105 protein-coding genes and 1 tRNA gene (1 of these 106 running past the window's edge) are annotated in these 115,343 nt (G+C 34.9%); 32 read left to right on the top strand and 74 right to left on the bottom strand.

What is annotated here, in order from left to right:
* The 31 genes from E0I26_RS13705 to rpsL all read right to left on the bottom strand — a co-directional run.
* Positions 1-485, bottom strand: the 5' end (the start) of a protein-coding gene (locus tag E0I26_RS13705; protein ID WP_039110214.1) for a DNA-directed RNA polymerase subunit alpha. The gene continues 508 nt to the left of window position 1, outside the view; only the first 485 of its 993 coding nucleotides appear in the window; it begins with the start codon at positions 483-485; the stop codon falls past the left edge of the window.
* Between the two features lie 21 nt (positions 486-506).
* Positions 507-1,112 (bottom strand): 30S ribosomal protein S4, encoded by a 606-nt coding sequence (rpsD, locus tag E0I26_RS13700; RefSeq protein ID WP_091173719.1) that lies wholly within the window; start codon positions 1,110-1,112, stop codon positions 507-509.
* A 90-nt stretch (positions 1,113-1,202) separates the two neighbouring features.
* The gene (gene rpsK, locus E0I26_RS13695; protein WP_024981527.1) at positions 1,203-1,586 is read right to left on the bottom strand and encodes a 30S ribosomal protein S11; all 384 of its coding nucleotides are present in this window, start codon (positions 1,584-1,586) and stop codon (positions 1,203-1,205) included.
* Between the two features lie 8 nt (positions 1,587-1,594).
* Positions 1,595-1,969, bottom strand: coding sequence for a 30S ribosomal protein S13 (gene rpsM / locus E0I26_RS13690; protein WP_091203660.1), 375 nt, complete (start codon positions 1,967-1,969; stop codon positions 1,595-1,597).
* 2 nt (positions 1,970-1,971) lie between these two features.
* Positions 1,972-2,088, bottom strand: a complete 117-nt coding sequence (gene ykgO, locus E0I26_RS13685) for a type B 50S ribosomal protein L36 (protein ID WP_008992256.1) — start codon at positions 2,086-2,088, stop codon at positions 1,972-1,974.
* 12 nt (positions 2,089-2,100) lie between these two features.
* Positions 2,101-2,316 (bottom strand): translation initiation factor IF-1, encoded by a 216-nt coding sequence (infA, locus tag E0I26_RS13680; RefSeq protein ID WP_007136545.1) that lies wholly within the window; start codon positions 2,314-2,316, stop codon positions 2,101-2,103.
* Between the two features lie 3 nt (positions 2,317-2,319).
* Positions 2,320-3,666 (bottom strand): preprotein translocase subunit SecY, encoded by a 1,347-nt coding sequence (gene secY / locus E0I26_RS13675; RefSeq protein ID WP_099713440.1) that lies wholly within the window; start codon positions 3,664-3,666, stop codon positions 2,320-2,322.
* 13 nt (positions 3,667-3,679) lie between these two features.
* On the bottom strand, positions 3,680-4,132 hold the full coding sequence (gene rplO, locus E0I26_RS13670) for a 50S ribosomal protein L15 (protein WP_066081007.1): 453 nt from the start codon (positions 4,130-4,132) through the stop codon (positions 3,680-3,682).
* Between the two features lie 11 nt (positions 4,133-4,143).
* Positions 4,144-4,326: a 50S ribosomal protein L30 gene (gene rpmD, locus E0I26_RS13665; RefSeq protein WP_027310825.1), complete on the bottom strand. Its 183-nt coding sequence runs from the start codon at positions 4,324-4,326 to the stop codon at positions 4,144-4,146.
* A 12-nt stretch (positions 4,327-4,338) separates the two neighbouring features.
* A complete protein-coding gene (gene rpsE / locus E0I26_RS13660) occupies positions 4,339-4,866 on the bottom strand; it encodes a 30S ribosomal protein S5 (protein WP_035668102.1) in 528 nt (175 codons plus the stop codon).
* 6 nt (positions 4,867-4,872) lie between these two features.
* Positions 4,873-5,223: a 50S ribosomal protein L18 gene (rplR, locus tag E0I26_RS13655; protein ID WP_039110219.1), complete on the bottom strand. Its 351-nt coding sequence runs from the start codon at positions 5,221-5,223 to the stop codon at positions 4,873-4,875.
* A gap of 11 nt (positions 5,224-5,234) precedes the next feature.
* Positions 5,235-5,777 carry a 50S ribosomal protein L6 gene (gene rplF, locus E0I26_RS13650; RefSeq protein WP_131917007.1) on the bottom strand — a complete coding sequence of 181 codons (543 nt, stop codon included), beginning with the start codon at positions 5,775-5,777 and terminating at the stop codon, positions 5,235-5,237.
* Between the two features lie 18 nt (positions 5,778-5,795).
* Complete coding sequence (gene rpsH / locus E0I26_RS13645; RefSeq protein ID WP_131917006.1) at positions 5,796-6,194, bottom strand: 30S ribosomal protein S8; 399 nt, start codon at positions 6,192-6,194, stop codon at positions 5,796-5,798.
* A 140-nt stretch (positions 6,195-6,334) separates the two neighbouring features.
* Entirely contained in the window at positions 6,335-6,604 is a 270-nt protein-coding gene (rpsN, locus tag E0I26_RS13640; protein ID WP_007136553.1) for a 30S ribosomal protein S14, read from the bottom strand.
* A gap of 3 nt (positions 6,605-6,607) precedes the next feature.
* Complete coding sequence (gene rplE / locus E0I26_RS13635) at positions 6,608-7,159, bottom strand: 50S ribosomal protein L5 (protein WP_131917005.1); 552 nt, start codon at positions 7,157-7,159, stop codon at positions 6,608-6,610.
* Between the two features lie 2 nt (positions 7,160-7,161).
* Positions 7,162-7,476: a 50S ribosomal protein L24 gene (gene rplX, locus E0I26_RS13630; protein WP_035668111.1), complete on the bottom strand. Its 315-nt coding sequence runs from the start codon at positions 7,474-7,476 to the stop codon at positions 7,162-7,164.
* A gap of 11 nt (positions 7,477-7,487) precedes the next feature.
* A complete protein-coding gene (gene rplN, locus E0I26_RS13625) occupies positions 7,488-7,856 on the bottom strand; it encodes a 50S ribosomal protein L14 (protein WP_026717863.1) in 369 nt (122 codons plus the stop codon).
* A 2-nt stretch (positions 7,857-7,858) separates the two neighbouring features.
* A complete protein-coding gene (rpsQ, locus tag E0I26_RS13620; RefSeq protein ID WP_131917004.1) occupies positions 7,859-8,119 on the bottom strand; it encodes a 30S ribosomal protein S17 in 261 nt (86 codons plus the stop codon).
* 17 nt (positions 8,120-8,136) lie between these two features.
* A complete protein-coding gene (gene rpmC, locus E0I26_RS13615) occupies positions 8,137-8,328 on the bottom strand; it encodes a 50S ribosomal protein L29 (RefSeq protein WP_035668115.1) in 192 nt (63 codons plus the stop codon).
* Positions 8,329-8,341: 13 nt separating this feature from the next.
* Positions 8,342-8,767, bottom strand: a complete 426-nt coding sequence (gene rplP / locus E0I26_RS13610) for a 50S ribosomal protein L16 (protein WP_007803637.1) — start codon at positions 8,765-8,767, stop codon at positions 8,342-8,344.
* 19 nt (positions 8,768-8,786) lie between these two features.
* Positions 8,787-9,545: a 30S ribosomal protein S3 gene (gene rpsC, locus E0I26_RS13605; RefSeq protein ID WP_035668118.1), complete on the bottom strand. Its 759-nt coding sequence runs from the start codon at positions 9,543-9,545 to the stop codon at positions 8,787-8,789.
* A 5-nt stretch (positions 9,546-9,550) separates the two neighbouring features.
* Positions 9,551-9,964, bottom strand: a complete 414-nt coding sequence (gene rplV / locus E0I26_RS13600; RefSeq protein WP_035668120.1) for a 50S ribosomal protein L22 — start codon at positions 9,962-9,964, stop codon at positions 9,551-9,553.
* Between the two features lie 6 nt (positions 9,965-9,970).
* The gene (rpsS, locus tag E0I26_RS13595; RefSeq protein ID WP_007136562.1) at positions 9,971-10,249 is read right to left on the bottom strand and encodes a 30S ribosomal protein S19; all 279 of its coding nucleotides are present in this window, start codon (positions 10,247-10,249) and stop codon (positions 9,971-9,973) included.
* Between the two features lie 6 nt (positions 10,250-10,255).
* Positions 10,256-11,080: a 50S ribosomal protein L2 gene (gene rplB / locus E0I26_RS13590; RefSeq protein ID WP_035668122.1), complete on the bottom strand. Its 825-nt coding sequence runs from the start codon at positions 11,078-11,080 to the stop codon at positions 10,256-10,258.
* A gap of 6 nt (positions 11,081-11,086) precedes the next feature.
* Positions 11,087-11,377, bottom strand: coding sequence for a 50S ribosomal protein L23 (gene rplW, locus E0I26_RS13585; RefSeq protein WP_035668124.1), 291 nt, complete (start codon positions 11,375-11,377; stop codon positions 11,087-11,089).
* Positions 11,378-11,383: 6 nt separating this feature from the next.
* Entirely contained in the window at positions 11,384-12,013 is a 630-nt protein-coding gene (gene rplD, locus E0I26_RS13580) for a 50S ribosomal protein L4 (RefSeq protein ID WP_091173690.1), read from the bottom strand.
* Positions 12,013-12,630 (bottom strand): 50S ribosomal protein L3, encoded by a 618-nt coding sequence (rplC, locus tag E0I26_RS13575; RefSeq protein WP_035619642.1) that lies wholly within the window; start codon positions 12,628-12,630, stop codon positions 12,013-12,015. Before rplC ends, rplD begins: the two co-directional genes overlap by 1 nt.
* A 155-nt stretch (positions 12,631-12,785) precedes the next feature.
* Positions 12,786-13,091 carry a 30S ribosomal protein S10 gene (gene rpsJ / locus E0I26_RS13570; protein ID WP_011963470.1) on the bottom strand — a complete coding sequence of 102 codons (306 nt, stop codon included), beginning with the start codon at positions 13,089-13,091 and terminating at the stop codon, positions 12,786-12,788.
* Positions 13,092-13,102: 11 nt separating this feature from the next.
* Complete coding sequence (gene fusA / locus E0I26_RS13565; RefSeq protein ID WP_131917003.1) at positions 13,103-15,259, bottom strand: elongation factor G; 2,157 nt, start codon at positions 15,257-15,259, stop codon at positions 13,103-13,105.
* Positions 15,260-15,269: 10 nt separating this feature from the next.
* Complete coding sequence (gene rpsG / locus E0I26_RS13560; protein WP_035668130.1) at positions 15,270-15,746, bottom strand: 30S ribosomal protein S7; 477 nt, start codon at positions 15,744-15,746, stop codon at positions 15,270-15,272.
* 119 nt (positions 15,747-15,865) lie between these two features.
* A complete protein-coding gene (rpsL, locus tag E0I26_RS13555) occupies positions 15,866-16,249 on the bottom strand; it encodes a 30S ribosomal protein S12 (RefSeq protein WP_007136570.1) in 384 nt (127 codons plus the stop codon).
* A gap of 253 nt (positions 16,250-16,502) precedes the next feature.
* Here rpsL and E0I26_RS13550 point away from each other — a divergent pair, with 253 nt between their 5' ends.
* From E0I26_RS13550 to rlmB, 4 genes are all read left to right on the top strand, one after another.
* Positions 16,503-18,140 carry a BamA/TamA family outer membrane protein gene (locus E0I26_RS13550; RefSeq protein ID WP_235831775.1) on the top strand — a complete coding sequence of 546 codons (1,638 nt, stop codon included), beginning with the start codon at positions 16,503-16,505 and terminating at the stop codon, positions 18,138-18,140.
* 84 nt (positions 18,141-18,224) lie between these two features.
* Positions 18,225-21,395: a SusC/RagA family TonB-linked outer membrane protein gene (locus E0I26_RS13545; protein ID WP_131917001.1), complete on the top strand. Its 3,171-nt coding sequence runs from the start codon at positions 18,225-18,227 to the stop codon at positions 21,393-21,395.
* Between the two features lie 10 nt (positions 21,396-21,405).
* Positions 21,406-23,067, top strand: a complete 1,662-nt coding sequence (locus tag E0I26_RS13540) for a SusD/RagB family nutrient-binding outer membrane lipoprotein (protein ID WP_131917000.1) — start codon at positions 21,406-21,408, stop codon at positions 23,065-23,067.
* A gap of 119 nt (positions 23,068-23,186) precedes the next feature.
* The gene (gene rlmB / locus E0I26_RS13535; RefSeq protein ID WP_073210350.1) at positions 23,187-23,921 is read left to right on the top strand and encodes a 23S rRNA (guanosine(2251)-2'-O)-methyltransferase RlmB; all 735 of its coding nucleotides are present in this window, start codon (positions 23,187-23,189) and stop codon (positions 23,919-23,921) included.
* 62 nt (positions 23,922-23,983) lie between these two features.
* On the opposite strand, the gene E0I26_RS13530 is transcribed toward rlmB, so the two are convergent.
* Positions 23,984-24,772 (bottom strand): rhomboid family intramembrane serine protease, encoded by a 789-nt coding sequence (locus tag E0I26_RS13530; RefSeq protein ID WP_131916999.1) that lies wholly within the window; start codon positions 24,770-24,772, stop codon positions 23,984-23,986.
* A 271-nt stretch (positions 24,773-25,043) separates the two neighbouring features.
* Between E0I26_RS13530 and E0I26_RS13525 the strand changes: the two genes are divergently transcribed.
* Entirely contained in the window at positions 25,044-26,321 is a 1,278-nt protein-coding gene (locus tag E0I26_RS13525; protein ID WP_131916998.1) for a replication-associated recombination protein A, read from the top strand.
* Between the two features lie 74 nt (positions 26,322-26,395).
* Here the strand turns inward: E0I26_RS13525 and E0I26_RS13520 are convergent, their stop codons facing one another.
* From E0I26_RS13520 to E0I26_RS13495, 6 genes are read right to left on the bottom strand one after another with little or no spacing between them, the layout of a single operon-like run.
* The gene (locus E0I26_RS13520) at positions 26,396-27,160 is read right to left on the bottom strand and encodes a hypothetical protein (protein WP_131916997.1); all 765 of its coding nucleotides are present in this window, start codon (positions 27,158-27,160) and stop codon (positions 26,396-26,398) included.
* A 2-nt stretch (positions 27,161-27,162) separates the two neighbouring features.
* The gene (locus tag E0I26_RS13515) at positions 27,163-27,852 is read right to left on the bottom strand and encodes a YjjG family noncanonical pyrimidine nucleotidase (RefSeq protein WP_131916996.1); all 690 of its coding nucleotides are present in this window, start codon (positions 27,850-27,852) and stop codon (positions 27,163-27,165) included.
* A gap of 8 nt (positions 27,853-27,860) precedes the next feature.
* Positions 27,861-28,556 carry a RadC family protein gene (gene radC, locus E0I26_RS13510; RefSeq protein ID WP_131916995.1) on the bottom strand — a complete coding sequence of 232 codons (696 nt, stop codon included), beginning with the start codon at positions 28,554-28,556 and terminating at the stop codon, positions 27,861-27,863.
* A gap of 12 nt (positions 28,557-28,568) precedes the next feature.
* Positions 28,569-29,015 (bottom strand): GNAT family N-acetyltransferase, encoded by a 447-nt coding sequence (locus E0I26_RS13505; protein WP_235831774.1) that lies wholly within the window; start codon positions 29,013-29,015, stop codon positions 28,569-28,571.
* 19 nt (positions 29,016-29,034) lie between these two features.
* The gene (locus E0I26_RS13500) at positions 29,035-30,390 is read right to left on the bottom strand and encodes a UDP-N-acetylmuramate--L-alanine ligase (RefSeq protein WP_131916993.1); all 1,356 of its coding nucleotides are present in this window, start codon (positions 30,388-30,390) and stop codon (positions 29,035-29,037) included.
* 36 nt (positions 30,391-30,426) lie between these two features.
* Positions 30,427-31,134, bottom strand: a complete 708-nt coding sequence (locus E0I26_RS13495) for a tetratricopeptide repeat protein (RefSeq protein ID WP_131916992.1) — start codon at positions 31,132-31,134, stop codon at positions 30,427-30,429.
* A gap of 131 nt (positions 31,135-31,265) precedes the next feature.
* Between E0I26_RS13495 and E0I26_RS13490 the strand changes: the two genes are divergently transcribed.
* Positions 31,266-37,517 (top strand): MG2 domain-containing protein, encoded by a 6,252-nt coding sequence (locus tag E0I26_RS13490; RefSeq protein WP_131916991.1) that lies wholly within the window; start codon positions 31,266-31,268, stop codon positions 37,515-37,517.
* Entirely contained in the window at positions 37,445-37,750 is a 306-nt protein-coding gene (locus E0I26_RS13485; RefSeq protein WP_165929454.1) for an alpha-2-macroglobulin family protein, read from the top strand. Before E0I26_RS13490 ends, E0I26_RS13485 begins: the two co-directional genes overlap by 73 nt.
* Before the next feature lie 67 nt (positions 37,751-37,817).
* On the opposite strand, the gene obgE is transcribed toward E0I26_RS13485, so the two are convergent.
* The 4 genes from obgE to hpt form a co-directional block, all read right to left on the bottom strand.
* A complete protein-coding gene (gene obgE, locus E0I26_RS13480) occupies positions 37,818-38,819 on the bottom strand; it encodes a GTPase ObgE (RefSeq protein WP_131916989.1) in 1,002 nt (333 codons plus the stop codon).
* Positions 38,820-38,908: 89 nt separating this feature from the next.
* Positions 38,909-40,180 carry a hemolysin family protein gene (locus E0I26_RS13475; RefSeq protein ID WP_131916988.1) on the bottom strand — a complete coding sequence of 424 codons (1,272 nt, stop codon included), beginning with the start codon at positions 40,178-40,180 and terminating at the stop codon, positions 38,909-38,911.
* Between the two features lie 217 nt (positions 40,181-40,397).
* On the bottom strand, positions 40,398-40,970 hold the full coding sequence (locus E0I26_RS13470) for an adenylate kinase (protein WP_131916987.1): 573 nt from the start codon (positions 40,968-40,970) through the stop codon (positions 40,398-40,400).
* 76 nt (positions 40,971-41,046) lie between these two features.
* Positions 41,047-41,577 carry a hypoxanthine phosphoribosyltransferase gene (gene hpt, locus E0I26_RS13465; protein ID WP_131916986.1) on the bottom strand — a complete coding sequence of 177 codons (531 nt, stop codon included), beginning with the start codon at positions 41,575-41,577 and terminating at the stop codon, positions 41,047-41,049.
* Positions 41,578-41,676: 99 nt separating this feature from the next.
* On the opposite strand from hpt, the gene E0I26_RS13460 reads away from it, so the two are divergent.
* Positions 41,677-42,222 (top strand): hypothetical protein, encoded by a 546-nt coding sequence (locus tag E0I26_RS13460; RefSeq protein ID WP_131916985.1) that lies wholly within the window; start codon positions 41,677-41,679, stop codon positions 42,220-42,222.
* A 148-nt stretch (positions 42,223-42,370) separates the two neighbouring features.
* Here E0I26_RS13460 and E0I26_RS13455 read toward each other — a convergent pair whose 3' ends face one another.
* The 3 genes from E0I26_RS13455 to E0I26_RS13445 form a co-directional block, all read right to left on the bottom strand.
* Positions 42,371-43,258, bottom strand: coding sequence for a PorP/SprF family type IX secretion system membrane protein (locus tag E0I26_RS13455; RefSeq protein ID WP_131916984.1), 888 nt, complete (start codon positions 43,256-43,258; stop codon positions 42,371-42,373).
* Positions 43,259-43,282: 24 nt separating this feature from the next.
* Entirely contained in the window at positions 43,283-47,161 is a 3,879-nt protein-coding gene (locus E0I26_RS13450) for a gliding motility-associated C-terminal domain-containing protein (RefSeq protein ID WP_131916983.1), read from the bottom strand.
* Between the two features lie 228 nt (positions 47,162-47,389).
* Positions 47,390-48,469 carry a helix-turn-helix domain-containing protein gene (locus tag E0I26_RS13445; RefSeq protein ID WP_131916982.1) on the bottom strand — a complete coding sequence of 360 codons (1,080 nt, stop codon included), beginning with the start codon at positions 48,467-48,469 and terminating at the stop codon, positions 47,390-47,392.
* Between the two features lie 472 nt (positions 48,470-48,941).
* Between E0I26_RS13445 and E0I26_RS13440 the strand changes: the two genes are divergently transcribed.
* Positions 48,942-50,093: a 5-(carboxyamino)imidazole ribonucleotide synthase gene (locus E0I26_RS13440; RefSeq protein ID WP_131916981.1), complete on the top strand. Its 1,152-nt coding sequence runs from the start codon at positions 48,942-48,944 to the stop codon at positions 50,091-50,093.
* Between the two features lie 105 nt (positions 50,094-50,198).
* The gene (gene purE / locus E0I26_RS13435; RefSeq protein ID WP_165929453.1) at positions 50,199-50,684 is read left to right on the top strand and encodes a 5-(carboxyamino)imidazole ribonucleotide mutase; all 486 of its coding nucleotides are present in this window, start codon (positions 50,199-50,201) and stop codon (positions 50,682-50,684) included.
* Between the two features lie 47 nt (positions 50,685-50,731).
* Here the strand turns inward: purE and E0I26_RS13430 are convergent, their stop codons facing one another.
* A complete protein-coding gene (locus E0I26_RS13430; RefSeq protein WP_131916979.1) occupies positions 50,732-51,403 on the bottom strand; it encodes a hypothetical protein in 672 nt (223 codons plus the stop codon).
* Positions 51,404-51,630: 227 nt separating this feature from the next.
* On the opposite strand from E0I26_RS13430, the gene E0I26_RS13425 reads away from it, so the two are divergent.
* The gene (locus E0I26_RS13425) at positions 51,631-53,658 is read left to right on the top strand and encodes a M3 family metallopeptidase (RefSeq protein WP_131916978.1); all 2,028 of its coding nucleotides are present in this window, start codon (positions 51,631-51,633) and stop codon (positions 53,656-53,658) included.
* A 304-nt stretch (positions 53,659-53,962) separates the two neighbouring features.
* On the top strand, positions 53,963-54,424 hold the full coding sequence (locus E0I26_RS13420) for an SRPBCC family protein (protein ID WP_235831772.1): 462 nt from the start codon (positions 53,963-53,965) through the stop codon (positions 54,422-54,424).
* Here the strand turns inward: E0I26_RS13420 and E0I26_RS13415 are convergent.
* Complete coding sequence (locus tag E0I26_RS13415; RefSeq protein ID WP_131916977.1) at positions 54,404-55,234, bottom strand: UbiA prenyltransferase family protein; 831 nt, start codon at positions 55,232-55,234, stop codon at positions 54,404-54,406. The genes E0I26_RS13420 and E0I26_RS13415 overlap by 21 nt on opposite strands.
* Positions 55,235-55,381: 147 nt before the next feature.
* Between E0I26_RS13415 and gcvP the strand changes: the two genes are divergently transcribed.
* The gene (gene gcvP, locus E0I26_RS13410) at positions 55,382-58,231 is read left to right on the top strand and encodes an aminomethyl-transferring glycine dehydrogenase (RefSeq protein WP_131916976.1); all 2,850 of its coding nucleotides are present in this window, start codon (positions 55,382-55,384) and stop codon (positions 58,229-58,231) included.
* Positions 58,232-58,299: 68 nt separating this feature from the next.
* On the opposite strand, the gene E0I26_RS13405 is transcribed toward gcvP, so the two are convergent.
* Complete coding sequence (locus tag E0I26_RS13405) at positions 58,300-58,824, bottom strand: hypothetical protein (protein WP_131916975.1); 525 nt, start codon at positions 58,822-58,824, stop codon at positions 58,300-58,302.
* 365 nt (positions 58,825-59,189) lie between these two features.
* Between E0I26_RS13405 and E0I26_RS13400 the strand changes: the two genes are divergently transcribed.
* The 5 genes from E0I26_RS13400 to E0I26_RS13380 all read left to right on the top strand — a co-directional run bounded on the left by E0I26_RS13400 (position 59,190) and on the right by E0I26_RS13380 (position 63,530).
* On the top strand, positions 59,190-60,248 hold the full coding sequence (locus E0I26_RS13400; RefSeq protein WP_131916974.1) for a 3-oxoacyl-ACP synthase III family protein: 1,059 nt from the start codon (positions 59,190-59,192) through the stop codon (positions 60,246-60,248).
* A gap of 235 nt (positions 60,249-60,483) precedes the next feature.
* Positions 60,484-61,038 carry a methyltransferase gene (locus tag E0I26_RS13395; RefSeq protein WP_131916973.1) on the top strand — a complete coding sequence of 185 codons (555 nt, stop codon included), beginning with the start codon at positions 60,484-60,486 and terminating at the stop codon, positions 61,036-61,038.
* A 67-nt stretch (positions 61,039-61,105) separates the two neighbouring features.
* Complete coding sequence (locus tag E0I26_RS13390; RefSeq protein ID WP_131916972.1) at positions 61,106-61,954, top strand: glycosyltransferase family 2 protein; 849 nt, start codon at positions 61,106-61,108, stop codon at positions 61,952-61,954.
* Between the two features lie 68 nt (positions 61,955-62,022).
* A complete protein-coding gene (locus E0I26_RS13385; RefSeq protein ID WP_099713471.1) occupies positions 62,023-62,772 on the top strand; it encodes an MlaE family ABC transporter permease in 750 nt (249 codons plus the stop codon).
* Positions 62,769-63,530, top strand: coding sequence for an ABC transporter ATP-binding protein (locus tag E0I26_RS13380; RefSeq protein ID WP_131916971.1), 762 nt, complete (start codon positions 62,769-62,771; stop codon positions 63,528-63,530). Before E0I26_RS13385 ends, E0I26_RS13380 begins: the two co-directional genes overlap by 4 nt.
* Positions 63,531-63,534: 4 nt before the next feature.
* Here E0I26_RS13380 and E0I26_RS13375 read toward each other — a convergent pair whose 3' ends face one another.
* Both E0I26_RS13375 and E0I26_RS13370 read right to left on the bottom strand, forming a co-directional pair.
* Positions 63,535-64,137 carry a SprT-like domain-containing protein gene (locus tag E0I26_RS13375; RefSeq protein ID WP_131916970.1) on the bottom strand — a complete coding sequence of 201 codons (603 nt, stop codon included), beginning with the start codon at positions 64,135-64,137 and terminating at the stop codon, positions 63,535-63,537.
* Positions 64,138-64,212: 75 nt separating this feature from the next.
* A complete protein-coding gene (locus E0I26_RS13370) occupies positions 64,213-64,890 on the bottom strand; it encodes an SDR family NAD(P)-dependent oxidoreductase (protein ID WP_131916969.1) in 678 nt (225 codons plus the stop codon).
* Positions 64,891-65,021: 131 nt separating this feature from the next.
* Between E0I26_RS13370 and E0I26_RS13365 the strand changes: the two genes are divergently transcribed.
* Complete coding sequence (locus E0I26_RS13365; RefSeq protein WP_131916968.1) at positions 65,022-65,591, top strand: GNAT family N-acetyltransferase; 570 nt, start codon at positions 65,022-65,024, stop codon at positions 65,589-65,591.
* 3 nt (positions 65,592-65,594) lie between these two features.
* Here the strand turns inward: E0I26_RS13365 and E0I26_RS13360 are convergent, their stop codons facing one another.
* The 6 genes from E0I26_RS13360 to E0I26_RS13335 all read right to left on the bottom strand — a co-directional run bounded on the left by E0I26_RS13360 (position 65,595) and on the right by E0I26_RS13335 (position 71,026).
* The gene (locus E0I26_RS13360; RefSeq protein ID WP_131916967.1) at positions 65,595-66,575 is read right to left on the bottom strand and encodes a M28 family peptidase; all 981 of its coding nucleotides are present in this window, start codon (positions 66,573-66,575) and stop codon (positions 65,595-65,597) included.
* Positions 66,576-66,630: 55 nt separating this feature from the next.
* On the bottom strand, positions 66,631-67,281 hold the full coding sequence (locus tag E0I26_RS13355; protein WP_131916966.1) for a hypothetical protein: 651 nt from the start codon (positions 67,279-67,281) through the stop codon (positions 66,631-66,633).
* A 4-nt stretch (positions 67,282-67,285) separates the two neighbouring features.
* Complete coding sequence (locus E0I26_RS13350) at positions 67,286-68,335, bottom strand: ATP-grasp domain-containing protein (protein ID WP_131917024.1); 1,050 nt, start codon at positions 68,333-68,335, stop codon at positions 67,286-67,288.
* Positions 68,336-68,357: 22 nt separating this feature from the next.
* Entirely contained in the window at positions 68,358-69,068 is a 711-nt protein-coding gene (locus tag E0I26_RS13345) for an NRDE family protein (protein ID WP_131916965.1), read from the bottom strand.
* Positions 69,056-69,544 (bottom strand): DinB family protein, encoded by a 489-nt coding sequence (locus tag E0I26_RS13340; protein ID WP_131916964.1) that lies wholly within the window; start codon positions 69,542-69,544, stop codon positions 69,056-69,058. The genes E0I26_RS13345 and E0I26_RS13340 overlap by 13 nt, the downstream gene beginning before the upstream one ends.
* Positions 69,545-69,886: 342 nt before the next feature.
* Positions 69,887-71,026, bottom strand: coding sequence for an acyl-CoA dehydrogenase family protein (locus E0I26_RS13335; RefSeq protein WP_131916963.1), 1,140 nt, complete (start codon positions 71,024-71,026; stop codon positions 69,887-69,889).
* Between the two features lie 88 nt (positions 71,027-71,114).
* On the opposite strand from E0I26_RS13335, the gene E0I26_RS13330 reads away from it, so the two are divergent.
* From E0I26_RS13330 to E0I26_RS13315, 4 genes are all read left to right on the top strand, one after another.
* Positions 71,115-72,182: an anhydro-N-acetylmuramic acid kinase gene (locus E0I26_RS13330; RefSeq protein WP_131916962.1), complete on the top strand. Its 1,068-nt coding sequence runs from the start codon at positions 71,115-71,117 to the stop codon at positions 72,180-72,182.
* Positions 72,183-72,258: 76 nt separating this feature from the next.
* Positions 72,259-72,837: a chalcone isomerase family protein gene (locus E0I26_RS13325; RefSeq protein WP_131916961.1), complete on the top strand. Its 579-nt coding sequence runs from the start codon at positions 72,259-72,261 to the stop codon at positions 72,835-72,837.
* 86 nt (positions 72,838-72,923) lie between these two features.
* On the top strand, positions 72,924-74,150 hold the full coding sequence (locus tag E0I26_RS13320) for a Glu/Leu/Phe/Val dehydrogenase dimerization domain-containing protein (RefSeq protein ID WP_131916960.1): 1,227 nt from the start codon (positions 72,924-72,926) through the stop codon (positions 74,148-74,150).
* 194 nt (positions 74,151-74,344) lie between these two features.
* Positions 74,345-75,244: an energy transducer TonB gene (locus E0I26_RS13315; protein WP_131916959.1), complete on the top strand. Its 900-nt coding sequence runs from the start codon at positions 74,345-74,347 to the stop codon at positions 75,242-75,244.
* 67 nt (positions 75,245-75,311) lie between these two features.
* Here the strand turns inward: E0I26_RS13315 and E0I26_RS13310 are convergent, their stop codons facing one another.
* The 3 genes from E0I26_RS13310 to E0I26_RS13300 are packed head-to-tail and all read right to left on the bottom strand — an operon-like array spanning position 75,312 to position 76,943.
* Positions 75,312-75,848, bottom strand: a complete 537-nt coding sequence (locus E0I26_RS13310) for a hypothetical protein (protein ID WP_131916958.1) — start codon at positions 75,846-75,848, stop codon at positions 75,312-75,314.
* A 2-nt stretch (positions 75,849-75,850) separates the two neighbouring features.
* Positions 75,851-76,246 carry an ExbD/TolR family protein gene (locus tag E0I26_RS13305; RefSeq protein ID WP_131916957.1) on the bottom strand — a complete coding sequence of 132 codons (396 nt, stop codon included), beginning with the start codon at positions 76,244-76,246 and terminating at the stop codon, positions 75,851-75,853.
* A gap of 1 nt (position 76,247) precedes the next feature.
* Positions 76,248-76,943, bottom strand: a complete 696-nt coding sequence (locus E0I26_RS13300) for a MotA/TolQ/ExbB proton channel family protein (RefSeq protein ID WP_131916956.1) — start codon at positions 76,941-76,943, stop codon at positions 76,248-76,250.
* Positions 76,944-77,072: 129 nt separating this feature from the next.
* Here E0I26_RS13300 and E0I26_RS13295 point away from each other — a divergent pair, with 129 nt between their 5' ends.
* The gene (locus E0I26_RS13295) at positions 77,073-78,293 is read left to right on the top strand and encodes a bifunctional folylpolyglutamate synthase/dihydrofolate synthase (RefSeq protein ID WP_131916955.1); all 1,221 of its coding nucleotides are present in this window, start codon (positions 77,073-77,075) and stop codon (positions 78,291-78,293) included.
* Between the two features lie 86 nt (positions 78,294-78,379).
* Positions 78,380-78,454: transfer RNA gene (locus E0I26_RS13290), tRNA-Val, on the top strand.
* 50 nt (positions 78,455-78,504) lie between these two features.
* Here E0I26_RS13290 and E0I26_RS13285 read toward each other — a convergent pair.
* From E0I26_RS13285 to E0I26_RS13245, 9 genes are all read right to left on the bottom strand, one after another.
* Positions 78,505-79,260, bottom strand: a complete 756-nt coding sequence (locus E0I26_RS13285) for an NUDIX hydrolase (RefSeq protein WP_131916954.1) — start codon at positions 79,258-79,260, stop codon at positions 78,505-78,507.
* A gap of 222 nt (positions 79,261-79,482) precedes the next feature.
* Positions 79,483-81,711, bottom strand: a complete 2,229-nt coding sequence (locus E0I26_RS13280; protein ID WP_131916953.1) for a glycoside hydrolase family 3 N-terminal domain-containing protein — start codon at positions 81,709-81,711, stop codon at positions 79,483-79,485.
* A 2-nt stretch (positions 81,712-81,713) separates the two neighbouring features.
* Positions 81,714-83,171 carry a glycoside hydrolase family 30 protein gene (locus E0I26_RS13275; RefSeq protein ID WP_131916952.1) on the bottom strand — a complete coding sequence of 486 codons (1,458 nt, stop codon included), beginning with the start codon at positions 83,169-83,171 and terminating at the stop codon, positions 81,714-81,716.
* 29 nt (positions 83,172-83,200) lie between these two features.
* Entirely contained in the window at positions 83,201-84,643 is a 1,443-nt protein-coding gene (locus E0I26_RS13270) for a glycoside hydrolase family 30 protein (RefSeq protein ID WP_131916951.1), read from the bottom strand.
* 24 nt (positions 84,644-84,667) lie between these two features.
* A complete protein-coding gene (locus tag E0I26_RS13265; protein WP_394346102.1) occupies positions 84,668-85,468 on the bottom strand; it encodes an endonuclease/exonuclease/phosphatase family protein in 801 nt (266 codons plus the stop codon).
* A 142-nt stretch (positions 85,469-85,610) separates the two neighbouring features.
* On the bottom strand, positions 85,611-86,669 hold the full coding sequence (locus tag E0I26_RS13260) for a family 16 glycosylhydrolase (protein WP_131916949.1): 1,059 nt from the start codon (positions 86,667-86,669) through the stop codon (positions 85,611-85,613).
* 70 nt (positions 86,670-86,739) lie between these two features.
* Complete coding sequence (locus E0I26_RS13255) at positions 86,740-87,615, bottom strand: hypothetical protein (protein ID WP_131916948.1); 876 nt, start codon at positions 87,613-87,615, stop codon at positions 86,740-86,742.
* Positions 87,616-87,630: 15 nt separating this feature from the next.
* The gene (locus E0I26_RS13250; RefSeq protein WP_131916947.1) at positions 87,631-89,139 is read right to left on the bottom strand and encodes a RagB/SusD family nutrient uptake outer membrane protein; all 1,509 of its coding nucleotides are present in this window, start codon (positions 89,137-89,139) and stop codon (positions 87,631-87,633) included.
* A gap of 14 nt (positions 89,140-89,153) precedes the next feature.
* Positions 89,154-92,264 carry a SusC/RagA family TonB-linked outer membrane protein gene (locus E0I26_RS13245; RefSeq protein ID WP_131916946.1) on the bottom strand — a complete coding sequence of 1,037 codons (3,111 nt, stop codon included), beginning with the start codon at positions 92,262-92,264 and terminating at the stop codon, positions 89,154-89,156.
* Positions 92,265-92,610: 346 nt separating this feature from the next.
* On the opposite strand from E0I26_RS13245, the gene E0I26_RS13240 reads away from it, so the two are divergent.
* Complete coding sequence (locus E0I26_RS13240; protein ID WP_131916945.1) at positions 92,611-95,481, top strand: triple tyrosine motif-containing protein; 2,871 nt, start codon at positions 92,611-92,613, stop codon at positions 95,479-95,481.
* A gap of 63 nt (positions 95,482-95,544) precedes the next feature.
* On the opposite strand, the gene E0I26_RS13235 is transcribed toward E0I26_RS13240, so the two are convergent.
* Positions 95,545-96,831 (bottom strand): UDP-N-acetylmuramoyl-tripeptide--D-alanyl-D-alanine ligase, encoded by a 1,287-nt coding sequence (locus E0I26_RS13235; RefSeq protein WP_131916944.1) that lies wholly within the window; start codon positions 96,829-96,831, stop codon positions 95,545-95,547.
* A 65-nt stretch (positions 96,832-96,896) separates the two neighbouring features.
* Entirely contained in the window at positions 96,897-98,582 is a 1,686-nt protein-coding gene (gene gldJ, locus E0I26_RS13230; RefSeq protein ID WP_131916943.1) for a gliding motility lipoprotein GldJ, read from the bottom strand.
* A gap of 208 nt (positions 98,583-98,790) precedes the next feature.
* Between gldJ and porU the strand changes: the two genes are divergently transcribed.
* The 5 genes from porU (at position 98,791) to E0I26_RS13205 (ending at position 107,250) form a co-directional block, all read left to right on the top strand.
* Positions 98,791-102,627: a type IX secretion system sortase PorU gene (gene porU / locus E0I26_RS13225; protein WP_131916942.1), complete on the top strand. Its 3,837-nt coding sequence runs from the start codon at positions 98,791-98,793 to the stop codon at positions 102,625-102,627.
* A 38-nt stretch (positions 102,628-102,665) separates the two neighbouring features.
* Positions 102,666-103,865, top strand: coding sequence for a type IX secretion system outer membrane channel protein PorV (gene porV, locus E0I26_RS13220; RefSeq protein ID WP_131916941.1), 1,200 nt, complete (start codon positions 102,666-102,668; stop codon positions 103,863-103,865).
* Between the two features lie 87 nt (positions 103,866-103,952).
* Complete coding sequence (cdd, locus tag E0I26_RS13215) at positions 103,953-104,435, top strand: cytidine deaminase (RefSeq protein WP_131916940.1); 483 nt, start codon at positions 103,953-103,955, stop codon at positions 104,433-104,435.
* Positions 104,436-104,591: 156 nt separating this feature from the next.
* On the top strand, positions 104,592-105,590 hold the full coding sequence (pdhA, locus tag E0I26_RS13210) for a pyruvate dehydrogenase (acetyl-transferring) E1 component subunit alpha (protein WP_113637949.1): 999 nt from the start codon (positions 104,592-104,594) through the stop codon (positions 105,588-105,590).
* Between the two features lie 7 nt (positions 105,591-105,597).
* The gene (locus tag E0I26_RS13205) at positions 105,598-107,250 is read left to right on the top strand and encodes a pyruvate dehydrogenase complex dihydrolipoamide acetyltransferase (protein ID WP_131916939.1); all 1,653 of its coding nucleotides are present in this window, start codon (positions 105,598-105,600) and stop codon (positions 107,248-107,250) included.
* A gap of 56 nt (positions 107,251-107,306) precedes the next feature.
* Here E0I26_RS13205 and E0I26_RS13200 read toward each other — a convergent pair whose 3' ends face one another.
* Complete coding sequence (locus tag E0I26_RS13200; protein WP_131916938.1) at positions 107,307-108,548, bottom strand: glycosyltransferase; 1,242 nt, start codon at positions 108,546-108,548, stop codon at positions 107,307-107,309.
* Positions 108,549-108,658: 110 nt separating this feature from the next.
* On the opposite strand from E0I26_RS13200, the gene miaE reads away from it, so the two are divergent.
* Positions 108,659-109,240, top strand: coding sequence for a tRNA-(ms[2]io[6]A)-hydroxylase (miaE, locus tag E0I26_RS13195; RefSeq protein WP_131916937.1), 582 nt, complete (start codon positions 108,659-108,661; stop codon positions 109,238-109,240).
* A gap of 73 nt (positions 109,241-109,313) precedes the next feature.
* Here miaE and E0I26_RS13190 read toward each other — a convergent pair whose 3' ends face one another.
* From E0I26_RS13190 to E0I26_RS13180, 3 genes are read right to left on the bottom strand one after another with little or no spacing between them, the layout of a single operon-like run.
* Positions 109,314-111,443 carry an OmpA family protein gene (locus E0I26_RS13190; RefSeq protein WP_131916936.1) on the bottom strand — a complete coding sequence of 710 codons (2,130 nt, stop codon included), beginning with the start codon at positions 111,441-111,443 and terminating at the stop codon, positions 109,314-109,316.
* A 10-nt stretch (positions 111,444-111,453) separates the two neighbouring features.
* On the bottom strand, positions 111,454-112,389 hold the full coding sequence (locus E0I26_RS13185) for a PorP/SprF family type IX secretion system membrane protein (RefSeq protein ID WP_131916935.1): 936 nt from the start codon (positions 112,387-112,389) through the stop codon (positions 111,454-111,456).
* A 31-nt stretch (positions 112,390-112,420) separates the two neighbouring features.
* Positions 112,421-115,060: a gliding motility-associated C-terminal domain-containing protein gene (locus tag E0I26_RS13180; RefSeq protein WP_131916934.1), complete on the bottom strand. Its 2,640-nt coding sequence runs from the start codon at positions 115,058-115,060 to the stop codon at positions 112,421-112,423.
* Positions 115,061-115,343 lie beyond the last annotated feature (283 nt).

The following is a 115,343-nucleotide window of genomic DNA, read 5'->3' as shown; positions in this document are numbered from 1 at the left end:
TTCTGTTTTTTGTTCTCTTCAGCAGGAACATATCCTCTACCTTTTTCGATGGTTAAATCGAAATTCAGTTTGATTTTACTATCTAAATTACAGATAACAAGTTCTGGATTCAAAACTTGGAAACCTGAAATAAATTTTTGAAAATCACCAGCTGTTAATTGATCTTTACCTGAAACAGAAATAGTAACTGATTCATTATCTATATCTTCAATTTGACGTTTGAAACGCACTTGTTTTAGATTAAGAATAATTTCGGTAACATCCTCAACAACTCCTGAGATAGTAGAAAATTCATGATCTACACCTTCAATGCGAACAGATGTAATTGCATAACCTTCTAATGCTGAAAGCAAAACTCTTCTAAGTGCATTACCAACGGTCAATCCGTATCCAGGTTCTAAAGGTCTAAATTCAAATTTACCTTCAAAATCGGTTGAATCGATCATGATAACTTTATCGGGCTTCTGAAAATTAAATATTGCCATAAATTTCGACTAAGTCAATTATTATTTGTTGTACAACTCTACGATTAATTGTTCTTTAATGTTTTCTGGGATTTGAAGTCTCGCAGGTACAGAAACGAAAGTACCTTCTTTGATATCATTATTCCAAGTAATCCATTCATAAACATGACTTGAATTAGATAAAGAACGTTCGATAGCTTCTAATGATTTAGATTTTTCACGAACAGCAACTTTATCACCAGGCTTAAGGTGGTAAGAAGCAATATTTACTACATCACCGTTAACGGTAACGTGTCTGTGAGAAACTAATTGTCTAGCGCCTCTTCTAGAAGGAGCAATACCCATTCTAAAAACTACGTTATCTAATCTTGCTTCACACAATTGTAAAAGAACTTCACCAGTAACACCTTTAGTAGCTGATGCTTTTTTGAATAAACCTCTGAATTGTTTTTCTAAAATTCCGTAAGAATATTTAGCTTTTTGCTTTTCCATTAACTGGATTGCATATTCAGATTTTTTTCCTCTTTTTTTAGCCATCCCGTGTTGTCCAGGTGGGTAATTTCTTTTTTCGAAAGATTTGTCATCTCCGAAGATTGCTTCGCCAAATTTACGAGCAATTCTAGTTTTTGGACCAGTATATCTTGCCATTTCTAAAAATTAAATTAAGGTAGAGATTATGAATTCAGGTCATATCCTTCGATAATCGTATGTTCTACCTAGTTATACTTAAATATATAATTAAACTCTACGTCTTTTAGGAGGACGACATCCATTGTGAGGCATTGGAGTAACATCGATAATCTCTGTAACTTCAATTCCACCGTTATGCAAAGAACGGATAGCAGACTCACGTCCGTTTCCTGGTCCTTTTACATAAACCTTTACTTTTTTAAGTCCAGCTTCAAGAGCTACTTTACTACAATCTTCTGCTGCCATTTGGGCTGCGTATGGAGTGTTCTTTTTAGAACCTCTAAAACCCATTTTACCAGCTGAAGACCAAGAAATAACTTCACCTTTTTTGTTTGTCAAAGAAATGATGATATTGTTAAAAGTAGCAGAAATATGAGCTTCTCCCGTTGATTCAACGATAACTTTACGTTTTTTTGCAGTTGCTTTAGCCATATTACTTATTATTTAGTTGCTTTTTTCTTGTTGGCAACAGTTTTTCTCTTACCTTTTCTTGTTCTAGAGTTGTTTTTAGTTCTTTGCCCTCTTAAAGGAAGACCAGTTCTATGACGGATACCTCTATAACATCCAATATCCATTAAACGTTTGATGTTTAAAGAAACTTCAGAACGTAATTCACCTTCAATTTTGAAAGTTGATACCGCCTCACGAATTGCTCCGATCTCGTCATCATTCCAATCTTGAACTTTTTTATCTTGGCTAACTTGAGCTTTCTCTAAAATCTCAACAGCTCTACTTTTTCCTAATCCAAAGATATAGGTAAGTGCTATAACACCTCTCTTATTTTTTGGGATATCTACCCCTGCTATTCTTGCCATAATTATCCTTGTCTTTGTTTAAATCTAGGATTCTTTTTGTTTATTACGTACAATCTCCCTTTTCTTCGCACAATTTTGCACTCGGGACTTCTCTTTTTTACTGAAGCTCTAACTTTCATTTTGAATATCCTTTAATATCTATAAGTAATTCTTGCTTTTGACAAATCGTAAGGGCTCATTTCTAGTTTCACTTTATCACCAGGTAATAATTTGATGTAATGCATACGCATTTTTCCAGATATATGGGCGATTACAATATGTCCATTTTCTAACTCTACACGGAACATAGCATTTGATAATGCTTCAATGATAGATCCGTCTTGTTCTATTGCTGATTGTTTTGCCATAAATTAAGCTACTGCTTTTCTATTTTTACCACTTTTCATCAAACCATCATAATGTTTATTCAACAAGTATGAATTGATTTGCTGCATCGTGTCTATGGCAACTCCAACCATAATTATTAATGAAGTACCTCCAAAAAACATTGCCCAAGATTGTTGAACATCCATAAGACTCACAACAATTGCTGGGAACACAGCTATCAAAGCAAGAAATAAAGATCCTGGAAAAGTTATCAAGGACATCACTTTATCAAGATAATCAGAAGTTTCAACTCCTGGTCTGATACCCGGAATAAAACCACCACTTCTCTTTAAATCATCAGACATTTTGTTAGTAGGAACTGTGATTGCAGTATAAAAGAAAGTAAATACAATTATTAAAGTTGCAAATACAAAATTATACCAAAATCCGAACATATTACTAAAAGCGCCAACGATTGATTGTGATGCATCTGATTTAGACAAACCTGCTAAGGCTGCTGGAATAAACATAATTGCTTGCGCAAAAATTATCGGCATAACCCCAGAAGCATTAAGCTTTAAAGGAATCCATTGTCTGTTTCCACCCAACATGTCTTGTTCAAAATCACCTGATGTTGTACGACGGGCATATTGAACAGGAATCTTCCTGATCGCCATTACCAATAGCACACAACAAATGATAACTAATAACCAAATGATAATTTCAATAACTAACAACATTGGTCCACCATTATTATTGGTAACTCTTGTTGTAAACTCTTGAATAAAAGCCTGAGGTAATCTAGCCAAAATTCCAACCATGATTAACAAAGAAATACCATTTCCAATTCCTTTATCAGTAATTTTTTCTCCTAACCACATGGCAAAAATTGTACCTGTAACTAAAATAACTACTGAAGAAAATAAGAATTCAAATGAATTGAATCCCAATAAAAATGCATTACTAGGTAATGTTCTATATAAATTATAGATGTAAGTTGGACCTTGAACTAAAGTAATTCCTATTGTCAACCAACGAGTAATTTGATTAATCTTTTTTCTACCGCTTTCTCCATCACTTTGAAGTTTTTGCAAATAAGGAATCGCAATTCCCATTAACTGAACAACAATAGAAGCAGAAATATAAGGCATAATTCCCAAAGCAAAAACAGAAGCTTGAGAAAATGCACCTCCAGTAAACATGTCAAGAATTGAACCAATTCCTTCTTTAGTTTGCCCAGCTAAATTACCTAACTGTGTAGCATCAATACCTGGCAGGGTTACTTGAGCCCCAAAACGATACACTAAAAGTAAACCCAATGTTATTAGGATTCTATTTTTCAGTTCCTCGATTTTCCAAACATTACTTATTGATTCAATAAATTTCTTCATATTAATTGAAAAATTACATTGTTACAGCCTCTCCACCAGCAGCTTCAATAGCAGCTTTTGCAGTAGCAGTAAATTTGTGAGCGGTTACTTTTAATTTTGCTGTCAATTCACCTCTACCTAAAATCTTAACGATTTCATTTTTAGTAGCTAAACGATTAGCAACATAAACTGTCATATCAACAGTATCTTTAATAACACCATTATCAACTAAAAGTTGCAGTGTATCAAGATTTACACCTTCGTAATCTTTACGATTGATGTTTGTAAAACCAAACTTAGGCACACGTCTTTGAAGTGGCATTTGCCCACCTTCAAAACCAATCTTTTTAGAATAACCAGAACGAGATTTTGCTCCTTTGTGACCTCTTGCAGAAGTACCACCTTTTCCAGAACCTTCTCCTCTACCTAATCTTTTATTTTGATTGTGTGTAGAACCTTCAGCAGGTTGTAAGTTACTTAAATTCATAACAGTATTTGTTATTTAGCTTCTTCAACAGAAACTAAGTGTTTAACTTTATTTATCATCCCAAGGATTGTAGGGTTTGAATCATGCTCTACAACTTGTCCCATTTTACGTAGACCTAAAGCTTCTAATCCTCTCTTTTGAGTAAGAGGACAGTTGATTTTGCTTCTAACTTGTTTTACTAATAATTTAGCCATAATTTCCTTGAATTAACCTTTAAAAACTTTTTCTAAAGAAACACCTCTTTGTTTTGCAACAGTATAAGCGCTTCTCATTTGTAATAAAGCATCAAAAGTTGCTTTTACCACGTTGTGAGGATTTGAAGATCCTTGAGATTTAGATAATACATCATGAATCCCTACTGACTCAAGAACTGAACGAACAGCTCCACCAGCAATAACTCCTGTACCATGAGAGGCAGGAATTAAGAATACACGTGCACCACCAAATTTACCTTTTTGTTCGTGAGGAACTGATTGACCATTCAAAGGAATTTTCACTAAATTTTTCTTAGCATCTTCTACTGCTTTCGCAATTGCTTCAGAAACGTCTTTAGATTTTCCTAATCCGTGCCCAACCACTCCATTTTCATCACCTACAACTACAATAGCAGAAAAACCAAAAGCTCTACCACCCTTTGTAACCTTAGTAACACGATTTACACTTACCAAACGATCTTTTAATTCAAGACCACTTGGTTTTACTAACTCTACATTCTTGTATTTACTATTAGACATACTATATTAGAATTTAAGTCCAGCCGCTCTTGCGCCTTCTGCTAATGATTTAATACGTCCGTGATATAAATAACCTCCTCTATCGAAAGTTACTACGTCTATCCCAGCTTTTAAAGCTTTTTCAGCAACTAGTTTTCCAACTGCTGTAGCAACTTCAATGTTCGTACCGTTACCTATTTCTTTTTCTCTTGAAGAAGCCGCCAATAAAGTAACTCCGTTTACGTCATCAATAAGTTGAGCGTAAATTTCTTTGTTACTTCTAAATACAGATAGTCTTGGATTAGTAGCAGTACCACTAATTGTCTTTCTAATTCTGAATCTAATTCGTTGTCTTCTTTCAGGTTTTGTTAATGACATAATCTTATTTTTTAAGCTGATTTACCTGCTTTTCTTCTTAATACTTCACCTACAAATTTAACACCTTTTCCTTTGTACGGCTCAGGCTTACGGAAACCTCTGATTTTCGCAGCTACCTGACCTAAAAGTTGTTTGTCAAATGATGTTAATTTAACGATAGGGTTTTTACCTTTTTCAGATATAGTTTCTAAAGTTACTTCTGGAGCAATTTCTAAAACTATATTGTGAGAGTAACCAAGTGCTAAATCTAATTTTTGTCCTTGATTTGAAGCTCTATAACCAACTCCTACCAATTCTAATGACTTAGTAAAACCATCTGTTACACCGATAATCATGTTATTGATTAAAGATCTGTACAAACCGTGTTTTGCTCTTTGGTCTTTGTGATCAGAAGATCTTTCTACTTGAACTAGATCCCCTTCAACTGTTACAGTTACGTCCGAAAACTCCTGAGTTAGTTGACCATTTTTTCCTTTTACCGTAATAATACCATCAGCAACTGAAACAGTTACTCCAGCTGGTATTGTTACTGGGCTTTTACCTATTCTTGACATCTTATATAGTCTTTAAAATTAGTATACGTAACAAATTACTTCGCCACCAACATTCAATTGTTTAGCTTTCTTTCCAGTCATTAAACCTTTAGAAGTAGAAACAATAGCAATTCCTAATCCGTTAAGGATTCTAGGAATGTTTGAAGAACCTGAATATTTACGTAAACCTGGTTTACTAATTCTTTGGATATCTTTAATTACTGACTCTTTAGTATCTTTATCATACTTCAAAGCAATTTTGATTGAACCCTGAACAGCGTTGTCTTCAAATTTGTAACTCAAGATATAACCTTGATCAAATAAGATCTTTGTTATTTCTTTTTTTAGATTAGACGCAGGAATTTCAACAACTTTGTGGTTTGCAGCCACTGCGTTACGAACTCTTGTCAAATAATCGGCAATAGGATCTGTATACATGTGTATTAATTTGCGGTTTTGGTTTTCGACAAACTATTCATCGAACCTGAAACCAATTTATAAATTTCTATAATTACGAATTTCAAATTACGAATTACGTTTTAAATTGTAATTCGTAATTTATAATTCATAATTGAATTTTACCAAGATGCTTTTTTAACACCTGGTATCAATCCGTTATTTGCCATTTCACGAAATGTAACACGTGAAAGACCGAATTGACGCATATACCCTCTTGGTCTACCTGTCAATTTGCAACGATTGTGCAAACGAACTGGCGAAGCATTTTTTGGTAACTTTTGCAAACCTACGAAATCTCCAGCTTCTAACAAAGCTTTTCTTTTCTCAGCATACTTAGCTACTGTTTTTTCTCTCTTAACCTCGCGGGCTTTCATTGATTCTTTAGCCATGTCTTAATTCTTTTTAAAAGGTAAACCTAGTTCAGCCAATAATGATTTTGCTTCCTTATCTGTTTTTGCAGTAGTTACAAAAGAAATATCCATACCTGAAATTTTGTTTACTTTATCAATATCAATTTCTGGGAAAATGATTTGCTCCAAAACACCAAGGTTATAATTTCCTCTTCCATCAAAACCAGTAGCTTTAATACCACTGAAATCTCTTACACGTGGTAAAGCTGAAGTAATAAGTCTATCTAAAAACTCATACATTCTTTCTCCACGCAAAGTAACTTTTGCTCCAATAGGCATCCCTTTTCTCAATTTGAATGACGCAACGTCTTTCTTTGAAATAGTAGATACTGCTTTCTGTCCAGTGATCTTTGTTAACTCATCAACTGCATAGTCAATTAGTTTTTTATCAGATACAGCTGCACCAACTCCTTTACTTAAAACGATTTTTTCCAATTTTGGAACTTGCATTACGTTTACGTATCCGAATTCCTCTTTAAGAGCAGCGATTACTCTGCTCTTATATTCTTCTTTTAGTCTAGGTATATACGCCATTACTATAGTACTTGATTAGATTTTTTTGAAAATCTTACTTTCTTATCTCCTTCTACTCTAATACCAACTCTAGTTGTTTCCTTAGTTTTAGGATCAATTAAAGAAATATTAGATATTTGTATAGAAGCTTCTTTCTTTACGATACCACCTTGAGGGCTTTTTGCACTAGGTTTCGTATGTTTTGAAACCATGTTTACACCTTCAACAATCGCTTTGTTTTTCTCACGGTACACACGTAAAACTTTACCTTCAGCACCTTTATGGTCTCCAGCAATTACTCTTACAATGTCACCTGATTTTATTTTTAGCTTTATCATCTTAAAACGAATTAAAGCACTTCTGGTGCTAATGATACAATTTTCATGAATTGTTTTTCACGAAGTTCTCTTGCTACCGGACCAAAAACACGAGTTCCTCTCATTTCACCAGCAGCATTCAATAACACACATGCGTTGTCATCAAATCTAATGTATGAACCATCGGCTCTTCTCACTTCTTTTTTGGTACGTACAACAACTGCAGTTGAAACAGCTCCTTTTTTAACGCTTCCGTTAGGTGCTGTATCTTTTATAGAAACTACAATCTTGTCTCCAACAGAGGCATACCTTCTTTTGGTACCTCCTAAAACACGGATAGTTAAAACTTCTTTTGCTCCCGTGTTATCTGCTACTTTTAGTCTTGATTCTTGTTGTACCATAATTATTTAGCTCTTTCTAGGATTTCAACTAATCTCCAACATTTTGTTTTACTTAAAGGGCGAGTTTCGCTAATCTTTACAGTATCTCCAATGTTACAGTCGTTATTTTCGTCGTGTGCGTGATACTTTTTAGTTTTCAACACGAACTTACCGTATAATGGGTGTTTTACTTTACGCACTTCAGCAACTACGATAGATTTATCCATCTTGTCTGAAGTTACAACACCAACTCTTTCTTTTCTTAAATTTCTTTTTTCTTCCATCTTTCAGCAGATTACAATTATTGCAACTCTCTTTTAGTAAGTTCCGTAGCTAATCTTGCAACTGTTCTTCTTACACTTCTAATTTGAAGTGGATTCTCAATTGGAGAAATAGCGTGAGCCATTTTTAGGTCGGCATATGCCTTCTTAGTCTGGCTAAGTTTTTCTTGCAACTCCGCTGCAGAAAGATCTTTTATTTCTGATTGTTTCATAATATAATATAGATTATGCTTCGAAATCTCTAGCAACGACGAATTTAGTTTTTACTGGAAGCTTTTGAGCTGCAAGACGTAACGCCTCTTTTGCAACTGACAAAGGTACTCCTCCAACTTCAAACATAATTCTTCCGGGTTTAACAACGGCAGCCCAATACTCAACTGCACCTTTACCTTTACCCATACGTACCTCAAGAGGTTTCTTAGTGATAGGTTTGTCTGGAAATATTTTGATCCATAATTGTCCTTCTCTTTTCATAAAACGAGTTGCAGCAATACGCGCAGCTTCGATTTGACGAGAGGTTAAGAACATTCCATCTTCATGTACAGATTTAATACCAAACATTCCATTAGAAAGTTCATGTCCTCTTTGAGAGTTCCCTTTCATTTTACCTTTTTGTACCTTACGGTATTTTGTTCTTTTAGGCTGTAACATTTTTCTTTAGTTTAAAAATTTACTTTCGTTTACGAGCGTCTGGTTTTCCACCTTTATTAAAAGGTTTTCTGTCTCCTCTAGGAGAATCACCACCTTTACCACCAGCACCAGATTGTTTTTTGTCCATTCCAGCAAGTGGAGAAAGATCTCTCTTTCCATAAACTTCACCTTTCATGATCCACACTTTGATTCCCATTCTACCATAAGTAGTATGAGCCTCTGCAAGTGCATAATCAATGTCAGCTCTGAAAGTTGATAGAGGAATTCTACCTTCTTTGAAACCTTCTGAACGAGCCATCTCAGCACCATTCAAACGACCAGAAATCAAAACTTTGATACCTTCAGCGTTCATACGCATAGAAGCAGCAATAGCCATTTTGATTGCACGTCTGTAAGAAATTCTGCTTTCGATTTGACGACAGATGCTTGTAGCAACTAGATACGCGTCAAGTTCAGGTCTTTTAATTTCAAAGATGTTGATTTGAACCTCTTTGTCAGTAATTTTCTTAAGTTCTTCTTTCAACTTGTCTACCTCTTGTCCACCTTTTCCGATAATGATACCAGGTCTGGCAGTAGTGATAGTAACGGTTACAAGTTTCAAAGTTCTCTCGATGATTACTTTTGATACACTAGCTTTTGATAAACGAGCATGGATGTACTTTCTGATTTTGTGATCTTCGGCAAGTTTATCACCGTAATCATTTCCACCATACCAGTTTGAGTCCCACCCTCTGATGATACCAAGTCTATTTCCAATTGGATTTGTCTTTTGTCCCATGCTGCTTAAGAATTGCTTTGTGTGTTATTGATAGCTCCAAGCACGATTGTTACGTGATTAGAACGTTTTCTAATTCTGTGTGCTCTTCCTTGTGGTGCTGGACGAAGTCTTTTCAACATCATTCCACCATCAACACGGATTTCCTTAACAAATAAACCAGCTTCTTCCATATTAGCTTCAGGGTTTTTAGCTTGCCAGTTGGCAATTACTGATAAAACCAATTTTTCTAATTTTCTTGAAGCTTCTTTAGAACTGAATCTTAAGATGTTAAGTGCTCTTTCTACCTTCTGACCTCTTACTAGATCTGCTACTAAGCGCATTTTTCTAGGTGAAGTAGGGCAGTTATTTAACTTTGCGAAGGCCAAAGACTTATTAGCCTCTTTTCTTGCATCTGCTGTTTCTCTTTTACGAACTCCCATTGCTTCTTATTTTTTACCTTTATTTTTTGCTCCAGCATGACCTCTAAAAGATCTAGTTGGTGAAAATTCTCCTAATTTGTGACCTACCATGTTTTCTGTTACGTAAACTGGTACAAATTGACGACCGTTATGAACTGCGATAGTTTGCCCAACAAAGTCTGGAGTAATCATAGAAGCTCTAGACCATGTCTTAACCACTCCTTTATTTCCACCTGCGATGTTTTCTTGAACTTTCTTGTCTAACTTATAATGAACGAAAGGTCCTTTTTTTAATGAACGTGCCATATCTTATTATTTCTTTCTACGTTCTACGATATACTTGTTACTCGGGTTTTTCTTAGAACGAGTTCTATAACCTTTAGCTGGTATTCCATTTCTTGAACGTGGATGTCCACCAGAAGAACGACCTTCACCACCACCCATTGGGTGATCGACAGGGTTCATTGCAACAGGTCTTGTTCTAGGTCTTCTTCCTAACCATCTTGTTCTACCAGCTTTTCCTGATACAACTAATTGGTGGTCTGAATTAGAAACCGCTCCAATTGTAGCCGAACAAGTCAACAAGATTAATCTTGTTTCCCCAGAAGGCATTTTAATTGTAGCATATTTTCCATCTCTTGCCATTAATTGAGCAAATGTTCCAGCTGAACGAGCGATTACAGCTCCCTGTCCTGGTCTCAATTCGATACAAGAAATTACAGTTCCAAGCGGAACTCTACTTAAAGGTAAAGTATTACCAATTTCAGGTTGAGATTCTGGACCAGAAACTAATTTCTGACCAACTTTCAATCCGTTTTGAGCAATAACATACGTTTTCTCTCCATCAGCATAAGCTAACAAAGCGATAAATGCAGTACGATTTGGATCATATTCAATTGATTTAACCGTCGCAGGAATTCCTTCTTTTGTACGTTTAAAATCAATGATACGATATCTCTGCTTGTGACCACCACCCGTATAACGCATGGTCATCTTTCCTTGACTATTTCTACCACCAGAGTTTTTTATCGGCGCTATCAAAGAGCGTTCCGGCTTATCAGTTGTAATGGCGTCATAACCATTCACAACTCTAAATCGCTGACCTGGGGTAATAGGTTTTAATTTTCTTACTGACATTTTATCTTAGATATTGTTGTAAAAATCAATTGTTTCTCCTTCTTGTACTTGAACAATTGCTTTTTTAATTGCATTCGTCTTTCCACTGATTAAACCACTTTTAGTGTATTTAGTAGTTCTATCCGGTCTTACGTTCATCGTGTTAACACTCAAAATAGTTACTCCATAAGCAGCTTCAACAGCTTTCTTAATTTGCACTTTGTTTGCTTTTTTGTCAACAACGAATCCGAAGCGGTTTAAAACTTCACTTTCTTTGGTTACTTTTTCCGTTACTATAGGCTTAATTATGATGCTCATATCCTATTATTTACTTAAATTTTCTTCAATTATCTCCAAAGAACTCTCTAAAAGCACTAAATTATTAGCGTTTAATATAGCGTAAGTACTTAATTCTAAGCTACTTACAACACTAGAGCCTTTTAAATTGCGTGACGACAAATATACATTTTTATTTACATCACCCAACACAAACAGGGATTTTTTATTCTCTAACTCTAAAGCTTTCAAAACGTTGATGAAATTTTTAGTGTTTGGCGTTTCAAAATTAAAGTCTTCAAGAACGATAATGTTCGACTCTTTTGCTTTGATTGAGAAAGCAGATTTTCTAGCCAAACGTTTCAAGCTTTTATTCAATTTGAATGAATAACTTCTTGGTCTTGGTCCAAAAACTGTTCCACCACCTTTAAACAATGGATTCTTTGCACTACCCGCACGAGCAGTACCAGTTCCTTTTTGTTTTTTAATCTTACGCGTACTTCCCGCTACTTCAGCTCTTTCTTTAGCTTTGTGCGTTCCTTGTCTTTGATTAGCAAGATATTGCTTAACATCAAGGTATACTGCGTGATTGTTTGGTTCTATACCAAATACTGAATCAGAAAGTTGAACTTTTCTTCCAGTATCTTTTCCGTTGAAATCTAATACTTTTGCTTCCATTACTTCTGAATGATTACATAAGAGTTGTTATGACCAGGAACACATCCTTTAATAACAAGTAGGTTCTTTTCAGCCACTACTTTTAAAACTCTAAGGTTTTGAACTTTTACATTGTCTCCTCCCATACGTCCAGCCATACGCATTCCTTTGAATACTCTAGATGGATAAGAAGAAGCTCCTACAGAACCCGGCGCTCTTAAACGGTTGTGTTGACCGTGAGTTGCTTGACCAACACCACCAAAACCGTGACGTTTTACAACCCCTTGAAAACCTTTACCTTTAGACACACCTTGTACATCTACAAATTCTCCTTCAGAAAAAATAGAAACATCAATAAGATCTCCTAATTTTTGCTCAGTTGCGAAATCTTGGAATTCAACGACTTTTTTCTTAGCTACAGTTCCCGCTTTTTTAAAGTGACCTAAAGCCGCTTTTGTGGAATGTTTCTCGTTTTTGTCATCGAAACCAAGTTGCAACGCTTCGTACCCGTCAACACCTTTGGTTCTGACTTGGGTAACAACACATGGACCAGCTTCGATTACCGTACAAGGAATATTCTTCCCGTTCTCGTCGAAAATGCTAGTCATGCCGATTTTTCTACCAATTAACCCAGACATAAATATTAATTATTAATTATTAAATATAAATATAGAACGCAGCTTTTAACCGAATCCTATTTTTTTAGTGGGTGCAAATGTATAACTTATTTACACACAAACCAAAAAAATATTTTTCGCTTAAAAACAGCGTCCTTTTCTTACTAGTAAGCTACTTAAACTTTGATCTCTACTTCAACTCCGCTAGGTAATTCAAGTTTCATCAAAGCATCAATAGTTTTTGATGAAGATGAATAAATGTCAATTAATCTCTTGTATGACATTACTTCAAATTGCTCTCTCGCTTTTTTGTTAACGTGTGGAGAACGTAGAACTGTAAAAAGTTTTTTGTGTGTTGGTAATGGAATTGGTCCTGTAACAACTGCACCGGTACTTTTTACCGTTTTTACAATCTTCTCAGCAGACTTGTCTACTAACATGTGATCGTAAGATTTTAATTTTATTCTGATTTTTTGACTCATTTTCTTAAAGATTATGCGTTTCCTTTTGCTTTTTTGATAACTGCTTCCGAAATATTAGAAGGCGTTTCAGAGTAGTGTGAAAATTCCATAGTAGATGTTGCTCTACCTGATGAAAGCGTTCTTAACGTAGTAACGTATCCAAACATTTCAGATAATGGCACATCAGCCTTGATAGTTTTTGCACCAGCTCTATCACCCATATCATTCACCTGACCTCTACGACGGTTGATATCACCTACGATATCTCCCATGTTTTCTTCTGGTGTAATCACTTCCATTTTCATGATTGGCTCTAATATTACAGCACCAGCTGCTTTAGCTACCTCTCTATACCCCATTCTTGCTGCAAGCTCAAAAGAAAGTGCATCTGAATCCACCGGGTGGAAAGATCCGTCTAATAAAGTTACTTTCAAACTATCTACTTGGTATCCTGCTAAAGGACCCGTTTTCATAGCTTCTCTAAAACCTTTTTCAACTGATGGAATATATTCTTTAGGAACGTTACCACCTTTTACTGCATTTACAAACTGCAATCCAACTGGAGCTTTACCGTCAACTTCATCCGCTGGTTCAAGTATAAATACGATATCACCGAATTTACCACGACCTCCAGATTGTTTTTTGTAAGTTTCTCTATGTTGTGCTTTCTTAGTAAAAGCTTCTTTGTATTCAACTTGAGGCTCTCCTTGGTTTACTTCAACTTTGAATTCACGTCTCATTCTATCAACCAAGATATCTAAGTGAAGCTCACCCATACCTGAGATAATAGTTTGACCCGAAGCCTCATCTGTTCTAACAGTAAATGTTGGATCTTCTTCAGCTAATTTAGCCAAAGCCATACCCATTTTATCAACGTCAGCTTTAGTTTTAGGCTCAATTGCAATACCAATTACCGGCGCTGGAAATTTCATAGACTCAAGAATAATTGGGTGTTTTTCATCACACAATGTATCTCCAGTTTTGATATCTTTAAATCCTACTGCCGCTCCAATATCACCTGCCTCGATATATTCGATTGGGTTTTGCTTGTTAGCATGCATTTGATAGATACGAGAAATTCTTTCTTTGTTTCCTGAACGTGTGTTCAAAACATAAGAACCCGCATCTAAACGTCCTGAGTAAGCACGGAAGAAAGCTAAACGACCTACGAATGGGTCAGTAGCAATTTTAAAAGCTAAAGCAGCGAATGGCTCTTTAACATCTGGCTTACGCAAAATTTTAGTTTGATCTTCTTCTAATAAATCAGCATCATCAGGATGAATTCCTTGAATACCTTCTTTATCCATTGGAGATGGCAAATATTTACATACTGCATCCAACATGAATTGAACTCCTTTGTTTTTGAAAGAAGAACCAGCGATCATAGGAATGATAGCCATATCCATTACAGCTGCTCTTAATGCAATGTTGATTTCTTCCTCTGTAATAGAGCTTTCATCTTCCATGAATTTTTCAAGCAAAGTCTCATCATAATCAGCTACTGCTTCAATAAGAATCGATCTATATTCTTTCACTTCTTCAAGCATATCTTCCGGAATAGGCACAATATCATAAGTTGCCCCTAAACCTTCTTCATGCCATACTATAGCTTGATTTTTAACTAAATCCACAACACCTTTGAAATCATTTTCTTCACCAATTGGCAAAGTGATTGCAACAGCATTTGATTTTAACATATCTCTTACTTGTTGACAAACCATCAAAAAGTTAGATCCTTGTCTGTCCATTTTATTAACGAATCCAATACGTGGAACTCTGTATTGATCTGCCAATCTCCAGTTAGTTTCTGATTGCGGCTCAACACCATCAACAGCACTAAATAAGAAAACCAAACCATCAAGTACACGCAAAGAACGGTTTACTTCAACTGTAAAGTCAACGTGTCCCGGGGTATCGATAATATTGAAGTGATAAGGCAATGTTTCAGGTAAAACTTTACCTTGTGTAGTAGGAAAATTCCATTCACAAGTTGTAGCCGCAGAAGTAATTGTAATACCTCTTTCTTGCTCTTGTGCCATCCAGTCCATTGTTGCAGCACCATCGTGTACTTCACCAATTTTGTGTGATTTTCCTGTATAGAACAATATACGCTCCGTTGTTGTTGTTTTACCAGCATCAATGTGAGCAGCAATTCCTATATTTCTTGTATATTTAAGATCTCTAGCCATTTCTTAAGAATTAAAATCTAAAGTGAGAGAATGCTTTGTTAGCTTCTGCCATTTTGTGAGTATCCATTCTTTTCTTAACAGCAGCTCCTTCTTCTTTAGCCGCAGCTAAACATTCTGAAGCCAACCTTTGAGCCATAGACTTCTCATTTCTTCTTCTAGAATAAAGAATTAACCACTTCATCGCCATAGAAATCTTTCTATCTGGACGAATTTGCATCGGAATCTGAAATGTAGCTCCACCTACTCTACGACTACGTACTTCTACGTGAGGCATAACATTGGTTAACGCATCTTTCCAAATTTCTAATGATGGTTTCTCTGCATCTTGTTTTTTAGACTCAATGATGTCAATTGCATCATAAAATACTTTAAACGCTGTCGATTTTTTTCCATCCCACATTAAGTTGTTCACAAAACGTGTTACCAGTTGGTCATTAAACCTTGGATCTGGTAAAAGTGGTCTTTTCTTTGCCGCTCTTTTTCTCATGTCTTTTTTTTAATAAAAAGTTATAGGTTATCCGTTAAATGTTATGCGTTATGCGCTTTCAACTTACGTATCCAACCCCTAACTCCTAACTCCTAACCTCTAACTCTTAACGTTTTAAATTACTTTTTTGCTTCTTTTGGGCGTTTCGCTCCGTACTTAGATCTTCTTTGCGTTCTTCCTGCTACTCCTGACGTATCAAGCGCACCACGAACGATGTGATATCTAACTCCTGGTAAATCTTTTACCCTTCCACCCCTAACTAATACTATCGAGTGCTCTTGTAAATTGTGTCCTTCACCAGGGATGTAAGCATTCACTTCATTACCATTTGTCAAACGTACACGCGCTACTTTACGCATTGCAGAGTTTGGTTTTTTTGGTGTTGTAGTGTAAACACGCGTACAAACCCCTCTTCTTTGAGGACAAGAATCTAAAGCAACCGATTTACTCTTCTTAGTTATCTGAGTTCTTCCTGTTCTTACTAATTGTTGAATTGTTGGCATAATTAATACTAAAAATTTCTTATTATATTAAATTCCCGCTTTTTACGGGGTTGCAAATGTAGAAAATATTTTTTACTCTACAAACGTTAATCTATTAATTTTCAATAAGATTATTTTATCATTTGATTTTTATCACAAACAATAGATATTTGCGTTACTTTTATTAAAAACACACACTCATTTGAAATCCACTTTTATTTTACTATTTCTTCTGAATTTTTGCCTTAATTGTTCTGCGCAAAATTTTCGATTATTGATAACCGGAAGCAATTCATTAGAAACAAAAACTATAGATTCTCTAAAATACAACACAGAACACAAAAACACAAAATCAATAAGCGAAGAGATAAACAAACTTTCGAAAAAACTATCCGAAATAGGCTATATAGATAATACCACACTTGAGTTTACTAAAAAAAAAGATTCCAGTTATGTCGCGAATTTTATATTAGGAAAAAAAATAAAATCAATACATATATATATAGGTACAAATAATCTATTTAACGACCCAGCAGACCCAGACATAAAAAAGGACACTTTAGCATTACCTTATATAGAAATTGATTCTTTTCTAAAACAAACCGTTCAAAAATTAGAACAAAACGGATTTGCATTAGCAAAATTAAAACTGATAAACCTTAAAAGAGTCGATACTGAAATTTACGCTGATTTAAAACTGGAATCAGACGAAAAAAGAACACTAAACTCCATCACAATAAATTACGCAGAAAACAACCGGTCAAACAAATTTCCCAGTGGACATTTAGCACAAATCAACAGAAAATATAAAAACAGCATTTTTAATCAAAAAATAGTAGGTGAAATTTATAATGATTTTGAAAAATTTGAATTTATTAGCCAAGTGAAATATCCCGAAATTTTACTTACAAAAGACACGACGAAAGTTTACGTATATCTTGAGAAAAAAAAATCTAATACTTTTGACGGCTTTATTGGATTTTCAAACAATGAAAATAAAAAAACAACCCTAAATGGCTACTTAGACGTGAGGCTAGAAAACATTTTAGGCTCAGGAGAACAATTATCTGTTTACTGGAAAAGCGACGGAAAAGATCAAAAAACATTTAACTCCAGCATTGAACTACCTTATTTACTCAAAACCCCAATAGGATTAAAAGCACAAATTCAATTATTCAGACAAGACAGCACTTTCCAGAACACAAAAACAGCAATTGACTTAAGCTACTTTACAAATTACAACACACGGTTTTATTTAGGATACCAAACTACAGAATCAAGCGATATTCAAAATTCATCCGACACTTCGATAAGCGATTTTAGCAATTCCTTTTTAACGTCCAGTTTTAATTATACAAAACTAGACTTAGCTAATTTTACATTTCCAATAAAATCAATTTTTTCAATAGCTGCCGGAACCGGAAAACGAGAAATTAACAATCAATCAGAAAATACCACGAAAAGCAATCAGTTTTTTTTAAATATTCAAGCCACTCATAACTTTAACCTGAATAAAAAGAATATAATCAATATAAATAGTCAGAATTATTATTTACAAAGCAACAAGTACATCATAAATGAACTTTTTCGTTTTGGAGGATTCAACAGCATAAGAGGCTTTACAGAAAATAGCTTACAAGCTTATTTTATGACCTCAATTCTTACAGAATATAGACACATACTCTCCCCTAATCTCTACATCCACTCCATTTTAGATTACTGTATCTACAAGAACAAATCTGGCATAGAACAAACAGACAACACTAAAAAACTTCTAGGCCTCGGACTGGGACTTGGACTACAAACAAAAAACGGCTTACTAAGACTTGCTATAGCAAATGGCAGCACCCAAAACCAACAAATAGAAATTTATAACACTATTATTCACATTTGTTATAATGTTAAATTTTAATCACAATGAAAATTAGCGTTTCATTTATTAGGAAAGTTAACAAATTATTAAGAGTTTTGTCACACTAATTCAAAATTTTTAAAAATGAAACTAAAGTTCAATGGGATCTTAGTATTACTAGTAGTACTTATGGCGCAACTAACCTTTGCGCAAGAAAGAGCTGTTTCAGGTGTTGTTTCTGATAATGCAGGATTGCCTTTACCAGGCGTGAGTGTATTAGTAAAAGGAACTAGATCAGGAACACAAACTGATTTTGACGGAAAATATTCCATCAAAGCAACGTCAAGCCAAGTCTTGATTTTTAGCTACATTGGGATGAAAACCCAAGAGATGGCTGCAACATCAACAAACCTTAATGTAAAACTGAAAGATGATTCAGTTGAATTGGAAGGGGTTGTAGTAACCGCATTGGGTATCAAGAAAAGACAAGATGAGATTACAGCTTCCAATCAAGTAGTTAAAGCTAAAGAGTTAACCCAAGCTGCAAGTCCTAATATTGTTCAATCATTAACTGGTAAGGTTTCTGGTTTGCAAATTAACACAACCAGTAACGGTGCTAATCCTACTACAAGAATCGTATTAAGAGGTAATCGCTCAATTACAGGTAATAACCAAGCTTTGGTAGTTATCGATAATGTTGTTTCTTCTGCTACTATCTTACAACAATTGCCCCCAGAAATAATTGAAACTGTTAATATTGTTAAAGGTATGCAAGGTGGTGCTTTGTATGGCGAACAGGGTGTTAATGGTGTAATTATTGTTACTACAAAAAAAGGTTCTAAAAATGAAAAACTTGCTGTTTCTGTGAATTCAGCAGTTGATTTCGAATCTGTTTCTTTTTTGCCAAAGAGACAAATGAAATATGGTCAAGGCTGGGCTTATGACCCAACATTCGATGATCTTAAAGGTCATACTCCATGGGAGAACGGCGCTTGGGGACCTGCATTTAGTGATCCTGCATATGCAGGCACTTTGCGAGCAACTGGTTTACCTCAAGCAGATGGTGAATTTTTAATGTTGCCATGGGCTCCTGTTAAAGATAATATTAAAGACTTTTTTAAAACAGGTACGGTTTATCAAAATGGTATTACGATGACTTCCGGTGGAGAGGATTCGTATGCTTTATTATCTATAAACAGACAACATACTGATTTTGTAGTTGAAGGAGATCAACTAAAAAGAAATAGTTTTATTTTTAAAGGAGGTAAGAAAATCGGTAAGTTTAGTTTGGACGGAAATGTGAACTATATTTCACAAAGTACCTCTCAAACTTCCCCAGAATTGTATTATGATTTATTGCAAACGGCACCGAACATTCCTATTAGTTTGTTTAATAATGAGGCTATAGAACACTCATGGAGTGTTTATGTAGACAATCCTTCTTGGGTTATTAAAAACAATCGTCAAGATAACAGATCCGATTTCTTTAATGGTATCGCGACACTTAATTACGAGATTAATAAAAACATCAATGTGAATTATGTTGGGAACATTCAAGTTCGTGGTACTGAAGCACAATCTCATATAAATGAATTCAGCGATTTTGACTATCCAGTAATTGATGATTCTTATCTTGGACTTGGTGGTAGCTCAATAGGTTCTGAGTACTATGCCAATCAAACAAAATCTAGAAATTTCTATGGCGATTTAATGATAAACTTCGACTATATGTTATCTGATGACGTAAGTTTTAAATTAAATGTTGGTAATAACATCCAAGATAATGCCTTTAGAATTACATCCCAAGGAGGTAAAAATCTGGATATTCCAGGATGGTATCATATAAATAACGTATTAAATCCTGATCCTGCCTACAAATTAGACAATCGTTATGTTGGTTCTAGAAAAATTGCCGGATTTGCAAATGTGGATTTTGGATATAAAAATTATTTGTTCTTAAACGCAACAGCAAGAATTGAAAAAAGTTCTGTAGTTAAAAACTCTTATTTTTATCCATCAGTGGGAGTTTCATTTATACCTACAAAAGCTTTTGAAGGAATAAAAGGAGACGTACTTAGTTATGCTAAAGTGTCGGCAAACATTACGCAAGTGGCGAGTACATCTGCTGTAGCGGCATATGCTACAGATGATATTGGTGTTTTCCCAATTGGATATCCATTTGGCAGCTTGAGTTCTTATATTACTAATACAAGACCTACAGATCAAAACATTCGTCCAGAATTTGTTACAACAGCTGAAGCATCTATAAATCTTGCTTTCTTCAATGACCGTATAACACTTGATGCTTCTGCATATCAATCTAAAACCAAAGATTTGATTACTTTTGCTACAACATCTTCAACAAGTGGTCTTGCTGCGTTTCAATATAATGCAGGGGACATGAAAACAACAGGTTTTGAAATTGATTTAGGTTTTACTCCTATTAAAACTAAAGACTTTACATGGACAGGTAGAGCAAGTTACACAACAAATAAATCTGTAATTGAATCTCTATCTGCTGGAGCTACCCAAGTTAACTTACAACAAACCGCTTCTATCGGAATTTTTGCCGAAGTAGGCGAAGAATTTCCATTGATCAAAGGGACATCTTATGTTAGAGATACAGAAGGTCATGTTATTGTTGATGCTACTACCGGAAATCCAATAAGAGATACAAATTTCAAAAAATTAGGTAAATCTACACCGGATTATATTTTAGGTTTTTCAAATTCGTTTGAATACAAAGGTCTAAAATTAACCGCTGTGATTGATTATAGAACTGGCCATCAAGTTTATGCGGAAAGTATCCGTGCGTTAGCCTTTGCAGGACACTTAGAAGAGTCAGGCGATATTGACCGTGAAGTAGGTTATGTATATCCAAATTCAGTTGTTGAATCGGCTCCAGGTTCAGGTGTTTATGTACCCAATACAAATGTTGTAGGGTATAATAATGCCAATAATGGTAGCCCAAATGTAGAAGGTATGATGATTGGTAATTATCCTGGTCTTATTGATTTTTATGGCGGAAATTATGTAACTACTGGTGAAAATTTAGTTATTGATGCAAGTGCTTTCAAAGTTAGAGAGCTAGCTTTAAGCTATAGTCTTCCTGTTAAATTTATTGAGAAAGCAGGTTTAACATCCTTGCGTTTTGGAATTAATGCTAGAAATCCTTTCGTTGTTTTAGCCAAAGAAAATAAAGGATACACAGATCCTGAAGCGTCTAATACCTCAGGTAACGGTACTGGTATTGCCAATGTGGGTCAATATCCTACAACAAGAACTGTTGGTTGCAGTCTTAATTTATCATTTTAATTAAATAGATATGAAAAAAATAAAATTTTTTATTCCGATTATAGCTTTAGCGCTATTTTCATGTAGCGATTATTTGGATATTAATGACAATCCAAATAACGTTCATTTTGAAAACGTTCCACCCCGTTTGATGTTGCCAGGGGCGATGACCAATACGTTTAGAACACAGGCGATAAATATGAATGAAATGGGTAACATTCTCATGAACACTTGGGCAGGGAATGTTAACTCGTATGCTTCACCGTATTCTAAACAGTATAAGCTGACAGTTGATAATACTTTTTACAATGCTATTTGGGATGGTTTATATCGTAGTGTTGGCAATTTTGATGTTATTATTAAATATCAAAATGTGGATCATCAACAAGATAATTTTGTAGCGATTTCTAAAATTATGAAAGCGCATTATTTACAATATATTGTTGATTTATATGGAAAAGCACCTTTTAGTCAGGCATTCTTAGGTCAGGCTAATTTATCCCCTGTATATGATGATGATTTTCAAATCTATAAGGATTTGATTACTGGTCTGGAAGAAGGAAGAGCTACCATTGCTAATCCAAATGTTAATGCAATTGATGCGGCTGGCGCAGATGTTATTTTTCATGGCGATAAAGACAAATGGGTTAGATTCGCAAATACTGTTGAGTTGAGAATGTTGATGAGGATGTCAAATACGACATCAGCAGCCGTTCAGACGTATAGAGATGCTAAATTAGCCTCTATCGCTGCCGGACCATTTGTAACTACTGATGTTACCATTAACCCTGGTTATGATGGCTCTACAGATGACAAACAAAATCCATTCTACGGAAACTTTGTTTTTAATACTAGTGCCGCTGCTACCGGACGTACACTTATTGTTGCATCGGGTCACATTGCCAGAATTTTAAATGGTGGTGTTGCCGTAATTGGCGGAGTTCCTACTGCTGAAACAAACCCTAATTATTCCAGATATGCTGGAGGAATTGACAGCAGAAGAGGTCGTATGTTTATGTTGGTTACACCAGTTTCAGGAGGGCCAAGTAACGTTTTTGGGGTTGTACAAGGGAATTCTCAAGGGGACACTCCAGGTCCTGGAACCTCTCGAGTTTCTAAAATTGGGGCTGGTGTTACGAATAGTATTTCAACGTCTAACTCATTAGCCTCCGCAGCAAACGCTGCAAGATCGGCAGCAGCTTCTGCTAAGCCAGGGATTGTAATGTTACAATCTGAAAGCTTGTTCTTGCAAGCGGAAGCCGCATTACGTTGGCCAGCATTATTTTCTGCTGCGCAAGGTAACTTTGAAGCTGGTATTACTTCTTCATTTGCGTTTTATAGCAATGCAGTGCCTACATCGCCAGCGTTAAATCCGGCAACCTATTTGACTTACATTTCAACTAAGCCAGGTGTAGGATGGCCTGCAAGTGCCACTTTCGATACTAAATTAGAAGCTATTATGTTCCAAAAATGGTTAGCTCTTACGCAAATTCACGGTTTGGAAAATTATATTGATTATATTAGAACGGGATATCCTTGGACACCACTGGCAAGTAGTGTAGAGCAACCAAATAAACCAAAACGTTTAATGTATCCTATTTCAGAGTTTGTTGCTAATTCAGGGAACGTCCCTCAATTGACAGACAGTGATTTGTTTAATGTTACTACTAAATCACCATTCTGGCTGCAATAATTTACAAGTTGTATCTTTCTCAAAAACCATCCCTTCATTAGGGGTGGTTTTTTTTATTCAAATATTTAATATTTAAAACCACCTCAATATTGGGGTGGTTTTTTTTATATCTTTGCGCCATGGAAAAAGAACATCAAATATTCGGGATTAGAGCAATAATTGAAGCTATACAAGCAGGCGCAACAGTAGACAAAGTCTATATTCAAAAGGAAGCGAGCAGCGAACTGATGAAAGACTTGATGAAAGTGATGAAGCGTGGTAATATTAATTTTTCTTATGTTCCTGTTGAAAAACTAAATAGATTGACTCCTAATAATCATCAAGGTGCTGTGGCGACTATCTCGCCTATTTCCTTTTTTGACTTAGAGTCTTTGATAGAATCGGTAATCGAAAATGGAAAAAAACCGTTGTTTTTGATTTTAGACCAAATATCAGATGCCCGTAATTTTGGTGCTATAATCAGAACTGCAGAATGTACTGGCGTTAATGGTATAATCGTTCAAAAAGCAGGCTCAGCTCCTGTTAATGGCGATACTGTAAAAACTTCAGCCGGAGCAGTTTTCAACATTCCAATTTGTAAAGTAGAACACATTAAGGACGCTATTTTTCTTTTGCAGGCAAGCGGTATAAAAACCGTAGCAGCTACCGAGAAAACAGATCAAAATATTTATGATATTAATCTAAACGAACCCGTTGCAATCATTATGGGGTCAGAAGATCGAGGTGTAAACCCATCAGTTCTTAAAATTGTTGATGAGAAGGCTAAACTTCCTATGTTTGGAACTATTGGTTCATTGAATGTATCAGTGGCTTGTGGTGCTTTTTTATATGAAGCGGTAAGACAGCGATCTTAGATTGTTGGACTTCTTAGATTTTTAGAATCTTACACGCTATAAACTCCTCACTGAAAGATGAATCAAGACTCCGGTTTTGATTCATTTTTTTTATTTACTACAATTTCATAACCTACAGGAAAATTGGAAGTATAATACGTTGAAAATTCCTGTCGCTCTTCGTTTTCTTCAATTTTTGGAATATTTACAAAATTTCCATTGGCATCGAAACGTTGCATAAATTTATCTTCTGAAGCATCAAAATCTGGGTGCTCCCAATCATACTTAATGACCTTTTTATACTCCGGAGTTTTATAAACTAACGAAAGAAAGAATCCCGTAAGTAATCCTCCCAAATGACCCTCCCAAGAAATAGATTTATTTCCCGTTATTTCAGAGCTAGGAAAAACATACCAAACCAATCCACCATACACAACTATTACGGCAAGTGACAATGCTACTAATCGATTGTATTTAGTTTGTATGCCTTTAAAAAAAACAAAACTAAAGAGGACATAAATTAATCCGCTTGCCCCTATGTGATAATTATCTCTACCAATAACCCAAGTAATAAATCCCGATATTAAAATTCCGTATCCAATAACTTTTATCGATTGGTCCGCATAAAAAAATTGCAGAGCTGCCAATAAAATTAGCAAAGGAATCGAATTATTATAAAGATGCTCCATATCAGCATGAATAAATGGGCTTAGAAAAACACCTTGTAAACCTGAAAAAGTTCTTGGATAAATACCATTTTTCACAAAGTCAAAATCAAATCGGATTTCGAGCCAAAAAACAAACCACAGGATTACCACAAAAAAAAGAGGCAGTCCAATAACTGAATTGGTAAATTTAAAATGCTTTTCCATGAATAGCGTGAAGTTTTATGTTCTAGTCTTAATTCAAAAACTTCTCCAAAAGCAATTTAATGCTATTTTGTCATATTTAAACTAAAAATGTTTTTTTTTAACGAATGCTTAGCCCAGATGGAAACGGTATCCTTTTATATCTCGTTTTTTCAACGAGATATAAAAGATATAGTGTACTGCTGGAAATAGCTCCAAATAAAAATAGTAATTTTACCAGAGTTATATTTTTGATTTATGATTAACGAATTCAGATTTCAGATTTAAAAAATAAATGGAAGCACCACTTGCAGAACGCATACGACCACAAAAATTAGAAGACTACATCAGTCAATCCCATCTCGTAGGGCCAAATGGCTCATTGACGCAACAAATTGCAAAAGGAATTATTCCGTCATTAATTTTTTGGGGACCACCCGGAACAGGAAAAACAACTTTGGCACAAATTATTGCACAAGAATCAAAACGACCATTTTATATTTTGAGTGCCATCAATTCGGGTGTCAAAGATATTCGTGACGTGATTGAAAAAGCGAAGCAAAGCGGTGGTTTATTTACTGCTAAAAATCCTATTTTATTCATCGATGAGATTCATCGTTTCAGCAAATCACAACAAGATTCCCTGCTGGCAGCAGTAGAAAAAGGTTGGATTACACTTATTGGCGCCACTACAGAAAATCCCAGTTTTGAAGTTATTCCTGCATTACTATCCCGTTGTCAGGTTTATATTTTGAATGCTTTTACCAAACAAGATTTGGAATCTCTGCTGGAACGCGCTATGAAGACGGACACTTATTTGTCTACAAAAAATATTATTTTAAGCGAAACAGAAGCCCTACTAAGACTTTCCGGCGGTGACGGACGCAAACTATTAAATATTTTTGAACTTGTTGTAAATGCGTCTAATGAAGACGAAATTTTAATCACTAATGATCGTGTTTTCGCTTTGGTGCAGCAAAATACCGTTTTGTATGACAAAACTGGCGAACAACATTATGACATAGTTTCTGCTTTTATAAAATCAATTCGGGGAAGTGATCCTAATGGTGCTGTATATTGGCTAGCCCGAATGATTGAAGGCGGTGAAGATGTAAAGTTTATTGCTCGACGCATGCTTATTCTAAGTAGTGAAGATATAGGAAATGCTAATCCAACTGCTTTTATCATGGCTAATAATACTTTTCAGGCTGTTGCTACAATTGGATATCCTGAAAGTAGAATTATTTTGAGCCAGTGCGCCGTTTACCTCGCAACTTCTCCAAAGAGTAACGCTTCTTATTTAGCAATTGGAACGGCTCAACAACTTGTGAAACAAACGGGGGATTTACCGGTTCCTATTCACTTACGCAATGCACCAACAAAATTAATGAAAGAATTAGGCTATGGTGAAGAATACAAATATTCACACGATTATACCAATAATTTTGCTGAACAAGAATTTTTACCTGAAGCATTAAGCAAGACACCAATATATACTCCAGGAAACAACTCCAGAGAAAATAGCATTAGGGAATTTCTAAAAAACCGTTGGAAAGATAAATACGGGTATTAAATCCCATAAAAAAAAGTCTTGAAAAATCAAGACTTTTTTTTATGGGACTATTTTCGATAGCAGATTTCTGAAGGCTAAAATTTAACGGCTACTTTTTCAGAAATTAATTTATCGTTTTGATAATATTCAAAATACCACTGATTGTCTTTTAGAATTAATGACCCTTGAACCGTGTCTTTAATTGCGATAAAGGAATTCGGCTGAGAGGTTTTTAATAACTTCATAATAACTTTTGGCGTGCTATCGATTAATTGAAAACCAGTAGCCGTAGGTTGTGCATAAAGCAAATTAGAATCTGCAATTACAGTATTAACTACAACGGACTCACTTACCACATTCGCAACTACAGCAACAGGTGCCGACATCGGTTTAACAACTTCCGGTTGTATCGCAGTCTGAACTTTCGCAGTCGCACTTCCGTTGTATTTATATTTCAACTCATAAAGAGACCGGAAGGCTTCGTTCAATGCTTCGGTATAAGCGACTTGATACTCCTTTTCCTTACTTTTTCCAGTTATGGATTGGAAAATTATTTTGCCATAACAATCCTTCAGCGTTATAAAAAGCTTAGTTGTCAAAAAACCACTTTCTTTTACCACATCAATATATAATAAACTACATCTGTCATTATATTCACTGGCCATAGTTTCACTGGCATAGAATGACACAAAACCCGCTTTATTTAGATTAAACTTAGTCATTGTTGTCAATCGATACTGATTTTCGCTTTTAAGGAAATCGTATTTTACTGGAATTATTACAGCTTTGTAATCGTTTACAGATTGAGAGTAGGAATAACTGACAACCAATAGTAACAAGAATAGGAATTGTTTTTTCATCTTTATAAATATTTTTTAAGTTCTAATAAATGATTAATTTGTTTAATATGTTGTTCAACCTGTATTTTACTTTCATTAAAAAAAATAGCATCTAATCCGGAGTCAAGAGCACCCTGAACATCTGCATCTAAGCTATCCCCTATCATGATGCTGTTCTCTTTTTTGGCTTTGGCCAAATCTAAAGCATAATCAAAAATAATGGGATTTGGTTTTTTTACTCCGGCCATTTCAGAATTTGTAATGGTTTGAAAATAACTCCCAATGTTAGAATTATTTATTTTTTTGTATTGAACCTCGGCAAATCCATTAGTAATTATATGGAGATTATATTTTTGATTCAAATAGTCTAACACTTCAATTGTTCCATCAAAAAGATGATTATTTTCGGGTAAAAAACGAATATAATCATTTGCTATAGTATTAATTTCTTCATCAGAAATTGAATAATCAAGAGCATCGAAAGAATACTTCAGTCTATTATAACGCAATTCTGCATGCGTGATTTTATCATATTGATATAGCTTCCAACATTCTTGGTTTATCGGCACATATTTTTCAATAAATACTTTAGTCTCAATTGCGGGATGACTTTTATTAAAAATAGTCTCAAATGTCAATTCTGAATTTTTATCAAAATCCCAAAGTGTATGATCTAAATCAAAGAAAACATCCGTTATTATAGTATGCTTCATTTTATGTTTTAAAATATTCCTTCATCAACAAAACTAAAATAGTTCTTTTCAGTCACAATCAAATGATCTAAAACTTTTATTTCTAAACTATCGCCTGCCAATTTTAATTTTTTTGTAATCTGTTTGTCTGCATCACTTGGAATCAAAGTTCCCGAAGGATGATTATGACACAGAATTAATCCTGTCGCACCCATTTCAAGTGCCGTCTTGAAAACGATGCGAACATCTACTAAAGTTCCGGTGATTCCGCCTTTACTCAACTGGGATTTCGAAATCACCTTATTCGAATTATTCATGTAAATAATCCAAAATTCCTCGTGTGGCAATTCCCCAATAATAGGTTGCATGATTTCGAAAATTATTTTACTGGAAGTAACTTTCTTTAACTCCACTGCATCTTCTGCCCTTCTTCGTCTTCCTAATTCTAAAGCAGCAATAATGGAAATTGCTTTCGCCTCCCCTATTCCTTTGAAATTCATTAATTGTGAAATGGACAATTTCCCTAACGCATTCAAATTATTCTCTACGCTTGCTAAAATCCTTTTACTCAAATCAACCGCTGATTCGTTTCTGCTTCCTGAACCTATCAAAATGGCAATCAATTCTGCGTCACTTAAAACACTTTTGCCTTTCAGCATTAGTTTTTCACGTGGCTTATCATCTTCGGACCAATTCGTTATAGGAAAAAAGGAGTTTTCAGCCATTCTTTTTGTTCTTTAAATTTGTTTCCGCATGCAAATACTATTTTCTAAACCCACATAAGGCTCGTAATTTTCAACTATACTATATCCCGCTTTTTCGTATAAAGCGATGGCTTCCTTTTGTTTGTGTAATGTTTCCAAAACAGAAAACGAATACCCTAAATCATGTGCCCAAAGTTCTAATTCACGTAAAATATTTTGAGCTAAGCCCATTCCTCGAGCTTCAGGAGAAACAAACATACGCTTTATTTCAATTGCATTTTTATCGTATTTTTTAAAACAACCACAAGCCACTGCTTTGTCCTCCAAATAAATAATAACAACATTCGGATTTAATTCCAAAATATTATTACCCCAATAATTTGTTTTTAATTCCGGATAACGCTCCCACAAACTTTTATCTAGTGCAGCAATGAGATTGACAAAATCTGGATTTTCACTCGTAGTTTTAGAAATTTTCATAGCGCCATTCATATAATTATTATTTCACCAATTCCTTTACTTCATCAAAGTTTAATCCACCATAATTACCGGAACTCATCAACAACAAAGCAGAATTTTCAAGATTCAAGTTGAATAAATAGTCTTTGAAATCTTTTGGATTGGTATAAATAATTAAATCTTCACGATTAAAAGATTTAGCAATTTGTTCGTACGTAACTTCTTCAAGCTGTTTGATTTTTACTGCATCGGGCGAATAGAAAACTACCGCTTTATCGGCATATTCTAATGCGCCTTCATATTCTTTCAGGAATTCAGCATTCAAACTGCTATAGGTATGCAATTCTAAACAAGCCACCAAAGTTCTGTTTGGATATTGCTCTTTCACCGCTTTTGTAGTTGCAGCAACTTTACTAGGTGAATGGGCAAAATCTTTATAGGCAACTTTTGTTTTGCTTTCAGCGATTTTTTCCAATCGTTTTGAAGCGCCTTTGAAACTGGCAATAGCTTCATAAAAATCAGCTTCATCAACTCCCATATTTTGGCAAATCCATTTGGCTCCAGCCAAATTATTAAGATTATGCGCTCCAAAAACTTCAATCGGCATATCACCTTCGGGAGTTTCTAGAAGCGTCACACCGTCACTAACGGTATATTTTGGAGTATGATAGGCTAGTTTTCGAATTGGGTTAGTAGCAGCTTCGGACACTCTTTTTACTTCAGCATCGTCTTCGTTATAAACGAGAATCCCACCATTAGTAATTTTACCAATAAAAATTTCAAACTGTTCTACATAATTCTCATACGTTGGAAAAACATTAATATGATCCCACGCAATCCCTGAAATCAATGCGATATTGGGTTGATACAAATGAAATTTGGGTCTTCGGTCAATTGGCGAAGACAAATATTCATCCCCTTCCAAAACGATAAAGTCATTCTCTTCAGTGAGATGCACCATCGTATCGAAACCTTCCAATTGTGCGCCAACCATATAATCTACTGCTATATCATGGTAATGCATCACATGTAAAATCATAGAAGTTATCGTCGTTTTTCCATGAGAACCGCCAATGACAACACGTGTTTTGTTTTTGGATTGTTCGTAAAGAAATTCAGGATAAGAGTATATTTTCAACCCTAATTCTTGTGCTTTTAATAATTCAGGATTATCAGCTTTTGCATGCATCCCAAGAATTACCGCTTCAATAGCTGATGTTATTTTTTCAGGAAACCAACCTAATGCTGGAGGTAAAATCCCTTTTTTGTCTAATCTTGATTTTGATGGTTCAAAAATAGCATCGTCACTTCCTGTAACTTGATATCCTTTGTTGTGTAGTGCTAAAGCCAGATTGTGCATGGCGCTTCCGCCAATAGCTATAAAATGTGTACGCATTCTAATTATTTTGGTTTAAGGTTGTTGTATTCAAGATCAATTAAATTTCCCCTGAACTTTATTGTTATATGATTCTAAGACTGTTTTTGCTTTTTCAGGCTCTCTCATTTTGTTCTTGTACAAGCTAGCTAACTTTTGATAACTTGTTTTTGAACCTCCTGCAAGTATAGCTTTTCTATACTGTTGTTCCGCAACTCTATATCTTTTAAAATATTCCTCAATATGACCTCTTGACAAATAACCGTCAACTGGAGACAATCGCAATAATTCATTTGAATATTTGATGGCTTTAGACTCACTCCCGCCTACAATTCCCGGCATCTGAATGTATATTTCTATCAATGCCCAACGGGATTCAATGTGTTTTGGATTAAGGCTTATGGCTTTTTCAAAAGAGCCTTTGACTTCATCAATCATTCCAAGCGCCTTAAATTTATTAGATTCTTTGGCTTTCATCCCTAAAGCGCCACCATATTTATAATGATAATTAGCCTCTGATGGTTTTAAAACTTTCAGCTTTTTGTAATAAATAATCGCTTTATCCCATGATTTATAATAACCCGCAATATCTCCTAAATATTCTATTGTTTTCAAATCTGAAGAATTTGTTTTCAATACAGATTCAAAAATGGACTCCGCCTGATCTATTTTATCAGCCTTATATAGTTTTTCTGCTTTGTCAAAATCAGATTGAGCCCACATCATCACTGGTAGAAATAAAAATAAATAAAGAATCTGTTTCATTGTTCAAAAATAAGGAAATATGAGAAGTAAGATTTGTTTTTAAGCAAAAATTAGTAATTTCGTAGGAAATATTTTCTAATCTCATTTTAACCTCTATTGAGAATATTTTTTTACTATTTTAAAACCACCCTATGAGACCTATTTTTTTAGTACTTTTTTTTATTTCTACTTCCCTATTTGCGCAACAATATGATAAAAACTGGATCAAAGTAATTGAATATGAAAATAATGGAAAAATAAAATCAGCCAACGAAGTTGTTTCTAGAATACATCAAAAAGCAGTTCGTGATAAAAATGAAGTACAAATCATCAAGTGCTTTTTTTATGAGTCAAAATATTTGCAAGTGGTTGACGAAAATGCACAAACCAAAATCATAAACAATTTAAAAACGAAAATTAATCGAGCCTCTGTTCCTTCAAAAGCAATTTTGAATTTGGTTTATGCGAAATGTTTGATCGATTATCAAAAGCAAAATTCCTATTTAATATACAACAGAACCAATACTGTAAGTTTTGATGATGAATTTTTAACTTGGACTTCGAAAGACTTTTTGGACCAGATAAATAGCGCTTTAGAGAAGACAATACTAAACGAAGCGATATTAAAAGAAACATCATTGAGCAATTACCTTCCTATTTTCGATTTTATTGATGAAGAAAAAATAAAAAAATATAATCTATTTAACTATTTACTAAAAGAAAACATTGCGTTACATACTCCGCAGATTAAGCAATGGGAAATTCAAAAAAAGGAATTCTTACCCTATGAAAAAGAACTTTTAGGAAAATCAGAATTCTTTTTAAAACTAAATTTTGATTTTGTCAAAAATGAAAAACTAAAAAAAGTGCTTGAATTGTATCAAAAACAGGAAATCAACACTCCTGATTTAGAAAACCAATTCGACAGAATTCAATTTTGCAGTACCAATTTGCTTGAGTCCAATGATGCTTTTATGAAGTCATTAAATCTTCTCCAAAAAGAATCCAAAGACATTATTTTGACCCAAAACATTCAATTGGAAAAAGCGATTATTCTGAACGCGCAAGCCTCAAAAGAAACACATCCTGATTACAACATTCAAGCTATTGCAACACTTGACAGTATTATCAGTATGAACAACCGTTCTAATGCACACAAACTGGCATTACAAAAGAAACAAAATATTAGTTCAAAATCACTAAATATTCAACTTCAAAAATTCAGTTATACCGATGAAAACACAAGAGCTTTTGTTCAATACAAAAACTTAACTCACCTTTCGATTTCTTTCTTCAAAATCGATCAAAACACGACAAAAGACTTCCGAAATTCCCCTTATAACAAAGACAGTTTAGTAACAGCAATTATTAAAAACAAAAAAGCAATTGCTTCAAAAAACTATGAACTGCAAGACAAAAAAAATTATTTTGAATATAGCACTGAAGTACTTTTACCGCAATTAAAAACAGGCAGTTATTTAGTATATTTTGAAAGTGATTCAGATATCAAAAACACAAAAGCATTTGCTTACGAAACCATTACAATTTCAAATATCACTGTTCTAGCTTCAGAAAACGATAAGAAAGGAATTTATCAGGTGTTAGACAGAAAAACTGGAAAACCTTTAGAAGATGTTTCGATAGAATTATTAAATCAAACCATTATAACCGGCAAAAACGGCGCAGCAAAGTATCTCAAAGAAAATAACAACCGCAATTATAGCCTTATTGAATTTACAACAGAAAACGATTCTCTGCTACTAAACAATCGTTACTCCTATTATTATAATGATTACGCGACTATAGAAAACAAGAAAGCTAAAGGCAAAGTCGAATTTTATTTAGACCGCGCCATTTATCGCCCGGGACAAACGGTTTACTACAAAGGCGTTGCTTTTCGTAAAGAACAAGACAAAACGAGTGTTGTTGCAAAAACTACTTTCAAAATTACAATTCAAGACCCAAATGGTACTATTTTCAAAGAATTTGATGCGGTTACAAATGAATACGGCTCATTTTCCGGAGAATTTATGCTCCCTAAAAGTGAATTGACAGGAAATTTTAGAATAACAGCTGATGAACCCGATGATAATGAAAAAGATTTTATTTTTGTCAAAACAAAAGACGAACACCCTTTTTGGGACAATGTAAATTATGACAATTCTGAAATATCTTTTAGAGTTGAAGAATACAAACGCCCGAAATTTGAAGTAAGCTTTGAGCCTGTAAAAAAAGCGTATCACGTCAACCAAAATGTCAATATTACCGGACTGGCTAAAGCTTTTGCAGGAAGCAACATTTCCGATGCAAAAGTAGAATACAAAGTCATACTCATACCTTACACATTAAACAACGGCTACTATTACAACCAAAACGGCAAATCAGAAAATATTTTAGTTGGCGAAACCAAAACGGATTCTTCGGGAAAATTCGAAATAAATTTCATTGCCAAACCTTTTGAAAATGCGACTAAAGAACATTTACCCGTTTTTGAATACCGTATCATAGCCTCCGTTACCGACATTAATGGCGAAACGCACCAAACCCAAACAACTGTAAGGATTGGTTACCATTCTTTGACACTTTCCACCACTATTCCGCGCCGAATTGAAACAAAAAATAGAAATGAAATTACACTGACAAGCACCAATCTGAATGGAGAATTTTTAGCCACTAAAGGCGAAATCAAACTCTACTATGTAAGTCCTTTTTCGAACAAATTCAAATCTAGAGTTTTTCAACAACCAGAAATAGAAACCATTTCAAAAGAAGATTTTGAGCGATTGTTCCCTTACGAAGACAACGAGAAACCAAATGTTGTAAAACCAACTGAAACTCTGGTTTTTTCTAAAAAAATAGATACTGAAAAAGACAAAAAATTAGTTTTGGATTTCATTTCCAAGTACAAATCGGGGAACTACAAGGTAGTCTTTTCCTCCAAAGACGCTTTTGAAAATCCAATTGAAACCATTTCTAATTTTCAATTGATACAGAGCAAAGACAAAATCGATTCGAGTAAATTATTTGTCACAGAACAAATCAATATTGATGCTAAAAAAGATGGTTTTGTTTTAGTAAAATTAACTTCGGTTATTCCTGAACTTTACATCAACGCTACCGGAAATTACCAAAGTTTCCTTTATTTTGAGAATACTTTTCACTTACAAAATAATGAAGCTATTGTAAAAATTCCGCTAAAAAAAGAATTTGAAAAAAGAATAAAAATTGGTTTTGAAAGTGTATTTGAAAATCAAACTTTTAACGATGAAATAGAAGTACTTCTCAAAGTCGAAGAACCCGAATTAGAATTTACCGTAGAAAGTTTCAGAAACAAAATACAACCCGGAAGCACTGAAAATTGGTCGTTTCAATTAAAAACATCTAACACTACAAAAGAAGCCGAAGTTTTGGCCTCCATGTATGACAGTTCTCTAGATCAGTTTACCAAGAGAGATTGGAGTAGATTGACATTCAATGATTACAATTATAACTCTCCGAACTTCAAAACAAGTTTAGGGTTTGATAAAACATACAATTCTATCCGAAATCTGAATCCAATTTTAAATCGAATCGAACTTAATGATGAAAACACCCAATTAATGTGGTTTGGATTCAACTTCAATGATTCTTTCACGACACAGCAACTAAAAGAATATCAAAAACAGCTAAACAATAAAAGTAAAAAACCGCTGAATGCAAAAATGATTTCAGGAATTGTTTTCTACGGAGAAGAGCCATTTACTGGCGTAAATGTTAGTGTAAATGGAATTCAACGTAGCACTCAAACTGATTTTGATGGCTATTATCAAATAGAAGCTGCTCTTGGAGAAGAATTAAGTTTCTCTCATATTGGATCTGAAACCAAAAAAATTACAGTTAACTCTACTACAATAGATGTTCAGTTAGAGGAATCTGGTAATAGTTTAGAAGAAGTAGTTGTTGTGGGGTATGGGAGTGTAAAAAAGAAATATTTAACTGCGGCTGTACCAATAGTTCTTGAAGAAGCAGATAATCAAATTTACAATACTGCAGGAATAGATATAAAATTAGAGGGGAAAGCGGGTGGTATTACAATTAGAGGAAACTCAAGTATTTCAGGGAATTACACAAACGCATTATATATAGTTGATGGTGTACCAATAACGGTAGAGCAAATGAAATTAATTTCTCCTTCAGATATTATTTCTGTTGATGTTATAAAAGGCGACAAAGCCACGGCTTTATACGGAAACAAAGGAGCAAATGGCGTCATCATTATCACAACCAAAAAAGCCCTTGAAGCATTAACGCAAGTAAAAGCCAGAAAAAATTTATCTGAAACCGCTTTCTTTTATCCGAATCTAAAAACAGATTCAAAAGGAAAAGTGAGTTTTAGTTTTACTTCGCCGGAAGCATTAACGGCCTGGAAACTTCGATTGTTGGCTCATAATAAAGAGACTGTTACCGGTTATTTGGAAAAAAGTATTGCCACTCAAAAGGAACTTATGATTCTTCCTAATTTCCCTCGCTTTTTCAGAGAAAAAGATACGATTGTTATCGCTACAAAAATTTCAAATATTACGAACGAAGCCAAAACAGGAATTGCTGTCTTACAACTGTTTGATGCAACAACAATGGAAGCTATAGATATAAAAACCTTGAATGTAAAAAACGTCAAGAACTTTACCGTAGGCGCTCTTGGAAACACAACCGCAAGTTGGACCATTACAATTCCTGAAGGTTTACAAGGTATTCAATATAAAATTTCAGCCAAATCCGGCAACTATTCGGATGGAGAAGAAAATATTTTACCCGTTTTAACGAACAACATTTTGGTAACGGAAAGTATTCCAATTTGGGTTCGAGAAAACACCAAAAAAGAATATACTTTTGACAATTTAAAGAATAATTCTTCCACTACGTTACGCAATCATCAATTCACATTGGAATACACTTCGAATCCTTCGTGGATTGCAATACAATCGTTACCGTATTTAATGGAATACGAACACGAATGTGCCGAACAAACTTTTGCGCGCTTTTATGCCAATGCTTTGGCTTCAGAAATTATTTCGAGTAATCCAAAAATCGCCACGGTTTTTGAAACATGGAGAACAAACGGAAAATTAAACTCCAAACTGGAAGAAAACGAGGAATTAAAATCGATAATCCTTGCCGAAACACCTTGGCTGAATGATGCCCAAAGTGAAGACGAAAAGAAGAAAAATCTAGCATTGCTTTTTGATTTAGAAAAAATGAAAAATGCACAGGAAGCTACTTTCAAGAAGTTAAAACAAAAGCAAAATGCTTCGGGAGGATTCCCTTGGTTTGATGGAAGTGACGAAAACGAATACATTACCAGACATATCTTGGCAGGTTTGGGTCATTTGGCTAAACTTAATAAAAGCAAAAACACTACAGACAAAATAGCCGAAATCTCAAAAAAAGGAATTCCATTCCTGGATCGAAAATTTCTAGAAAATCATAAAAAAACAATTGAAAACGGAGCAAATTTAGAAAAAATAATTTGGCCGAATCCAAACTCTGACCTGCATTATTTTTATACCCGAAGCTTTTATTTAGAAAATTATCCACTTACGGATACGTTAAAAAAAGTTACGCAACGTTATTTAGAAACTGCAAAAGAAAATTGGTTGTCTTATTCTCTTTACGAAAAAGGATTGGCCGCATTGACTTTACACCGTTTTGGAGAATCGGCTGCAGCCAAAAAAATTCTGATAAGTTTAAAAGAAACAGCCTCCAACAATGAAGATTGGGGTATGTATTGGATTACCAATAAAGCAGGTTGGTATTGGCATCAGGCCCCAATAGAAACTCAATCGTTACTTATTGAAGCTTTCGCTGAAATCGATTCAGACACGAAATCAGTGGATGCCATGAAAGTTTGGTTGTTAAAAAACAAACAAACTAAAAACTGGCCTACTACAAAAGCGACCACCGAGGCCGTTTACGCTTTACTGATGCAGGGCAGCGATTGGTTGAGCGTGAAAGACAATACCGTAATCAGAATAGGAGATGAAAAAATAGTGACAAAAAAGCTATCTGAAAATGAAAAAGAAGCCGAGACGGGTTACCTAAAACTAAACTGGAAACCAAATGAAATTAAAAAAGAAATGGCAACAATTATCATAGAAAACAAATCGAAAGTTCCAGGTTTTGGCGGTGTTTATTGGCAATATTTTGAATATTTGGATAAAATCAAAACCAATTCAGAATCTGTTTTATCCGTTTCTAAGGAATTGTATGTAAAGAAAAGCACTGACAAAGGCGATGAACTTCAAAAAATAGCACCTACAAATCCGCTAAAAATTGGTGATTTAGTAACCGTACGATTGATTATTGCGGCAAAAGAAAACATGGAATTTATTCATCTCAAAGACGCGCTTCCTGTTTTGAACCCGTAAATGTACTATCAGAATACAAATACAAAGGCGGGTTGAGTTTTTACAGCAGTACAAAAGATGCTGCGACACACTTCTTTTTTGATCAGATAAACAAAGGAACTTATGTTTTAGAATATGACATTCGGGTAAATAACACTGGAGATTTCTCTAATGGGATTTCGACTATTCAGAGTATGTATGCTCCTGAATTCACGAGTCATACCAAAGGAATTCGAGTGAAGACTACAGAGTAATAGAACTAAAAAGCCGTCTCATATATAATACGAGACGGCTTTTATAATTTATTTAGAAAATTAAGAATTAATCATTCAACATTTTCCATAATTTATCTTTCAATTCCGTCAAACCTTGTTGCGCAACAGATGAAATAAACATATAAGGAATGTCTTTGAAAGCAACGTCTAATTCTACTTTTAGCTCAGCTTTTAATTCATCATCAAGCATATCGCATTTTGAAATGACCAACAAACGTTCTTTGTCGAGCATTTCCGGATTGTATTTTGTCAATTCGTTTACCAAAATATCATATTCCGCTTTGATGTCCGGAGTATCAACAGGAACTAGAAAAAGCAACGTTGAATTACGTTCAATATGACGCAAGAAATAATGTCCTAATCCTTTTCCTTCGGCAGCTCCTTCTATAATTCCGGGAATATCGGCAATTACAAAAGATTGAAAATCTCTGTACGCTACAATTCCAAGATTTGGTTTTAAAGTTGTAAAAGGATAATCTGCAATTTTTGGTTTAGCCGAAGTCAATACTGACAATAGCGTTGATTTTCCTGCGTTAGGAAAACCTACTAAACCTACATCCGCAAGCACTTTTAGTTCTAAAATCACATCCATTTCTGAGCCAGGTAATCCAGGCTGTGAATATCTAGGTGTTTGATTGGTTGAACTTCTAAAATGCCAGTTTCCTAAACCACCTTTTCCTCCACGAGAAAGTACTTGTTTTTCACCATCTTCGGTAATTTCAAATAATATTTCTCCAGTTTCTTTATCTTTTACAACAGTACCTAGCGGAACTTCGATGTATTTATCATCACCATCAGCACCAGTACTTCTGTCACCACTTCCATCTCCACCATTCCCGGCTTTAATATGACGCGCAAATTTAAGGTGAAATAATGTCCAAAGCCCTTTGTTTCCTACAAGATAAACATGTCCTCCACGACCACCATCTCCTCCATCTGGTCCACCTTTTTCAATAAATTTTTCTCTATGCAAATGCGTAGATCCTTTTCCTCCTTTTCCGGAAGAAACATATATTTTTACGTAATCTACAAAATTCCCTTCAGTCATTTTTTTTAATTTCAGATTTCAGATTTCGGATTTCAGATTGAAAAAATTCAAAAAGCTATCAGTCTCCTGTCCTCTATTTTTATTATTAATTATTTAAGTGCTTTCACCATCACTTTATCAATCTTCACGCCATCCATATCGATGACTTCTAACTCAAATTTTTGCCAAATTAATTTTTCTCCTTGTTTCGGAATGTGAGAAAGCTCCGTCATTATTAACCCGCTCACCGTGGTAACTTCGTAATCATTCCTTAATTCGTCTAATTCGAAATAAGTCAGGAAATCATGTAGTGAATAATGTCCGTCAACCAGCCATGTCCCGTCTTCTCTTTCAATCAACTGAAAATCATCTTTATAAAATTCAGATGCATCACCTACTAAGGCTTCCAGAATGTCATTCAGAGTAATTACTCCTTGAAAAACACCATATTCATCTGAGACAAATGCATAATGAATACCTGTTTTTTTGAAGTTTTCTAAGGCTATATAAGCGGTGGTTTGCTCCATCATAAAAGGAGCTTCGGTCATTATATCGGCCAAATTGAAGTTTTCATTTTCAAAATGTGCGAAGATATTTTTCAGGTTAACGACTCCAACAATATCATCATAGTTTTTATCATAAACAGGATAAATAGAATGCAATTCTTTGAGCATAAATTCCTTAACCTGTTCTTTATCAGAATGCAAAGGTAAAAAAACCACTGACTTCCTGTGCGTCATCAATGAGTTTATTTTTCTGTCTCCAATATGAAAAACGCGCTCCACAATATCTTGCTCTATTTCCTGTACTTCCCCACCTTCGGTTCCTTCCTTTATAATTGCTTTTATTTCTTCTTCGGTTACTTTACCGTCTGCGGTTGGTTTTATTTGCAAAATATCCAATAAGAAATCCGTTGAATGTGTCAACAACCAAATAAATGGCGCGGTAACTATCGAAACTATTTTCATAGGCAATGCGACAGCTTTGGCGATAGATTCCGGATGATTCAACCCGATGCGTTTAGGTAATAATTCACCCAATACTAAGGAGAAAAAGGTCAAAACAACAACTACTATCCCTACTGCAATTGGATGCGCATAGGGTTTTAACACTTCAAATCCACTTACAAAAGTTTCGACATCCAAAGTTATTTTATCTCCGCTATAAATACCCGTAAGTATTCCTATCAAGGTGATTCCTATTTGTACCGTTGACAAAAATTTGTTTGGAGAATTGGCCAAATCCAATGCAATTTTAGCACTTTTGTTCCCTTTTTTTGCCGCAGTCTCTAATCTATTCTTTCGTGCTGAAATCAATGAGATTTCTGACATAGAGAAAACCCCGTTTAATAGTATTAGAAAAAATATAATTAGTATTTCCAATTTTTTAGTTGATTCGTTTTTTTATTAAAAATGTGATTTCTTAATTTTTATGTTCTGAAATCTCCAATCTGGATTTTAGCCCAGATGGTAGTGAAAAGCCCACAGCTTAAAAAACTCCTTTTTCTTGCCGGAAAAGAGCGCCCGAAGGAAGCTCCTTTTATGGCTTAGAAAAATAGTTTTTTAAGCCAGGACTTGCAGCGTACAGCTGGGATTGCTCCTATAAATTATCAATTACTTTGCTCACTCTTTCGGTAATTTCGGCAATGGAACCTATTCCATTTACTGCGTGAAATTTTCCTTGCTCCTGATAATAATTCATTAAAGGAGCTGTCTTTTCATTGTATTCCTGATAGCGATTTCTGATTTTTTCTGCATCTTGATCGTCAACTCTACCACTTGTTTTTCCTCTTTCCAATAAGCGTTGCACTAGAATTTCATCATCGGCTTCAAGCGCAATTGTTGCAGCAACTTGAGAACCTATTGAAGTAAGAAATGCGTCTAGAGCTTCGGCCTGTGAAATTGTTCTTGGATACCCGTCAAACAAAATTCCGTTTGTATCCGGATGTTTATTTACCTCATCAATTAGCATTTTTGTTGTCAATTCATCCGGCACTAAATCGCCAGCATCCATGAATATTCTTGCTTGTTTGCCTAGTTCTGTATTGTTTTTTAAATTAAAACGAAATACATCACCGGTGGATATATGTGTTAATTTGTATTTTTCCTTCAAAAACTCTGCTTGAGTTCCCTTACCTGCTCCTGGTTTTCCAAATAAAACAATGTTAGTCATTTTTTAAAGTTATGTGTTATGCGTTTTTTTGTTATGTGTTTTCTGTTAGGTGTTATGTGCTTTCTACTCATAACTTTTACTCTTTCAATTTATATACTTCTGGTAAATTTCTTCCTAGTCCATTATAGTCTAAACCGTAGCCTACAATAAATTTATTTGGAATTCTAATCCCAACATAATCTATTTTTATGTCTTTTGTGTATGCTTCCGGTTTGAAAAAAAGTGTCGCTATTTTGAAATGTTTAACGTTTTGTTTTTTGAATAATGCTTTCAATTCTACTAAAGTGTTCCCGGTATCTACAATATCTTCTATTATAATAACAGAGCGCCCGGTCAAATCCTGATTCAGCCCTATTAATTGTTTTACTTCGTTTGTTGAAGAAGTTCCCTCATATGATGCCATTTTTATAAAAGAGACTTCACATGGTTTTTTATATTGTTTCATAAAATCAGAAACTACCATAAAAGCGCCATTCAATACCCCAACAAATACTGGTGTTTCATCAGCAAAATCATCTTCAACTTGTGCCACCATTTTTGCGATGGCAAATTCAATTTCTTTAGCAGAAATAAACGGAACAAATTGTTTATCGAGAAGTTGTATCATTATTTTCGTGTTTAAAATAATGGGCAAAGATACAGAATTCGGATTTGACAATTGATACTTGATCCTAAATTTGTATTTTTAAATCAAATTATAAGAGAGATGCCTACTGAATTACAAAAAAACCTTGATTCCCTTAAAGCTTACAGAGAAACCCGACTAAAAATAGCACACCATATTTTAGAGAATCCAAATTTTCTTGACGAGTTAATTACAATTTGTTTTACTGTTTCTGATAAAAATTCGCATAAAGCCTGTTGGATTTTAGAATTTGTATCTGATGAAAAGTTAAAATGGTTGCAACCGCACATGGATTTTTATTGCGAAAATATTGGAAAACTAAAAGACGAAAGTGCGATTCGACCGATAGCGAAAGTTTGTCAGCTTCTGGTCACTTCTCATTTTAAAAACAAAGAAATACAACTTTCAGAAAATCACCTGCAAAAAATTACAGAAACTTGTTTTGATTGGTTAATAAACGACACTAAAGTGGCCTCAAAATGCTATTCTATCCGAACCTTATACGTATTAGGAAAGCATTTTGATTGGATTCATCCTGAACTACAAATTATTCTTGAACAAAATTACACAAATCATTCGGCAGCCTATAAAGCAGTAGCTCGAGAAATTTTGAAGAAAATAAAATAGCATTAACTATCCCCTTTCTCTCCAATTTAAACAACTTGGATAACTGTTCAAAAAAAAGAGGCTGCCTATATAAATAGACAACCCCTTCTGTTTTTAAATTAGACTGACAAAATAAAGACTATTTCAAAAGTGTTTTTTGATAGTCTTATTAAAACTTAAAGCGAATAAAAAATTCATTTGTGTTTTTTGCACTTGCCAATTCTGTTCTGGTACTCACCTCATAAGCATAACCTACCATCATGCGCTTGCTTATTGTGAAATCAACTATACCTGCAAAGGCTTCATCAGTTCGATACATAGCTCCAATTTCAAAATTATTTTGAATCTGAATCATCGAGTTAATATCAATAGAGACTGGCGCGCCATTAACATACCTTAGCATAAATGAGGGCTTTAATACCAAAGACGCATCTGAGTTCAAGTTAAAATCGTATCCTCCACTCAGGTAAATATGTGGTCTGTCAGTTGCTACAGAAGCATATCCGTCATCATTTTTGGCTCTTTCCGTATTTAATATTCTGGGAACAGAAAGCGAAACAAAGAATTTTTCATTTTTTAATAAAGCCCCTACACCTACATTGGGATTAAAATGATTTATAGATTCCAAGGCAGGATCAGATTGCGACAAATAAGTTTGAAGTCCCGATGTATTTACATCATAAAAATTACCTCCTGCTTTAAATCCCAAGTACAAGTCCATCGTCTCATTCATTTTTAATTTATACGAAAAATCAATTCCTAACATGGTTTGTTTTTCGATAAACGTTTTATCACTAACCATAGAAATCCCTAATCCTAAATTACTCCCAACATTTGTACCAAAAGAAACTGCCTGAGATTCTGGCGCATCCTTGATTCCTGTCCATTGTCTTCGGAACGAACCCGTAACAACCGTTTCACCATCCACTCCCGCATAAGCTGGGTTTATCATATTCATATGATACCTGTACATGGTGAAAGTACTTTCCTGCTGGGCGAAAAGGGCACTACTTAAAAGTAGTAGTGCTCCTGCCAATATATTTTTAACTGTTTTCATGTCTTTCGTTTTCTTATTTTACGACTATCTGTTTATGTATATCCAACCTTCTTTATCGATAGTTCCATCACCTTCAAAATCTATTTGATAATAATACGAACTTCCTTCAGGTAACAGCTGGCTATTGTTTTTGCTATGACCATCCCAATCATTTTGGTAGTTTCTGGCCGAAAACACCTCTGTTCCCCAACGATTGAAAACGCGCACCATTGAGTTAGGATGATTTTCGATATTGTAAATAACCCAAGTATCGTTAACCCCATCTCCGTTTGGAGTCATTGCCTCAGCTACATTAACCTCGATCAAATCACAAAGATCCCCCAGACCATCATGATCACGGTCTTCCTGATTAGGATTGTAAGTCATCGGACAGTTATCTACCGTGTCTAGAATTCCATCATTGTCATCATCATCATCACAAACATCACCCAGAATATCTTGGTCGTTATCCGCTTGATTCGCATTCGCTATTAAAGAACAGTTGTCATTACCGTCTAATACTCCATCATTGTCGTCGTCATCATCACAATTGTCTTTGATTCCATCAGAATCATTGTCACCAAATGTATTAACAACCATTACCACCGCAGAAGCCGTTGCTACATTACCGTTGACATCTCTTACAGTCAGAATAACCGTATTAGCTCCTACATTGGCACAACTAAAAGTAAGTTTACTTAAACTGATTGAAGCAATTCCGCAATTATCAGTTGATCCATTATTTATTTGAGCTGCCGTTATCGATGCATTTCCAGAAGCATCCAATTGAACCGGGATGTTTTTTGTCAAAACAATTGGAGCTTCATTGTCAACCACAGTTACCGTTTGTGTGGAAGTAGCCGTTAATCCTGAACCATCGGTTACGGTCCAAGTAACGGTATTAGCCCCTGACACTAAACTTGCCGGAGAAGCAACAACACTCCTTACACTACAATTATCTGCCGCTGTCGGTGCCGTTAATTGTGAACTTGCGTACGTACAAACTCCCGCATCTGCATTGACATTTATTGCTGATAATGTCGTTATCGTTGGCTTTTGCGCATCTACTACCGTTACTTTCTGAATTACTGCCGCTGCCGCATTTCCATTAGCGTCGCTTACATTCCAAGTGATTGTTGTGGTTCCTTTTGGATAAAGGGCATTCAATGCCAATGCATCACTTCGAACGCCTGTTAGTGCACCAAGAGTACAATTATCTGTCGCAGATGCAGAAACAACTACAGTTGCTCCACAAACATTTAAATCAGTAGTAACATTTTTATCTCCGTTAGCAGTAATCACAGGAAGTTGATTATCTGTTACGATAACGGTTTGGATAACTTCAGCTGCTGCATTATTGTTAACATCTAATACATTCCAAGTAATAATTGTAGTTCCTATTGGATAAAGGGCATCTAATGCCAATGCATCACTTCGAACGCCTGTTAATGCTCCAAGAGTACAATTATCTGTCGCAGATGCAGAAACAAGTACGCTTGCTCCGCAAACATCCGCATCTACATCTACATTTTTATCTCCATTGAAAGTAATCACAGGAAGTTGATTATCTGTTACGATAACGGTTTGGATAACTTCGACTCCTGCATTATTGTTAACATCTAATACATTCCAAGTAATAGTTGTAGTTCCTATTGGATAAAGGGCATCCAATGCCAATGCATCACTTCGAACGCCTGTTAATGCACCAAGAGTACAATTATCTGTGGCAGATGCAGAAACAAGTACGCTTGCTCCGCAAACATCTGCATCTACATCTACATTTTTATCTCCATTGAAAGTAATCACAGGAAGTTGATTATCTGTTACGATAACGGTTTGGATAACTTCGACTCCTGCATTATTGTTAACATCTAATACATTCCAAGTAATAGTTGTAGTTCCTATTGGATAAAGGGCATCCAATGCCAATGCATCACTTCGAACGCCTGTTAATGCACCAAGAGTACAATTATCTGTGGCAGATGCAGAAACAAGTACGCTTGCTCCGCAAACATCTGCATCTACATCTACATTTTTATCTCCATTGAAAGTAATCACAGGAAGTTGATTATCCGTTACGATAACGGTTTGCACAACATCAACTGCTGCATTTCCATTAATATCACTTGTATTCCAAGTAATCGTTGTGGTTCCCACTGGGTAAACTGCATCCAATGCCAAGTCATCGCTTCGAACGCCAGTTGGTGCGTCAACAGTACAATTATCTGTCGCAGATGCAGAAACAACTACGCTTGCTCCGCAAACATTCAAATCAGTAGTTACATTTTTATCGCCATCGGTAGTAATGACAGGAGCCGTAATGTCTTTTACTATTACTTTTGCCGTTTTTGTAGCGGTGTTTCCGGCCGCATCCGTAACGGTCAACTTCACATTTCCATTAGAAATTTTATACCCATTAATTGTAATTGAACCTGAGCTAGAATCAGATATCCAAATAGTCTCTCCGTCAAAAGCGGTGTTGAAACAATTTTGAGCAGTCGCGACAGAGCTGATATAGGCGCCCGTGCCGGCATCAAACGCATGAATAGCATTCCAAGCATAAGGGACAGTTGAGAAACCACCATTAGCAACACCTGAAACATAAATAATCCCATTGGCATACACCAAACCACCATATGTATTAATGGTTCCCGGTAGATTAATATTTTTCACAAAAGCTCCGGTAGTTTTATCCAATACGACAATAGTATTTGTAGAGGGGCTCGTTGCAAACACGTACAAATCACTAGTGGTCACAGACGAAGCTGTTGTGCCTAAATTATAGGACCAAACAACAGTACTCCCGCTTATCCTCTTAATTGTGTTATAACTCCAATTCGCCGTGTAATAATCCGAACTTGATTTATCCATCCACAACTGCATAATCTGCGATACTGGAGCATTAAAACTTCCGGTAGCATTATGTGAAGCATCATATTTATAGATTGTTGACCCTGACCACGCTGGATACCAAAATTCATTCGTATTGGGATTGTATCCACCACCCCAAGAATGTATATTTTGAGAAGCGGCACCTACATTTGTAAATGCCACAGGTTGTGCAGAAACATCCCCAATATCAGAGCAAGTGAAAGTCGTTTTGTCTAAACTCATACCTGTGATACCGCAATTGTCCGTCGAATTATAATTGATCATCGCTGGCGTTACAGTCGCTTGACCATTTGCATCCAAATTAACTATTATATTCTGAGTAATAACAGTTGGTTTACTATCGTCCTTAACCTCAACACTGGTGCTGGATGTCGCTCCAGAATCATCAGAAACGGTATAATTGTGGGTTCCTGGACTAACAGTAAATACACCAGTCCCGGTATATGGAGACATTCCTCCGGTAGCTGTTATGGTAACGGTTGTTTCGCATGAAGAAGACGAAAAGGGGGCAACAACTGCATTAATTGTTACCATAGCAACTTTAATGCTGCCATGAGACCCACCTCCTCCAGTATCCATTACTCTAAATTCAAGGGTAGAATCGCCGTCAAGGGTACCTTTCCAAACACCTGAATGACTATCACAGCAACTGATATGATTCCAGACTTGCACACCATTAACAAATAAATACGCACCATCATCATGGCTAGGAATATCAATCGCATAATACCCCGGAGTAAACCCTGTGCGTTTAGCGGCATAAGAATGGTTGTCATTACCTACAGCATTTCCTGTATAACCAGAGGCATCAGATGGACTATTATTCTGATTCCATCTTGCCTGTGTGTCAAATGACAAATTAGATTCTGTGTAAAATCCCGCATAATTACTTACAGGAAAAGTACTGTCGGTGGAATTATAGGCATATACATTCCATACATTATCGCCAAAAACGGAGGGATCTCCACTTTGAGCGTTCATTGCATTAAAAACACAAAAGACACTCGTAATAAAGAGTAGTTTTAATTTCATACTGGTTTGTTTAGATTTATTTGGAAGCAAAAATAAAAGGAAAAAAAAGGATTGAATAGCCCATTAGGACAGACCGTGTTTTTTCTTAAAAACAAAGTAGATCATAATTTACCTTTTGACTTTAAACACATGACAATCAACTTATTATTATTTTAAAATTCAAAAAAGGATTCTAAAAAATTTGATTAAAATCAGAGATACAGTCCCGAAAAAAGACAAAAAAAAGCATTACACCGCTTCTTTTACTTCTGAAAAAAGTCGCGCTTCAGACGGAAGTTTACCAAAGCGTTTTTTAAAATTGGCGGCAAATTTACTGCCGCATTCATGACCCGTCACTGCTGCAATATCTTGAATTGGAATGTCCGAATTTATAATCAGTTGCATCGCCAATAACATGTTTTTTTCTTTGTGATATTTCAACATAGAAAACCCAAACACCGTTTTGAAATCAGACTTTAATTTTGTGGGCGAAATCTCTACATGAGCAGCAATACTCTCGATACCTAAGAACGGAAGATGCAAATGGTGCAAAATCATTTTCTCGGCCTTGGCAACGTTATAGTAATCTAAATTGTTTAACGAAACATTATCTAAAATGCGGTTGTCTTCAAAAGAATTATCAAAAAATGCAGCAATCAATTTCATACACTGTTTTTTTAAATCTACAGTATTAAATTGACCTTCACTTTCGGTTTCTAAAATTTTTGATGTTTTTTTGGCCAAACCATGCGCTTTTGGAGCGATGTCTAACCAAGTATAAAAACCTTTTTTAGTGTTGAAAAAATCTTCAACAGCCTCTTTTTGAGGAAATTTTTTAGACAGAATATTTTTATCAGCCCATTCTTTACTAATGGCAAGATTAAAAAAAGTACCTGTCGTACCCTTATAAAAATAGGTAGCCACTTCGGTTCCGGGTTTGTAAAAAGTCCAACACGTACTTAGAAGCGTAATGTCATTTGAATTTTTAAAAGGATATTTATATTCAAATACAGAAAATGACAGGAAATAATAATCCCTTAATTGATTTTCATCATAAACTGCTTTAGCGATGATATTTTCTTTGATGTTTATATCTGTTGCCAAAAGCCAAAAGCCGTCTTCCATTTCGCGATAGCGCATTACCCCTTTACAGAAAGCATTGTTCAAATAAATGGATTGTTGCAAAGTTTTATGATGGGTTACCGGTAATTTTACTAAACTATCCAACATGGCTTGTGGGGAATTGGACAAATAGGGTAATTCAAGAAAGCCATCCTTGAGAAGGAATAGATATTTTTGAATGTGTTTAGGCCAATTATTTAAGGTCATGTATATAACGATTTAGTTATTTTAAAAATCAAATCAAATGTAAAATTATTTATCAACATAAACCTACACATTAAAAGTTAATCACACTAAAATCAAAAACTTAGCAAGCAAACCAACTTAGACATGTCTCTATTTCCGATTTTCAAGATCGAAGCAACAACAAATACTTTTCTTGCTCTTTTTTAATTGGTTTCTAATTTTTAATTTGTTTTAAAACCAAGCTTTAACAAATACAATAAGCAACAATCGACTTATTTTACCCAATAACTGGCTCAAATCAGTCTGCTAAACTAAAGGAAAATTAACAACCTAAAGCAGGTAAAAACACCTGTTTATCCATTAATCCATAAATGCATCTCGAGTATATCATTATTACCTTCAAATTTGAAAAATACCACTAACCAACTCAAATCAACAAACAATAAATTGGCATTTGTTTTTTATCAATTATCTTTGCACAAATTACTACACAATGAATTATTTTTCTTCTGATTTTAAATTGGGAATTCTCGGCGGAGGACAACTGGGCAAAATGCTGTTGTTTGACACCCGAAAATTCGACATACAAACTTATGTTCTTGATCCAAGTGATGAAGCACCATGCAAAATAGCCTGCAATCAATTCTTCAAAGGCGATTTGATGGATTTTGAAACGGTGTATAATTTTGGCAAAAAGGTTGATGTTTTAACTTTCGAAATCGAATTGGTAAATCTTGAAGCTTTAGTAAAACTCGAGGAAGAAGGAGTAAAAGTGTATCCTTCCCCTAAAACTTTGAAATTGATTCAAAATAAAGGAATTCAGAAAGATTTTTATATTCAACATGCTATTCCAACAGCTAATTACAAGCGATTTGAAAATCTAAAAAGTCTAATTGTTGACATCTTGGATTCTAAAACAAAACTTCCGTTTGTATGGAAATGTACAGAATTTGGCTATGATGGGAATGGCGTTAAAGTCATTCGACAAATCTCGGATTTAGATAATTTAGCCAATGTAGAATGTATTGCCGAAGAAATGGTTCCTTTCAAAAATGAATTGGCCGTTATCGTTTGTCGCAATCCATCAGGTGAAATAAAAACCTATCCTGTAGTAGAAATGGAGTTTCATCCGGAAGCTAACCAAGTTGAATATGTGATCTGTCCTGCTCGAATTGACGAAAAAGTTGCTGAAAAAGCAAGAGCAATCGCCCTGAATGTTTCAAAAATGTTCAATCATGTTGGCTTATTAGCCGTTGAAATGTTTCAAACCGAAGACGATGAAATCCTCGTGAACGAAGTCGCTCCTCGCCCGCACAATTCAGGACATTATTCAATTGAAGCCAGTTATACTTCGCAATTCGAAAATCATTTGCGTGCGATTCTTAATTTACCTTTGGGAAATACTGACAGTAAAGTAGCTGGAATTATGGTAAATCTCTCGGGTGAAGAAGGTTTTTCCGGAGATGTAGTGTATCAAAATATTGAAAAAATATTAGGTTGGAATGGTGTTACACCTCACATTTATGGCAAAAAACAGACACGTCCTTTTAGAAAAATGGGGCATGTAACGATAGTAAATCAGGACATCAACGAAGCTCGAAGAATAGCTGAAGATGTAAAGAATACAATAAGAGTAATAAGTTAATTAAAAGATTGAAAAAATTAAAAGATTGAAAAATTCAGAACACCAACTAAATTGAGTTTCTCAAAAAATCTTTAAATACTTAAATCTTTAAATAAAAAATAAAAAATAATGAAAGTAGCCGTAATCATGGGAAGCATTTCTGACATGCCCGTAATGCAAGAAGCCATAGACATCCTAAAAGCATTCGATATAGAAATAGAAGTCGATATTGTATCGGCGCACAGAACACCCGAAAAATTGTTTGATTTCAGTAAAAATGCGCACACCCGTGGTATTTCGGTAATTATTGCCGGCGCTGGCGGTGCTGCACATTTACCAGGAATGGTTGCTTCGATGTCACCATTACCTGTTATTGGGGTTCCTGTAAAATCCAGTAATTCAATCGATGGCTGGGATAGTGTTTTGTCTATTCTACAAATGCCAGGCGGAGTTCCTGTAGCAACAGTAGCTTTAAATGGCTCCAAAAATGCGGGGATTCTTGCCGCTCAAATCATAGGAAGCCACGACAAAAGTGTGATGGAAAAAATAATTAAGTATAAAACAGGATTGAAAGAAGCGGTTAACATAGCTTCCGAAAGCCTAAAGAAATAAAGAAAAGCTCCATAAAGGAGCTTTCTTGTTTTAAATCATGAATTTATTTACTCCACATTTTCTGCTATTTCTAAAACCCCTTCAAATTCCGAAGCGATTATATCTTCTTTATTCAACCAATACTCCGAAGTAGTGATTGTATAATTTAGATTATCCGTAGTTGTCAAATCCCATAAAACATCCTCAGCTTCTGGAAAAGGCGCATTTTCATTCATCGCATTATCAAACAGTCTTTTAATAAGATTACTATCAGACAATCCTTTGCTTAATAATTTCAGTACATTCTCTTTGGTCAACTGCATCTCATTTTCACTTTCTAATGGTGCAATTGTAACCGCTATAATTGTTGCTTTTGCGTTCGGGAATTTACCATTATAGGCTTTAAAAAGCAATTGATTGATATGAAATAAAGTCGAATGCAAACCTATCTCAGGATATTCTTCACACACTTTATCCAAAAACATATCGTTTGATATTTGTTGGATTTGACCTTCATTCAAATCTTCTGACAATTTATATTCTAATACAATCACGGCAGCCTCTTTGGGTTCAAAATCAGAAATTGCCATAAAAAGCAACTCTCTTAAACTGGAAGCATCCGCATCGGAAGCATCCGGATAATCGAATTTTTCAAGCAGTTTAATGTAATCCTCATTTGTCCAATATTCTTCAATTTCATCTACAGTATTGACTCTATTTATTGTAATTTGATAGTTCATATTTTCTTTGAATATTTATTTCTTATTTTTGATTTGTTTCTTCAGAAACCAATCTTTTTTTACAATTTAGGGCTTTATTACTGCGAAACGAAATAAATAACATTTAAATAACACAATCAACAGTGCCATTTTGGAGCAAATCAATTGCTTTATCAACTTCATTTTTTTTATTAAATCCGTACATTTGTTATCTTTAAACATCGAATTCTTTTTATTAAAAAATACAAATGAGCATCTTAACCCACCATTTCAATACAAAGTACAATACTGCGCCTTTTTCGAAAATTAAAAACGAAGATTTTCTTCCTGCTTTTCAAAAAGGGATCGAATTAGCAAAAGCCGAAATTGACGCCATTGTACGAAATCCTATACAACCCACTTTCGAAAACACCATTGAAGCATTAGCGTTCAGCGGAGATGTTTTGGACCGAATTTCAAGCATCTTTTTCAACTTGAATTCGGCAGAAACAAATGATGAAATTCAAAAAATAGCTCAGGAAGTTTCTCCTTTATTATCTGAATTTGGAAATGACGTTCGCCTTAATCCAGATTTATTTGCTAGAGTAAAAACAGTTTATGAGCAACGAGAAAAACTGAATCTAAATCCGGAGCAAACCACGCTTTTGGATAAAAAATATAAAAGTTTTTCCAGAAACGGAGCCAATTTGCCGGAAGATAAAAAAAATCAATTACGAGAAATCGACAAAGAATTATCGAAATTGAGTTTGCAGTTTGGCGAAAATGTTTTGGCTGAAACGCAAGGGTATCAATTGCACATTACAAACAAAGAAGATTTAGCCGGCTTACCGGAAGGAACTATCGAAGCCTCTCATTCTTTGGCTAAAAGCCAAGAAAAAGAAGGTTGGATTTTTACATTGGATTATCCTAGTTATGTTCCGTTTGTGACGTATGCTGATAATCGTGAATTGAGAAAGAAAATGGCAATTGCTTTTGGCGCCAAAGGTTTTCAAAACAATGAATTTGACAATCAGGAAATCGTGCTGAAAATTGCAAAATTACGTTTTGAACGAGCGCAAGTTTTAGGTTATGCCACTCACGCTCATTTTGTTCTTGAAGAAAGAATGGCAGAAAGCCCGGAGAAAGTAAAAACATTTTCGAACGACTTATTGGAAAAAGCCAAACCGGCAGCTTTGAAAGAATTTGCGCAATTGACCGCTTTCGCAACAGCGTTACACGGAATTGACCAACTCGAAAAATGGGACGGCGCATATTATTCGGAAAAATTGAAACAACAATTATTCAATTTGGATGATGAAATATTAAAACCTTATTTTCAATTAGAAAAAGTTCTGGACGGTGCTTTTGCAGTAGCGCAAAAACTATATGGAATCACTTTCGAAGAAATTTTCGAAGTCGATAAATACCATGAAGAAGTAAAAACATACGCAGTAAAAGATGAAGACGACCAACTTGTTGCTGTTTTTTATGCTGATTTCTTTCCAAGAAAAGGCAAACGCAACGGTGCTTGGATGACGTCTTTTAAATCACAATACATAAAAAAAGAAATCAACGAAAGACCGCACATTTCTATTGTATGCAATTTCACGAAACCTACCGAAACAAAACCATCTTTATTAACTTTTAACGAAGTAACAACTTTGTTTCATGAATTTGGTCACGCGTTACACGGAATGTTAGCCAACACAACGTATCCAAGTTTATCCGGAACTTCCGTGTATTGGGATTTTGTGGAATTACCAAGTCAAATTTTAGAAAACTGGTGCTACGAACCGGAAGCCTTAGCTTTATTTGCGTATCATTATCAAACTGGAGAAATGATTCCAATGGAATTAGTTCACAAAATAAAAGAAAGTGCCAATTTTCAAGAAGGAATGGCAACGATGCGCCAGTTGAGTTTTGGATTGTTAGACATGGGATGGCACGCACAAGATCCTTCGAACATCAAAGACATCAAAGCTTTTGAAACCGAACAATTTGCAGCCACACAATTGTATCCTGATGTAAAGGAAAATGTGATGAGTACTTCTTTTTCCCATATTTTTCAAGGCGGTTATTCTTCTGGTTATTACAGTTATAAATGGGCCGAAGTTCTGGATGCTGATGCTTTTGAATATTTTCAGGAAAAAGGGATTTTCAATAAAGAAGTAGCCACAAAATTCAAAGAAAACGTGCTTTCAAAAGGCGGAACAGAGCATCCGATGATTTTGTACAAACGCTTTAGAGGGCAAGAACCAAAACCGGAAGCTTTGTTGAGAAGAGCAGGATTGGTTTAGATTATTGGACAATAAAATTTTTAGAGAATTAGAAACCGGAGTGAGAGCTTTGGTTTTTTTAAAGATTTTTATTTAAAAAAAATAAATGTAATATTAGTTTTATGGCATTTTAAAAAAAAATGTCTGTGTATTTGAAATTAAAATACTTTTTTATATTACTTTTGAATAAGCAAACCTTTGATTTTGTGCGAAATACGTTTAAACTACAATATAGAAATAGTTCGCTTTTATCAAGTATTTAAATACCACTTCTTTTTCTGTTGGTTCAAAAATTATCATTAAAGACAAACTAAAAAATCTAAATATGATGACAACTATAAAGGTATTAACAAAAATAAACGCCCCAATACAAACTGTTTTTGATTTATCCAGAAATGTTGATGCACATCAAAAATCTGCTGATTTCACAAAAGAAACCGCCATTGACGGAATAACTTCCGGATTAATCAACTACAATGAAACGGTGACTTGGCGGGGCAAACATTTTGGTGTTTATTTGAATCATAAAAGCCGAGTCACAGCAATGATTTTATACGACTATTTTGTTGATGAAATGGAGGAAGGAAAATTCAAATCATTCCGACATGAACATCTATTTAATGAAGAAGATGGCATTACCATAATGAAGGATAAATTATATTATGAAGTTCCTTATGGATTTTTTGGAAAATTATTTGATTTACTGTTTTTAAAAAATCATTTGATTAATTTTATTATCGAAAGAAATAAAACATTGAAAGCTCTGTCAGAAAATGAGAAGCAATAACCACCAAACAATCGGCACGCTTTCCGCCCAAAAAGAAGTGTAATATTTAGTTCGTTTTTCATTCGCAAAAAACAGAAAAAAGGCAGTGGTTATAGCAATGGCAAAAATCAATAGCAATTCCAATAGAAAGAATTGAAAATTGACATTACTATTGGAATTGAAAAATTCTAGTGTACAAAAAATAATTAATAAAAAATATCCCAAAATCTTAGTACGTTTTATTCCTATTTGTTGCGGAACAGTTTGCAAATTGGGATCATCATTTGCTAAATCAATAATCTCAAATATCAATACCAATACAAAAATCAAGATAAAGCGTTGCATGCATTTTAAATAGAAATCGAAAGTAATTGAAACATCCGCATTCAAAACAGGCAATACTAACGTCACACCTACCCAACACAAAGCCACAATATAAATTTTCACACCGGCCCAATTTCTGGCATTCTTCTTATTTGGAAAAAAGGGAAGTGTATACAACAACGTAATACTCAAAAAAACAATCGCTACGATTTGAGTTATTCGTTCCAGCAGAAAAAAATAATAGACAACAAAAAGAAGGGAACAAAAACTAAACAAAGCAATCATTTTTAGCTCCTTACGCATTTCAATTTTTTTGGCTCGAGCCAAAGCATCGTATTTTACAAAATTATATCCTACAATTGTTCCAAAAAAAGCAAAGTTGGCTATGGATTCATCAAAAGAAATATGGAACATATGTTGCGTCATTCTCACCAAGGCATAACACGATAAACCCACGTGAATACTGCTATTAATATAAAAATCGAACATTAGTTTTAAAAACCTCATTAGACAAAATTAATCAAAGTGTTAACAAGAATGACTTTTAGTTGAAAAATTCACAGAAAATGAAGTTAAAAAAGTCTTTTAATAGCAGATTAATATTTATTTTTACAGCCTTTTAAAACAAGAAACACACAACCCATTTTATATATAATGAAAACAGACGCTTTTGCATTAAGACACATTGGCCCAAGAGAGAATGACCTAGAACACATGTTGAAGACAATTGGGGCAGCAACACTTGACCAATTGATCCAAGAAACTATCCCAAGTGATATTCGTTTAAAATCTGATTTGGACTTGGAACCTGCTATGACTGAATATGAGTTTGCAAATCACATCCAGAAATTAGGGAATAAAAATAAAGTTTTTCAATCGTACATTGGTTTAGGGTACAATGCAGCAATTATTCCTGCGGTAATCCAAAGAAATGTATTTGAAAACCCAGGATGGTACACTGCTTACACACCGTATCAAGCCGAAATTGCACAAGGTCGTTTAGAAGCGATTTTGAACTTTCAAACGATGGTTATCGAATTAACCGGAATGGAAATCGCTAATGCTTCGTTACTTGATGAAGGAACTGCTGCTGCTGAAGCAATGGCATTACTTTTTGATGTTCGTTCTCGCGATCAAAAGAAAAACAACATCAATAAATTCTTCGTTTCTGAAGAAATATTACCACAAACTTTATCGGTTCTACAAACACGTTCTACGCCAATCGGGGTTGAATTAGTAGTTGGAAACCATGAAACATTCAATTTTTCGTCGGAATATTTTGGAGCAATCCTTCAATATCCAGGAAAATTTGGACAAGTTCATGATTATACCGCTTTTATCGCTAAAGCAGCTACAAACGAAATAAAAGTGGCTGTTGCTGCTGATATTTTGAGTTTGGCAAAATTGACTCCTCCGGGAGAAATGGGTGCTGCTGTAGTTCTTGGAACAACACAACGTTTCGGAATTCCGTTAGGTTATGGTGGTCCACACGCTGCTTATTTTGCTACAAAAGAAGAATACAAAAGAAGTATGCCGGGAAGAATCATCGGTGTAACTGTTGATACTGACGGAAATCGTGCCTTGCGTATGGCATTACAAACACGCGAGCAACACATTAAACGTGATAAAGCAACTTCAAATATTTGTACCGCACAAGTATTATTATCCGTTATGGCAGGAATGTATACCGTTTATCATGGTCCAAAAGGATTGCAATATATTGCCAATAAAGTACATGCTTCGGCAGCAACATTGGCAAATCAATTAGAAAAATTAGGGTTACAACAAACCAACACTGCTTTCTTTGACACAATTGTTGTTAAAGCTGATGCCAAAAAAGTACGCGCCATCGCAGAACAAAATGAAGTTAACTTTTATTACATCGACGAAAATACGGTTTCAATTTCCTTAAATGAAACAACAAGTATTGCTGATTTAAATAAAATTGTTGCCATTTTCGCTTCCGCAAATGATAAACAAGCAACTACAATTGACAGTTTATCAGAAACCAATCATTTCCCAGAAAACATAAACAGAACATCTACTTTCTTGCAACATGATGTTTTCAACAAGCACCATTCAGAAACAGCTTTGATGCGTTACATCAAAATGTTAGAAAGAAAAGATTTAGCATTGAATCATTCGATGATTTCACTGGGTTCTTGTACGATGAAACTGAATGCCGCTTCAGAAATGTTGCCTTTGAGCATGGCACAATGGAATAACATTCACCCATTTGCACCATTGGATCAAGCGCAAGGATACCAAGAAATGTTGGCTAAATTAGAACAACAGTTAAATGTTATTACTGGTTTTGCAGGAACAACGTTGCAACCTAACTCAGGCGCACAAGGGGAATATGCAGGATTAATGGTAATTCGCGCGTACCACCAATCAAGAGGAGATCACCATAGAAATATCGCCTTAATTCCATCATCAGCGCACGGAACAAATCCAGCTTCGGCAGCGATGGCAGGAATGAAAGTTGTGGTTACTAAAACATTAGAAAACGGAAATATTGACGTTGAAGATTTACGTGAAAAAGCTATTTTACACAAAGACAATCTTTCTTGCTTGATGGTAACCTATCCTTCAACTCACGGTGTTTTTGAAAGCGCAATTAAAGAAATTACACAATTGATCCACGATAACGGTGGACAAGTCTATATGGATGGTGCCAACATGAATGCTCAAGTAGGATTAACAAACCCTGCAACTATTGGTGCTGATGTTTGTCACTTGAACTTACACAAAACATTCGCTATTCCTCACGGTGGCGGAGGACCAGGTGTAGGACCAATATGTGTTGCACCACAATTAGTGCCATTTTTGCCAACAAATCCTGTAATAGCAACTGGTGGAGAAAACGCCATCACGGCAATTTCTGCTGCGCCTTGGGGTTCTGCTTTGGTTTGCTTGATATCGTATGGCTACATCTGTATGCTTGGTGCTGAAGGTGTAAAAAAATCTACTCAATATGCAATTTTAAACGCGAACTACATTAAAGAGAAATTAAACGGTCACTATGATACGTTGTATTCTGGAGAAATGGGTCGTGCAGCACACGAAATGATTTTGGAATGCCGTCCATTTAAAGAAAAAGGAATTGAAGTAACTGATATTGCAAAACGTTTGATGGATTATGGTTTCCATGCTCCTACCGTTTCTTTCCCAGTTGCCGGAACTTTAATGGTTGAACCAACCGAAAGTGAAAACTTAGAAGAGTTGGATCGTTTTTGTGACGCCATGATTGCTATCAGAAAAGAAATTGAAGCCGCTACTTTAGACAATCCAAATAATGTGCTGAAAAATGCGCCACATACTTTGATGATGGTAACTACAGATAGCTGGAATTTCCCATACACTCGGGAACAAGCAGCTTTTCCATTAGAATACATTGCCGAAAATAAATTCTGGCCTACCGTTCGTAGAGCAGATGAAGCGTATGGCGATAGAAATTTAGTTTGTTCTTGCGCGCCTATTGAAGCGTACATGGAAAACTAATTTTTAAATATTCTTATAAAAAAATGCCTCGATATATCGAGGCATTTTTTTATAAGAATATTCTAAATTTAGTATTTATATCCTAAACCAGTTTTTATAGCTTGTGTTCCACCAAATTGATTCGAATTTGCCCCAACCGTAGTTTTATCAGAAATCATCAATACAAAAGGACAACCTAGAACTGCAGCAGACATTTTAAGCTTTTTTTCTGCTTTTTTGTCGCCTGTATTACCAGTTTGAAGATTAATCATTCCCGTTTTACCTCTAACTTCACCTACTTTTTTCAAACCAGCGATATACGATTTCTCTTCAAGGATAATCACTTTTTCCCAATCAGCTTCACCAGCAACAACTATTTTTTCCGTAACTTCTTCTACTCTACCGCTTTTGCCGTAAACAATTTTTTCAATAGCATACTTTCCGATAGAATTTTCAGCATCTTCACCATCATATTTAAAAACAACCGTGTATTCGTCTACACGCATCACTTTTCCGTTTACAATTTCACCACTGTGTTTTGTAATAACATCAACTTGAGCAGTTACAAATGCTGTTGTTAAAATCATAGAAAACAATAAAATAATTTTTTTCATTTTTTTTATTAATTAGTTATTTATAATTCTCAAAAATATAAAAAAACTTACAAAATTACCAACATTTAATAAAAGAAATTATAATCCTACAAAAATTAAGATCACAGCTAAAAACTACCCAGAAATATTTTTAATATAATTATTCATTGGCAATAAATATGAATCATAAACTCTTAAATATCCATTTCATCAATCGCAACAATTAGAAAATAAATATCACATACTTTTTTACAATTTGTAATAAAATAATCAATATTTTTGCCAATAAATTATTATTTCACAATTATATGCATGCATAATAAATTTTATGAGTGTACTAATTTATTTATCATTAAATTAGCGTGAATTTTTGGAAAAACAACCCGATGAAAATAAAAATAACTGGAATAGGAAGTTATATTCCTGAGAAAAAAGTAAGCAATACTGACTTTAGTGAACATGTTTTTTTGAATGAAGACGGAACAGCTTTTGGTTACCCTAATGAAGTAGTCATTAATAAATTTAAAGGAATTACTGGTATAGAACACAGACGTTACGCCGAAGACCAATACACCTCTTCTGATTTAGCTTTCTTTGCTTCTCAAAAAGCAATAGAAAATGCAGGAATTGATCCGGAAACAATTGACTACATCATCTTTGCACATAATTTTGGCGATGTAAAATGCGGAACAAATCAATCCGATATGATTCCTAGTTTGGCCACTCGTGTCAAACACAAACTACAAATAAAAAACCCAAAATGCGTAGCCTACGATATCCTTTTTGGATGCCCGGGCTGGATAGAAGGTGTTATGCAAGCCAATGCTTTCATAAAATCTGGCATGGCAAAACGCTGTTTGGTAATAGGTTCTGAAACACTTTCTAGAGTAGTTGATGCGCACGACAGGGATTCTATGATCTATTCGGATGGTGCAGGTGCTTCTATCATTGAAGCCTCAGACGACGAAACCGGAATGTTAGCGTACGAAAGTGCGACTTATGCTAATGACGAGGCTAATTACTTGTTCTTTGGCAAATCGTACAACCCAGATTTAGATCCAGACATTCGTTATATAAAAATGTATGGACGCAAAATCTATGAATTTGCCTTAAGCCAAGTTCCGGCAGCAATGAAAAGTTGCTTGGACAAAAGCGGATTGGGAATTGATGACGTGAAAAAAATTCTTATTCATCAAGCCAATGAAAAAATGGACGAAGCTATAATAAACCGTTTTTACAAATTATACGACAGACCCGTTCCAAAAGACATCATGCCGATGAGCATTCATGAACTGGGAAATAGCAGTGTAGCCACCGTTCCAACTCTTTTTGACTTGTTAATTCGCGGAGAAATTGAAAACCAATCCATACAAAAAGGCGACGTTCTTATCTTTGCATCCGTTGGAGCAGGAATGAACATTAACGCATTTGTTTACCGATATTAAAATTGTGAGGAACGCAACAATCAGGAGCTAATCCGGCTGTACACTACAATTCCTCACTACAAAACTTGTTTTTCTAAGGTGCAAGAAAGCTTCTTTCAGTCGCTTTTTGCACCTTGAAAAACTACATTTTGAAGCTCCGGGATTTTCATTCCCATCCGGGCTAAAAAAGAATGCCCAAAAACACATTTATTACTATATTTGTGCCTTCGTGCCCTAGCGGCAAAATCAAAAAAACATGTACGAAAAAACGTTTCCCAATAAAAGATTCAAACATACTTTAGAATTTCTAAAAAAACACGTCTCACCTTCAGAGACCATCTTAGATTTAGGTGTTGAAAATCCTTTCTCTAAAATCATGAAATCCGAAGGATTTGCAGTTACAAATACAGCAGGAGAAGACTTAGACAAAGACCAATCCATCTTTTCGACAGAAAAAAAAGATGTGGTGACCGCTTTCGAAATCTTTGAACATCTACTAAATCCTTACACAATTTTAAGCGAAATAAAATCGGATAAACTTTTTATATCTATCCCAATGCGTTTGTGGTTTTCACCAGCCTATCGAAGCAAAACCGATATGTGGGACAGACATTATCATGAATTTGAAGATTGGCAACTGGACTGGCTTTTGGAAAAAACGGGTTGGAAAATAATCGACCGTGAAAAATGGACAAATCCAGTAAAGAAATTTGGCATTCGTCCCTTATTGAGAAAGTTCACCAACCGATATTATATTGTTTACGCTGAAAAAATCCCCACCCCAACCCTCCCCGAAGGGAAGGGAGCCTAGACTCTACAATTTTTAAGTTTAAAATCTTATAATCTCAGCATCTTAGAAACTTAGTCCCTCAAGAAAAATGAATTATTATATTGTTATTCCGGCTCATAACGAAGAAGCTTTTATTGCTTTAACTTTAGATTCTTTGATTTCTCAAACTATTTTACCAAAAAAAATAGTGATTGTCAATGACAATTCTACGGATAAAACGGCTGAAATAGTTACGGCTTACGCCAAAGAAAATCCGTTTATCTCTTTAGTAAACAAAACTTCAAGCGCGATACATTTACCAGGAAGTAAAGTCATTCAGGCTTTTCACAAAGGTTTCGAAACACTGGACGAAGAATATGACGTTATCGTAAAACTGGATGCTGACTTAATTTTACCCAACAACTATTTCGAAACTATTCTAAATATTTTCGAAAAAGACGCAACAATAGGAATGGCTGGCGGATTTGCTTACATTGAAAAAAATGGCGAATGGATTCTGGAAAACCTAACCGATAAAGACCATATTCGTGGTGCGTTTAAAGCTTATAGAAAAGCATGTTTCCAACAAATAGGGAATTTAAAACCTGCTATGGGTTGGGATACTGTTGATGAATTATTGTCAAAATTTTACGGCTGGAAAGTCGTTACCGATGCTTCATTAATCGTAAAACATTTAAAACCAACTGGAGCAAATTACAACAAAACGGCCCGTTATAAACAGGGAGAAGCGTTTTACACTTTAGGTTACGGATTTTTAATCACTTCGATAGCTTCGGCAAAACTGGCGATGATGAAAAAGAAACCGTTACTCTTTTTAGATTACATCAAAGGTTTTTGGAAAGCAAAAGCAGCTAAAACACCATTATTGGTAACCGCAGAACAAGCTAAATTTATTCGCAAGTATCGTTTGAAGAAAATGAAAGAAAAAATTTTCTAACGAAAACTACGAACGCATAACTTATAACTCATAACTATTTTTGTAATTTAGCCCATATTCACAAAACTATGATGCTCATTCGATATATAACGCAGATAGGAAGATACTTCTTAATGCTAAAAGAAATTTTCAATAAACAGACAAAATGGTCTGTGATGAGAAATCTAATTTTTAAGGAAATAGACGATTTAATTATTGGTTCCCTTGGTATTGTAGCATTCATTTCTTTCTTTGTTGGAGGTGTTGTTGCCATCCAAACTGCATTGAACCTGACCAATCCATTAATCCCAAAATATCTTATTGGTTTTGCCACACGACAATCTGTAATATTAGAATTTGCGCCTACGTTCATCTCAGTGATTATGGCTGGAAAAATGGGTTCTTTTATTACATCAAGTATCGGAACTATGAGAGTGACGGAACAAATTGACGCTCTGGAAGTGATGGGAGTTAATTCCCTAAACTATTTAGTTTTTCCAAAAATAATTGCTCTATTGCTTTATCCTTTTGTTATTGGAATCAGTATGTTCCTGGGTGTTTTGGGTGGCTGGATGGCTGGTGTTTATGGCGGATTTACTTCAAGTGACGAGTTTATAAATGGTGCGCAATTAGATTTTATTCCGTTTCATATCGTTTATGCTTTTCTTAAAACATTGATTTTTGCCATGTTATTAGCAACTATTCCTTCTTTTCACGGATATTACATGAAAGGTGGCGCACTCGAAGTAGGGCGCGCAAGTACCGTATCCTTTGTTTGGACATCAGTTACCATAATTACTTTTAATTACATATTAACTCAATTGTTACTTGGCTCATGATAGAAGTAAAAAACATAGAAAAATCATTTGGCGGTATCAAAATCCTTAAAGGCGTTTCCACTGTTTTTGAAACAGGAAAAACGAATTTAATTATTGGACAAAGTGGATCCGGGAAAACCGTTATGCTAAAAAGTCTTTTAGGAATTCACACTCCAGAATCTGGAACCATTTCATTTGACGGGAGAATATATTCTGAGCTCGCTCCAGATGAAAAACGTGATTTACGAACTGAAATCGGAATGGTTTTTCAAGGAAGTGCCTTGTTTGATTCCATGACAGTTGCCGAAAACGTAGGCTTCCCATTGAAAATGTTCACCAAAGATAATAATTCAAAAATCCAGGAGCGCGTAGACTTTGTATTAAAAAGGGTCAACCTAACTGACGCACATAAAAAACTACCTTCGGAAATTTCAGGAGGAATGCAAAAACGGGTAGCGATTGCGCGCGCTATTGTAAACAATCCAAAATACCTGTTTTGTGACGAACCAAACTCTGGTTTAGATCCAAATACAGCTATTTTGATTGATAATCTTATCAAAGAAATTACCGAAGAATATAATATCACGACAGTAATAAATACGCATGATATGAACTCTGTGATGGAAATTGGAGAGAAAATTTTATTCTTAAAAGATGGTTTAAAAGCTTGGGAAGGAACCAAAGAAGAAATTTTCAGAACCGATAACGAAGCTGTTGTGGCCTTTGTTTATTCTTCTAATTTATTCAAAAAAGTAAGAGAAGCGTATTTGAAAGAGTAAAAGGCTAGCTTGATTTCAACAACTCCACCTCAGCATTTGGGTTGAATAAATAGGTTCTTCCAGAACTCATTTCTAAACATTCAAAACGCTTGGTTCTTATCGCGACCTTCTTGAAAATCTTTCCGTTTTGGATTCGGAAAACACTTCCGTACGGAATTTCGAATACATAGTTTTTATCATTTTGTTGGTCAAATTGTTTCAGTGCCAAAGCCAAAGTAGCATCGGTATCGCTGCTGGCTGTTGGATTTTTGAAATGTCGTGCCAACAAAGGCAATAAGTGATTCGGGAAAATTTCTGGGCGAATATAAGGAATCATCAACCTTTGAAAAGAATATTTCCACTCATTTCCATGAGGTTTAATATGTCTCCCAAATTTTTCAAAAGCCACCAAATGCGAGATTTCATGAATCAACGTAATCAAAAACTTGTATTTATTCAGATTTGAATTAACCGTGATTTCATGCTTCCCATTCAACCCTTTTCGATAATCTCCATGACGCGTCTGACGCTCGTTTACAATCTTAAGATGCACTTGATTGGCAACAATAAGTTCGAAAACGGGTTTTACCGCATGCTCTGGAATGTATCTTGCTAAGGTTTCGCTCAAAGTAGTTGGAGGTTAGGAGTTAGACGTTATGTGTAAAGAGTTATCTGCTAGAGTCGTCGTTTAACGAATAACCTATTATGGATTAGTAGAAGAAACTTGCAACACTTTGCCGTTGAAATATTTATTTCCAGTCAAAGTGAAATCATAAATATAATTGGCCATTTCACCCGCTGTTATTGGCGCTTGATAGCCTGGAAAAGCTTCCGCCAACATTTCTGTTTGCACTGAACCCAAAGCTAAAACATTGAAAGAAATTCCACGCTCCTTATATTCTTCAGCTAACAACTCTGACAACGTAATAACGGCACCTTTACTGGAACTATAAGCTGCCAATCCAGCAAATTTTAAACTTCCCTGAATCCCACCCATAGAACTTATGGTTACTACGTGGCTTCCTTTTTGCAAATAAGGCAGGCAAATTCGAGTCAAATTAGCAACCCCAAAAACATTGACTTTATAGATATTTTCAAAATCTTCCTGAGTCGTTTCTGAAAAGGGTTTCAACAATAAACTTCCTGCGTTATGAATGACTGCATCTATTTGTTTCCAAGACTTGAAAAGAAAATCACTTACTTTCACTAATTCAGATTCATTGGATAAATCAACTGAAAGACAGGTGATATTTTCGTTCCCTAATAAAGCTTGAGGGATTTTTCTTGAAATGGCTAATACTTGGTGTCCCGCATTGGCAAATTGCAATGCCAACTCAAATCCTATTCCTCTACTCGTTCCTGTGATGATAATATTTTTCATAGAGCAAAAATAAACAAAAACGATAAAAAAGTAATGCTTTACGCAAAGGATTGTTGCTACAATAAAAATTAAAGATTCCTATAATTTTACTTATTTTTGACAAAGTAAATTAACATCCGAATTCCCAGAAAATGACAGAAAGCATACAATTCGAAACCGCAAAAATGAGTGACATTGATGGCGTATTGGCATTACAGGAATTGTATCTTGTAGCTAATTTATCCGAAGAAGAAAAAGCTTCCGGGTTTGTCACTACACCATTTACAATACAGCAACTAACTGAAGTTATCAATGAAAACAACTTATTTATTGCCAAAGACAATAACAAAATCATTGCTTACATTTTTGCGGGAAGTTGGGATTTTTTCAAACAATGGCCCATTTTCAAGTATATGAGTTCATTGTTTCCTGAACTGATCTTTTTAGATTTTGAAATTGCCACAACCAATAGTTTTCAATACGGCCCCATTTGCATTCACAAGGAATATCGCGGAAAAGGATTGATAACGCCACTGTTTGAATTCATGAGAATACACATGGTCCAAAAATATCCATTGAGTTTGACTTTCATCAACAAAATCAATATTCCATCCGCGAAAGCACATACCGAAAAACTAAAATGGACCATTATTGGGGATTTTCAATTCAACAATAATGACTATTTTATTTTGGCGTACGAAATGAATAAGGCCGTTTCTTAAAAACTATTTAAGCATTATGATTTCTTGTGTCGGCGTGTTTACCATTTGCGTTACAGCAGGCAATAACTCCTGAATAAAGGAAGTCATGTGCGAAATATCCATCGCTTTAAAATCATCAGAAACATGATGGTAAAATTCAAAATTTTCAAAATCAAAGGTACTCACAGATTGACAAGGCACTTTGAAAACATCATAAAAAGAAAAGTTATCTGATCTGTAAAACAATTGAAATTCAGCTTCTTTTGGAAGGAAACCAATTGTATTTTTCCCCGTATACTCATTGATTTTACCCGCCATATTGGATTTGTCAAAACCGGTAATATAAGCTAGATACTCTCTTTTCATTGGCACACCGATCATTTCAATATTGAACTGGGCGTACAATTTAAAATCTTGTGCTTTCAGTTTTTTGGCTAAATGTTTAGACCCTAACAACCCTTTTTCTTCTCCTGCAAAAAACACAAAAAGAATACTTCGCTTATTATTTTTGGCGATGCTAAAATATTTCGCCATTTCAGCAACTGCAGTTGTTCCTGAAGCATCATCATTGGCACCATTGTTTATGAAATCTCCATTTACACCTTTTTTATCAAAGCCAATATGATCGTAATGAGCGCTTAGAATTATAAATTCATTTTTAAGAACTGGGTCGCTTCCTTCAACAAAACCTACAATATTAAAAGCCGTTTCCTTGAAAGTTGATAAAGTATCGCGATACGATTTAAAATAAGGCTTTACATTGTTATTTTTGAAGAACTGCTCCAAATAATCAGCGGCTTTCACCATTCCTATCGTACCGGTTTCTCTGCCTTCCAATTCATCCGAAGCTAAATATTTCAATGTTTCGGCAACATCATTTTCTGCTACTTTATATTCTACAGCTACTATTTTTAATTGTGCCTCACTAGCCGTTTGGGCAATGACAGCTGAAGTTGACAGACAACCGAAGAAAACCAAAGAAAGAGATGCGACTGTTTTTTTCATGATTATTGAGATTTATTTTTATAAAAAAATTAGAGCAAATGCGTGTTAAACTTCATCATTCCGTTTTATTCCGATAATATTTCTTGTAGACTTTACCCATTTGAACAAGAGCCAAAACCACAAAAAATGACGGAATTATTACTGGCATTACATATTTAGAAAAGCCAGTTGTGTTTTGAGATAAGGTATTTAATATCAAAACCAAAGTCAGCATTCCAAGAAATGTACCTATTAAAGTCCCTGCAATATAATACTGTTTTAGCTTATTTACAATGGAAATATAATTCCCATTCATCAAATAGAGATTCCAACCTGTCCAAAATGGCAATTGAAGGAAATTGATACAATTCAAAAACACGCCAATCAGGAAAGGAGAATACATCGCATATTTCTCTAAAATTCCTTGTTGTTCGATTGTTTGATTTGAATGAGCATAAAAAGAATAGCCTAAAATCAACAGAAAGAAAACGGCAAAAAAATCAATGATCTTCATTAATTTTTTATTGTTGACCAATTGCTTTGCGAAAATTAAAGTGAAATAAATCACAAACATTTCCACAAAAATAACTCCTAACAAAAAGAAAATCAAGCTGTTCATTCCTAGTTTTGAATAAATTTCAAAACCTACAACATTCAAATATCCCAAGGGTATCGAACCGATAAAACTCACTAAAAAACCAACAAAAATGTTCTTTAATGCTTTCATGATTTTAGAAATTTACAATTTTATTGCTTTGCTCCAGATGCATTCTATATTCTTTCATACCGTCTTTATGCAGTAAATACGGAGCGCCATTTTTATGATTTGCCACACTTATTTCATACATATACGTAATGTGACGCGCGAGTTCTTTCCAGGCAAAAAACAAAGAATGTTTTGGGTCATAAATATGTGTGGGCTCGCTTGCAGCGCCATTCAACTCCACAACTGAAAAATTAAATCCTTGTTCCAATTCTTCTATAGTATTGTACATCACATCCAATCTCCCAAAGTAGAAACCCGGAATTTGCAAACACATTTCGTTAATGGTTTGTGTCAATTTTGGTGTTATCCAATGGCTTCCGTCAATGAATTTTGCTCCTCGTGCATGGTTCCCATAAGGCACCAAATTCAATTTTTCTCCTTTTGGAAGAATAGCAAGCAATTGTTTTCCGTATTCCTGTTTCAAAACCTTTAATTGCAGTTCGTATCGAGGATTTTCTTTGATTAATTCTTCTACGGTAGAAAACCCGTTTCCGGTAATAATCAAAAATTCCTTGGAAACTATTCCTGTGATTCTGCCTACTTTTTCATGAGGATAACGCACATAGAAAATCCCAACTTCGTTCTCGTAAGGAATTAAATCCTGCACTACGTAATCGAAATTTGCTTTGTCAGCATACCCTTTTAAATCGGCAACGGTATTAATTTTTTTGACCCCAGATCCTCGCAGTCCAATATCTGGCTTTGCAATCAAAGGGTATTTTATTTTTGCCGCTTCAATACTATCTAAAATTTCTTCAAGAGCAGTTCCTTCTTGTATTAATTCCGTTTTTGGGTAATACTGTTGTGGAATCAAATCGTAGATTTCTTTTTTAGACTCCATCATAAAACCGCCATTTTTTATGGTTGGATTAGAGGCATTAAAGAAAAAAATGGATTTTGCCTTGATGGAATAATAGGACCATAAAAAATAAATAGGAATATAAACAATCTGGAAAGGCCAATATTCCCAATGCGTAATTTTATGAAAAAATAGTTTGCTTCGCCTGTTCGTCATAACTCGGGTCAATATAAGTTTTTTAAACGGTGATAAATGAGGTCGAAAAATCCTGCTGTGCAATCAAATCGTAATGCAATATAACCACTTTATTTTTTTCAATAACCGATTGCGTGATACTTAACGTTTTCATCTCGTCATTTCTATTGATAACCAAACCGTTTTCATCATTCCCCTCTTCGGTATAGCGATGAAAATCGTGCATTTTTGATTCAGAAATTTCAGAATTATCATCCATAAAAGTATGAAACCAATTGGCACGTTTTTTTCGAATAATTGATGAATACAACGTTGAGGAAGACCAAATATGATTTTGATGAATATCCAGAGGAGTTGTTTCTTTCTCTTTTCCGTTCCAGCGCAATTGGAAAAGAGCGTTGTTTTGAAATAAAACTAACGTAAAAGGTTCTATGTTTTCCAAATCAATTTCGGTCCAGAAATCCTTTGGCGAAAAGCTGCTGATCATATCTAAAACAATCAAACCACGGCTTTTTCGATACGGAAGTTGCACTTCATGCTTTTCGTCGGCACCATTTAACAGCACCAAAATTGTTCCGTCTTCATTCGCAACAAACCAAGTTCCTCCCGCTTTTGGATCCTTTGGGAAAATAAGATTTTTTCCGTTTACGGTATAATTTCTTGGAGGTATTGCACTCGGTCTTACTGTTTTTTCATCCCGATTTGAAGTAATGATAATTTTATCATTCGTTGTTACAAAACTTACTGTGCACATTGATTTCTATATTCTATTGTAGATCGTGCAACTCCAAAATTAGAATCAATTGTCACTGTTTCACATTGTAAAATAGCTACTTTTATAAGCGCCTGATGATGAATGCAATGTTCTAAATTATACAGTAATTCTCTGAAATAGTTGCTTTCAATTCGAATTTCCTCTCCATCAATAATTTGCAACAACTCGATGTTTTTATTTTTTTTATCTAAATTTTGTTGAATCAACACAATATTTTCAATAGCAAAATCGGTATCCGTTTGAATACAAGTATTTCGTTCTCTTTTATCATAATTCACAAGACCTGAATCATATTGATTTTCTAAACACTGAAACATCTCTATAATATGCCTTGTATGCTCTCCTATAGTTGCATTACTTAATTCTGCACAAGAATTTGAATATTCATTTTGCGACAATTGATTCAGCAGATCAATTAGTTCGTTTAAGCTATTATTTATAGAAGGTATTAGCATATTTAAGTTTTAATTCAACAAATTCATTACTTTATTTCCATCCTTAAAAACTAAAGTAACACAACAAAGAAAGGTAATTAGTGCCAAAATAAAAAGTGTACCACCATCATTTTTCACTTCAATCCCAAGTACGAACAGAGGAGCAAAAATCGCACCAACCATGACTCCGCAACCCATTATAGCCCCAAACAGTGAAGTTTTTAGTATTAAAAATCAAAATTGCCGTAATCAACTCCGCTATTTCAGTACCAATTCTTCTATAAGGTTCAACACCCAAAGCAGAAAAACAAAACCCTTTCAAATCAGAACTTGAAAGGGTTTATAAAATCTTATGAATTTTTTTTATGAAACTAATGTTCTTGAAATTACAATTCTTTGTATTTCAGAAGTTCCTTCATAAATTTGAGTAATTTTAGCATCACGCATCATACGCTCCACATGGTATTCAGCTACATATCCATTTCCACCGTGAATTTGAACAGCTTCAATTGTAGTATCCATAGCGGTTTGCGAAGCAAATAACTTAGCCATAGCACCTGATTGTGAAATATCTTTCCCTTCATCTTTTTCAGAAGCAGCTTTCAAAACCAGCATTTTTGCAGCCATAATTTGAGTGGCCATATCCGCTAATTTGAAAGCGATTGCTTGGTGTTTGAAAATTTCTTTCCCAAAAGCTTTTCTTTCTTGTGAATATTTCAATGCCAATTCATACGCTCCGGTTGCAATTCCTAATGCTTGAGATGCAATACCGATTCTTCCGCCATTCAAAACTGACATTGCGAAATTAAACCCAAATCCATCAGCTCCAATTCGGTTTTCTTTCGGAACTTTTACATCCGTGAACATTAAAGAATGCGTATCTGATCCACGGATTCCCATTTTCTTTTCTTTTGGACCAATATCAAATCCAGCCCAACCTTTTTCAACAATAAAGGCATTGATTCCTTTGTGTCCTTTTTCAATATCCGTTTGAGCAATTATAATATAGGTAGATGCCGAAGAACCATTGGTTATCCAGTTTTTAGTACCATTTAACAAGTAATGATCTCCTTTATCTATTGCAGTTGTTTTTTGAGAAGTGGCATCTGAACCCGCTTCTGGTTCTGATAAACAAAATGCTCCAATCACTTCCCCTTTTGCAAGTGGAACCAAATATTTCATTTTTTGCTCTTCATTACAATATTTTTCTATACCGGCACAAACTAATGAATTATTTACAGACATAATTACTGCCGCAGAAGCATCAACTTTTGATATTTCGGTCATAGCCAAAACATACGAAATACTATCTAAACCAGATCCACCATATTTAGGATCGACCATCATTCCCAAAAAACCCAAATCAGCCATCATTTTCACTTGTTCAGTAGGAAACTTTGAATGTTCGTCTCTTTCTATAACTCCAGCTAACAATTCAGCATTTGCGAAATCTCGTGCCGCTTGTTGAATCATTAAATGCTCTTCAGTCAGATTAAAATCCATATTTTTATAGTAAATTAAATGTTCTTAAATTTGTCGACAAAAGTAATTATTAAAAATCAGATTTCAAACGATTTCGTAAATTTAGCCAATGTTTAAAGAAAAGTATACCGTTATCGGTGTTATGTCAGGAACTTCTCTCGATGGAGTAGATTTGGCGCATATTGTCTTTACTGCAAAAAATAATAAATGGGAATTTCAAATCTTGGAATCCGAAACCATTTCGTACAGCATTGATTGGTTAAACAAATTGAAAATAGCGGTAGGTTTTTCCGAAGCTGCTCTCGAAAAATTAGATCAAGAATACACCCAACTTCTGGCTACTATCATTTCTGATTTTATCGAAAAATACGATATAAAGAATCTCGATGCCGTTTGTTCCCATGGACATACTATTTTACACCAACCTCAAAACGGATTCACGCTTCAAATTGGCAACTTACCCGAAATCGCATCATTAATTAATCAAACGGTAGTTTGTGATTTCAGAGTTCAGGATGTACAACTTGGCGGTCAGGGCGCTCCTTTGGTTCCTATTGGCGACCGAATTTTATTTCCTGAATATGATTACTGTATGAATTTAGGTGGTTTTTCGAATGTTTCTTTTGAGCAAAACAACAACCGAATCGCCTTTGACATTTCGCCTGTAAATACCGTTTTGAATTTTTATGCGAACCAATTGGGTTTGGACTATGATGACAAAGGCAGTATTTCAAGAACCGGAATTTGCAACGAAGATGTATTAAATGAATTAAATGCTTTAGATTTTTATCAGAAGAAACATCCTAAATCATTGGGTTTTGAATTTGTAAAAGAAACTGTTTTACCCATTATCGACAACTATTCCATTCCAATTGAAGATAAATTATGCACTTTTACGGAGCATGTAGCATTGCAAATTGCTTTGGCTTTGCCAAATAAAAAAGGAAGCCTTTTTATCACTGGTGGCGGCGCTTACAATGATTTTCTTATGGAGCGGATTCAATATCATTTACCGGAAATGAAAATCATAATTCCGTCAACAAAAATCCTGGAATTCAAAGAAGCGTTGATTTTTGCTTTACTCGGCGTTTTAAAACTTAGAGGTGAAATTAATGTCTTATCAAGCGTTACTGGTGCCAAAACTGATCACAGTTCAGGAGTTATTTATGATAATTGAAATATTTTAAATAAACTATATTTCCCCATCGCTTAAAAAGACTAATTTTGCCAAAAATTTTAAACCTACACAACTCATGAAAAAGATCTTATTAACCTTATTTACACTGTTTTTACTTATTCAATCCAATATCGCTACAGCGCAAACCCAATTTGATGTTAATGGTGTTATTGTTCCAAGAGAAATAAAATTCCAAAATAAAACGCTTCAGCTTAACGGATTTGGAACCAGATCAAAAATGATGATCGAAGTATACGTTCAAGCATTATACTTAACAATACTTTCTCAAGATGCAAAAGATATTATTGATAGTAATACTGAAATGGCTATCAGAATACAAATCACCTCTTCAATGGTTTCATCAGGTAAACTAACCCGAAATTTAAATAAAGGTTTTGAACTGTCTTCTAAAGATATTCTTGATACATTATTACCAAGAATGGAACAACTTAAAGGTATGTTAAGCGATGAAATTGTAGAGAATGATGTTTTTAATTTGATTTACAATCCTACTGACACTTCTATTTGGGTTTACAAAAACGATGAATTAAAAGGCAAAATAGCAGGATTTGATTTCAAAAAAGCATTCTTTGGAATTTGGTTGTCGGACAATCCTGTGGGTGAAAATCTTAAAAAGAATTTATTAGGCCAGTAAAAATTATTGTCCGAAATTATTCGAGAAACACATAATTCGCATTATTCTATTTTTTATATTTGTCAAAAATAAACATATCGCAATAAATGAAAGATTTATTAAAGAAATTCGAAAATAAGGAACCTGAGATAGTTTTCCATTGGAAAGATGCCGAAACTGAAGCTGAAGGATGGACAGTCATCAATTCGCTGCGTGGTGGTGCTGCCGGTGGTGGAACCCGTATGAGAAAAGGGTTGGATATGAATGAAGTTTTGTCTTTGGCAAAAACTATGGAAGTAAAATTTTCTGTTTCTGGACCTGCTATTGGCGGTGCTAAATCCGGAATTAATTTTGATCCAAATGATCCAAGAAAAAAAGGCGTTTTACAACGTTGGTATAAAGCCGTTTCTCCTTTATTAAAAAGTTACTACGGAACTGGTGGTGATTTGAATGTAGATGAAATTCACGAAGTGATTCCAATGACGGAAGAATGTGGTGTTTGGCATCCGCAGGAAGGTGTTTTTAACGGTCACTTCAAACCTACCGAAGCAGACAAAATCAACAGAATTGGACAATTGCGTCAAGGTGTGGTAAAAGTGATTGAAAATCCAAAATTCTCGCCTGATGTATCTAAAAAATATACTATTGCTGATATGATTACCGGTTATGGCGTTGCCGAAGCCGTTCGTAATTATTACACTATTTATGGTGGAGATGTAAAAGAGAAGAAAGCAATCGTACAAGGTTTTGGAAATGTAGGTTCTGCTGCCGCTTTTTACTTAGCCGAAATGGGTGCTAAAGTAATTGGTATTATCGACAGAGATGGTGGATTAATCAACGAAGATGGATTCACTTTCGAAGAAATAAGAGCATTGTTCCTTGCAAAAGACGGAAACAAACTGGTTGCCGAAAATATGATTCCTTTTGAAGAAATCAATCAAAAAATCTGGACCATAGGTGCTGAAATATTCACTCCATGTGCCGCTTCCAGATTAGTAGCTCAATCTCAAATTGACAGCTTAATTGCTAACGGTCTTGAAGTAATTTCTTGTGGTGCGAATGTTCCTTTTGCCGACAAAGAAATCTTTTTTGGTCCAATTATGGAAGATGTAGATCATAAAGTGAGTTTAATTCCTGACTTTATTTCTAATTGTGGTATGGCTCGTGTTTTTGCTTACTTCATGGAGAAGAAAGTACAAATGACAGATGAAGCTATCTTTCAAGACACTTCGGAAATCATTAAAAAAGCAATTGAAAAAGCACATAATTTGAATCCAAGTAAAACAAATATTAGTGCTACTGCTTTTGAAATTGCATTGAAGCAGCTTACTTAAAATAAAATAGCATTCTTTAATATTTATCGGAACTGGGATTAAGCAGATTTTAAAATCTATTTAATCCCTTTTCTCATTTCTAGTTTAAGCGAAAGCAATATTATTTATATTCCTTCAGTAGCTTTTTACTCTTGACAATTTTTAGTACTTTTCAACGTTTTTTAGTAATACACTTTTTAAAATTTAAAATACAAATGAGTTCCACCATTTCATCAGATCAAAAGAAATCGTTAGCACTATCCATTCTTTTGTATGCGACAATGTTGTTAATTTTATTTTTCATCCGATTTTGGCCACCTGCAAATATGGATGAACTTGCTGGCGGCGGAGGTGGCGGTGGCGTTACTGTAAATTTTGGTGACAGCGATTTCGGTTCCGGAGCAAATTATAAAAGTGAAGTTTTAGAGGTAAAAAACCAAACCAGGCAAACGCCTGCAAAATCAATTCCGGAGGAAGCTATTTTATCTCAGGAAAACAGCACTGAAGAAAGTGTTGTGATTCCGACGAAAGAAAAAACTAAAAAACCAACAGTAGTTGTAAAAGAGGAAACAAAACCAGCGGTTGTAAAACCTAAGGTTTCCAACAATACAAATGATGCTTTATCCAGCATTCTGAAAGGCTCTAGTAAAGGCGGCGATGGCGATGACAAAGCAGCCGGAAACAAAGGAAAAGCTAACGGAAGCTTAAGTTCTAACGGTTATTATGGAACGGGTGGTTCCGGTGGAGGAACAGGAGGAGGAAACGGCACTGGAACAGGAATAGGAACTGGCAGCGGATATGGCTCCGGAAGCGGTGGAGGAACCGGAAGCGGTTCTGGCGGAGGAGTTGGATATTCGTTAGGAAACAGAAAAGCATTATCTAAACCCGCACCAAAATACACTTGTAACGAACAAGGAAAAGTTGTCGTAGAAGTTTCTGTAGACAGAACTGGAAGGACTGTAAATGCAGTTGCCGGCGTAAAAGGAACAACAAATACTGCAAAATGCTTATTAGACCAAGCAAGAATTGCTGCAATGAACACGAGATGGGATGCGAGCAGCGATGCCCCGGAAAAGCAAGTCGGTAAGATTGTTTACAATTTCAATTTGAATTAAAAACTAGGCCATAGATTGAGCTTATTAACACAGATATAAATAGTATAAAACAGAAAATGCCTCAATATTATCGAGGCATTTTCTGTTTATTTTCGCTTAGTTTAATTTCTTTAGATGATTCTGGAAAACCAATTAATTTGTTATTTATAATTGCCATTTTTATTTTTCCATCGACTAATATTATACTATCAGATTTTGTTTCATATTTCCCTCCATAAACTCGACTTATGTTTTCGGAATCGGAAATCAAAAAATAATCTGATGTTTTTGACAAACTGATTTCAAAATCTTTATTTTCAATTTTGAAATAATACTCTTTATTATTTCTTTCTTGATAATCTAAAAACCATAAACTCCACAAAGCATAAAATATTATTGGAGAAATTACTGAGTTTATAAAAAACAACTTTGCAATTTCCTTTTTCAAAAAATATAATATAGTTGCAAATATTATGTTTAGAATAAATAAGAATGGAATTATTAAAACTAGGGCAATTGAAACACTAGGATCAGGTTTCATATTATTAATAAATAATCCTAGAAAAAGAGTTTCAAGAATTAAAAATCCTAACGAATATATTATAATTTTCTTTTTAGAAATCATTTTCACTTGGGACTGGTAGCAATCACAAACTTCAGATTGTTCTTCACTCCTATTTGCAGCACATCAACTAAATCTTGTACTTGTAAATTGAATGGAATTCTCACAATAACTGTTTGATCTTTCTCTGAATTCATTTTAGACATCAAAGTCGTTTCGAGTTCTTCAAATGAAACCGCTTGCTTGTCTATGTAGAATTTTTTATCCTCAGTAACAGATAAACTGATGTATTGCTTGTTTGTTTTCTCGTTAGATTTGGCTTTTGGCAATGTCATTTTGATAACATTAGGATTAGCCAACGTTGATATAATCAAGAAAAACAACAATAAGAAAAACATAATATCACTTAATGACGAAGTAGCAACCTCGGCATGAAATCTTCTTTTTCGCTTTATAGACATGTTACGATCTTTGAATAATATTTACAAACTCTAATATTTGTTTTTGAATTTTTAACGCAAAATTATCAATCTTGCCGTTTAATAAATGATATCCGCTATACGCAATAATACCAACGATTAATCCAGCACCACTACTGATCATTTTCTCATACAATCCACCGGAAATGTTACCAATACTAATGTTTTCAGTTACCGAAATACTATAAAATATTTTAATTACTCCTGAAATAGTCCCAATAAATCCAAGTGTAGGCGCAATTCCTGCAATAAGTCCCAAATGACCTAAATGCTTTTCCATTCCTCCTATTTCGATATCAGCAGCACGATCCATGTTGGATTCAATCTCAATAATGGGTCTCCCGATAACCAGAATCCCTTCTCTTACAATATTACCCGAAGCCGTATTATTTCTTTCTGCAATAGATCGAGCCAAATCAAGATTTCCTGAATTTAGATTATCGCGCACATCGCGCATCAAAAGAGTATCAATTTTTGATGCTTTACTGATATACAAATAGCGTTCAATAATCAGATAAAAAGTGTAAAATAATAGAATCCCGATTGGGATAAGCCACACACCACCTTTTAAAAGGAATCCTAAAGTGGATATTTCGGCATTTGGAGCAATTTTTTCAATAACTACGTTTGAAGCAGCGTTGGTAATGGTGTCGGCCTGTAATTGTATAAAACTAAACATATAATATTATTGTATTTTAATCATTAATTCTAAAAATTATTTCAATTTTGCACTAAAGATACTTTTCGATGTACTATTAAACTAAAAAAATCGAGAAATATTTCAAACAACTACTATTTTATTACAGAAATGAACTATCAGGAAACCATAAATTGGATGTTTAACCAGCTCCCGATGTACCAACTTCAGGGCGCTTCGGCCTATAAAAAAGATTTAACCAACACGCATTTACTCATAGCTCATCTTGATAATCCACAAGAAAAAATAAAGTGTATTCATGTTGCGGGGACTAACGGAAAAGGCTCCACTTCACACATGTTGGCATCCATACTTCAAGAAGCGGGTTATAAAGTTGGACTGTACACTTCACCACATTTAAAGGATTTCCGGGAACGCATCAAAATTAACGGAAAGGATATCTCAGAAGAATTTGTTACTGATTTCATTAATGAACACAAAAGTTTTTTCGAATCAAACGACATGAGTTTTTTCGAAATGACCGTTGGACTAGCTTTTGATTATTTTGCCAAAGAAAAAGTAGACATCGCCGTCATTGAAGTAGGAATGGGCGGAAGATTGGACGCCACCAATATCATCACTCCATTAGTTTCAGTTATTACCAATATAGGATTGGATCACACGCAATTTTTAGGCAACACACTTGAAGCTGTCGCTTTTGAAAAAGCGGGAATCATAAAGCCAAATATTCCCGTAATTATTGGAGAATACACTCCTGAAACCAAACCTGTGTTTTTGGCAAAAGCCAAAGAATGCAATTCAGAAATCTATTTTGCTTCTGAATTGATTTCAGAAACCTATCCTTCTGATTTAATTGGCGATTATCAAATACACAATAAAAAAACTGTATTACAAACCGTTTCCATTCTAAATAGTCAGAACGAATTTAAAATCACTCCTGAAAGTACAAAATCTGGTTTATTAAATGTGGTAAAAAACACCGGACTTCAAGGAAGATGGCAACAATTAGGAGAATTTCCAAAAGTCATTTGCGACACGGCACACAATAAAAACGGACTGGAAATTGTTTTGAATCAAATACAAAAAGAAGATTTTGATACTTTACATATTGTTTTGGGGGTAGTAAATGACAAAGATTTAGATGAAATTCTGCCTTTATTCCCTAAAAAAGCAAATTATTATTTCTGCAAACCCAATATTCCTCGCGGGCTTGATGTTCTAATTCTAAAACAAAAAGCAGCAACTTTCGAACTAAAAGGCGAAGTATATAATTCTGTTCCAGAAGCTTATCAAAAAGCAATTGAAAACGCTGAGAAATCTGATTTTATATACATTGGCGGAAGCACCTTTGTCGCAGCAGAAATTTTATAATTTTTTTGTTTTTTACTTGCAAATCTAGAAAAGTGGCGTATATTTGCACACGCAATAACGGAAACGAAAGTAACCAAATTGCATTAGGGCGATTAGCTCAGCTGGTTCAGAGCACCTCGTTTACACCGAGGGGGTCGGGGGTTCGAACCCCTCATCGCCCACAAAAAACTCCATTAGAAATAATGGAGTTTTTTTATGCCTTTTCTTTAAATCACCAACCTTGGGTCAATCCGTTCTTAACTACTTCTTCGTATTTTTCTTTATCGAAACTATATAAATTAGGTGCTTTATGGGCTACATTACTTTTCTTCTCGTCCAACTTTATCAAAATCCCGATTGCCGTTATTTTACGCAGAAAATTTCTTCGGTCGAGCGTTCTGCCTAATATGGTTTCATATAGTTTTTGTAGTTCTGGGATGGTAAATTTTTCGGGAAGTAAATTATATCCTACTGGCATTAAATTCAATTCCATACGAAGTGTTTCCAATGCTTTGTCCAGAATTTGCTTGTGATCTAAAACCAATTCCGGCACTGCATTATGGTCAATCCACTCCACAATTTCATTTTTCCCATCTGGTTGCGGAATCGTTTTTAAAAAATCAACTAAAGCATAATAACCAACTGTTACAAAACGGCTAGCAAACCATTTTCCTTGGTCTAAAGGTATTCCGTAAAAGTCCAGAATACTATTACTAAAATCAACATCACACCTTCTAGCAGCTCCGAATGTGGAAAACTGCCTTAGAAAAATCCCTTTTAGTCCTGTTCTACCATGCAAAACAGTAACTGCTGCCTGATCAATATCTTCGTTTACAGATACAAAACCTCCAGGCAAAGCCCATTTATCACTGTACTTTGTTTTGATCAATAACACTTTAAGCTGATTGTCATGAAATCCGAAAATCACACAATCTATTGACAAACCCGGCTGATAATTTTCCTTGTTATCTAAAATGGCTTTTAACATGCGATCTATCTAGTAATTAAATTATACTCTTTGAAAGACGCAATTTAGTTCATTTTTTTAAAGAAAATAAAGGAGCATACAATTTTAAAAATTTATCATTTTTTGCTTTCAGTTTAAAACACCTTCTAAACTAAATTCCCTCTTATCAAATTTGTGTTCCTAATTTAAATACCATAATTACAAGTTTGTTAGGGAATAGATACAGAGTTAATACTTTTTTATTTATTTCACTAATTCGAAAGTCTCTTTCAAACGGATGTCTGCCGAAGACGAACCAATCATCAAATCAAAGTCTCCTGGTTCAGTAATCCATTCTAATGCTGCATTGTAAAAAGATAATTTTTCTTTGTCTATGATAAATTTCACAACTTTAGTTTCACCCGCATTCAGTTTTATCTTTTGAAAATCTTTCAACTCAATAATTGGCCGGACCACAGATCCTACTTTGTCTCTCAAATACAACTGAACTACTTCTTCACCTGCCACTTTTCCTGAATTTTTCACATTTAATGAAACCTCCATCTTTTCAGCACTTTTAATTTTATTTTTGGATAATTTCAAATCTGAATATTCGAAAGTAGTATAACTCAATCCATAGCCAAAAGGAAATCTAGGGCTATTTTTTAAATCGGTATACGCCGAAACATAATTTATTTCCGTATCATTTTTAGCCGGTCTTCCTGTGTTGAAATGATTGTAGTAAATAGGAATCTGACCTTCCTCTCTAGGAAAAGACATGGGTAATTTCCCCGAAGGATTGTAATCGCCAAACAAAACATCAGCAATAGCATTTCCTGCTTCGCTTCCCAACCACCACGTGTAAGCAATTGCAGAAATAGTATCTGCAGTCCAGTTAAAAACAAGCGGTCTTCCGGCATTAATTAAAACTACAACCGGTTTTCCAGTCGCTTGAATCGCTTTCACCAATTCTTCCTGAACTCCAGGTAAATGAATATTGCTGCGGCTTTTAGCTTCACCACTCATATCCGCTCTTTCACCAATACTTAAGACCACAACATCGGCTTGGTTGGCAACAGCAATTGCTTCCGCAAAACCATCCTTATTATCACCTTCAATTTCACACCCTTTGGCGTAAAGCAATTTAGTTGAACTACTTACTTTATTTTGCACGCCTTCCCATTGGGAAACGACTTGTTTGTCATAATCCAGCTCTGGCAATTCCACTGCCCAAAAACCCATGTTTTGCTTGTGTTCTTTAACCAAAGGTCCAATAAAAGCGATCGTTTTTGTGTCTTTAGAAAGCGGTAAAATGTTTTTATCATTCTTCAATAAAACGATACTTTTTGCTGCAATATCTCTGGCTACTTTTCTGTGCTCCGAATTGTTTAACGCAGCTTGCTCTCTTTCCGGATTGGAGTATTTATAAGGATTGTCAAAAAGCCCCAATTCAAATTTCTTACGTAAAATTCTCTTAACGGCATCATCAATCAAGGCAATTGGCACTTTATTTTCTTTAACTAATTCCGCTAAATGGTATCGATATGCATTGCTTTCCATATCCATATCACTTCCTGCTGTTATGGCCTGCAATGCTGCTTCTTTGTTGTCTTTTGAATATCCGTGGTTCACCATCTCCCCTATCGAACCCCAATCGGAAACTACGAAACCTTGGAAATTCCATTTCCCTTTTAGAATATCTCTTTGCAGGTATTTATTCCCTGTTGCCGGAATTCCGTTGATATCATTAAACGAATTCATAAATGTTGCAGCGCCTGCATCCAAAGCTGATTTGAAAGGAGGCAAATACGTTTCCCAAAGCATCCTTTCACTCATATCAACCGAGTTGTAATCTCTTCCGCCAACAGCAGCCCCGTAAGCAGCAAAATGTTTCACGCAAGCCATTACCGAATTGACATCACCTAAATTCCCTTGAAAACCTTTCACTCTGGCATAGGCAATTTTCGAACCTAAATAAGTGTCTTCTCCTGCTCCTTCCATTACTCGTCCCCAACGCGGATCACGAGAAATATCAACCATGGGAGCAAATGTCCAATGGATTCCACTTGCCGATGCTTCCACAGCAGCAATTCTTGCCGAAAGTTCCATCGCTTCTAAATCCCAACTTGCAGCTTCCGCCAAAGGAATAGGAAAAGTAGTTTTGAATCCATGAATAACATCCTGACCAAATAACAACGGAATTTTCAATCGGGATTGCATGGCTAATTCTTGGTATTGTCGGGTATACTTAGTCCCAATAACATTCAACATCGAACCAATTAAACCTGTTTTAATTTCGGTTTCTTTATTTGGATTTATGGTTATGGGTCCAGTAGCCTGATTATTTCCCGTATATTGATTGAGTTGTCCAATTTTCTCTTCGAGTGTCATTTGCTTTAGCAAAGCATTCACTTTTTGGCTTACTGTTTTTTGTTGCGAAAAACTTATAAATGAAGAAATAACAAAAAGTAAACTGAACGTTATTTTTTTCATAATTAATATATTAAAGTTTGAATAGCGTGAGGCAGTATAGAAACTTCAGTTGCTTTTGTTCCAATACACAAACTATACTTCAGTTTCTTGTCCGTTTTGTTCATAACAACCGTTACTACTTTTCCGTCCTGATTTAAAAAAGAAGTAGTCATTAAATAACTTTGACTGGCAACACTGCTAATTCTTTTTGCACTTTTCCCAATAAATTTAGAGAAATGACCAATAAAATAATAAGAAGGCGTATAGATTAATTCCCCGGTTTTTGTATTACCATGTATAGGCGAAAAACAAAAATTACCCACATGATTTGGACCTCCATTTTCATCCAAAAGAACATTCCAGTCTGTCCAACCTACTGTTCCGTTATTAAAATCATGAATCATAGATTCCCCATATCGTTCTCCATTTGCCCAAAGTTGCAATTTTTTAGTGTCAAATTTTTCAACACAACCTTCCGTGAAAATCAAGTTTTTGTCAGGATACATTTCGTTTACTTTTCCAACATTTTCAAACATTGAGCTTCCTCCGCTCCAGCTTTCATACCAATGAAAACCTATTCCCCAAACATATTTATTAGCTTCCGGGTCATCTAAAATTGTACTCGCTCTTTGAGCCAGTAAATCTCTGTTATGATCCCAAACTATTATTTTCTTATCCCCAAATCCTGCTTTTTTCAATGTTGGTCCCAGATATTTTTTTAGAAAATCACGTTCTTCTTCAGCTGTATAAATACAAGACTCCCAGGTTTGAGTAGCCATTGGCTCATTTTGAATCGTTAATCCCCAAACTGGAATTCCTTCTTTCTGGTAGCTATTAATAAATTTCACATAATAATTTGCCCAAGACTGATAAAATTCCGGTAACAATCTACCACCTCTCAGCATGTTTTTTGTATCTTTCATGAAAGCTGGCGGACTCCATGGGCTTACATATACGGTAGCCTTACCTCCTGCCGTTGCAATTGCTTTTTTAATTAATGGGATTCTGAATTCTTTATCGTGTTCAATATTGAAACTTTTTAGAGCTGCGTCACCTTCATCAACATAAGTGTAACTTCCCGAACTAAAATCACAACTGTGAATATTAGTTCTTATTATTGAATACCCAATTCCTTTTTCTTTGTCGTAATAAGCATTTAAGAATTCTTGTTGGCTTTCTTTGGTTAATTTCGCAAAAACCTCAGCGCTTGCATCCGTTATTGCTCCACCAATACCCAAAAATGTCTGAAAGGTTTTACTTGGATTCACAAAAACACACAGTTGCGTTTCAAGAGGTTGTTTTAAATCCGTGAATTGCAGATTATCTGTTTTTGACAATCTTAAATTTGTGCCATCAGCAGAAGTATAAACAGTAACTGTCTTATCTTTTGTAGAAAAAGACACTGGTTTTGTTTTATTTTTTTGTTGTGATATGGCAATAAAAGACACTGCCAAAAGGGCTGTTGTTATTATTTTTTTCATGATGTAAGTAGTTATGTATAGATGTTATTTTACCAGATATAGGTTCCTACTGAACCCGCTTCCAATGATGTTGTAACCCAAGTCCCATTGTATTTAATATTAAAAATTTCGGATGTGTTTCCATCATTTTCAACAATTAAAACCTTTTTTCCGTTAGGTGTTTTAAAAGCCACATTGTTCAAGTTGCCACTAAGGTTACTAGCAATTCTCACAGAATTTGCAGGGACAAATTTAGAAGCATGAGCAATAATATAATACCCTACATTTCTTGTAAAACTATCACTGCTGTTTATTGTTAGTGCGCCTTTACAAGTAGTGCAACCGCCTGGAGTGTTTGGTCCAAAAGAAGCGTCATTTGCTAAGTTCCATTCTAATGCTGTTTTACTCCAATTTCGCATGGAACCGATAATTACATTTTTGACATGCCATTTCAAATCACCTTCAAAAGTTCCTGTTGAAGAGGTGTATTGCTCTGTGAAATAGATGTTTTTATTAGGGAAAGCATTGTGAACTGTAGTCAGCGCACTTATATCTCCTTCATACAAATGAAATGCAGAACCGTCAACATAGGGATTCGCTGCAGGATCATTCAGCACTGCAATAGGATATTCGGGTTTGTTGCAATTATGGTCATACGCCACAATTTTAGTCGTCAAATTTGCAGCCTTAAAAGCGGGACCTAAATGATTTTTTATAAAATCTGCCTGATGCAATGCAATCATCAACATACTTGGATTATTGCCCGGATGCAACGGTTCGTTTTGTGGTGTAATGGCATCAATGGTAATTCCTTCGGCTTTCATTGTTTGGATGTATTTTACAAAATATTTTGCATAAACTGCGTAATATTCCGGTTTCAAACTTCCACCTACAAAACCATTATTGTCTTTCATCCAAACTGGTGGTGACCATGGTGTTGCCATGATTTTAATATTTGGATTAATTGCCACAATTTCTTTTAGCATTGGAATCAAATCCGTTTTATCTGGTGCCAAACTAAAATTGTCCAGATTTACATCCGTTTGTCCGCTTGGTAAATCATTATAAGTGAATGGCGTTGCATTCAAATCTGAAGCACCAATACTAATTCTTAAATAACTTATAGCAATGGAATTGTCATTGGTTCCAAACAATTCTTTTAATAATTCTTGTCTCTTTTGTGCGTTTAATTGATTTATAACCTGGGCGCTTCCTCCCGTTAAGGTATATCCGAAACCATCGATTGTTTGAAACGTTTTAGCATCATCGACCTCAATATTTGCATAGTTATTATAGGTTGTTCCAAATGCTAAAATTGATGTTTGCTTTTGAAGCACCACACTTTGATTGCCTTTTGTCAACCAAAAATCCATTTCATTTGTTACTGCTACCGGCGGATTTGGCGTTGGCGTTGGAGCCGGACCAACGGTGTCTCCAGACGGAGAGCATTTTGACATAAGCAGCGTAAGGGTTAATACAAATAAAAATTTCATAGTATTTTTTATAGTGTTCATAATTTATTTAAAGCTTATTTCAACATAAACCGGTAAATGATCCGATGGATATTTCAAGTCTTTTGAATCGCTCAAAACGGCATATTTTTTCACTTTCAAAATACTGTTCTTCGAAATAAAAACATAGTCTATCAATTTAGTTACGGGTTCATTGTGTTTAAAATTATTGAATGTTCCATAAGGACCAAAAGGTTTTTCTTGTGTAACATCTCTGCAATCATCCATTGTTTTTTTAAGCGTTATCATTCTGTCTTCCTGAGGTTCTGAATTTAAATCCCCCATAAGAATCACAGGATAATTTTTAGTGTTTAATTCCTTTATTTTCGAAAGAATTAATTGTATTCCTTTGGTTCTGGCGGCTACGCCAATGTGATCCAAATGTGTATTAAAAACCCAAAATAGTTGTTTTGTTTTCAAATCCTTGAATAGCGCATACGTACAAACTCTATTGTAGGCAGCATCCCAACCTTTTGAAATTTTATTCGGCGTTTCAGAAAGCCAGAACGTATTGCTTTCTTTAACCGTAAACCTTTCTTTTTTATAAAAAATATTGGACGATTCTCCTTGCCCAATTCCGTCTCTTCCAATACCTACATTATTGTATTCCAAAAGTGAAGTTGAAATATCAACAACCTGATTGGGTCTTGCTTCTTGGACTCCAAAAATATCAGGATTGTAAAATTGAATTTGAGAAGTGAAATAATCTTTACGATGATTCCAATCATTCTCTCCATCACTGGCAACATCTAAGCGAATATTATACGTCATCACTTTCAATGTTTGCGCATTGGAAAAAGCTCCCATTAGAATGAAAACTATCGAAATAATTATTTTCTTTGACTGCTTCATTTTTTTATTTTAAATTCATATTCTTCATTAGAGCTTCTATCCAACTTACAAATAGAAGCCCCCAACGAAGACCTAACCAAACCTAACAAAAACATAATTAATTATAAACCCTAATATAATCTACCTCAAAAGTGGAAGCCGAAAAATTAGGATCTATTGCTCCTCCAAAATTCCCTCCCATTGCACAATTTATGATTAAGAAAAAATTCTGATTAAAAGGAAGACTAGCCGAATTTGCAAACGTATAAAACAATTGATTATCAACGTAAAACTTGATTGATGTTGCTGACCAATCTATAGAATAAACATGGAACTCTGTTGAAGCATTAGGAACCATAACCGTACTTGTATCTGGTGTGTTTCCTGAACGTCCCGGAGAATGCAAGGATCCATGAACCCTGTTTTGGCTGTTGCCAACATGTTCCATAATATCAACTTCTCCACAAGCAGGCCAACTGGCAGTATTTATATTGCTCCCTAACATCCATAAAGCAGACCATGTTCCAGCTCCCAAAGCCAGTTTTGCTCTAATTTCCACTCTTCCGTATTTGAAAGAAAATTTATCTTTTGTAAGAATTCTGGCCGAAGTATAATTGCTTCCGCTAAAACTTTCCTTTAGCGTTTTAATTTTCAACAAACCATCTTGAACAATTACATTTTCCGGTCTGTTCGTGTAATATTGAGATTCGTTATTTCCCCAGCCACCAGCACCTAAATCATAACCCCATTTTGAACTATCGGGTGCTCCATTGACATTAAACTCATCTGACCAAACTAAAGCAGTACCTACGAAAACCGTTACTGAAATAGTGGAAGAAACAAATTGTCCTGAATTATATGCTGACACATATATAACATAGGTATTAGTACCCGCTGTTGCATAGGTATAAGTAAAACTTCCATTTGTTAACCCTTCAGTTTCTCCATTACCAAGTAAAATTTTATAGGAAGTGGCATTAGTTGCACTGATGTTAAAATTAACTGTCCCGCTGCCATCTCCGTTTGGATTTTGTGCCGTTGCACCAGCTACTGTTGCTGAAACCGAAAGATTTGAAGGTTTTATCACTTCCCCGTCCCCATTACTGCGATCAATACTACTGCAAGAAAGCAATAAAAAAATCCCAACCAAAGCCGTAAAATCTATGAAAATTTTCATTCTTGTTTACTTTGTAAGGATTAAAAATTTAAGCTTCTATAAAATTATAGAAGCTTAAATTAGGCTTATTTTATATTCCTCTTAACTCAATATTATCTACAGAGATTCCATCCTTAAGATTCTCACCTCCACATTTAATAACCAAATAAACTGTTCCGGTAGCAGTTGCCTTATAGGTCCCAACATTATCTGTTCCTCCACATCCAACACTTGAAATTTTTCCAGAAAATGCCGATCCGCCACAACCTGCCCAAGTATTTATTGAACGTATTTTGCCTCCGGCAGAATAATCGTTGTTTTGAATTGGAATTGTTGGAGATACAAAAACTTCAAACCATGTATTTGACACACCACTTGTAGAAGAAGCCACCATATCAACTTTATATGTTCTGCCAGAAACTACACTGATAGCTTGATAAAACCCTTGCTGATTCCAACCACCTCCTGTAACTGTTGCTTTTCCATTTGCAAAAGCCCAAGAAGTTCCAGACGCACTAATATTTAAAACCGTCCATTTACTTATATCGGAATTTGTATCCAATTTACCCCCTTCAACTAAATTTCCTGAAACAGGATCCGGAGTGGTAACAGTAATAATTTGAGTTGTTGGGGTCGCCGCACTACCGCCTTTACCATAAACATTATGTGTAATATTATAAACACCTACATCTGGCAGAAATAAAGATTTATCTGCAGTTCCCGCAACTGAACCAGCTCCGTCATCAAAATTCCAAAAATGAAACACAAAATCCGTTGAATTCGGGCTAGAGGCTAAATTAAAAGTATTAGCATTTGAACCTGGAGTTATTGTAAATCCAGAATTTAACCCTTCTGTACTTAGACCATTACCATCACCTATATCTTCCGTTTGACAACCTGAAAATATAATTAATGAAACTACTATTATTGCGATTTTATCTAAAAACCTCATATTTATCTTTTTCATAATTTTATCTTTTTATTAATTATAGCCAGGGTTTTGCTTCAATTTGGTTCCTTGAAGCTCTCTTATTGGTATAGGGAAAATTTCATCTTTACCAGCTACAAAACCTCTGTTTGCTAATTTAGTGGCTGCATCACCCCATCGAACTAGATCGAAAAATCTATGTCCTTCCCCTGCAAGTTCCATTCTTCTTTCATTTTTAATGGCTGCAAGTGTAACCGGAATAGAAGGCAAACCAACTCTTGACCTAACAGCATCAAGTAAAGCTTGAGCTCTTGTTCCTGTCCCTAATGCTTCGGCTTCCATCAAATAAGTATCCGCTAATCTGATGACATAAGAATTTTGCTTGTAATTTAATTCAGCCGCTCCACCTCCAGTTCTCACATCCGTTTTTCTAGGAAGAAATTTATTTAAAAAATATCCTGTATCTTGATATCCTCCAATATAATCTGCTTGACCAGCTGCCTTCAAGGCTTTAAGATCAAATACAGTAGCCCCAAATCTAGGATCTAATTTTATGGCATCATATAAATCTTGCGTGATTACATTAAAACTCCATCCCGATGGTAAATCTGGTGCTGTAGAACCTGATGGTCTTGAGTAACTTCTAGGACCTACCATAACATTCAATGAATTTCCTTCGTCTCTTCCGCTTCCCCAAAAATCCCAATCAGAATTACCGGCACTGGTATGAGAAACTTCAATAAGAGACTCCGTGTTAAACTTATTGGAAACTACCCATAAATCATTAAAATTGGCCAACAATTTATTGCCATATTGATTTGTTCCACCTGGTGTACCATTTACCAAGGCTAGAATAGCTGCGGCTTCGGTTTTTTTACCTTCTTGTAAATATACTTTCCCAAGCACAGCTTGAGCAGCCCCTTTTGTAAGACGTCCAGATTCTGTATCGGCAAGAACGGTTGCCGGCAAAACGGCTATAGCTTCAATCAAATCTTTTTCTATTTGAGCATATACTGCTTCTGGAGTTGCTTGCTCAACTTCATACATATTGGTAGCAGTCAAAGGATCCAATAATAATGGGACATTCTTGAACAATCTAACCAAATTAAAATAATATATAGCTCTCAACGCTTTTGACTCACCTGTAAATCTGGATTTTACATCATCCGACATGGCAACACCAGGTAATTTCATCAACAAAGTATTTGCTCTAAAAATCCCTTGATAGTGATCGTTCCAAAAACTACCCTGCACATTTGTTGCCGTTAGCGTATGCGTAGAAAAAGCATGGATACCTTCTCCATCAGTTGCTCCGCCACCGCCAGCATAAAAATCATCTGAGCCGGAATTCATCATAGCAATTATGTTGTCAAATCCACCTGAATTTTTTCTAATTGGATCATACACTCCTACCAGAGCGGCTGTTGCTTGTCCTTCGTTAGCATAATAATTCTCGGAAAGAAAGGAACCCTTAGGTGTTACATCTACAAATTCCTCAGAACAGGAACCAAATGAAACCACTGCTGCTGCAATAAATAAATATTTAAATTTTATCGTTTTCATAATTCTTAATTTTATTAAAATTGTAAATTGACTCCAAACATAAATGTTCTTGCTTGTGGATAAATCCCTTTGTCTATTCCAAACACACCTCCACCAATTTCAGGATCGTAACCAGTATATTTAGTTATAGTCAATAAATTCTCGGCAGTTAAATAAAAGCGTACTTTATTGGCTCCAATTTTACTTATTACACTACTAGGCAATGAATATCCTAATTGAACTAATTTCAGCCTTAGATAACCTCCTTTTTCTAAATAAAAATCTGACATTTTACTAAAATTACCATTGCCATCATTATTCGTAAGTCTAGGATAATCATTAGATGTCCCTTCTCCTGTCCAACGGTTTAAAGCAATAGTTTGATAGTTGGCATTTCCAACATCTAACCTACGTAATCCTTGGAAAATTTTATTCCCTGCCGCACCTTGAGCAAATGCCATAAAATCGAAGTTTTTATAATCTAAATTCAACGTCAGTCCAAAAGTGTATTTTGGAATATTACTTCCTAAAAATTGTTTGTCATCATCTCCAATTGAGCCATTACCGTCTGTATCAACCCAACGGAAGTCTCCAGGACGTGCACTTGGCTGAATTAAACCTCCTGATGAATTAGTATAAGCATCTATTTCCGCTTGATTTTGAAAAATACCTGCTGTTCTAAATCCGTAAAATGAATTGTATGATTGTCCTACTTGCGTTCTTGTAACTGCACCCATAGATTGAAAAGAAGCATCACCAACTAAATAATTAGAATCAGCTGCCACATAAGTAACTTTATTTTCCAAATAAGCAACGTTACCATTAACTGAGAAATTAAAGTCTCCAAAAGTCTTTTTGTACCCTAATTCAACCTCAATCCCTTTATTGTCCATATCAGCTACATTCCCAATTGGGCTTGAAGTAACACCAACATAGCCTGGTATATTTATAGGACGTAAAATCCCTTTGGTTGATTTCTTGTATAAGTCTACAGTAAGGTTTATGTCATTAAAAAATTTCGATTCAAAACCAACATTTGCCTGAGAAGTTTCCTCCCATCTCAAATCCGGATTATCAAGTGTAAGGTTAGCATAACCAGTAGTAATTGCTCCTGAATTACCAAAAGAATAGTTATAACCTCCTGCAACTAAAGAAAGATACCTAAAATCTGGTATGGCATCATTTCCAACAACTCCATATCCACCTCTAATTTTAAAAGTATTAAGTACTTTGCTTTCTTTCCAAAAATCTTCTTTGGTCAAAACCCATCCTAAATTAAACGATGGAAATACTCCAAATTTATTATTGGCTCCGAAACGGCTTGAACCATCACGACGAATAATTCCAGTAAACAAATATTTTTCCTTATAATCGTAATTGACACGTGAAAACAAAGATGTCAATTTATGTTCTGTCAAATCGAATGTATAACTGCTTCTATCAGATTGCGGTATATCAAAGTTGAAAGAGGCGTCTTGATAATTAGTTATCGGTAATCCAAACATTGTAGCTCCAAGACCTCCACCAATATTATCAACATAAGATCCTTGACCTAATAACACCGTTACGTTATGGTTTCCAAATTGATTCGCATAGGTTACAATATTTTCAATATTCCATGCAAAACTTTTGTTTTCACTTTTACTGTAACTATTTTTAAGCACATTTGAAGTGGCACTTAAATAAAAAACAGGCGTAAATCCCTGACCTCCCCATGTAGATAATTTTGCTCCAAGAGTCGATCTCACTTTAATATGATTTGTTATAGCCGCTTCTATATATGCGTTACCAACAATATCATCTGAAGTACCATAACTGCCTAATCTTGTTTTAGCATAAGCCAAAGGATTAGACATCTCTTGACCAACTAGGCTAGAGATTCCATAAGGATTTCCATTTGCATCACGAATTACAGGATTTGTACTGTAAGGTGCAGCATTCGCTTTTACAGGATCTGTTTCTATCAAAGGAGTCGTTGGATCCAAGTTGATCGCTGAACTTAATGGCCCACCAAACTCACTGTTTGTATTTCCAATACCAATTGTTTTTTGTCTCGAAAAACCTAAAGTTTGTCCGAAAGTAAATACTTTAGATAATTTATGCGTAGAGTTTAAACGAAAATTCTTTTTAGTATAGTTTGAAATTTCTGTGGAAACGATTCCTTCTTGATCTTGAATTCCAAAAGAAGCATAAAAATTTGAAACATCACTTCCTCCACTGATACTTAACTCATGAGAATAACGGAAAGCACTGGTATTAAAAATCGCTTTCTGCCAATCAGTACCAACACCTAAAGCAGATACATTAGGAAAAATAACGGGTCCACCGGCAGCAACTGATTTTTCATTTAACAAAGCACCGTATTGAGTGGCATTCAGTAAATTTAAAGTCTTTTCTGGTGATGAAATCCCTGAAAAACCATTGTAGTTAACAGTAATTTTTCCTGACTTTCCTTTTTTGGTTGTAACCAAAATTACTCCTGTTGCCGCACGAGTTCCATAGATTGCAGCAGAAGCGGCATCTTTCAGCACTTCAATTGATTCTATATCGGATTGATTAAGAAATCCAATTCCTCCACCGTCAACAACCACACCGTCAACAACCCAAAGAGGATTATTACCGCCATCGCCAAAAGTAGTTACCCCTCTGACACGAATTGTTGATGCAGCACCCGGTTGACCAGAACTGGCAGCAATTGTAACACCTGAAACTCTACCCTGTAAAGCTTGCTCGATACGACCATTTGGTACTTTCTCAAGATCTTTGGCTTTTACACTGGATATTGCACCAGTAACAACACTTTTCTTTTGAGTTCCGTAACCCACAACTACAACTTCTTGCAAGGTTTCTGTTGAAGGTTTAAGTTTAACATCTATTCGATTTCTTCCGTTAATAGGTTCCTTGGCTGTAATGTAACCTAAATAGCTAAACTCTAAAGTACCTTTTGAATCGGCCTTAATTTGATAATTCCCATCAAAATCCGTAGCCGCAGCTTTGGAAGTTCCTTTGATTAAAACGCTTACTCCTGGGATGGGCACCCCGTTTTCGTCATATACTTTTCCGTTTACAGTAACATCTTGCGCCTGTGCATAAACTGAGAATAGAATAGATAAAAGACAAAAAATGAATAGTTTTGTAAATTTCATATTTCTAAAAATTTTGGTTAATTAATTAGTAATTTGAAGCAATATTAGGACTATTTTTTCTATATTCATTTTAATTTTTTATTACAAAAACACATCAAACACTTTTTTAATACTTAACAAAAACACATCAAAAAATACTTAAAATACTCATAAACAATATTTTACATTATATTTTACATTGTTATTAAAAAGTTAAATTAAAAAACTAACACTACATATATTAAAAACGGCTATTTTAGCTATTAATATGAATTTAACCCAAAACAATATGCCGTTAAAAGCGTGTATTGTAGCAGAAAAAGGCGTTTTCAAACAACACCCAAGTCATTAGGTTTACAATTTAATTATGAGAACTACAAAATTCCATATTCTATTTTTTTTGTTTTTGTTATCAACAATACTGTTTGGACAGGTAAAAAATATTGGAGTCCCTGACATCCGAAATTATAAAAGAACCGATTACAAAGGCGGAACTCAAAACTGGAGTATTGATCAGGATAAAAATGGAAATCTATACTTTGCCAACAACAATGGCCTTTATCAATTTGACGGCTCCTCATGGACAAAGTATACCCTGCCTAATTCTACTTCCGTACGCTGTGTAAAGATTGACGAATCCGGGAAAATATATGTTGGGGGTTATAAAGAATTAGGCTATTTCAAAGCCGATTCAAAAGGCAAGCTGAAATACACTTCCTTATCTCGATTAATTAAATCAAAAAACAACAAAGAGCTGGATTTTGTCTGGAAGATTCATATTATTAAAGGTGAAGTAATTTTTCAATCTTTCGCTAGAGCATATCTATTTAAAAACAATAAACTTAAAATACTCAAAGCCCCAAAACGATTTCAATTTTCATTTCAAATAAACAATACGCTTTATTTTCAGGATACCGCAGCCGGATTATTAGAATTCAAAAATGGACAACTGTACCCTTTAAAAGGTACAACTGCATTAAACAATACCGAAGTTTGGGCAATGTTTAAAATGCCTGACAACAAACTTCTTATAGCAACTTTAGAAAAAGGGCTTTTTATATATAGCAATGAAAAAATAACCCCTTGGAATACCGAAGCCGATATTTTTATTAAAAAAAACGGCTCTCTTGGAGGTGTTGTCATTAAAGACAAATTTATAGTCCTAAACTCTGTTTTAAATGGTATCATTATTTCAGATCTTAATGGTAAAATAACCCAACACATCAACCGAAAAAAAGGACTCCAAAATAACACTGTACTTACCTCTTTTGTTGACAATAAAAACAATCTTTGGCTTGGTCTAGACAACGGAATCGCATTTGTTAACGAAAACTCTCCATTTACCTATTTTGGATTCAGTTATGACATTAGTACGGTATATGCATCAGTAATACATGACGGCAATTTATATGTTGCCACAAATCAAGGTGTATTTTATCATTCATGGAACGGGACAGTTAAAGAAGATGCCTTTACTCTTGTTGAAGGCACAACTGCCCAAGCATGGAACATCCAAGTAATTAACAACGAATTGATTTGTGCAAATAACATAGGAGCACTAATAATAAAAGGGGGCAGGGCCATAAAAGTATTGGATAAAAACGGCTATTTTGGATTCAAAACAATTCCCAACCATCCCAATTTCGTTATAGGATCCAATTACAATGGGTTTGCAATATTCGAAAAAACAGCTAATGGTTTAAAATTCAAAAATCAAATTGCGGGTTTTGATAAATCCTCAATATCTATTGAACTAGACAACGATTATTTATGGCTGAAAAAAGACGAATTCCTGTATCAAATGGCGCTATCTGATGATTTGAAAAAATTCAAATCCATAAAAATCATCCAGAACTTATCCGCTACCGAAAAAGGGTTTGGAAGCATTCAAAAAATAAACAACAGTATTTACTTTCAAACAAACAATCATTTTTACAAATACTCAAAAGAGCAAGACTTATTTTATGAAGACAAAAAAATGAGTTCTGTATTTAAAAACATTCCCAAAATCAACACACTAACCGAAGATGCCAATGGAAATCTCTGGTATGTTTTTAATGAATCATTAGGCGAATTGATAAAAAACAGCAATGGCAGTTATACAAACATTGTTGCCCCATTTTCAAACTTAACAGGTAATTTAGTAACCAATTATCTTTCGGTCAATACGATTAATCCACAAAACATATTTATAGGACTAACAGACGGACTGGCTCATTATGATTCCAAATTACGAAACAACATCGTAACTAAACCAAACGTTTTTATCCGAAGTTTTTCTTATCCGGGAGACACCATAATTTTAGGAAATGGACAAAATAAAATTGAGAAGCTAAAAATACCTTACACAGCAAATCATGTAAAATTTACATTCTCGTCTCCAACCTATGAGAATCTTGAAAATGTAGAATTCTCTTATCAACTGGAAGGTTTTGATGACCGATGGAGCGCTTGGTCTTCCATTTCAATTAAAGAATACACCAATTTAAGAGAAGGTGCTTATAAAATGAAATTAAAAGTACGAAATAGTCATGGTATTCAATCGAAAGAAGCAATTGCTACTTTTACCGTTTCTCCACCATGGTACAGACATTTTTTGGCGTACTTATTTTATCTTTTCTTTCTTGTAACATCCATATTTTTCATTCGCAACAGGATAAAAATAAAAATAAGAAAAAACAAATATTATGAAACTGTTGAACAGCGAAGGCTTTATTTGGAGAAAGAATCTAAAATAAGGCATGAGCAATATGAACTGGAAAAAGAGATTGAAAAATTAAAAAGTGACAAGCTTCAAATTAAGATTTTAGCAAAGGATAAAGAATTAGTCAACAACTCTTTGCAAGTAGTTAAGAAAAATAAAATCCTAAATGGCATCATTTACAAATTAAAAGACATCAATGTTGAATCCTTTGACGATTCTACCAAATTCCAATTTACAAAGCTGAATAAAAGCATTACTAAAGAAGTAAATGCAGACAAAAGCTGGAAAGATCTGGAAAAGCACATTAAGAATGTCCATTTTGATTTTCTCAAGAGATTAAAAGAAAAATACCCCACAATATCCCCACGAGAATTGGATTTGTCGACCTATTTATTAATGAATATGTCAACGAAAGAGATTGCCGAAATCATGAATATCTCAAACGGAGGAGTCGAATTAGCACGTTACCGCTTGAGAAAAAAACTAGGACTCAACAAAAAAGAAAACCTGATTGGATTTCTAATGAGCATTTAATAAAACTAAAAATGCCATCATAAATAATTACGATGGCATTTCTATTTAAAAAATAACTTGTATTTAAGAAAGGAAATCTAAAGTCCGCTCCAATGCCATTCCTCTGGATCCTTTTATCAAAATAGTATTATTATTGAATTTAGTCATTGGTAAATCATTAGAAAACTCTTCAAATGTATTGTAGAACCAAAAGTTACTTTTCTCTATTTTATTGGCATAAAATGCTGAACCAATAAAATAACACTTCACTTTATCTTCATTCGAAAGCATTGTAATTATTGCTTTATGTTCTTGCTGACTTTCCTGTCCCAACTCAAACATATCTCCCAAAATCATAACCTTATTTGAACCCTCTAACTGCAGAAAATTCTCAATAGCAACCGTCATACTGCTCGGATTTGCATTATAGGCGTCCAGAATAATTTGGTTTGTTCCTTTTGTCAATAACTGCGATCTGTTATTTTCAGGCACATAGCTCTCTAAAGCCTCTTTTATTGCCGCATCATCGATTTCAAAATACTTCCCAATAGTTAGAGCTGCATTGATGTTATTGGCATTGTACAACCCTATTAAATGGGTTGAAATGGTTAGATTAGAATAACTTATTGCCACAAATGGATTTGCTTTAACAGATGTAATATTTACATCCGCATTTGTTTTATTTACGCCAAAAGAATATGCTTTTAACGACTTTGATTTCTCAACTTGAATTGGGTCTTCCAAATTTATGAAAGCAAGTTTATCATTTACCGAAAGGTAGTGATACATTTCACTTTTTCCCTCAATAACTCCTTCAACACCACCAAAACCTTCTAAATGAGCTTTACCAAAATTAGTGATATAGCCATAATCCGGCTTTGCCAATTCACATAGAAATTCAATTTCTTTTTTGTGATTCGCACCCATCTCAACTATTCCTATTTCTGTTTCTGAAGTAAACGAAAGCAATGTCAATGGCACACCAATGTGATTATTCAGGTTTCCAACTGTTGCTTTGGCATTGAATTTCTTAGAAAGAACAACATGAATTAGTTCTTTGGTAGTTGTTTTTCCATTACTTCCCGTAAGCGCTATTATGGGTAGTTTTAAATACTCCCGATGAAATTTAGCCAGGTTCTGCAATGCGATTAAACTGTCATCAACTAAGATGGTTCTTTCATCAATAAAATAAGATTCATCATCAATTATCACATAAGAAGCACCTTTATCTAATGCTTCCTTCGCAAATGTATTCGCATCAAAACGCTCCCCTTTTATGGCAACAAATAAGGAGTTTAGCTCAATCTTGCGTGTGTCTATCGAAACCGATTTGCATTTTAAAAATAAACTATGAATGTAATTAATATCCATTTGAAACGATTTAAAAAAATAAAAGCCCTAATCAAAGGGCTTTTATTTTTATTTTATAAAAAAATTTAATTTCTAGCTGATTTTTTCTTGTCTGCTTTAGGACCTACTCGAGACATAGCACATCTAAAACCAATGTAATCTGTAGCCATATCCTGTGGAAAATATCTTCTTTGCGCTGGATCTAACCAATACGCTCTATCTCTCCAAGAACCACCTTTATAAACTCTAACTTCATCATTTATAAAAGTTGTTCTCTTGCTTGATTTATCATATTTTCTAACCATCTTACCTAAACTATCCGTTGTAACATTGTGTTTAGGGGAATTATACATGATTTTCTCCTCTTTTTCTTTTTCAGTATCAGATTCTGAAGATCCAAAATTATAGTATCTGGTAGATTGTTTATCACCATCTCTGTAATTGACATTATCACTTTTGTCAAAATTTTGTCTCAAATACGTTTCTTTTTCATCAACTGGAACTTGAGCAATCTGACCCGGATATCTTCTGGCAATTATTTTACCATTACTTAAAGTGTCAAATTTCATATTGGCTGCAGTAACAATTTCAACTTTACCGTCAGCTCCGATTTTATTTTTAGTATATTGATTTCCTCTATAATAATTAAAATCATTTCCTTCGTTATCAATTATAGGTCTGTAAACATCTTGCACCCATTCGGCAACATTTCCAGCCATATCATACAATCCAAAATCATTTGCAGGATATTTCTTAACCTCATTTGTAATATCTGCACCGTCATCAGACCAACCTGCAATTCCACCGTAATCTCCGTTACCTTGTTTGAAATTAGCTAACTGATCCCCTTTACTTTGTCTTTTCCCAGAGCGAGTGTAACCACCAGACCAAGGGTATTTTTTCTGACCTTTGTAGATGTTGTATTCTCTTTGACCTACATCAGCAGCTGCTGCATATTCCCATTCAGCTTCTGTTGGAAGTCTGTATTCAGGAAGAAGAATTCCTGAAGAACGTTGTGCATAAACATTTTTCGGTTCTATAACTTTACCGTCTTTTCCTGCTTTAGGAGTTTTTCTACCTCCCTTTTTTCCTTTTAATACAATCTCTTCATTTCCTCCGTAAGCCAAAGTTGGTGAATTCAAATAGGTTTCTGTATCAAAGTTACTATCAGCAGTTACATCTAGTGTTTTTGCATTCTTTTTAAGATACCCGTTTTTTTCCAGAAGCGCTTCATTCACACGTTGTGTTCTCCAATTACTGAATTCAACTGCTTGAATCCAATTTACTCCAACAACAGGATAATCAGCATAAGAAGGATGTCTTAAATAGTTATTAGTCATCGTTTCATTGTAACCCAATCTATTTCTCCAAACTAATGTATCAGGTGAGGCTCCCTCATATATGTTTTTATAATTTTCTTCAGTGGGTGGATAAACGCTTTTCAACCAATCTAGGTAATCTAAATACATTGAGTTAGTAACTTCAGTTTCATCCATGTAAAAAGACTGAACGTGTTGTTGTGTCGGGGTATTATTCCAATCATGCATAACGTCATCTGCTACTTTTCCCATAGTAAATGTACCACCTTCAACAAAAACCAAACCTGGTCCTGCTTGTTGTTTTTTACTTGAACCTGCTTTTTTGCTGTCCATATTCCAACCGGTTGCTCTTGAGGTGTTTTTGGAGCTGGACTTTTTACTGCAACTGGAAAAACCAATCACCAACAGGATTGATATCAACAATCGTAAGCCCATAATTTTGTTTGCTTTCATACTCTTTAGTAGGTAATAATTTAAGTGCCGCAATATAATAATTAACCCGTAATCAACATCAAACTTTTTAATAATTTTAGCTGATGCAATTTTAACAATAAATTATATATCAAAACGCAAATTTATAATATTTATTATTTACAATCACACGAAATGGTTTATTTTTACTGATAAATAATAACTCCCTATTAACCACGTTAAAAAAACAATGAGAAAAATACTTTTGGTTTATTTAAGCCTAATTCCTTTTGTTTCTTTTGCTCAAATTAAAGGCGACACAACCATTGAATGGATAGAAAAAAAAGAAATGTCCTATGGCGCTTACAAAGTTATTATTCCGCAATTTACAGGAAATAATTTCCATTATGATGCTTCTCAAAAAACACTGTTTTATACTTTAAAAATAAAAGAACCAGTCTCTTTTGATGAAGGAAAAATCGTAATCACAAATGTAATTTCCGAAGCAATCACAACTGCTCAATTGGGTGATTTAGCTCCCGAGAACATACCTAAAACAACAAATGCATCCCTGAAAGTAAACATTTCAAGAGACATCAGAGAAGCTTTTATTAATCTGTCGCCCATAATTAAGGACGATTTCGGATTTAAACGAATCAAATCCTTTTCCTACGAAGTAGAAAATAATACCGCCAGAATATCCCAATCTAATAGAAATAAAAGTACAAATAGTATCGTTAATTCTGTTTTAGCAACGGGTAATTGGCACCCATTTTATATTGAAAAATCCGGCGTATATAAAATCTCTAAAAGTTTTTTACAACAATTAGGATTAGATGTAAGCACTATAGATCCCAGAAAAATAAAAATATACGGCAATGGCGGACGAATGCTTCCGCTATCAAACAGTTTTTTCTATCCAAATGACTTGATTGAAAATGCAATTCAAATCAACGGCGAAGCTGACGGCATTTTCAATAATGAGGACTACATTCTTTTTTATGCCGAAGGAGTTGACACTTGGAATCCCGAAAGTCTGACCTTTACCAATTTGTATGATACAAAATCCTATTACTACATTACTATTCAAGGTGCCGATGGAAAGAGAATTACTCCCATGGCTCAACCTTCCGGAAGCAGCACTTTAACAGTAACTTCTTTTGATGACCATCAATACCACGAAGCAGACCTCATTAATATAGCGCGATTGGGTCGTCAATGGCTTGGCGAATCATTCGAAGTCAAAGACGAACAGGAATTCGATTTTAATTTCCCAAATTTTGATTCTTCAACTCCTGTAAAACTATTGCTAACCGCCGCTTCCGCTGCATTTACTCCAACTTCTTTGAATGTGACTGCGAACGGAACTGCAGTTGGAACCATTTCTTTTCCTGCTTTAAACAATAATTCCGGAACGGAGTTTTATTTAGGGGTTTTACCAAATAACACCAGTTTCAGCGGTGCTGAAAACATAAAAATAAAACTGAAATACAACAACAATGGTGTTCCGGGTTCCAAAGGTTTTCTTGACAATATCAGGCTTATCACCAAGCGAAAACTGCAAGGCTATGGAAAACAATTTCATTTTCAATACGACCAATCCAACTCAAATTTTGGAATTGTGAATTACAACATTTCAAACACAACAGATATTCCCCAAATTTGGGATATTACTGATATTTACAATGCAACCAAAATCGAGAACTCAAATCAGAGCACATTAAATTTTAAAGCAAACTTAGGAGAACTCAGAAAATATATTGCTTTGAATGCCTCGGATTATTACACTCCTTTAAAAGATACCAAATCAAGAGTCGCGAATCAAAACCTAAAAGGAACATTGTTCAAAAACGGACAAGGTCAATTTCAAGACATCGATTACGTGATTATCACACCAACTTTTTTAGCCACACAAGCTGAAAAATTAGCCACTTTACATCGTACCTATTCCAATTTAAATGTAAAAGTAATTCCTTTGGAATCCATCTATCAAGAATTTTCTTCTGGAAAACAAGATGTTGCAGCGATACGAAATTGCATTAAATACATCTATGAAAATGCTTCTGCACCGGAGAAAAGAATAAAATTTGTCAATCTTTTTGGTGATGCCTCTTATGATTTTAAAAATAGAATTTCAAACAACACTAATGTCGTACCTATTTACCACGCCCTAAACAGCCGTACAACGGGCGAATCATCCTTTGCCTCTGATGATTTTTTTGGATTAATGGATATTACAGAGGGAAATGTCATTTCTTATTTTGGAGGAATCGATATTGCGGTAGGCAGAATGTTGGTCAATGATCCCAAACAGGCTGACGAAATGGTAAATAAAGTAATCGAATATCATGACCTGAAGTCCTACGGAAGTTGGAGAAACAACTTCGTATTGGTTTCTGATGATTCAGATATAGCATCCGATGCCAGCTTACAAAACAGACAAAATACCCTTGCAAACACAATTGCTACCGAGAAACCATTTCTAAATGTAAATAAAATCTTTTTAGATTCTTATGTCCAAGAAGCATCGGCAGGAGGTTCCAGATATCCAAAAGCCCGAACGGATTTTTTCAATGCTTTCGAAAAAGGAGCTTTGGTATTTAATTATTTAGGACATGGTGGTGAAGATGGTTTATCAAGTGAACGCATTTGGGAAAAATCAGATGGACAAAACTTAAGCAATCAATACAAGTATCCTTTATTTATAACCATCACTTGTGAATTTTCCCGTTTTGATAACCCTTTAAGGCCAACCGCCGGAGAATATACGTATTGGAACCCAAAAGGCGGAGCAATTGCAATGATTACTACCATTCGATCAATTGGACAATTCAGTGCAGAAAACTTCAACGACACTTTAACGCAACATTTATTATCCTACAATTCGAATCAATATACTTCAATTGCAGAGGCGCTGAGGATTTCAAAAAACAACAATCCAAATTCAGCCACCAATGTTGTTTTTTATATCGGAGATCCCGCATTAATGCTTTCCATACCAAAACCAAAAATTAGATTGACAAAAGTAAATGACATTCCCGTTACCCAACCCATTGACGACTTCAAATCATTGGCAAAAATGAAACTGACGGGAGAAGTTACTGATGAAAACAACAATCCGCTAACAAACTATAACGGAGAGGTTTCCACTACTATTTTTGACAAAACAATTTCAAGAACAACTTATAATAATGACGGAAACAGTTCGGCTATCAATTTCAATGTTTTAGGAGAGACAATATTCCGAGGAAATGCATCAGTCACTAATGGTCAATTTGAATTTAGTTTTGTTGTCCCAAGAGACATCAGAGTCCCATTAGCCAACGGAAGAATTAGTTTTTATGCCAAAAAAAATCAATTATTACAGAACGAAACCGGGTATGATTCCAATATAAAAATAGGAGGAATAAATGAAAATGCAATCGCAGACAATATTAGTCCAAGAGTTAAGTTATATATGAATGACGAGACTTTTGTTTCCGGCGGAACAACCAATGAATCCCCATTTTTTGTTGCACTGCTTGAAGATGAAAATGGAATAAATACGGCAAGCGGAATAGGTCATGATATTGTTGCTATTCTTGATGGAGATGTAAGCAATCCCTTTGTTCTAAATGATTATTATCAAACAACGTTAGATGATTTTACAAGTGGAACACTTCGATTTCCGTTGCGCAATTTAGCTCCTGGATTACACACTATAACATTCAAAGCGTGGGATGTATACAACAACCCCATAACCGCCGAGATTCAGTTTATTGTTGTAGGTGATGAAACGATAACATTGACACATGTGTTAAATTATCCTAATCCGTTCGTTAATTATACTGAATTTTGGTTTACACACAACAGACCATTTGAACCACTGGATGTTCAGGTTCAAGTAATGACAATAACGGGAAAAGTGGTCTGGACGAAAAATCAAATTATCACAACTGAAGGATTTTTATCAAAAGAAATCACTTGGGATGGCAAAGATGATTTTGGAGATAAAATAGGAAAAGGCGTTTATGTTTACAAGCTAACCGTCAAATCAAGCATAACAAGTACGAAAACTGAAAAATTTGAAAAACTTGTTATACTTTAATAAAATACTATATTTGTTTAACAAAACTTCCTGTAATAATGAAAAAAATACTATTACTTTTTATCTTTTTATTTGTGATTTCTTTTACAAAAGCACAAGATAGAGTTATAAACCCGGGGGTTCCCTTTTTATTAGTCGCAGCTGATGCAAGAGCTGCAGGTATGGCAGACGTAGGAGTTGCAACATCAGCGGATGCTTTTTCCCAGCAATGGAATCCAGCTAAATATGCTTTTGCAACAGACCAAAAAGGATTTTCTGTAAGCTACACACCTTACCTTACTGATTTAGTAAATGACATATCATTAGGGCAATTAACCTATTATCAAAAACTGAATGAAAGAAGTGCATTTGCGGGAAGCCTTCGCTATTTTGGATTGGGTGAAATCGAATTGCGTGAAAATGCAAATGACGAACCTAGATTTGTTTCTCCAAACGAGTTTGCCATTGACGGTTCATATTCCTTAAAATTAAGCGAAAAATTCTCTATGGCTATCGCGGGAAGATTTATAAATTCCAATCTAAAAGTGGCCTCCGAAAACAATGACGCTTCATCTGCAAGTACATTTGCTGTTGATGTGGCCGGTTTTTACCAATCTGAAGAAATAGCGTACAACGAATTCAACGGAAGATGGAGAGCGGGATTTAACATTCAAAATTTAGGTCCTAAAATCAGTTATGACAATGATGATTTTAATAATAACTTTCTACCCGCTAATTTAAAAATAGGAACTGGTTTTGATTTTATTTTAGACGATTATAATAAGGTTTCCTTAAATGTTGAATTTAATAAATTATTAGTGCCAACTCCTCAAATTCCTGTCCCTAAGCCGGCAACTGATTTAAATGGAGATGGGGATACCCTCGATCCTGGAGAACCTGCTAATGACGGAACGGCTAAAGCAAATAATGATTACCGCGCTATTGGATGGACTTCCGGGGTTTTCAAATCATTTGGTGATGCTCCTGATGGATTCAGCGAAGAATTAAAAGAAGTTACGTATGCTGTAGGTGCCGAATATTTGTATCAAGATTCCTTTGCAATGCGTTTGGGTTACTTTCACGAAAGTCCTGTAAAAGGAGCTAAACAGTTTTTCTCACTTGGAGCAGGTTTCAAATACAATGTAGTCAAAGTAGATGTTTCTTATTTATTCTCGGCATCAAAAATAAAAAGCCCTTTAGAAAATACGCTGCGTTTTTCACTTACCTTCAATTTTGGAGATAAATATGAAGAATATTAAACTTAAATAAAATCCACAAATAACAATCCAAATTTCAATCCCGAAGCATCGGGATGAAGTTTGGATTTTTTTTCCTTAAAAAAAAACATGAAAGAAATAACAATTACCACTCAATTCAAAGTATTCGATTCCATTCAGGATTTACCAAATGACATTCAGGACTTAATGACTCAAGCCGTTGAAGTCCGAAAAAATGCTTACGCACCTTATTCAAAATTCAGAGTTGGAGTTGCACTTGTTTTAGACAACGGTAAAATTGTAGTAGGTTCAAACCAAGAAAATGCCGCTTATCCTTCCGGACTTTGTGCGGAACGTGTCGCTATTTTTTATGCCGGCGCAGTCTATCCAGAAGCCAAAATTTTGAAAATGGCAATTACAGCTGCTTCGGACACGAACCAAACTACAGCTCCAATTCCTCCTTGCGGCTCTTGCAGACAATCCATAGCAGAATACGAAATCCGACAAGAGACCCCAATTGAAATCTATTTCATGGGAGAAATTGGCGCTATTTACAAGTCGGAATCCCTAAAAAATTTGCTTCCCTTTATGTTCGATAAAAAATTCCTGTAAAAATTCCAAAAATTGCCTATTAAATTTTAGTTCTTACTTGGAATGTCTTATTTTTGCATCCCGACCCTTCGGGGCGCAAATTTGTGGGAGGAAACTATTTTGCGTTATAGGTACAAATTGATAATACAATAACACTTTAGCAAAAGAAAAATTCAGATGAAAGAAGTTACAAAAGAAGTATATTTAAAGTGGTATGAAGATATGCTGCTTTGGAGAAAGTTTGAGGACAAACTTGCAGCATTATACATCCAACAAAAAGTTAGAGGTTTTCTACATTTATACAATGGTCAAGAAGCAGTATTAGCTGGTGCATTGCACGCAATGGACTTGACAAAAGACAAAATGATTACTGCTTACAGAAATCACGTTCAACCAATAGGAATGGGAGTTGATCCTAGACGCGTGATGGCGGAACTTTTAGGAAAAGTTACCGGAACTTCAAAAGGTATGGGTGGTTCCATGCACATCTTTTCAAAAGAGCACCGTTTTTATGGTGGACACGGAATTGTAGGAGGACAAATTCCTGTAGGTGCTGGATTAGCTTTTGCCGATAAATATTTTGAAACAGGTGGTGTTACTATGACCTATTTTGGTGATGGTGCAGCACGTCAAGGATCTTTACACGAAGCTTTTAATATGGCGATGTTATGGAAACTTCCAGTCGTATTTATTGTTGAAAACAATGGTTATGCAATGGGAACTTCTGTAGAAAGAACAGCCAATCATACTGATATTTGGAAATTAGGTTTAGGATATGAAATGCCTTGTGGACCAGTTGACGGAATGAACCCTGTAAAAGTTGCTGAAGCAATGACTGAAGCAATTGACAGAGCACGTCGTGGAGACGGACCAACTTTCCTAGAAATGAAAACATACCGTTATAGAGGTCACTCTATGTCGGATGCACAATTATACCGTTCGAAAGAAGAAGTAGAAGAGTACAAAAAAATTGATCCAATTACTCAAGTTTTAGATGTAATTAAAGATCAAAAATATGCTACAGAAGAAGAAATCGAAGCAATCGATCAAAGAGTAAAAGATTTAGTGGAAGAATGTGTAACATTTGCCGAAGAATCTGAATACCCTCCTATTCAACAGCTATACGATGTAGTATACGAACAAGAGAACTATCCATTTTTACCTCATAAACTATAAATCAATTATGGCAACAATAATTACAATGCCTCGTTTGAGCGATACGATGACGGAAGGAACGGTAGCAACTTGGCTAAAAAAAGTAGGTGATAAAGTAAGCGAAGGTGATATCCTTGCGGAAATTGAAACTGACAAAGCAACAATGGAATTTGAGTCTTTCAACGAAGGAACACTTTTACATATAGGAATACCTGCAGGTGAAACTGCACCGGTAGACTCTTTATTAGCAATTATAGGAACAGAAGGCGAGGATATTTCGGCATTACTAGCAGGAAAACCAGCTGATGCAGCTCCAGCTAAAGAAGAAACAAAAGTTACTGAAGAAACAGCAACTACTCCCGAAGTTACAAAAGCGACAGCACCTGTAACAGCTTCATTACCAAAAGGAGTTGTAGTCATCACCATGCCTCGCTTAAGCGATACCATGACCGAAGGAACAGTAGCTACTTGGCTTAAAAAAGTAGGTGATACCGTTGCCGAAGGAGACATTCTTGCAGAAATCGAAACAGACAAAGCAACAATGGAATTCGAATCTTTCAACGAAGGAACTTTATTATACGTAGGAATCGAAGAAGGCAATACTGCACCTGTTGACAGCCTTTTGGCAATCATTGGACCTGCAGGAACCGATATTAGCGGAATTGCTGAAAACTATAAAGCTGGCGGAGCGCCACAAACTGCTCCTGCTGTTACAGAAGAAAAAGAAGTAGCTTCAAATGAGAAAACTACAGAACCAATTGTTCAAGAACCATCAACTGACGGACAACGAATTTTAGCATCACCATTGGCAAAGAAAATTGCAAGTGATAAAGGAATTCAATTGACACAAGTAAAAGGTTCTGGTGAAAACGGACGTATTGTAAAAAGCGATATCGAAAACTTCACCCCACAAACTGCTGCTACTCCAGTGCCGACAACTGCGGCTCCAGCGAAAACAGAAACTGTGGCTGCGGCAAAACCATTTGTTCCGGCAGGAGAAGTTTTCACAGAAGAAATCAAGAATTCGCAAATGCGAAAAATCATTGCGAAACGTTTAGCAGAATCTTTATTCACTGCACCACATTACAACTTAGTAATAGAGGTAACTATGGATGAGGCAATGAAATCAAGAGCTATCATTAACAGCGTTCCGGATACAAAAGTATCTTTTAACGATATGGTAATAAAAGCTTGCGCAATGGCTTTGAAAAAACATCCAAAAATAAATTCTCAATGGAGAGAAGATTCAATTCTTATCAACCATCATGTGAATATTGGAGTTGCTGTAGCGGTTGAAGACGGATTAGTAGTTCCTGTATTGCGATTTACAGATGCTATGAGTTTATCTCAAATTGGCGGAAGCGTCAGAGATCTTGCAGGAAGAGCTAAAAACAAAAAATTATTACCTACAGAAATGGAAGGAAGTACTTTTACAGTTTCTAATCTTGGAATGTTTGGTATTACAGAATTCAATTCTATCATTAACCAACCAAATTCTGCTATTCTATCCGTAGGGGCTATTGTAGAAAAACCGGTTGTGAAAAATGGTCAGATTGTAGTAGGAAATACGATGATGCTATCTTTAGCTTGCGACCACAGAACAATTGATGGCGCAACTGGAGCTCAATTTTTACAAACATTGAAACAATTTATAGAAAATCCAGTTACGATGCTTGCGTAATAACTCGGTTTTTAAAATAGTAATCCCGTCTTGTTTCTAAAACTTGACGGGATTTTTTATTTATTCTTCTCCTCAATCCAGCGCGACATATATTTAGTACTTTTTAAAGTATGGTGTTGCAACATGGATCCCATAAAATTATGCATTCGATGTTGCTGCAGATTTGAGCGTAAAAATTCTATTTTAGTTCTAAAGTCAGTCTCAAATAAACCTTTAGAATATCGTTGATTGATAATGGTAATTCCATTTTTTTGGGCTTTACCCCAAATTGTTTTGTCTTGATATAATTGTACTGCCATATCCACAAAATCAGCAACATTATCCGTAATAAACCCGTTCCAAGGCAAATCACCGTGCATGGATTCAGATCCGATAGAAGTCGTAATACTTGGCGTTCCGCATTGCATCGCTTCCAATAACTTTCCTTTAATACCTGCGCCAAAACGTAAAGGAGCCAAAACAACTCGTGCTTTCTTGACTACTTCTTGTGCGTCATTAGCACGTCCCATGATTAAAAAACCATCTTTGCTATTATGCAATTGCAATACTTTTTGTGAGGGATAAGCGCCATAAACATTCAAAACAGCTTCTGGTGCTTGTTTTTTAATTAAAGGCCAAATCGTTTCTTTTAAATACTGAACGGCATTCCAATTGGGCTCATGAAGAAAATTCCCGATAAAAATAAAGTCTTTCCGATCATCGAAAGAAGTCAGTTCCTGTATTTCGGCATCGTCAATTGGTTCCAATAAAAAAGGCAAATAATACAATAAGGCTTTGTCTATCTTAAATGCAGATTCCAAAAGTTCCATCTCAAATTCGGAAATCATCAGAGACAAATCACAACGTAAAATACTGGCAATTTCCCGTTTTGCTACCTCTTCAACAAACAAATCAGTTGTCTTAAAGAAACGGTTTTCTTTGAATGCTTTCTGACGAGCCAATCTCAGACAATGTAAATCTTCAGTATCTAACAATCGTAATGCATCAGGACAATTTTCGGCAACACGCCAACCAAATTGTTCTTCCATCATAAACCGATCAAACAAAACTACATCTGGATTCAGTTCTTTTATGCAACTATCAAAACTGGAATTATTAAGGGCAATTGATTTTTTATCAACTCCGTATTCTTGTAAATCAACCATAAAATCACTGTTTTGTGCAGGACTAGCAAACGTAATACTAAAACCTTGTGCTTTAAAAAGTGAAATCAGCTGCATCATCCTTCCTCCCGCCGCAGACGAATTGGGTTCTGGCCAAACAAAACCAATAATTAAAAGCTTTTGAACTTGATTCATATTATTATAAAATTTCAATTGCAAAATAATGCTATTTTGACTTCAATCCGGTCATTTGAACCAAAAATAGATTATAAAACACTAATTTTGTACAAATAAATTTCAGTACCATGTTAGGATTAAAATTAGCCACAGACCCGCGTTGGGTAAATATAGTCGAATCGAATATAGAAGAAATCTTGACAGATCACGCTTGGTGTGAACAAAAGGCAGCTTCAAATGCGATAAGTTTAATCGCTTACAATTCAGAATTAGAAGAATTAGTAACCGAAATGTTAATCATTGCAAAAGAAGAATTAGACCATTTGCAATTGGTCCATAATTTAATAAAAAGCAAAGGATTGACTTTAGGCAGAGAAAGGAAAGATCATTATGTAAATGAACTTTTTAAATTTATGAAAAAAGATGGCAGCCGAAAAGATGCTCTTTGTGATCGATTGCTATTTTCAGCTATGATTGAAGCAAGAAGTTGTGAACGCTTTAAAGTTTTATCAGAAAACATAAAAGATATTGAACTGGCTACTTTTTACAGAGACCTTATGATTTCTGAAGCAGGACATTATACTACTTTTTTGGGTTTCGCACGAAAATATGCTGACAATATAGATGTAGATAAACGTTGGAAGGAATGGATAGTATTTGAAACTTCTATTATTACTAATTACGGAAAACAAGAAACCATACACGGATAAAATCAGAAAGCCAATTTTAACAAAATTGGCTTTCTGATTTTTAAAAACTTATATAATTATTTTTCCTCGACAGTTACAAACTTTTAATTACAAATTCACTTCGTCTATTCAATTCATGTTGCTCTTCGGCACAAGACTCACTCGGTTCACATTTTATGATTTGAACCGTTTCTCCATACCCTTTTGCAATGATTCTTTTTTTACCAATTCCTTGGTTTATAAAATACGCTCTTGTTGATTCTGCTCTATTTGAAGAAAGATCCATGTTGTACTTGCTGTTCCCTCTATTATCGGTATGTGAACCAATTTCTACAACCATATCAGGATATTTTTTCATGAGTTCAATAACACGATTTAAAATCGGTTTTGATTCTTTACGGATGTACCACAAATCATAATCGAAATAGATCGGATCTGTTTTGATTATCAATCGGTCTTTGTCTTTTACTACATCTTTCTCCGCAGCAATAATGTTATCTAATTTTTCTTTTTTCTTAACTTGAGCAAGCTCTACTTCTTTTTTTGCTGCAATTTGCTTGTCTTTTTTTCCTTTTTCAACTAGAGCCAGCTCTTCTTTTTTCTTTTGTTCCAGCAAAGCCAATTCCTCATTTTTCTTTTGCTGAAGTGCTACTTGCTCTTCATTTTTGATTGTTGTCAGAGATCTCAAAGACATGGAGGCATCACTGCTTTTATTTCTTTCTTTTCTAAGTTTAAATGATTTTGAATCCTTTGTATAATCCTCTTTGGATGCTAAAACAGAATAACCTGTTTCGCAAGCAACGGCGAAACTAAATTTTCCGTCTTCTGAAGTTATGATTTTTTGGATTTCGACTTTATCTGAACTTTGCAAACTAACCAAAGCATTGCCTAAAGGAAGCTTTGTATCTACATCAGTTATGACTCCAGCAATAAATTGCATGCAATCTTCAATTAGTAAAGGTTTCGTTTCCTTTAGTTCATAAATATCATCATTCCCTTTTCCTCCAACTCTATTCGATGCAAAATAACCCAGTTTAGAATCCGAATCAATGTTAAAAGAAAAATCATCAAAACCAGAATTTACTGGAAATCCAACATTTAATGGTTCCGAAAAAGTATCGCTTTGTATCTCCGAAACAAAAACATCCAGTGACCCATAACCTGCATGCCCATTAGAAGAGAAATACAATTTGTTATCCTTTGAAACGAAAGGAAATTGTTCTTTTTTAGTCGTATTTATTTTATTCACTAAATTTTTTGGAGTTCCATACCCTGTACCAATTATAGAAACAGAAAAAATATCAAATGAACCTAAAGTACCCGGCATGTCAGATGCAAAATACAATGTTTTTTCATCACTGCTTAACGCAGGGTGCTCTACAGAATAATCATCACCATTGAAAGGAAGCGACACTATTTTGGTCCATTTACCATCTACAAATTCGGCTCTGAAGATTTGTAGGTTTGAAATCTTATCTTTGTTTTTGCTTCTTTTCCCTTTTTTATAATTATTTCTGGTGAAATAAACTGTTTTTCCATCCTTTGTAAATACAGCATTTGCCTCATGCATTGCCGTGTTTAATTCTTTAGAAAAAGAATTTACAATAGAATCGTTAGAATTGGTATTTTTTAAAGGAATTGTCACTAGATCAAGATAAAGTTCATTGTTCCATTTGTACATTTTGTCAAACAAACCAGCCTTTTTTTTCACTCCTGAAAAAACCAAGTTTTGTCCTTGTTTCACAGCACCAAACTCCGAATTTAGGGTGTTTAACGCTAGATTTTTTATCTCGAATCTGTTTCCTAATGCAGATACATTTTCAAGCACCTCATTCTCTTTTTCAAAATCAACTAAGGCTTGCTTATTGTTTGAACTGATGAGATAATCACGGATAACCGCATTTGATTCTTCGTAATTGCCCGTTGCCTTCAATGTTTGCGAATATCTAAAGTAATATTCTTCTTCAAGCCCTGCATTGAATCTCGTAATCAAAAAGCGATACTGCTTTTGAGCATTGGCATAATCATTCGTATAATAATAGGAATCTGCTAAGTTTTTTACTACTGCAACAGAACGATTTTCTTGAATACTATTTTCATACAAAGGAATCGCTTCGCTATAAAAAGTTCTATCAAAAAAGCGTTTGGCTCTTTGCAAATCTTGCCCTTGGGCATTTATAAGTTGTATTGAAAATACGACTATAATGAGAAATACTCTTTTCATGTTTACTTTTTTAGAAGAATCTTGGTGATTTATCATATCCTTTGCTTAATAAATCTAAATTAAATAGAACAAAAATTTCATGCGTTCCAGAATTAAACTGACCTAGATTAGAAATGGTATAATCATAAGCATAGCCCACTCTGATATTTGGAGTAACTTTTACGTTCATCAAAGCACTTACGGCATCCCCAAACCTATAGGATGCCCCGAATTCAAATTTGTCATTATACAACACATTGGCAGAAAGATCTAAAGTAACAGGCGCTCCTGCAATAAATTTCGACATAAAAGCCGGTTTTAATTTGAATGAATCACTTAAAGTAAACACATAACCTCCGGTAAAAAAGGCATGAATTTTTTCTGAACCAAAAGAATTAATTCCAGAACGCTCTTCAATGTGTTTTGAAGAAAACAAGTTGGGAGCAGATAAACCTAGATAATATTTATCCGTAAAATAGAATGCTCCAACACCAATATTTGGCATGAATTTGTTGACGTCTTCTGAAAAAGCAAGATCCGTACCGGCATCACCACTTTCAAAAACAAACCCATTAAAATTAGTTTTAAATGAAGTAAATCCAGCTTTTAATCCAAAAGAAAGATTGTGATTATTATTAAACTGAAGCAGATATGCGAAATCTGCAAAGAAATTATCCTCTTTTTTTGCCCCGTCTCCAATATCATCCGAAATCAAGGAAAATCCCACTTCAACTTTTTCGTTTACAGGCATGTGTCCGAAAAGAGTCATTGTTTTTGGAGCACCAACCGCACCAACCCATTGCGTTCTATATAATATCCCAACATCCAGCATCGATTGTGTTCCAGTTGCATAAGCAGGATTTATCACATTCATGTTATACATGTATTGTGTAAATTGTGGATCTTGCTGAGCCGAGGCATTTATTATAAAAAATAAAAAACTTACAAACAGTATTGTTTTTTTCATTTGAAATTTAGTTTAAAGTAATAAAAAACGATTATCGATTTAAATAAAGTCGACCTTGTTTAGGAGATTTGTTTCCTTTATTATAATTGATAACATAAAAATAAACCCCGTTTGGCGCAAACCCATCAATCCCAATTTTAGAATCAGAATTTCTCCCATCCCATTCTGGTTTGTTTTTATTGCCGCTGAACATTAGATTCCCATACCTGTTAAAAACTTCCAAAGAATAATTTGGGTATATAAACTCGATATCCGGAATTTTGAAAGTGTCATTTACAGCATCTCCGTTTGGCGAAAATCCGTCAGGAATAAAAAAACCAGGAGTTACATCACAATTTGAAAGAGATACAGTCACAGCCAAGGCATCCGAATAACAATTTGTACTACTTGAATAATCGAAACCATAATAAGTGAAACCATCTTTAAGCAAATCTGTCGATACTATTTGATTTCCATTTGTGGGTGCATCAAACCAGGTTAAGGTTCCGTTTGTAGTGGCATTAGCGGTCAAATTTTGCAAAGTGGGATTGTCTAATCCACAAAAATTTTGTCCGTCTTGGTTTAATGTTGGAGCTTGTACCTCGTCTATTACAACGATAGATGGTGCTCTTCCTGATTCACATCCTGTAGTCACATTTACCTCTTTAACGTAATAAGTCCTAGAAACTAAAAGGGTATTTGCGCTTAAAACAGTGGTACTTGTTGCTGAATCAAACCATTGGTATTGAGTTCCGCTTGGAGTTAAATCGGCAATTGTTTTTTTATCGTTTTTGCAAAAGTTAGGATTGTTTGTTATTGGAATACTCGGAATGCCATTCATCGCAAAACTTTCGGGATTGTTAGGTATAGATGATCTACAACCACCTGTATTATCAATAATATCTGTAATAACCAGAGAAGTGCTTCCAGTATTGACGAGTGAACCCACTGGGATGATAAAACTGGCATTGCCTGAACTAACTGGTACTATTACCGTTTGGTTCATGGCACTATTTACTCCCGTCAAATTATAATTCAAGGTAATATTAGTCAAAGCCCCTAATCCGGTGAGCGATACAGTAACGGGCTGATTTTGACAAACATCTTTTATATCTATCTTAAGGTTAGCAAGATCAGTTAATGGTTTCACTACAAATACTTGAGTCGGTGTTGCAGTATTAGTACAACCAGTAGTTAAATTTGTGATACTTGTAATTGAAATTGTCGTGTTGCCATCAATAGGGATCAAACTCGACGGCACAAGAAAAGTAGCCGTTCCCCCAGAAACCGTAAAAAATGCTTGTTGTCCAACGGCTGTGTTTTTATCTGATAAATTATAAAGAATACTATAATTCCCATCCGTTAAATTAGTGTTTCCAGAAATTCCGACCGTCGCACTGGAACCTTTACAAACAGGATTGATAGTTAGCGTAGCAGTATTGATTTTTGGAATCGGCACAATTTTGAGGACATCAGATAATGTTCCTATTATAGGGGTACAAATTCCCAAATCGCCTTTTCTTGCTATATTAGTAATTGCAATAGTATAAGAACCATCTTGAAGAAAATTACTTGATGGTATAGGCAACTGCATTTTTCCATTGATGAAAACTTCTGTTACCGTTATTGATGATGCTACACCAGAAATGGTATAAGTTACATCATATGCTCCGTCAGGTATGTTTTGAATCCCTTGAAACAAATCTGCAGTCACAGTATCCGTACGAATATTTCCGCAAAAATAATCTCTTACATCAAATGTAGCGCCCGTAAAATCGAGTTGTTTTTCTATGAATATATTTACTATTGATTTTTTTATATTACAAACTGCTTTGGTCGGAGTAACAGTATAAGTAAAACTGTGTAAACCTGGTCCCATAGTATTATAAATGTTCTGGAGATTTATTGTTGAATCTAAAGGACCTGATAATTCTGAGGTTCTATCTTCTGTCCAAATACCGCCAGGATCTGCACCAATCAATCTACTATTTAAATCTAAATTAGTATATAATGGTAAATCGGAACTACATCGTTGCAAAGGAACTGGTGTTCCAGGTTCCGCAGCGCGATAAACAGTAACAGTAACGGTTGAAGATCGTGTTGGACATATTTCTATTCCCATCCTTATTATTGCCGGCATAGTATAAGTAAAATGATGCGTGCCTAATGCGACACTTCCTGCGTCAAACATACTTGCCATTAATGCACCCGTATCATCAGTCCAAATACCATTAGAATGGGGACTAACATTCGTTCCATCAAAAACCTGAAACAAATTAAATGCAGAATCATCGCTACAAGCCGAAGAAGTAGGTGCAGGTATCCCTGCATATCCACCAATCGTTACTGTTATAGTTGCAGAATCTTTACAGCCGACATTATCTACAGTATAGGTATAGGTATAAACTCCGCTATTTTTAATATTTTGGGCGTTTAAAATTCCTGTACTTGGGTTCAACCCTCCTGAAAGAAGATTGTCTGTCCAAGTTCCACCGGTGGTATAGACACCCAAAAGACTAAAAAGATTAATGGATTGGTTACTTGAGTCAGGTAAATCATCACCGCAAACGGTTATACTATTATCATTTCCTGCACATTGTGCATTAGCATTTGCTGTAGAAAAAAAGAATATTAGCAAAATGGCAAAATGCAAAAAACTCAACTTTGATGAGGTAAGTATTTTTAAATTCATAAATATTACTTTAGTTTAACTCAAAATTAAACTAATTATTAGATTAATGATTTTTTTTAGGCAAAAAAATCTCACAGTCATATAAATATTATCTTTGAGACAAATGAAAAGGTATTTAGATTCAAGCAATACATCCCCTTTTTCGATGAATTGTAGTCTTTAATTATTATTTTTTTTAGAAAAGAAAAAAGGGTCCTTAAGGATTCATCTCAATTACATATTAATAATTCAGAAAACTTATAAACGCAAAAAATCCTCATCAAATTCATGATGAGGATTCTTC

Source organism: Flavobacterium rhamnosiphilum, assembly GCF_004349195.1.
GTDB lineage: Bacteria > Bacteroidota > Bacteroidia > Flavobacteriales > Flavobacteriaceae > Flavobacterium > Flavobacterium rhamnosiphilum.
Note: the sequence above shows the minus strand (reverse complement) of the source record. Positions and strands in the feature narration are given on the sequence as shown.

Coding starts and splice junctions, on each gene's coding strand:
- E0I26_RS13400 (WP_131916974.1), top strand. CDS start 59,190: ATGAAAATAAAAATAACTGGAATAGGAAGTTATATTCCTGAGAAAAAA.
- E0I26_RS13295 (WP_131916955.1), top strand. CDS start 77,073: ATGAACTATCAGGAAACCATAAATTGGATGTTTAACCAGCTCCCGATG.
- obgE (WP_131916989.1), bottom strand. CDS start 38,819: ATGACTGAAGGGAATTTTGTAGATTACGTAAAAATATATGTTTCTTCC.
- ykgO (WP_008992256.1), bottom strand. CDS start 2,088: ATGAAAGTTAGAGCTTCAGTAAAAAAGAGAAGTCCCGAGTGCAAAATT.
- rpsM (WP_091203660.1), bottom strand. CDS start 1,969: ATGGCAAGAATAGCAGGGGTAGATATCCCAAAAAATAAGAGAGGTGTT.
- rplB (WP_035668122.1), bottom strand. CDS start 11,080: ATGTCAGTAAGAAAATTAAAACCTATTACCCCAGGTCAGCGATTTAGA.
- rpsN (WP_007136553.1), bottom strand. CDS start 6,604: ATGGCTAAAGAATCAATGAAAGCCCGCGAGGTTAAGAGAGAAAAAACA.
- rplD (WP_091173690.1), bottom strand. CDS start 12,013: ATGGAAGCAAAAGTATTAGATTTCAACGGAAAAGATACTGGAAGAAAA.
- E0I26_RS13405 (WP_131916975.1), bottom strand. CDS start 58,824: ATGAAAAAAATTATTTTATTGTTTTCTATGATTTTAACAACAGCATTT.
- E0I26_RS13285 (WP_131916954.1), bottom strand. CDS start 79,260: ATGTTAAAAGCCATTTTAGATAACAAGGAAAATTATCAGCCGGGTTTG.
- rpsC (WP_035668118.1), bottom strand. CDS start 9,545: ATGGGACAAAAGACAAATCCAATTGGAAATAGACTTGGTATCATCAGA.
- E0I26_RS13205 (WP_131916939.1), top strand. CDS start 105,598: ATGGCAACAATAATTACAATGCCTCGTTTGAGCGATACGATGACGGAA.
- E0I26_RS13380 (WP_131916971.1), top strand. CDS start 62,769: ATGATAGAAGTAAAAAACATAGAAAAATCATTTGGCGGTATCAAAATC.
- rplW (WP_035668124.1), bottom strand. CDS start 11,377: ATGAGCATCATAATTAAGCCTATAGTAACGGAAAAAGTAACCAAAGAA.
- E0I26_RS13370 (WP_131916969.1), bottom strand. CDS start 64,890: ATGAAAAATATTATCATCACAGGAACGAGTAGAGGAATAGGATTTGAG.
- E0I26_RS13530 (WP_131916999.1), bottom strand. CDS start 24,772: ATGGAAAAGCATTTTAAATTTACCAATTCAGTTATTGGACTGCCTCTT.
- E0I26_RS13330 (WP_131916962.1), top strand. CDS start 71,115: ATGTTTAAAGAAAAGTATACCGTTATCGGTGTTATGTCAGGAACTTCT.
- E0I26_RS13495 (WP_131916992.1), bottom strand. CDS start 31,134: ATGAAACAGATTCTTTATTTATTTTTATTTCTACCAGTGATGATGTGG.
- infA (WP_007136545.1), bottom strand. CDS start 2,316: ATGGCAAAACAATCAGCAATAGAACAAGACGGATCTATCATTGAAGCA.
- E0I26_RS13240 (WP_131916945.1), top strand. CDS start 92,611: ATGAGAACTACAAAATTCCATATTCTATTTTTTTTGTTTTTGTTATCA.
- E0I26_RS13520 (WP_131916997.1), bottom strand. CDS start 27,160: ATGAAAAAACAATTCCTATTCTTGTTACTATTGGTTGTCAGTTATTCC.
- rpmC (WP_035668115.1), bottom strand. CDS start 8,328: ATGAAACAATCAGAAATAAAAGATCTTTCTGCAGCGGAGTTGCAAGAA.
- E0I26_RS13545 (WP_131917001.1), top strand. CDS start 18,225: ATGAAACTAAAGTTCAATGGGATCTTAGTATTACTAGTAGTACTTATG.
- secY (WP_099713440.1), bottom strand. CDS start 3,666: ATGAAGAAATTTATTGAATCAATAAGTAATGTTTGGAAAATCGAGGAA.
- E0I26_RS13345 (WP_131916965.1), bottom strand. CDS start 69,068: ATGTGCACAGTAAGTTTTGTAACAACGAATGATAAAATTATCATTACT.
- E0I26_RS13460 (WP_131916985.1), top strand. CDS start 41,677: ATGCCTACTGAATTACAAAAAAACCTTGATTCCCTTAAAGCTTACAGA.
- E0I26_RS13420 (WP_235831772.1), top strand. CDS start 53,963: ATGATGACAACTATAAAGGTATTAACAAAAATAAACGCCCCAATACAA.
- pdhA (WP_113637949.1), top strand. CDS start 104,592: ATGAAAGAAGTTACAAAAGAAGTATATTTAAAGTGGTATGAAGATATG.
- rplC (WP_035619642.1), bottom strand. CDS start 12,630: ATGTCTGGGTTAATTGGTAGAAAAATCGGCATGACTAGCATTTTCGAC.
- miaE (WP_131916937.1), top strand. CDS start 108,659: ATGTTAGGATTAAAATTAGCCACAGACCCGCGTTGGGTAAATATAGTC.
- E0I26_RS13360 (WP_131916967.1), bottom strand. CDS start 66,575: ATGAAAAAAACAGTCGCATCTCTTTCTTTGGTTTTCTTCGGTTGTCTG.
- E0I26_RS13505 (WP_235831774.1), bottom strand. CDS start 29,015: ATGAAAATTTCTAAAACTACGAGTGAAAATCCAGATTTTGTCAATCTC.
- gcvP (WP_131916976.1), top strand. CDS start 55,382: ATGAAAACAGACGCTTTTGCATTAAGACACATTGGCCCAAGAGAGAAT.
- fusA (WP_131917003.1), bottom strand. CDS start 15,259: ATGGCTAGAGATCTTAAATATACAAGAAATATAGGAATTGCTGCTCAC.
- E0I26_RS13185 (WP_131916935.1), bottom strand. CDS start 112,389: ATGAAAAAAACAATACTGTTTGTAAGTTTTTTATTTTTTATAATAAAT.
- E0I26_RS13415 (WP_131916977.1), bottom strand. CDS start 55,234: ATGAGGTTTTTAAAACTAATGTTCGATTTTTATATTAATAGCAGTATT.
- rplE (WP_131917005.1), bottom strand. CDS start 7,159: ATGGCGTATATACCTAGACTAAAAGAAGAATATAAGAGCAGAGTAATC.
- cdd (WP_131916940.1), top strand. CDS start 103,953: ATGAAAGAAATAACAATTACCACTCAATTCAAAGTATTCGATTCCATT.
- hpt (WP_131916986.1), bottom strand. CDS start 41,577: ATGATACAACTTCTCGATAAACAATTTGTTCCGTTTATTTCTGCTAAA.
- E0I26_RS13390 (WP_131916972.1), top strand. CDS start 61,106: ATGAATTATTATATTGTTATTCCGGCTCATAACGAAGAAGCTTTTATT.
- E0I26_RS13365 (WP_131916968.1), top strand. CDS start 65,022: ATGACAGAAAGCATACAATTCGAAACCGCAAAAATGAGTGACATTGAT.
- rpsK (WP_024981527.1), bottom strand. CDS start 1,586: ATGGCTAAAGCAACTGCAAAAAAACGTAAAGTTATCGTTGAATCAACG.
- rpsQ (WP_131917004.1), bottom strand. CDS start 8,119: ATGGAAGAAAAAAGAAATTTAAGAAAAGAAAGAGTTGGTGTTGTAACT.
- rplN (WP_026717863.1), bottom strand. CDS start 7,856: ATGGTACAACAAGAATCAAGACTAAAAGTAGCAGATAACACGGGAGCA.
- rpsJ (WP_011963470.1), bottom strand. CDS start 13,091: ATGAGTCAAAAAATCAGAATAAAATTAAAATCTTACGATCACATGTTA.
- E0I26_RS13260 (WP_131916949.1), bottom strand. CDS start 86,669: ATGAAAATTTTCATAGATTTTACGGCTTTGGTTGGGATTTTTTTATTG.
- gldJ (WP_131916943.1), bottom strand. CDS start 98,582: ATGAAAGCAAACAAAATTATGGGCTTACGATTGTTGATATCAATCCTG.
- E0I26_RS13525 (WP_131916998.1), top strand. CDS start 25,044: ATGGAAGCACCACTTGCAGAACGCATACGACCACAAAAATTAGAAGAC.
- E0I26_RS13440 (WP_131916981.1), top strand. CDS start 48,942: ATGAATTATTTTTCTTCTGATTTTAAATTGGGAATTCTCGGCGGAGGA.
- E0I26_RS13335 (WP_131916963.1), bottom strand. CDS start 71,026: ATGGATTTTAATCTGACTGAAGAGCATTTAATGATTCAACAAGCGGCA.
- E0I26_RS13490 (WP_131916991.1), top strand. CDS start 31,266: ATGAGACCTATTTTTTTAGTACTTTTTTTTATTTCTACTTCCCTATTT.
- rpsG (WP_035668130.1), bottom strand. CDS start 15,746: ATGAGAAAAAGAGCGGCAAAGAAAAGACCACTTTTACCAGATCCAAGG.
- porU (WP_131916942.1), top strand. CDS start 98,791: ATGAGAAAAATACTTTTGGTTTATTTAAGCCTAATTCCTTTTGTTTCT.
- E0I26_RS13315 (WP_131916959.1), top strand. CDS start 74,345: ATGAGTTCCACCATTTCATCAGATCAAAAGAAATCGTTAGCACTATCC.
- E0I26_RS13255 (WP_131916948.1), bottom strand. CDS start 87,615: ATGAAAAAGATAAATATGAGGTTTTTAGATAAAATCGCAATAATAGTA.
- E0I26_RS13320 (WP_131916960.1), top strand. CDS start 72,924: ATGAAAGATTTATTAAAGAAATTCGAAAATAAGGAACCTGAGATAGTT.
- E0I26_RS13355 (WP_131916966.1), bottom strand. CDS start 67,281: ATGAAAGCATTAAAGAACATTTTTGTTGGTTTTTTAGTGAGTTTTATC.
- E0I26_RS13340 (WP_131916964.1), bottom strand. CDS start 69,544: ATGCTAATACCTTCTATAAATAATAGCTTAAACGAACTAATTGATCTG.
- E0I26_RS13325 (WP_131916961.1), top strand. CDS start 72,259: ATGAAAAAGATCTTATTAACCTTATTTACACTGTTTTTACTTATTCAA.
- E0I26_RS13310 (WP_131916958.1), bottom strand. CDS start 75,848: ATGATTTCTAAAAAGAAAATTATAATATATTCGTTAGGATTTTTAATT.
- E0I26_RS13265 (WP_394346102.1), bottom strand. CDS start 85,468: ATGGGAGCTTTTTCCAATGCGCAAACATTGAAAGTGATGACGTATAAT.
- E0I26_RS13245 (WP_131916946.1), bottom strand. CDS start 92,264: ATGAAATTTACAAAACTATTCATTTTTTGTCTTTTATCTATTCTATTC.
- E0I26_RS13305 (WP_131916957.1), bottom strand. CDS start 76,246: ATGTCTATAAAGCGAAAAAGAAGATTTCATGCCGAGGTTGCTACTTCG.
- E0I26_RS13450 (WP_131916983.1), bottom strand. CDS start 47,161: ATGAAATTAAAACTACTCTTTATTACGAGTGTCTTTTGTGTTTTTAAT.
- rplO (WP_066081007.1), bottom strand. CDS start 4,132: ATGAATTTAAGTAACTTACAACCTGCTGAAGGTTCTACACACAATCAA.
- E0I26_RS13455 (WP_131916984.1), bottom strand. CDS start 43,258: ATGAAAACAGTTAAAAATATATTGGCAGGAGCACTACTACTTTTAAGT.
- rplF (WP_131917007.1), bottom strand. CDS start 5,777: ATGTCAAGAATAGGTAAAAGCCCAGTAACAATACCAGCTGGAGTAACT.
- E0I26_RS13190 (WP_131916936.1), bottom strand. CDS start 111,443: ATGAAAAGAGTATTTCTCATTATAGTCGTATTTTCAATACAACTTATA.
- E0I26_RS13430 (WP_131916979.1), bottom strand. CDS start 51,403: ATGAACTATCAAATTACAATAAATAGAGTCAATACTGTAGATGAAATT.
- rpsH (WP_131917006.1), bottom strand. CDS start 6,194: ATGTATACAGATCCTATTGCCGATTATTTGACAAGAGTTCGTAACGCA.
- E0I26_RS13540 (WP_131917000.1), top strand. CDS start 21,406: ATGAAAAAAATAAAATTTTTTATTCCGATTATAGCTTTAGCGCTATTT.
- rplR (WP_039110219.1), bottom strand. CDS start 5,223: ATGTCATTAACAAAACCTGAAAGAAGACAACGAATTAGATTCAGAATT.
- E0I26_RS13350 (WP_131917024.1), bottom strand. CDS start 68,335: ATGACGAACAGGCGAAGCAAACTATTTTTTCATAAAATTACGCATTGG.
- E0I26_RS13470 (WP_131916987.1), bottom strand. CDS start 40,970: ATGACTAACATTGTTTTATTTGGAAAACCAGGAGCAGGTAAGGGAACT.
- rpmD (WP_027310825.1), bottom strand. CDS start 4,326: ATGGCTAAATTATTAGTAAAACAAGTTAGAAGCAAAATCAACTGTCCT.
- E0I26_RS13270 (WP_131916951.1), bottom strand. CDS start 84,643: ATGAAATTTTTATTTGTATTAACCCTTACGCTGCTTATGTCAAAATGC.
- rlmB (WP_073210350.1), top strand. CDS start 23,187: ATGGAAAAAGAACATCAAATATTCGGGATTAGAGCAATAATTGAAGCT.
- E0I26_RS13445 (WP_131916982.1), bottom strand. CDS start 48,469: ATGACCTTAAATAATTGGCCTAAACACATTCAAAAATATCTATTCCTT.
- E0I26_RS13300 (WP_131916956.1), bottom strand. CDS start 76,943: ATGTTTAGTTTTATACAATTACAGGCCGACACCATTACCAACGCTGCT.
- E0I26_RS13180 (WP_131916934.1), bottom strand. CDS start 115,060: ATGAATTTAAAAATACTTACCTCATCAAAGTTGAGTTTTTTGCATTTT.
- E0I26_RS13425 (WP_131916978.1), top strand. CDS start 51,631: ATGAGCATCTTAACCCACCATTTCAATACAAAGTACAATACTGCGCCT.
- E0I26_RS13385 (WP_099713471.1), top strand. CDS start 62,023: ATGATGCTCATTCGATATATAACGCAGATAGGAAGATACTTCTTAATG.
- rpsS (WP_007136562.1), bottom strand. CDS start 10,249: ATGGCACGTTCATTAAAAAAAGGACCTTTCGTTCATTATAAGTTAGAC.
- rplP (WP_007803637.1), bottom strand. CDS start 8,767: ATGTTACAGCCTAAAAGAACAAAATACCGTAAGGTACAAAAAGGTAAA.
- E0I26_RS13515 (WP_131916996.1), bottom strand. CDS start 27,852: ATGAAGCATACTATAATAACGGATGTTTTCTTTGATTTAGATCATACA.
- E0I26_RS13500 (WP_131916993.1), bottom strand. CDS start 30,390: ATGCGTACACATTTTATAGCTATTGGCGGAAGCGCCATGCACAATCTG.
- E0I26_RS13235 (WP_131916944.1), bottom strand. CDS start 96,831: ATGGATATTAATTACATTCATAGTTTATTTTTAAAATGCAAATCGGTT.
- E0I26_RS13280 (WP_131916953.1), bottom strand. CDS start 81,711: ATGAAAAAAATAACGTTCAGTTTACTTTTTGTTATTTCTTCATTTATA.
- E0I26_RS13395 (WP_131916973.1), top strand. CDS start 60,484: ATGTACGAAAAAACGTTTCCCAATAAAAGATTCAAACATACTTTAGAA.
- rplX (WP_035668111.1), bottom strand. CDS start 7,476: ATGATAAAGCTAAAAATAAAATCAGGTGACATTGTAAGAGTAATTGCT.
- rplV (WP_035668120.1), bottom strand. CDS start 9,964: ATGGGAGTTCGTAAAAGAGAAACAGCAGATGCAAGAAAAGAGGCTAAT.
- E0I26_RS13275 (WP_131916952.1), bottom strand. CDS start 83,171: ATGAAAAAAATAATAACAACAGCCCTTTTGGCAGTGTCTTTTATTGCC.
- porV (WP_131916941.1), top strand. CDS start 102,666: ATGAAAAAAATACTATTACTTTTTATCTTTTTATTTGTGATTTCTTTT.
- rpsL (WP_007136570.1), bottom strand. CDS start 16,249: ATGCCAACAATTCAACAATTAGTAAGAACAGGAAGAACTCAGATAACT.
- radC (WP_131916995.1), bottom strand. CDS start 28,556: ATGGCTGAAAACTCCTTTTTTCCTATAACGAATTGGTCCGAAGATGAT.
- E0I26_RS13200 (WP_131916938.1), bottom strand. CDS start 108,548: ATGAATCAAGTTCAAAAGCTTTTAATTATTGGTTTTGTTTGGCCAGAA.
- rpsE (WP_035668102.1), bottom strand. CDS start 4,866: ATGTCTAATAGTAAATACAAGAATGTAGAGTTAGTAAAACCAAGTGGT.
- rpsD (WP_091173719.1), bottom strand. CDS start 1,112: ATGGCAAGATATACTGGTCCAAAAACTAGAATTGCTCGTAAATTTGGC.
- E0I26_RS13250 (WP_131916947.1), bottom strand. CDS start 89,139: ATGAAAACGATAAAATTTAAATATTTATTTATTGCAGCAGCAGTGGTT.